The 115,343-nt window shown below is 36.7% G+C and carries 102 protein-coding genes, 1 tRNA gene and 1 pseudogene (2 of these 104 only partly in view); 63 read left to right on the top strand and 41 right to left on the bottom strand.

Translation table 11 applies throughout. The features are described from left to right. Positions 1 to 131 carry the 5' portion of a 50S ribosomal protein L34 gene (rpmH, locus tag IPM14_01330; protein ID MBK9096764.1) on the bottom strand. 13 nt of this gene lie to the left of the window's left edge, so the window shows 131 of its 144 coding nt (coding positions 1-131); the start codon lies at positions 129 to 131; its stop codon lies off the left edge, out of view. Between the two features lie 458 nt (positions 132 to 589). On the opposite strand from rpmH, the gene dnaA reads away from it, so the two are divergent. The 11 genes from dnaA to IPM14_01275 all read left to right on the top strand — a co-directional run bounded on the left by dnaA (position 590) and on the right by IPM14_01275 (position 12,460). Continuing rightward, complete coding sequence (dnaA, locus tag IPM14_01325; GenBank protein ID MBK9096763.1) at positions 590 to 1,960, top strand: chromosomal replication initiator protein DnaA; 1,371 nt, start codon at positions 590 to 592, stop codon at positions 1,958 to 1,960. Positions 1,961 to 2,294: 334 nt separating this feature from the next. Then, positions 2,295 to 2,705 (top strand): hypothetical protein, encoded by a 411-nt coding sequence (locus IPM14_01320; GenBank protein ID MBK9096762.1) that lies wholly within the window; start codon positions 2,295 to 2,297, stop codon positions 2,703 to 2,705. 132 nt (positions 2,706 to 2,837) lie between these two features. Beyond that, the gene (gene dnaN / locus IPM14_01315; protein MBK9096761.1) at positions 2,838 to 3,947 is read left to right on the top strand and encodes a DNA polymerase III subunit beta; all 1,110 of its coding nucleotides are present in this window, start codon (positions 2,838 to 2,840) and stop codon (positions 3,945 to 3,947) included. Position 3,948: 1 nt separating this feature from the next. Beyond that, the gene (locus IPM14_01310) at positions 3,949 to 5,061 is read left to right on the top strand and encodes a DNA replication/repair protein RecF (GenBank protein ID MBK9096760.1); all 1,113 of its coding nucleotides are present in this window, start codon (positions 3,949 to 3,951) and stop codon (positions 5,059 to 5,061) included. Then, complete coding sequence (locus IPM14_01305; protein ID MBK9096759.1) at positions 5,054 to 5,341, top strand: DUF721 domain-containing protein; 288 nt, start codon at positions 5,054 to 5,056, stop codon at positions 5,339 to 5,341. Before IPM14_01310 ends, IPM14_01305 begins: the two co-directional genes overlap by 8 nt. A 3-nt stretch (positions 5,342 to 5,344) precedes the next feature. Then, entirely contained in the window at positions 5,345 to 7,330 is a 1,986-nt protein-coding gene (gyrB, locus tag IPM14_01300) for a DNA topoisomerase (ATP-hydrolyzing) subunit B (GenBank protein ID MBK9096758.1), read from the top strand. Positions 7,331 to 7,332: 2 nt separating this feature from the next. Further along, positions 7,333 to 7,539 carry a hypothetical protein gene (locus IPM14_01295; protein MBK9096757.1) on the top strand — a complete coding sequence of 69 codons (207 nt, stop codon included), beginning with the start codon at positions 7,333 to 7,335 and terminating at the stop codon, positions 7,537 to 7,539. Then, positions 7,499 to 7,954, top strand: coding sequence for a nucleotidyltransferase (locus tag IPM14_01290; protein MBK9096756.1), 456 nt, complete (start codon positions 7,499 to 7,501; stop codon positions 7,952 to 7,954). Before IPM14_01295 ends, IPM14_01290 begins: the two co-directional genes overlap by 41 nt. A gap of 6 nt (positions 7,955 to 7,960) precedes the next feature. Then, positions 7,961 to 10,408 carry a DNA gyrase subunit A gene (gyrA, locus tag IPM14_01285; GenBank protein ID MBK9096755.1) on the top strand — a complete coding sequence of 816 codons (2,448 nt, stop codon included), beginning with the start codon at positions 7,961 to 7,963 and terminating at the stop codon, positions 10,406 to 10,408. 103 nt (positions 10,409 to 10,511) lie between these two features. Further along, on the top strand, positions 10,512 to 11,984 hold the full coding sequence (locus IPM14_01280) for a M20/M25/M40 family metallo-hydrolase (GenBank protein MBK9096754.1): 1,473 nt from the start codon (positions 10,512 to 10,514) through the stop codon (positions 11,982 to 11,984). 11 nt (positions 11,985 to 11,995) lie between these two features. Continuing rightward, a complete protein-coding gene (locus IPM14_01275; GenBank protein ID MBK9096753.1) occupies positions 11,996 to 12,460 on the top strand; it encodes a DinB family protein in 465 nt (154 codons plus the stop codon). Positions 12,461 to 12,591: 131 nt separating this feature from the next. On the opposite strand, the gene IPM14_01270 is transcribed toward IPM14_01275, so the two are convergent. From IPM14_01270 to IPM14_01245, 6 genes are all read right to left on the bottom strand, one after another. Next, on the bottom strand, positions 12,592 to 13,470 hold the full coding sequence (locus IPM14_01270; GenBank protein MBK9096752.1) for a hypothetical protein: 879 nt from the start codon (positions 13,468 to 13,470) through the stop codon (positions 12,592 to 12,594). Positions 13,471 to 13,533: 63 nt separating this feature from the next. Beyond that, positions 13,534 to 14,826 (bottom strand): glutamate-1-semialdehyde 2,1-aminomutase, encoded by a 1,293-nt coding sequence (hemL, locus tag IPM14_01265; GenBank protein ID MBK9096751.1) that lies wholly within the window; start codon positions 14,824 to 14,826, stop codon positions 13,534 to 13,536. Positions 14,827 to 14,837: 11 nt separating this feature from the next. Further along, the gene (locus IPM14_01260) at positions 14,838 to 16,661 is read right to left on the bottom strand and encodes a bifunctional metallophosphatase/5'-nucleotidase (protein MBK9096750.1); all 1,824 of its coding nucleotides are present in this window, start codon (positions 16,659 to 16,661) and stop codon (positions 14,838 to 14,840) included. Between the two features lie 88 nt (positions 16,662 to 16,749). After that, positions 16,750 to 18,051, bottom strand: coding sequence for an aminotransferase class I/II-fold pyridoxal phosphate-dependent enzyme (locus IPM14_01255; GenBank protein MBK9096749.1), 1,302 nt, complete (start codon positions 18,049 to 18,051; stop codon positions 16,750 to 16,752). A gap of 4 nt (positions 18,052 to 18,055) precedes the next feature. Continuing rightward, the gene (locus IPM14_01250; GenBank protein ID MBK9096748.1) at positions 18,056 to 19,384 is read right to left on the bottom strand and encodes a lysine 2,3-aminomutase; all 1,329 of its coding nucleotides are present in this window, start codon (positions 19,382 to 19,384) and stop codon (positions 18,056 to 18,058) included. Between the two features lie 185 nt (positions 19,385 to 19,569). Continuing rightward, the gene (locus IPM14_01245; protein ID MBK9096747.1) at positions 19,570 to 20,382 is read right to left on the bottom strand and encodes a hypothetical protein; all 813 of its coding nucleotides are present in this window, start codon (positions 20,380 to 20,382) and stop codon (positions 19,570 to 19,572) included. 161 nt (positions 20,383 to 20,543) lie between these two features. On the opposite strand from IPM14_01245, the gene hemH reads away from it, so the two are divergent. From hemH to IPM14_01185, 12 genes are all read left to right on the top strand, one after another. Further along, positions 20,544 to 21,581, top strand: a complete 1,038-nt coding sequence (hemH, locus tag IPM14_01240) for a ferrochelatase (protein MBK9096746.1) — start codon at positions 20,544 to 20,546, stop codon at positions 21,579 to 21,581. Further along, positions 21,578 to 22,888, top strand: coding sequence for a 4Fe-4S dicluster domain-containing protein (locus tag IPM14_01235; GenBank protein MBK9096745.1), 1,311 nt, complete (start codon positions 21,578 to 21,580; stop codon positions 22,886 to 22,888). The genes hemH and IPM14_01235 overlap by 4 nt, the downstream gene beginning before the upstream one ends. A gap of 10 nt (positions 22,889 to 22,898) precedes the next feature. Next, positions 22,899 to 23,453 (top strand): BMC domain-containing protein, encoded by a 555-nt coding sequence (locus IPM14_01230; GenBank protein MBK9096744.1) that lies wholly within the window; start codon positions 22,899 to 22,901, stop codon positions 23,451 to 23,453. Positions 23,454 to 23,656: 203 nt separating this feature from the next. Beyond that, positions 23,657 to 23,845 carry a hypothetical protein gene (locus IPM14_01225; GenBank protein MBK9096743.1) on the top strand — a complete coding sequence of 63 codons (189 nt, stop codon included), beginning with the start codon at positions 23,657 to 23,659 and terminating at the stop codon, positions 23,843 to 23,845. A gap of 35 nt (positions 23,846 to 23,880) precedes the next feature. Next, positions 23,881 to 24,231: a hypothetical protein gene (locus IPM14_01220; protein ID MBK9096742.1), complete on the top strand. Its 351-nt coding sequence runs from the start codon at positions 23,881 to 23,883 to the stop codon at positions 24,229 to 24,231. 169 nt (positions 24,232 to 24,400) lie between these two features. After that, complete coding sequence (locus IPM14_01215) at positions 24,401 to 24,898, top strand: cytidine/deoxycytidylate deaminase family protein (GenBank protein MBK9096741.1); 498 nt, start codon at positions 24,401 to 24,403, stop codon at positions 24,896 to 24,898. Positions 24,899 to 24,904: 6 nt separating this feature from the next. Then, positions 24,905 to 25,780, top strand: a complete 876-nt coding sequence (locus IPM14_01210) for a DMT family transporter (GenBank protein MBK9096740.1) — start codon at positions 24,905 to 24,907, stop codon at positions 25,778 to 25,780. A gap of 81 nt (positions 25,781 to 25,861) precedes the next feature. Then, the gene (locus tag IPM14_01205) at positions 25,862 to 26,116 is read left to right on the top strand and encodes a DUF493 domain-containing protein (protein ID MBK9096739.1); all 255 of its coding nucleotides are present in this window, start codon (positions 25,862 to 25,864) and stop codon (positions 26,114 to 26,116) included. Between the two features lie 20 nt (positions 26,117 to 26,136). Next, a complete protein-coding gene (locus IPM14_01200) occupies positions 26,137 to 26,712 on the top strand; it encodes a hypothetical protein (protein MBK9096738.1) in 576 nt (191 codons plus the stop codon). Between the two features lie 270 nt (positions 26,713 to 26,982). Continuing rightward, on the top strand, positions 26,983 to 28,401 hold the full coding sequence (locus IPM14_01195; protein ID MBK9096737.1) for a TolC family protein: 1,419 nt from the start codon (positions 26,983 to 26,985) through the stop codon (positions 28,399 to 28,401). 31 nt (positions 28,402 to 28,432) lie between these two features. Continuing rightward, positions 28,433 to 29,476 (top strand): efflux RND transporter periplasmic adaptor subunit, encoded by a 1,044-nt coding sequence (locus tag IPM14_01190; GenBank protein MBK9096736.1) that lies wholly within the window; start codon positions 28,433 to 28,435, stop codon positions 29,474 to 29,476. A gap of 10 nt (positions 29,477 to 29,486) precedes the next feature. Then, the gene (locus IPM14_01185) at positions 29,487 to 32,570 is read left to right on the top strand and encodes an efflux RND transporter permease subunit (protein MBK9096735.1); all 3,084 of its coding nucleotides are present in this window, start codon (positions 29,487 to 29,489) and stop codon (positions 32,568 to 32,570) included. A gap of 57 nt (positions 32,571 to 32,627) precedes the next feature. On the opposite strand, the gene trxA is transcribed toward IPM14_01185, so the two are convergent. The 6 genes from trxA to IPM14_01155 all read right to left on the bottom strand — a co-directional run bounded on the left by trxA (position 32,628) and on the right by IPM14_01155 (position 35,596). Next, the gene (gene trxA, locus IPM14_01180; GenBank protein MBK9096734.1) at positions 32,628 to 32,999 is read right to left on the bottom strand and encodes a thioredoxin; all 372 of its coding nucleotides are present in this window, start codon (positions 32,997 to 32,999) and stop codon (positions 32,628 to 32,630) included. A 23-nt stretch (positions 33,000 to 33,022) separates the two neighbouring features. Then, positions 33,023 to 33,406, bottom strand: coding sequence for a DUF302 domain-containing protein (locus IPM14_01175; GenBank protein MBK9096733.1), 384 nt, complete (start codon positions 33,404 to 33,406; stop codon positions 33,023 to 33,025). Between the two features lie 23 nt (positions 33,407 to 33,429). Beyond that, a complete protein-coding gene (locus IPM14_01170; GenBank protein MBK9096732.1) occupies positions 33,430 to 33,630 on the bottom strand; it encodes a DUF2892 domain-containing protein in 201 nt (66 codons plus the stop codon). A gap of 44 nt (positions 33,631 to 33,674) precedes the next feature. Then, the gene (locus IPM14_01165) at positions 33,675 to 33,878 is read right to left on the bottom strand and encodes a hypothetical protein (protein ID MBK9096731.1); all 204 of its coding nucleotides are present in this window, start codon (positions 33,876 to 33,878) and stop codon (positions 33,675 to 33,677) included. Continuing rightward, a complete protein-coding gene (locus IPM14_01160; GenBank protein ID MBK9096730.1) occupies positions 33,875 to 34,264 on the bottom strand; it encodes a rhodanese-like domain-containing protein in 390 nt (129 codons plus the stop codon). Before IPM14_01160 ends, IPM14_01165 begins: the two co-directional genes overlap by 4 nt. A gap of 120 nt (positions 34,265 to 34,384) precedes the next feature. After that, positions 34,385 to 35,596 carry an MFS transporter gene (locus tag IPM14_01155; protein ID MBK9096729.1) on the bottom strand — a complete coding sequence of 404 codons (1,212 nt, stop codon included), beginning with the start codon at positions 35,594 to 35,596 and terminating at the stop codon, positions 34,385 to 34,387. 336 nt (positions 35,597 to 35,932) lie between these two features. On the opposite strand from IPM14_01155, the gene rsxC reads away from it, so the two are divergent. The 10 genes from rsxC to IPM14_01105 all read left to right on the top strand — a co-directional run bounded on the left by rsxC (position 35,933) and on the right by IPM14_01105 (position 44,084). Next, entirely contained in the window at positions 35,933 to 37,270 is a 1,338-nt protein-coding gene (gene rsxC, locus IPM14_01150; protein ID MBK9096728.1) for an electron transport complex subunit RsxC, read from the top strand. A 75-nt stretch (positions 37,271 to 37,345) separates the two neighbouring features. Continuing rightward, positions 37,346 to 38,329, top strand: coding sequence for an RnfABCDGE type electron transport complex subunit D (locus IPM14_01145; protein ID MBK9096727.1), 984 nt, complete (start codon positions 37,346 to 37,348; stop codon positions 38,327 to 38,329). Then, complete coding sequence (locus IPM14_01140) at positions 38,329 to 38,895, top strand: FMN-binding protein (protein ID MBK9096726.1); 567 nt, start codon at positions 38,329 to 38,331, stop codon at positions 38,893 to 38,895. The genes IPM14_01145 and IPM14_01140 overlap by 1 nt, the downstream gene beginning before the upstream one ends. Then, positions 38,892 to 39,584, top strand: a complete 693-nt coding sequence (locus IPM14_01135) for an electron transport complex subunit E (protein ID MBK9096725.1) — start codon at positions 38,892 to 38,894, stop codon at positions 39,582 to 39,584. Before IPM14_01140 ends, IPM14_01135 begins: the two co-directional genes overlap by 4 nt. A gap of 2 nt (positions 39,585 to 39,586) precedes the next feature. Then, complete coding sequence (gene rsxA, locus IPM14_01130) at positions 39,587 to 40,159, top strand: electron transport complex subunit RsxA (GenBank protein ID MBK9096724.1); 573 nt, start codon at positions 39,587 to 39,589, stop codon at positions 40,157 to 40,159. 70 nt (positions 40,160 to 40,229) lie between these two features. Next, a complete protein-coding gene (locus IPM14_01125) occupies positions 40,230 to 40,958 on the top strand; it encodes a NusG domain II-containing protein (protein MBK9096723.1) in 729 nt (242 codons plus the stop codon). Beyond that, positions 40,958 to 41,971 carry an FAD:protein FMN transferase gene (locus IPM14_01120; GenBank protein ID MBK9096722.1) on the top strand — a complete coding sequence of 338 codons (1,014 nt, stop codon included), beginning with the start codon at positions 40,958 to 40,960 and terminating at the stop codon, positions 41,969 to 41,971. The genes IPM14_01125 and IPM14_01120 overlap by 1 nt, the downstream gene beginning before the upstream one ends. A 93-nt stretch (positions 41,972 to 42,064) precedes the next feature. Then, a complete protein-coding gene (locus IPM14_01115) occupies positions 42,065 to 42,919 on the top strand; it encodes an RnfABCDGE type electron transport complex subunit B (protein MBK9096721.1) in 855 nt (284 codons plus the stop codon). Between the two features lie 54 nt (positions 42,920 to 42,973). Further along, entirely contained in the window at positions 42,974 to 43,456 is a 483-nt protein-coding gene (locus IPM14_01110; protein ID MBK9096720.1) for a SoxR reducing system RseC family protein, read from the top strand. 103 nt (positions 43,457 to 43,559) lie between these two features. Further along, the gene (locus tag IPM14_01105) at positions 43,560 to 44,084 is read left to right on the top strand and encodes a DinB family protein (protein ID MBK9096719.1); all 525 of its coding nucleotides are present in this window, start codon (positions 43,560 to 43,562) and stop codon (positions 44,082 to 44,084) included. Positions 44,085 to 44,118: 34 nt separating this feature from the next. Here the strand turns inward: IPM14_01105 and IPM14_01100 are convergent, their stop codons facing one another. After that, positions 44,119 to 45,063 (bottom strand): DMT family transporter, encoded by a 945-nt coding sequence (locus IPM14_01100; protein MBK9096718.1) that lies wholly within the window; start codon positions 45,061 to 45,063, stop codon positions 44,119 to 44,121. Between the two features lie 126 nt (positions 45,064 to 45,189). On the opposite strand from IPM14_01100, the gene IPM14_01095 reads away from it, so the two are divergent. The 6 genes from IPM14_01095 (at position 45,190) to IPM14_01070 (ending at position 49,840) form a co-directional block, all read left to right on the top strand. Then, positions 45,190 to 45,630, top strand: a complete 441-nt coding sequence (locus IPM14_01095; protein MBK9096717.1) for a hypothetical protein — start codon at positions 45,190 to 45,192, stop codon at positions 45,628 to 45,630. A gap of 11 nt (positions 45,631 to 45,641) precedes the next feature. Beyond that, positions 45,642 to 45,968: a hypothetical protein gene (locus IPM14_01090; GenBank protein MBK9096716.1), complete on the top strand. Its 327-nt coding sequence runs from the start codon at positions 45,642 to 45,644 to the stop codon at positions 45,966 to 45,968. Positions 45,969 to 46,002: 34 nt separating this feature from the next. Beyond that, a complete protein-coding gene (locus tag IPM14_01085; protein MBK9096715.1) occupies positions 46,003 to 46,191 on the top strand; it encodes a hypothetical protein in 189 nt (62 codons plus the stop codon). A gap of 100 nt (positions 46,192 to 46,291) precedes the next feature. Beyond that, positions 46,292 to 46,364: transfer RNA gene (locus IPM14_01080), tRNA-Lys, on the top strand. Positions 46,365 to 46,596: 232 nt separating this feature from the next. Continuing rightward, complete coding sequence (locus IPM14_01075) at positions 46,597 to 47,175, top strand: recombinase family protein (GenBank protein MBK9096714.1); 579 nt, start codon at positions 46,597 to 46,599, stop codon at positions 47,173 to 47,175. A 256-nt stretch (positions 47,176 to 47,431) separates the two neighbouring features. Beyond that, the gene (locus IPM14_01070) at positions 47,432 to 49,840 is read left to right on the top strand and encodes an NACHT domain-containing protein (protein MBK9096713.1); all 2,409 of its coding nucleotides are present in this window, start codon (positions 47,432 to 47,434) and stop codon (positions 49,838 to 49,840) included. 26 nt (positions 49,841 to 49,866) lie between these two features. Here the strand turns inward: IPM14_01070 and IPM14_01065 are convergent, their stop codons facing one another. From IPM14_01065 to IPM14_01040, 6 genes are read right to left on the bottom strand one after another with little or no spacing between them, the layout of a single operon-like run. After that, positions 49,867 to 52,836, bottom strand: a complete 2,970-nt coding sequence (locus tag IPM14_01065; protein MBK9096712.1) for an HsdR family type I site-specific deoxyribonuclease — start codon at positions 52,834 to 52,836, stop codon at positions 49,867 to 49,869. A gap of 1 nt (position 52,837) precedes the next feature. After that, a complete protein-coding gene (locus IPM14_01060; GenBank protein MBK9096711.1) occupies positions 52,838 to 54,013 on the bottom strand; it encodes a restriction endonuclease subunit S in 1,176 nt (391 codons plus the stop codon). Positions 54,014 to 54,017: 4 nt separating this feature from the next. Next, complete coding sequence (locus IPM14_01055) at positions 54,018 to 55,484, bottom strand: SAM-dependent DNA methyltransferase (GenBank protein ID MBK9096710.1); 1,467 nt, start codon at positions 55,482 to 55,484, stop codon at positions 54,018 to 54,020. Then, complete coding sequence (locus IPM14_01050; GenBank protein MBK9096709.1) at positions 55,465 to 55,890, bottom strand: hypothetical protein; 426 nt, start codon at positions 55,888 to 55,890, stop codon at positions 55,465 to 55,467. Before IPM14_01050 ends, IPM14_01055 begins: the two co-directional genes overlap by 20 nt. 16 nt (positions 55,891 to 55,906) lie before the next feature. Continuing rightward, complete coding sequence (locus tag IPM14_01045) at positions 55,907 to 57,037, bottom strand: hypothetical protein (protein ID MBK9096708.1); 1,131 nt, start codon at positions 57,035 to 57,037, stop codon at positions 55,907 to 55,909. Then, positions 57,034 to 58,518: an SAM-dependent DNA methyltransferase gene (locus IPM14_01040; GenBank protein ID MBK9096707.1), complete on the bottom strand. Its 1,485-nt coding sequence runs from the start codon at positions 58,516 to 58,518 to the stop codon at positions 57,034 to 57,036. The genes IPM14_01045 and IPM14_01040 overlap by 4 nt, the downstream gene beginning before the upstream one ends. Before the next feature lie 231 nt (positions 58,519 to 58,749). On the opposite strand from IPM14_01040, the gene IPM14_01035 reads away from it, so the two are divergent. The 6 genes from IPM14_01035 to IPM14_01010 all read left to right on the top strand — a co-directional run bounded on the left by IPM14_01035 (position 58,750) and on the right by IPM14_01010 (position 62,239). Further along, positions 58,750 to 59,457 (top strand): hypothetical protein, encoded by a 708-nt coding sequence (locus tag IPM14_01035; GenBank protein ID MBK9096706.1) that lies wholly within the window; start codon positions 58,750 to 58,752, stop codon positions 59,455 to 59,457. Position 59,458: 1 nt separating this feature from the next. After that, positions 59,459 to 60,058, top strand: coding sequence for a hypothetical protein (locus tag IPM14_01030; GenBank protein ID MBK9096705.1), 600 nt, complete (start codon positions 59,459 to 59,461; stop codon positions 60,056 to 60,058). A 111-nt stretch (positions 60,059 to 60,169) separates the two neighbouring features. Continuing rightward, positions 60,170 to 60,994: a hypothetical protein gene (locus IPM14_01025; GenBank protein ID MBK9096704.1), complete on the top strand. Its 825-nt coding sequence runs from the start codon at positions 60,170 to 60,172 to the stop codon at positions 60,992 to 60,994. After that, positions 60,984 to 61,166 (top strand): hypothetical protein, encoded by a 183-nt coding sequence (locus IPM14_01020; GenBank protein MBK9096703.1) that lies wholly within the window; start codon positions 60,984 to 60,986, stop codon positions 61,164 to 61,166. The genes IPM14_01025 and IPM14_01020 overlap by 11 nt, the downstream gene beginning before the upstream one ends. Positions 61,167 to 61,281: 115 nt before the next feature. Further along, positions 61,282 to 61,806: a host-nuclease inhibitor Gam family protein gene (locus tag IPM14_01015; protein ID MBK9096702.1), complete on the top strand. Its 525-nt coding sequence runs from the start codon at positions 61,282 to 61,284 to the stop codon at positions 61,804 to 61,806. After that, entirely contained in the window at positions 61,775 to 62,239 is a 465-nt protein-coding gene (locus IPM14_01010; protein MBK9096701.1) for a hypothetical protein, read from the top strand. The genes IPM14_01015 and IPM14_01010 overlap by 32 nt, the downstream gene beginning before the upstream one ends. Positions 62,240 to 62,272: 33 nt before the next feature. Here the strand turns inward: IPM14_01010 and IPM14_01005 are convergent, their stop codons facing one another. From IPM14_01005 to IPM14_00995, 3 genes are all read right to left on the bottom strand, one after another. Continuing rightward, positions 62,273 to 62,509 carry a hypothetical protein gene (locus tag IPM14_01005; GenBank protein MBK9096700.1) on the bottom strand — a complete coding sequence of 79 codons (237 nt, stop codon included), beginning with the start codon at positions 62,507 to 62,509 and terminating at the stop codon, positions 62,273 to 62,275. A gap of 393 nt (positions 62,510 to 62,902) precedes the next feature. Beyond that, complete coding sequence (locus tag IPM14_01000) at positions 62,903 to 63,361, bottom strand: hypothetical protein (protein MBK9096699.1); 459 nt, start codon at positions 63,359 to 63,361, stop codon at positions 62,903 to 62,905. Between the two features lie 62 nt (positions 63,362 to 63,423). Then, on the bottom strand, positions 63,424 to 64,125 hold the full coding sequence (locus IPM14_00995) for a hypothetical protein (protein ID MBK9096698.1): 702 nt from the start codon (positions 64,123 to 64,125) through the stop codon (positions 63,424 to 63,426). A gap of 166 nt (positions 64,126 to 64,291) precedes the next feature. Here IPM14_00995 and IPM14_00990 point away from each other — a divergent pair, with 166 nt between their 5' ends. The 3 genes from IPM14_00990 (at position 64,292) to IPM14_00980 (ending at position 67,028) form a co-directional block, all read left to right on the top strand. Then, a complete protein-coding gene (locus IPM14_00990; protein ID MBK9096697.1) occupies positions 64,292 to 66,355 on the top strand; it encodes a sigma 54-interacting transcriptional regulator in 2,064 nt (687 codons plus the stop codon). Positions 66,356 to 66,544: 189 nt separating this feature from the next. Continuing rightward, entirely contained in the window at positions 66,545 to 66,742 is a 198-nt protein-coding gene (locus IPM14_00985) for a transposase (GenBank protein ID MBK9096696.1), read from the top strand. Then, a complete protein-coding gene (locus tag IPM14_00980) occupies positions 66,729 to 67,028 on the top strand; it encodes a hypothetical protein (GenBank protein MBK9096695.1) in 300 nt (99 codons plus the stop codon). The genes IPM14_00985 and IPM14_00980 overlap by 14 nt, the downstream gene beginning before the upstream one ends. A gap of 400 nt (positions 67,029 to 67,428) precedes the next feature. On the opposite strand, the gene IPM14_00975 is transcribed toward IPM14_00980, so the two are convergent. The 3 genes from IPM14_00975 to IPM14_00965 all read right to left on the bottom strand — a co-directional run bounded on the left by IPM14_00975 (position 67,429) and on the right by IPM14_00965 (position 70,889). Continuing rightward, positions 67,429 to 69,828: a hypothetical protein gene (locus tag IPM14_00975; protein ID MBK9096694.1), complete on the bottom strand. Its 2,400-nt coding sequence runs from the start codon at positions 69,826 to 69,828 to the stop codon at positions 67,429 to 67,431. A 257-nt stretch (positions 69,829 to 70,085) separates the two neighbouring features. Next, on the bottom strand, positions 70,086 to 70,364 hold the full coding sequence (locus IPM14_00970) for a hypothetical protein (protein MBK9096693.1): 279 nt from the start codon (positions 70,362 to 70,364) through the stop codon (positions 70,086 to 70,088). 93 nt (positions 70,365 to 70,457) lie between these two features. Next, positions 70,458 to 70,889: a helix-turn-helix transcriptional regulator gene (locus tag IPM14_00965; protein MBK9096692.1), complete on the bottom strand. Its 432-nt coding sequence runs from the start codon at positions 70,887 to 70,889 to the stop codon at positions 70,458 to 70,460. A 243-nt stretch (positions 70,890 to 71,132) separates the two neighbouring features. On the opposite strand from IPM14_00965, the gene IPM14_00960 reads away from it, so the two are divergent. From IPM14_00960 to IPM14_00890, 15 genes are all read left to right on the top strand, one after another. Next, positions 71,133 to 71,450, top strand: coding sequence for a helix-turn-helix domain-containing protein (locus tag IPM14_00960; GenBank protein ID MBK9096691.1), 318 nt, complete (start codon positions 71,133 to 71,135; stop codon positions 71,448 to 71,450). After that, positions 71,443 to 72,492, top strand: coding sequence for a site-specific integrase (locus IPM14_00955; protein ID MBK9096690.1), 1,050 nt, complete (start codon positions 71,443 to 71,445; stop codon positions 72,490 to 72,492). Before IPM14_00960 ends, IPM14_00955 begins: the two co-directional genes overlap by 8 nt. Positions 72,493 to 74,035: 1,543 nt before the next feature. Continuing rightward, positions 74,036 to 75,049 (top strand): T9SS type A sorting domain-containing protein, encoded by a 1,014-nt coding sequence (locus IPM14_00950; protein ID MBK9096689.1) that lies wholly within the window; start codon positions 74,036 to 74,038, stop codon positions 75,047 to 75,049. 20 nt (positions 75,050 to 75,069) lie between these two features. Then, positions 75,070 to 76,533 (top strand): hypothetical protein, encoded by a 1,464-nt coding sequence (locus IPM14_00945; protein ID MBK9096688.1) that lies wholly within the window; start codon positions 75,070 to 75,072, stop codon positions 76,531 to 76,533. A gap of 97 nt (positions 76,534 to 76,630) precedes the next feature. Beyond that, positions 76,631 to 77,212, top strand: a complete 582-nt coding sequence (locus IPM14_00940; GenBank protein MBK9096687.1) for a T9SS type A sorting domain-containing protein — start codon at positions 76,631 to 76,633, stop codon at positions 77,210 to 77,212. Between the two features lie 2,684 nt (positions 77,213 to 79,896). Beyond that, positions 79,897 to 80,256: a T9SS type A sorting domain-containing protein gene (locus IPM14_00935; GenBank protein ID MBK9096686.1), complete on the top strand. Its 360-nt coding sequence runs from the start codon at positions 79,897 to 79,899 to the stop codon at positions 80,254 to 80,256. Between the two features lie 718 nt (positions 80,257 to 80,974). Next, positions 80,975 to 81,853, top strand: coding sequence for a T9SS type A sorting domain-containing protein (locus IPM14_00930; GenBank protein ID MBK9096685.1), 879 nt, complete (start codon positions 80,975 to 80,977; stop codon positions 81,851 to 81,853). Between the two features lie 379 nt (positions 81,854 to 82,232). Further along, positions 82,233 to 83,723 carry a T9SS type A sorting domain-containing protein gene (locus tag IPM14_00925; GenBank protein MBK9096684.1) on the top strand — a complete coding sequence of 497 codons (1,491 nt, stop codon included), beginning with the start codon at positions 82,233 to 82,235 and terminating at the stop codon, positions 83,721 to 83,723. Between the two features lie 15 nt (positions 83,724 to 83,738). Next, complete coding sequence (locus tag IPM14_00920) at positions 83,739 to 84,506, top strand: hypothetical protein (protein ID MBK9096683.1); 768 nt, start codon at positions 83,739 to 83,741, stop codon at positions 84,504 to 84,506. A 512-nt stretch (positions 84,507 to 85,018) separates the two neighbouring features. Then, entirely contained in the window at positions 85,019 to 86,749 is a 1,731-nt protein-coding gene (locus tag IPM14_00915) for a T9SS type A sorting domain-containing protein (GenBank protein MBK9096682.1), read from the top strand. 32 nt (positions 86,750 to 86,781) lie between these two features. Continuing rightward, positions 86,782 to 87,303, top strand: a complete 522-nt coding sequence (locus IPM14_00910) for a hypothetical protein (protein MBK9096681.1) — start codon at positions 86,782 to 86,784, stop codon at positions 87,301 to 87,303. A gap of 14 nt (positions 87,304 to 87,317) precedes the next feature. Then, positions 87,318 to 88,313: a T9SS type A sorting domain-containing protein gene (locus tag IPM14_00905; protein ID MBK9096680.1), complete on the top strand. Its 996-nt coding sequence runs from the start codon at positions 87,318 to 87,320 to the stop codon at positions 88,311 to 88,313. Between the two features lie 32 nt (positions 88,314 to 88,345). After that, positions 88,346 to 90,751, top strand: coding sequence for a T9SS type A sorting domain-containing protein (locus IPM14_00900; GenBank protein ID MBK9096679.1), 2,406 nt, complete (start codon positions 88,346 to 88,348; stop codon positions 90,749 to 90,751). 33 nt (positions 90,752 to 90,784) lie between these two features. After that, on the top strand, positions 90,785 to 92,107 hold the full coding sequence (locus IPM14_00895; GenBank protein MBK9096678.1) for a T9SS type A sorting domain-containing protein: 1,323 nt from the start codon (positions 90,785 to 90,787) through the stop codon (positions 92,105 to 92,107). A gap of 172 nt (positions 92,108 to 92,279) precedes the next feature. Further along, entirely contained in the window at positions 92,280 to 94,655 is a 2,376-nt protein-coding gene (locus tag IPM14_00890) for a T9SS type A sorting domain-containing protein (protein MBK9096677.1), read from the top strand. A 431-nt stretch (positions 94,656 to 95,086) separates the two neighbouring features. Here IPM14_00890 and IPM14_00885 read toward each other — a convergent pair whose 3' ends face one another. The 15 genes and pseudogenes from IPM14_00885 to IPM14_00815 form a co-directional block, all read right to left on the bottom strand. After that, positions 95,087 to 95,830, bottom strand: coding sequence for a prolyl oligopeptidase family serine peptidase (locus tag IPM14_00885; protein ID MBK9096676.1), 744 nt, complete (start codon positions 95,828 to 95,830; stop codon positions 95,087 to 95,089). A 47-nt stretch (positions 95,831 to 95,877) separates the two neighbouring features. Further along, positions 95,878 to 96,971: pseudogene (gene ugpC / locus IPM14_00880) on the bottom strand (sn-glycerol-3-phosphate ABC transporter ATP-binding protein UgpC). Positions 96,972 to 96,985: 14 nt separating this feature from the next. Further along, positions 96,986 to 98,206: a peptidyl-prolyl cis-trans isomerase gene (locus tag IPM14_00875; protein ID MBK9096675.1), complete on the bottom strand. Its 1,221-nt coding sequence runs from the start codon at positions 98,204 to 98,206 to the stop codon at positions 96,986 to 96,988. 23 nt (positions 98,207 to 98,229) lie between these two features. Beyond that, positions 98,230 to 98,544, bottom strand: a complete 315-nt coding sequence (locus IPM14_00870) for a hypothetical protein (protein MBK9096674.1) — start codon at positions 98,542 to 98,544, stop codon at positions 98,230 to 98,232. A gap of 6 nt (positions 98,545 to 98,550) precedes the next feature. Further along, positions 98,551 to 99,360, bottom strand: a complete 810-nt coding sequence (locus IPM14_00865) for a carbohydrate ABC transporter permease (GenBank protein ID MBK9096673.1) — start codon at positions 99,358 to 99,360, stop codon at positions 98,551 to 98,553. Positions 99,361 to 99,364: 4 nt separating this feature from the next. Continuing rightward, positions 99,365 to 100,267 carry a sugar ABC transporter permease gene (locus tag IPM14_00860; GenBank protein ID MBK9096672.1) on the bottom strand — a complete coding sequence of 301 codons (903 nt, stop codon included), beginning with the start codon at positions 100,265 to 100,267 and terminating at the stop codon, positions 99,365 to 99,367. Between the two features lie 233 nt (positions 100,268 to 100,500). Beyond that, positions 100,501 to 101,685 (bottom strand): extracellular solute-binding protein, encoded by a 1,185-nt coding sequence (locus tag IPM14_00855; GenBank protein MBK9096671.1) that lies wholly within the window; start codon positions 101,683 to 101,685, stop codon positions 100,501 to 100,503. A gap of 8 nt (positions 101,686 to 101,693) precedes the next feature. Next, positions 101,694 to 103,601 (bottom strand): T9SS type A sorting domain-containing protein, encoded by a 1,908-nt coding sequence (locus tag IPM14_00850; protein ID MBK9096670.1) that lies wholly within the window; start codon positions 103,599 to 103,601, stop codon positions 101,694 to 101,696. A 12-nt stretch (positions 103,602 to 103,613) separates the two neighbouring features. Beyond that, positions 103,614 to 105,740: a beta-galactosidase gene (locus IPM14_00845; GenBank protein ID MBK9096669.1), complete on the bottom strand. Its 2,127-nt coding sequence runs from the start codon at positions 105,738 to 105,740 to the stop codon at positions 103,614 to 103,616. Positions 105,741 to 105,763: 23 nt separating this feature from the next. Then, on the bottom strand, positions 105,764 to 106,519 hold the full coding sequence (locus tag IPM14_00840; protein MBK9096668.1) for a hypothetical protein: 756 nt from the start codon (positions 106,517 to 106,519) through the stop codon (positions 105,764 to 105,766). Between the two features lie 8 nt (positions 106,520 to 106,527). Continuing rightward, positions 106,528 to 108,969, bottom strand: coding sequence for a discoidin domain-containing protein (locus IPM14_00835; GenBank protein MBK9096667.1), 2,442 nt, complete (start codon positions 108,967 to 108,969; stop codon positions 106,528 to 106,530). A gap of 21 nt (positions 108,970 to 108,990) precedes the next feature. Continuing rightward, a complete protein-coding gene (locus IPM14_00830) occupies positions 108,991 to 111,090 on the bottom strand; it encodes a glycoside hydrolase family 3 C-terminal domain-containing protein (GenBank protein MBK9096666.1) in 2,100 nt (699 codons plus the stop codon). 167 nt (positions 111,091 to 111,257) lie between these two features. Further along, positions 111,258 to 112,664: a Tat pathway signal protein gene (locus IPM14_00825; GenBank protein MBK9096665.1), complete on the bottom strand. Its 1,407-nt coding sequence runs from the start codon at positions 112,662 to 112,664 to the stop codon at positions 111,258 to 111,260. A gap of 14 nt (positions 112,665 to 112,678) precedes the next feature. Continuing rightward, positions 112,679 to 113,707, bottom strand: a complete 1,029-nt coding sequence (locus IPM14_00820; protein ID MBK9096664.1) for a PorV/PorQ family protein — start codon at positions 113,705 to 113,707, stop codon at positions 112,679 to 112,681. Positions 113,708 to 113,721: 14 nt separating this feature from the next. Continuing rightward, positions 113,722 to 115,343: the 3' end of a hypothetical protein gene (locus tag IPM14_00815; protein MBK9096663.1), read on the bottom strand. It continues 1,660 nt past the right edge of the window; 1,622 of the gene's 3,282 nt are visible here — the last part of the coding sequence; its start codon lies off the right edge, out of view; it ends in the stop codon at positions 113,722 to 113,724.

Here is a 115,343-nt window from a genome sequence, read left to right as displayed (position 1 = left end):
ACTGTCAGCTTTTTTCTTCCCTTTGATCTTCTTCGCGATAGAACTGTTCTTCCGTTTTTAGTTTTCATCCTCTCACGGAATCCATGCTTGTTCTTTCTTTTTCTATTGCTCGGCTGATATGTTCTTTTCATTTTTCTACTCCATTTTCATTAAAAAAGAGCACAAAAATAACCCGATGCTGCCTTATTATCAAGAAGTTTATTTTTCATCGTTGAGGGATACGATTATCTTCCAAAAGAAAGTAAAAATTAATTTGTTCTGAACACAATCAAGTATTATTTTTTGACCGAGCGGCTATCTTTTCAAAATGTTGATAACTTGTGAGTTTCTCTTTCTTGTGGAAACGTTTCACAAATTCAGCTATGCAAATTTCTTGTTTGATGGTGTCATCCATGTGTGATAGTTTTTTACAAAGCGCCGGAAGTTGTTTGTTTATTATGATTTACGCCGTATTATCTGATGTTCATAACTTGTGCTTAGCTAAACTTTAAGGTTGATCATTTTTTAATTTCGCCCTCATAATAGTGTCTATATTATAACCCAAACCTGTGGATAAGTAACATTGGAACAGCTTGATATTAAAGAAAATATGACTGTTAACGACCACCTTAGCGTGTGGAAATCCTGTCTTTTAAAGATCAAAGAAAACGTTTCTATGATGACCTACAACACGTGGTTTTTACCTATTAAGCCGATTGAATTAAATGAAAGCACTTTAAAAGTTCAAATTCCAAGTCAGTTTTTTTGGGAGTGGATAGATGAGCATTTTAATGGATTAATTTCTAGATCAATTACAGATGTTTTGGGCAATGATGCAAAGCTAACATATGTTATTTCAGAAGATATTCCGGTTGTCGAAACACAAAACAAAGGTAATGGAGATATTTCCAGCAACACTTTGGAAAAACCTAAAATTAAACACTCGTTTGAATCAAATCTTAATCCCAGATATACTTTCGATAATTTCATAAAGGGAGAAGGAAACCAGCTTGCACGAGCTGCTGCCGGTGCAATTAGTGATAACCCGGGAGGTACTTCCTTTAATCCTCTGTTTTTATATGGCGGGGTGGGGCTTGGGAAAACCCATCTGATTCAGGCAATTGGAAATCAGATTGTAAAAAATTTTCCCGAGAAAAAAGTTATTTACCTGTCATCTGATATTTTCACTGTTGAGTTTGTAGAATCTATTCAAACTAACAGAGTAAATGAGTTTTCAAATTTTTATAGAAGCATGGACGTTCTTATTATAGATGATATTCAGTTTTTAATAGGAAAAGAAAAAACACAAGATCTTTTTTTCCACATTTTCAATACCCTTCATCAATCAAGAAAACAAATTATCTTATCCAGCGATAAACCGCCAAAAGATCTGAAGGGTCTTGATGAACGATTAATTTCCAGGTTTCAATGGGGACTAACCGCCGATATTCAACCACCGGAACTTGAAACAAGAATAGCTATCCTCAAACGAAAAGCTGAGTCTTATGGAATGGTTGTTTCCAATGAAATCTTGGAGTACATCGCTTCAAACATTACCTCTAACATAAGAGAGCTTGAGGGTTGTCTTATTAAACTTTTAGCAAGTGTCTCGCTCAGCTCTAAAGAAATTACTTTCGATCTGGCTAAAAAGACTGTTAAAGAAATTGCTACCGACAGAAAAACGAGTACATTGACAATTGAAACCATCACAAAAGTTGTTTGTGAGCATCTTGGTGTTGCCGAAAACAAAATACGTGATAAAACCAGAAAAAAAGAAATTGTTCTTGCAAGACAAATAGCAATGTATCTTGCAAAAGAATTAACATTGTCCTCTTTAAAAACAATTGGACTTCATTTCGGTGGAAGAGACCACTCTACAGTAATTCATGCTTGTAACAGCATTGAGGATATGAAGATTAAGGATCCTAGCTTAAATAACGTAATAGATGAAATTAGAAATAAAGTTGAGCTTGCTTCGTAGTTGTTAGTAATTTGTTCTAATGTTGAGGTTACTTTGTTAATAAAATGAAGATATTAACAGTAATAATTGTAAGTCTCTCTTTTTAATAATTAATGAACATCAATACCTATTTTGATTCTCTTCTAAGTGTTTAGAAATACAGCAGTTATTGTATAATTAACATACTAACATGGTAATATTTACTATTATTAAGTAAAAATATAATCTCATATATATTAATTGTGTGTTCATATATAGTAAATTGGGGTGAATTATTTTGGTATTTTCGTATGCTTTTTGGTCTGTTTTTTGAGTCTAAAAGCCAATAAAACTAATAACAATCCATAGAAAAGTTATGAAACAAAAAGTTATTTATATTGCTTTGGTTATACTATCAATCAGCTTACTTAGCTGCTCAGATGGACCAATAAATAAAATTACCCTGCAGAACATAGCTGCGGGTGATGTATATTTAAACTTCCGCGGTACACAGGTTAATGTTCCGAGTGGTCAAACAGTTGAGCTACAAGACATTGATAAAGGAGAATATGAATATGAAACAGTGTATTCTATTCCTGCCGGGGCAACTAGTTTTAGCGCCGAAGGAGAAATGTCAGGCACATTAACTCTTGGATCCGGAACAAAAATACTTGTTATTTATTCCAGTGTCCTTAGTCAAGAAGGCGCCTATACAATATATGCAAGTGTTACCAGCTCAGATGATGTATCGGAAGAAGGAATACTTCCTGATCCGATTGGCCCATAGTCGAGAAAGAAAATAATTTAATCCCACGTTATAGTTTTTATACAGATTGCAAGCACACTATTGTGTGCTTGTAATCGTTGTTATTCCCTTCCAAATTTAGTATTTTTCTGTGCTTTAATAGGAGAGCAATTAATGGAATTCAAAGTAAACAGTAAAATACTAGAAAAGATACTTTCCAAGATTATACCTGCCGTTCCTGCCAGAACACCAATGCCAATTTTGGAGAACTTCTTATTCGAAATAAAGAGCGGACAACTTCTTATTTATGCAACAGATCTGGAAATCTCGCTCAAATCATCAATAAATGTAGCCGCTTCAGAGAACATAAGTATTGTCATTCCTGCCAGGCTTATGTATGATGTTGTAAGATCAATGGATGATGTTCAAATAAATTTTAGTACTGATGGTAACAGCAAGCTTAAACTGACTACCGATAATGGAGTATACAATATTGGTTATTCACCGTCAGAAGATTTTCCGGAAACTCCGGCAATATCAAAAAGCAAAGAGTTAATTTTAAACGGAAAAGATTTAAAGAAGGCAATAGATCAAACATCATTTGCTATGAGTAAGGAAGATATGCGGCCCGCGATGACAGGAACACTTTTCGAGTTTACTTCAGAGGGGCTCAAGTTTGTTACGACAGACGGGCATCGTCTGGTAAGATTAATCTACAAAAATATTAAATCAGGATCTGAAGAACAGTATATCGTTCCCGAAAGAGCAATATCCGTTCTGTCAAAACTTTTAGGCGAATCAGATGTTAAAATATATCCTGGTAAATCACACATCTCATTTATTATTGGGGATGTTGAATTCAGCTCAAGACTTATTGCTGAAAAATATCCGGCATATAGCAGTGTTATTCCGCTTGAAAACGAAAACACTCTAAAAATTAAAAGACATGAGTTACAATCTACTATAAAAAGAATGATGCTCTTTTCATCTTCAAATTCCAAGCAGGTGAAGTTTTCTATCGGCAAGAACAATATTGTTGTGTCTGCCGAAGATATAGATTTAGGCTCCAATGCGGTTGAGAAAATTCCTTGTGAATACAGTGGTGAACAAATGGACATAGGCTTCAACACACAGTATGTAAACGATATTTTATCTCATGTTGATGACGATGAGGTGATTTTTAAACTGCATTCACCAACTAAAGCATGTATTATTGAACCAGGGAAAAAACAGGAAAATGAAGATCTAATGTTGCTTTTGATGCCGGTTCGATTAAATACTTAAAATGCCTTTATCCTCTATTAGCCTGAGAAATATTAGAAAGCACACCGAAACCAAAATTGAATTTTCTGATAAACTTAACTACATAGTTGGTGGAAACGGTGTTGGTAAAACAACAATTCTGGAAGCAATTCATTATTTGTGTACGACGAAAAGCTGTGTTACATCATCTGACTCAGAATCCGTAAGATTAGGAGAGCCCGGATTTTTAATAGAGGGCCACTTTACCGGTATTACAGAAGATAAGACCAGAGTATCTTTTTCTATAGGCGAGAACAAAAAAAATTATATGTTGAACGAAAAGCAAATTAATAAATTTTCAGATGTCATTGGAAAATTTCCCGTGGTTTTGCTCTCTCCTGTAGATCATTTTATAACACAAGGATATTCTGCCGATAGAAGAAAGTTTGTTGACTCTGTTATTTCGCAATCAAGTCGAACGTATCTAAACCTGCTGATTGAGTATAATAGAACACTTAAACAACGCGCTTTTCTTTTAAATAGAATTAGAGAAGGAAGCAAGAATGATTTTGAGGAACTTAACGCCTGGAACGAAAACCTCATATCAACCGGTATTGAAATTATTAAGCACAGGGCAGAGTTTGTTAAAGATTTTGAATCGTACGTGAAATCATCATATAAGAAAATTCTTCCCGGAAAAGAAGAACCGGAAATTCAATATTTTTATCTTGATGGAAAATATACCGAGATAGAACAAAGATATTTTTCAGATTTGCTGGCACAAAGAAGAGATGAAGAATTACGCAGGGGCATGAACCTTGTTGGTCCGCACAAAGACGATTTCATTTTTACCATTAATGGAATCAGTCTCAGAAGCTATGGATCACAAGGCCAGCATAAAACATTTCAAACGATATTAAGATTTGCCGAATATTTTTACTTAAAAAAGAAAACAGGAAAATCCCCCCTGTTTCTCCTCGATGATGTTTTCGGAGAGTTAGATGCGGAACGGGCTGCAAAAATAAGTAGATATCTGGAAGATGTCGGGCAGGCGTTTATAACCTTAACAGACTTCGGAAATTTTTCTTTTTTGAAAATGGGAACGGGCAGCAAAATTATTAAACTGTCTGAAACTGGAAGCGTTTCTTATGCGTAGTGGATTCAGAAGTTTAAAAGATGTTTTTATGAAGGAAAGATCACTCGCAAATGTTCGGGAGATAGTTCATTCTTCAGATGTGATTGTACATTTCTTTGAAATTTTTCCAAATTTGGAAAAGATTGCCGTTCCATTATCTTGCGAAAAAAAAATCCTGAAATTAAAAATAGAAAATCCAGCATGGAGAAACGAGCTAAAGTTCAAGGAAAGCGAAATAGTAGAAAGCATTAATAAACATTTTAAAGAACAAAGAGTAATTCAAATAAGATTTATCGGATAATATATGACCAAAGCAAGCAAGCAAGTTGAATACAGCGCTAAAAACATAAATGTTCTCAAGGGTCTCGAAGCCGTTCGAAAAAGACCCGCAATGTATATCGGTGATGTCAGCAGCCGCGGACTTCATCATCTCGTGAACGAAGTTGTTGATAATAGTATTGATGAAGCATTGGCAGGATACTGTGATATGATCGAAGTTACAATAAATAAAGACGGATCAGCGTCTGTTACCGATAACGGAAGAGGAATTCCTGTTGATATGCACCCGGTTGAAAAACGGTCAGCACTGGAAGTTGTAATGACGGTTCTTCATGCCGGCGGCAAATTTGATAAAAGCTCATACAAAGTATCGGGAGGGTTACACGGCGTTGGCGTTTCGGTTGTTAACGCTTTATCAGAATGGCTGAAAGTTGAAGTTATGAGAGATGGCAAAACATATTTTCAGGAATACAAAAGAGGAATTCCGGTTAAACCCGTAAAGGAAATTGGAAAAACTAAACGCGGGGAACGAGGAACAAAAACAACTTTCTTCCCGGATCCCGAAATATTTAAGGTAACAGAGTTTCGTTTTGATATTCTTGCAGAAAGAATGCGAGAGCTTGCGTATCTGAACAAGAACATCAGTATAAAAATTAAAGATGAGAGAAACGGGGGCGAAGAAGAAACGTTTCACTTTAAAGGCGGGCTGATAGAATTCGTTAAGTATCTTGACTCATCAAGACAGGCGCTTCATAAAACAGTGTATATCGAGGGAGAAAAGGACAACACACCGGTCGAAATAGCTTTTCAATATACCGACGGATACTCGGAAAACATTTTCTCTTATGTCAACAATATCAACACCCACGAAGGCGGAACGCACCTGGTTGGTTTTAAAACCGCACTTACAAGAACACTCAATAATTATGCTTATAAAAACGGACTAATAAAAGAAGGGAAGATTTCTTTAACAGGCGATGATTTCAGAGAAGGATTAACAGGGGTCATTTCAGTTAAAGTTGCTGAGCCGCAGTTTGAGGGGCAAACAAAAACAAAACTAGGAAACAGCGAAACAAAATCTGCAGTCGAAACACTGGTCGGGGAAAAACTCGCCGAGTTTTTAGAAGAAAATCCTCCCGTCGGAAGAAAAATTATTGAAAAGTGTATGCGTGCCGCAGAAGCTCGTGAAGCAGCAAGAAAAGCACGCGACCTTGCCAGAAGAAAAAATGCACTCGACAATATGAATCTACCCGGAAAGCTTGCCGATTGCAGCATAACTGATCCAGAGCATTGTGAAATTTATATCGTAGAAGGTGATTCCGCCGGTGGCTCCGCAAAACAAGGAAGAGACAGGAAGTTTCAGGCAATTCTTCCTTTGAGAGGAAAAATACTGAATGTTGAAAAAGCAAAGCTGAACAAGATTCTCGAGAATAATGAAATTAGAGCGATCATCTCTGCGGTAGGTGCTGGACTTGGTGCAGAGTTCGATCATTCGCAATCAAGATATGGAAAAATAATTTTAATGACCGATGCCGACGTTGATGGAAGTCATATCAGAACGCTTCTTCTAACTTTCCTTTACAGACACATGAAAGAGCTTATAACGTCCGGAAAGGTATATATTGCTCAACCTCCGCTTTATAAAATTAAAAAAGGAAAAGAAGAATTTTATGCTTACGACGAGAAAGAAAGAGACCAAATTCTAAAAAGACTAAAAATAAACGGTAAAGAAAAAAAGGAAGTCGAGGAGAAAGAAGCGGAATCAGAAGAAACGACAGAGGAAAAAGAAATAAAAGGCGTTGTGATTTCACGTTATAAAGGTCTCGGAGAAATGAATCCGGAACAGCTATGGGAAACAACAATGAATCCGGAAACAAGAACAATTCTCCAGGTTACACTTGAAAGCGCCGCAAATGCAGATAAAATTTTTGAAACCCTTATGGGCGACGAGGTAGAACCAAGAAAAGAGTTCATTGAAAAGCACGCGAAGTATGCAAATCTTGATATTTAAAAATGAAACAGACAAAGAAGAAGAAAACACATATTCTGATTGTTGAAGATGATGATCCAGAGAAAGAACTTGAGTTTGAAATCGCTTTTCAGCTAAGTCTAACGGTTTCGCAGCGGTACAAAAGATTAATGGAACTGATCAAGCAAAATCAAAATCTCTTAAATTCAAATGAACGTAAAAAAGCTCCTTCAATTATTAGCAGAACATAAAGTAAAATTCATTGTAATTGGAGCTTGGGCATTCCCAGCATATGGATATACAAGAAACACCATTGACATCGATATTTTCTTTGAACCTACTAGAGCAAATGTAAGCCGCATAGTTAAGGCACTTGCTGAATTTGGATATGATGGCATTGAGGAGCTATCGAAGGTAGAGCTTTTAAATAAAAAAACACTCTTCAGACAATATATTATGGATACTGATATTCACCCGTTCGTTAAGGGGGTTTCATTTGAAGAACTATGGAAATCAAAAAAAAGGGTCGAGATAGAAAAAATAAAGGTTTATGTTCCTTCACTTGAACATTTAATAAAAATGAAAAAGGCTGCCGGACGAAAAAAAGACTTGGCGGATCTAGAATTCCTGAAAGAAATCAGAAAGCAAATAAAAAAGAAGAAATAAAATTTTATGGCAACAATTTTTGAAAAGATAGTACCAAGAACCCTAGAAGAGGAGATGAAATCCTCTTATATAGATTATGCAATGTCCGTAATTGTCGCACGAGCATTGCCGGACGTGAGAGATGGGTTGAAACCTGTTCACAGAAGAGTTCTTTATGGAATGCATGAGCTCGGAATGTTCCATAACAAACCATATAAAAAATCCGCAAGGATCGTCGGAGAAGTTCTTGGTAAATATCATCCTCATGGTGATACGGCGGTTTATGATACGATGGTGAGAATGGTTCAGGATTTTTCTTTGCGTTATCCTCTTGTAGATGGACAAGGAAATTTTGGCTCTGTCGATGGCGACTCACCCGCAGCAATGAGATACACCGAAGCTCGGCTTGCGAGAATTTCTGAAGAAATGTATCGGGATCTTGACAAAAACACTGTCGATTTCGTACCGAACTTTGATGATTCTCTGCAAGAACCAACAGTGCTGCCGTCATATCTACCAAACTTATTAATAAACGGATCAAGCGGAATAGCTGTTGGAATGGCCACAAACATTCCACCTCACAATCTTGGTGAAGTTGTTGAGGGCCTGATAAATCTAATAAAGAACCCAAACATAACCATAGAAAAGCTGATGAAGAACATCATCGCTCCCGATTTTCCAACGGGCGGGATTATATACGGTTATGCTGGAGTTAAAGAAGCTTTCATGACCGGAAGAGGACGACTGATTGTTCGCGCAAAAGCAAACATTGAAACTCAAAAGAACGGTCGTGAACATATTATAATTACAGAGCTTCCTTATCAGGTCAACAAAGCAAATCTGATTGAGAAGATGGCCGAGCTCGTTCGTGCCGGAAAACTTGATGACATAAGTAATATCCGTGATGAATCAGACAGAGATGGACTGCGTGTTGTAATCGAATTAAAGAAGGATGCTCAGCCGCCGATAGTTCTTAACCAGCTTTTTGTTCACACGCAAATGCAGACAACATTTGGTGTAATAATGCTGGCGCTTGTTAAAGGCGTTCCGAAAGTTCTTAATCTTAAAGAGATGCTTCAGCATTTTCTCGAACACAGAATGGATGTGCTGATCCGCAGAACAAAGTTTGAACTTGATGCCGCAGAAAAAAGAGCACACATACTAGAAGGATATATAATTGCTCTCGATAACATAGATGCGGTTATTCAAACGATTAAAAAATCAAAAGATGTTGAGACCGCAAAACAAAACCTGATGAAGAAGTTCAAGCTTAGCGAGATTCAGGCAAAAGCTATTCTTGACATGCGGTTACAACGTTTAACGGGTCTTGAAAGACAAAAGATAGAAGACGAATACAAAGAGACAATAAAGCTGATTGAAAAACTAAAAGGAATTCTAAAGAGCGAAGAACGTAGAAATATTATTATTACCGAAGAACTTCTCGAGTTGAAGAAAAAATATGCAGACGCAAGAAGAACAGAAATAGTATATGACTACGAAGACTTTTCGCTTGAAGATATAATTGCAGAGGAAGACGTAGTTGTTACAATTTCTCACAGCGGATTCATCAAGCGATTCCCTGTCAGCGGATACAGAAAACAAGGACGTGGTGGAAAGGGTGTTACAGGCGCAGGCACAAAAGAAGATGACTTCATTGAACACATGTTCATTGCGTCAACACATCAATATATTCTTTTCTTTACTGACCAAGGGCGTGTTTACTGGCTCAAGGTTCATGAAATTCCCGAAGGCGGCAGGGCTGCTCGAGGCAGATCTATTCTGAATATTCTTCAAAAAGAAAAAGAAGAAATGATAACAGCATTTGTTGCTGTTAAAGAATTCAACGATGATAAGTTTTTAATAATGGCAACGGAGCAAGGAACAGTAAAGAAAACAGTGCTCTCCGCATACGGAAATGTTCGCAAAGGCGGAATCAACGCAATCAACTTAAAGAAGAATGACAGACTTATCGAAGTCAAGATGACAGACGGAACAAACGACATAATGATAGGAACACGAAATGGATTTGCTGTTCGTTTCCACGAAAAAGATGCTCGTGATATGGGCAGAACAGCTACCGGCGTAAGAGGCGTTCGTTTAGGCAAGGGCGACAAAGCGGTTGGATTATTGGTAATCAAGCGTCAGGGAATGAGTGTTCTAGTTGTAACAGAAAAAGGATTCGGCAAACGATCTGACGTAAATGATTATAGATTGACACATCGCGGCGGGAAGGGAGTTATTACTGTTAAAACCAGCGATAAGATTGGAAAAATGATAGCGATGATGGAGGCCAATGATAATGATGAGCTTGTTATTATCTCTACAAAAGGAATGGTTATCAGACAAAGCATGAAAGACATTCGCATCATGGGAAGAGCAACCCAGGGCGTAAGAGTAATCAGGCTTAAAGATGGAGATTCGATAGCAGACATCGCTAAAGTTGTACCCGAGGAAAATGGAGAAGAAGAGGAATAAAAAAGTAAAATATTTATTTAAAAGGGACCTGACCAAGTCCCTTTTTTATTAAATTGAACAAGTGAAAAACCCGGGGCACTATCAAATACATCTTAGAAACACAATGAAAAAATTATCCGCCATATTTCTTTTAATAATATTTACTGTTAATATATTTCCGCAGACAGTGGATCCCGGATTGGAGAGCATTAATAGTGATGATCTTTTACAAACAGTTAAGATTCTTACCTCTTCAGAATTTGATGGTCGTCTTCCCGGAAGCGAAGGTTATGATAAAGCAGCTGCGTTTGTATCTGAAAAGTTTGAGCAGATCGGGCTCATACCCGCGGGTGATGAAAATTATTTCCAGTATTTAGATGTTGAATACAACAGGATAGACTCGCCAGCAGTATTTAATGTTATTCTGAAAGAAGAAAAGATAAGTTATGAACACGGAAAAGATTTTGTATTGAGAGGGTTTTCGGGTTCGGGTGATTTTGCTTTGCCGGTGGCGTTCTGCGGTTATGGAATATCAAGACCCGATATTGGATATGATGATTATGCAGGCATTGATGTTAAAGATAAAACCGTAATGGTCTTTAAACAGAATCCTTCATGGAAAATTGATGGCGATGTCTGGGGGCAGGAATATCCGAGAGAAAAATCGATAGTTGCAAAAAAGCACGGTGCCAGAGGAATCTTATTTGTCTCCCGCCCGAATGATGATAACCCACAACCTCTCATTGGAAGTGTTATGCATGGCGAAGGAGAGCAACCGAAAGATTTTCCGCAGCTACATATCTCCATCGAAGCATCGAATAAACTGCTAGAAGGCAGCCCATATTCTCTCTCCGATTGCCAAACCAAAATTGACAACAATAAATCACCAAATTCTTTTCTTACTAATAATAAAGCAGAAGTTCTGGTAAAAGCCAGCTATAATAAGTACGCACACACGATGAATATTGCTGGAATGATAGGAGGAAACGACCACGAGCTAAAAGACGAGTATCTCATAATAGGAGCGCACCTCGATCACGTGGGCTCGCAAGCCGGGCTGTTATTTCCCGGGGCAAATGATAATGCATCGGGCTCTGCTGCGGTTATTGAATTAGCAAAAGCTTTTCAGAAAAGCGAAACCAAACCAAGAAGAAGCATAATATTTGTTCTCTTTGCCAGTGAGGAGCAAGGACTTTTTGGTTCAAAACATTTTGCTGAAAATTTGAATATTGATTCTAATAAAATAGTAGCAATGATAAATCTTGACTGTGTCGGATATGGTGACAGTATACAGATAGGCAATGGGAAAAGCGCACCGGAATTATGGAGAATTGTAAACGAAATAGACGAATTTAATTCAAACTTAATGGTAAATGATACCCGGAAAGGCGGAGGTGCTGACTTAACAGCATTTCACGAAAAAGGAATCCCGGGGTTGTACTTCGTTTCAAAATACAGCTATGATCATCTGCATCTCCCAACAGACACACCGGAAACACTTAATCCCGTTTTGTTTGAAAGCATAGTTAAACTCGCCTACCTTTCTGCCAGAAACATTGTTGATGGAAATTATAAAAGAGAAAAAGTAATTAATTAAAGGGGTCGATAATGTTTAAAGACTATTTTATTCATCTGTTCAAATACAATGATTGGGCAACACAGCATTGTGCCGAATCAGTTATGAAACTAAAGAAAAAGAATATCCGGGCAGAGGAATTACTATCTCACATCATTTCAGCCCAAGAGGTCTGGCTAAGCAGAGTTCTGGGGAAAGATATAATTACCGATCCCTGGAAAAGACTGACCGAGACAGAATGGATTTCTAAATCGACACCGCTGACAGCGGAGTGGATAAATTTTCTTGAAGGATTACACGAAATTGATTTTGAAAAAAGAGCGGAGTACACGAACACAAAAGGAGAACAATTTTCTAATACGATAAAAGATATTTTAATCCACGTAATTAATCATTCAACTTACCACCGGGCGCAGATTGCAATGTTAGTCAGGCATGCAGGAGGAGAACCTGCCAAGACAGATTATATCTTTTACCAAAGGCTATTTCAGAAATAATCTCTAGCTCCTCGCCAACAGTTTACCGCTTGGCGCAGAGGGTGATTTTTAGCACCAAAGTTCAACAGAATGACAAGTGTTCAATTGCATCCGCCAGCCTTTTTGCAAATATCTTGTTAGCCACAGTTTGGTCAAAAGGAAAATTCCCCACTTTTTTTATTTATTTTCAATTGAATAGTACCAAAGTTGAAACTTTTTTTACCAGTATCTTCTGTTAAACTGAATGTTAGTTTTTCAACTTTAGATATGTTTAAATTATTGTTTACCACATAAGAAATTGTTGGCTCGCTACTCTTAGTGAACGCATTTTTCTTTTTCTGGTATCCTGCAAGCTGCAGAACAGGAATGAGATCCTGTAATTCTTTTTCCGTAATTGCCAGTTCGATTGAGATGATTCTTTCAAACAGTTTATTCTTATTTATAGAATCCTGCGACAAAAACTGCTCCATGCTAACTTCTACCGAATCACCAAAACCCCATTCCCGATAAGTCTCGACTGAGTATGAACTCAACATCGGTATAAGATTATTGGTCTGCTTTTTACTAAGACGGTCGTGATGATTATAGACAATTTCTGTTAATGTAAAACCTGGACCTTCAAAATCATAGCTAACAATCGAATCAGTCGCAACCTTTCGCCACTGTTCTTCTAATAGCTTTCCCTGCCCAGGTCGTCTTGTTTGAAAAATTAGATAAGCGGTACCTTGTTGGGTGGCAAAATAGCCTCTGTTGGGGTTGAAATGAATGAAGTTGCTTTGTCCATAAAGGTAATAACTAAGCACCAAAGGGGAAACCAGCATGGTGTCATAGACACAACTAGCAAGTTCACTTTGTATAAAGTCGTTTGCAGCCAATTTTTCAAATGATGCTGAATCAACGATTATTTCAATGTGGCTAAAGTCAGACTTTATACTTTGAGCCGAACTGAAAGAACTCGTCAACAAAAGAAGAGTAACAAGGATTGATTTTAGAAGTCTCCGCATCACTGTTGGTTTAATGTCTACTAACATAAGTCTTTATGCAATACTGTGTATAATCTTCGTTAAAAACTACTTTTACTTCGTAATAATTATTTAAAGTTTTCCTAAACTTTCTTTGTGCGCCGCAATAGTCTTATCTAAATCCTCTTTGCTATGTGCAGTCGAAACAAACAGAGCTTCAAATTGTGCGGGCGCAAGATAAATTCCCCGTTCCAGCATCTCGTGAAAATATTTTCCGTAAAGATTCGTATCAGAACTTACAGCAGATTTAAAATCATCAACTGGTTGTTCCGTGAAAAACATACACATCATCGAACCAACACGATTCATCGCATAATTCTTCCCAACAGAATTCAGGTTTTCTTTAAATCCATTTTCAAGATAAGAAGATTTTTCCTCAAGCTCTTTGTAAATGCCGGGATTTTCTTTGATATGTTTTAATGCAGCGTAACCGGCAGACATAGCAAGAGGGTTTCCACTTAATGTTCCCGCCTGGTAAACAGGACCACTTGGCGCAATCTTTTCCATTATTTCTCTTTTCCCACCGAAAGCCCCGACAGGCAGGCCTCCGCCAATAATTTTTCCAAATGTTGAAAGGTCTGGCTTTATACCAAGTACTTCTTGCGCCCCGCCGGAAGCGACGCGGAACCCGGTCATCACTTCATCAAAAATCAAAACTATTTTTTCTTCATCACAAATTGAACGAAGCTCTTTTAAAAAATCGTCTTTTCCTTTTACAACCCCCATATTCCCGGCAATTGGTTCAATAATTATTGCGGCAATTTCATTTTTGTTTGCTGAGACAAGTTTCTTAACTGAGTTGATATCATTGTAACCCGCAAGCAAAGTATCCGCAGCATTTCCTTTTGTAACTCCGGGAGAAGTGGGAATCCCGAGTGTCAGAGCTCCTGATCCGGCCTTAATTAAAAAGTAGTCTGCGTGTCCATGATAGCACCCTTCAAACTTTATGAATTTTTCTCTTCCGGTGTAACCACGCGCAGCACGAATAGCGCTCATTGTTGCTTCGGTTCCACTGTTCACCATTCGTACCATTTCAATTGAAGGAACTAAATCAGTTATTAGTTTAGCCATTTCTACTTCCATTGAAGTCGGCGCTCCGAAACCAGTTCCATCTTCAATTGCTGATTTCAAGGCATCAATAATGAAGGGTGGGTTGTGTCCAAACAGATGCGGTCCCCAGCTTCCGATGTAATCTATAAACTCGTTTCCATCGACGTCCCAAAATTTTGAACCGATCCCCTTTTTAATGAACAGCGGGTCTCCGCCGACTGATTTAAAAGCTCGCACCGGAGAATTAACTCCTCCGGGAATATATTTTTTAGCTTCTTCAAAAAGTTTTTTACTTATCTCGGTTTTCATAGTCATGCCAATTTATTTTATTGTGATTTATTTCCAATGCTTTTGATTTCTTGTAATGGGGCTGCCTCATCGAAGAGAAGCATGTAATCTTTATCTCTCCCCCTCCTCCACCAATCTTCCGGAACAGCTTTCCAGGTGCTGATTATTTCAGGAGTAATTACTTTTTTTTCTTCTATCCAGTTAATTATTGAGTGACGGAACTCTTTGTCGGTTGAAGAAACAATTCTTTCTTTTAAATCTTCCTGTGGAATGCCTGCGCCCCTTGTTAAATGTCCGCCGCCGCCACTGCCCCGGTAAGAATTTATTGCAACCAGATAAGAGGAATCAGAATAAAACAATCTCCCATCAGAGAATGAACTTATTATTATCCGTTCTCCAGCAGGTTTCGAAACATCCACAAAATAATTTATTCCTGCTGCGGAAGAGTAGTTGTAAAATCTTTCTTCGGTTTCCGGAGTTCCGTATCGCGAAGAATATTTGATGTTTCCGTCATTGTCTTTTTTAAATAGAAGAAGGTGGTTGTTCTCGTCTTTCATTTCGTTAAACCAGTTTCCGTAAGAGAACTCGAGATAGTTTTTAATTTCTTCGCCGGTTAGACTCATCGTGTAAAGATAATTTTCGTAGTGATATAGTTTGAAGATATCTTTCACATAAATCCAGCCGGAATCAATTTCGGCATTAAAAGACAAAGGAGACGTAAAAGAAATATCAGCATTCGTAATATCTAATTGAATGTTGTGAATTAAATCGACAAACGTTGACGGACCAAACAACGATTCTTTGGAAGAAATCTTACTCTTTAGTTGACCAATCGGTCTGTTCACATAATTTTTTACTACGTTCAGATCATACAGAAACATACTCATGAAATGATCATCAGGCTTGTAGTTTTTTGTTTCGACGATTTTGCCCGAGATACTCTTTTTATTCCATTTTGATAAAGAGCTATCGAATTCCAGCTGAATATTAGCAACAGCAATAGTTCTCGCTCTTGAAAGAGGCCCAAGAATCAGCACGCTGTCGCCATCTTCATTTACTATTTTGAAATTCCAGCCGGCGTGATCATGACCTACAAAAACAACGTCAAAGCCCGGGACCCTCTCGGCTACGAGCCGAGAAGCATTTTCATTTTTATAGGTATCTTCGTTTTCACCGCTATAAGTATAATCAACACCCGCATGAAATAATCCCACGAGAAGATCAGGATTTTCTTTCGCTTTTATTATTTCAACCCACTTCTCAGCAGACTCGATCATATCTTCGAACTCTATTCCTGACCAAAGTTTTTCAGGAAGCCAGCCTGTTACACCGGGCGTTGTAAGCCCGAGCACAGCGATGCGAATACCACTTCTCTCAATAATCGTATAAGGTTCAAAGTATGGCTCACCGCTATTAATATTAATTGCATTCGCCGCCAGCCACGGCAGTTTAATTTCGTATCTGAAATTGTCGTAGACATCGTGACCTGCTTCTATATCATGATTTCCAATTGTTGCCGCATCATAACCCATAAAGTTTAGCGCTTCGGCAAACGCATTACTTCCGGTTGTGTTTACAAAGTTGTAGTAATAAGAAAGAGGGTCTCCCTGTATTAAATCACCGTTATCAAGTAGAATCACTTCCTGGTTTTTTTTATTCCTTTGAGATACCACGTAAGTGTGAACCTGTGCAAGTGAGCTTGTGGTTGAGGTATCATAAATTAAATCAAAAGGAACCAAAGCACCATGCACATCGCTTGTTTCAATAATTTTAATGTTGACTTTTTGAGCCGATGCGTAGCCATGCAAAATTAAAGATGCTGATACGGTTAGAAGTAAATATAAACTTGGTTTTAATCTCATATGAAAAATTCAATTTAGAAAAAAATTTGCCGGGAAAGTTAATAATTTTTACTTTTTTGAGGAATGATATTTTGTGCAGGCAGAATCTTTAAAGAAATTTTACCCAATCAACGATTCTTTTAGCCCCTTCCAACATGTGAGAACAATATAAATTAATAAAGTCTTCGGGCAGCGGATCTTCGGGAGAAATAGTTTCTGCAGCAGCCAGCGCCCTTGAACCATCAAAATCTACATAAGCTAAACGGGCAGTAAATTCTTCTGCTGGTCTGCCAAAAACATTTCCGGGCAGAAGCGCGGCTCCGGTTTCCTCAAGCAGCTTTGTTGTCAGTTCCATGCTTGTTCGGATACTCTTTGCCCTGAGTTTGTCAGCGTAATTTTTGAAATTTGGGAAAAGGTAAAACGCACCTTCGGGAAGCGGACATTCAATCCCCGAATCTGATAACAAGCCGTGAATTTTAATGCCGAGCGCTTTTAAAATCTTTCTTGCATTCCACAGGTATCTTTCAATTTCCATTCCGCCCTTGAAAGCTTTTACCGCGGCGTATTGTATAGGTGCGCTTGTAGCAGTGAACGTTTCGCTTGCAACTGTTGCCATAGCATTTGATAAGGCAGAAAGTGATTTCGGGAAAGTAAATGTTCCCAGTCTCCAGCCACCGGCTCCGCACCACTTGCTTAATCCACCGGAAATTATAGTTCCTTCGGGATAAAATCTTGCGATGGAAGTGTGAGTTCCGTTAAAATTAAGTTCGCCGTAAATTTCGTCGGAGAGAATAATCACGCGGTATTTCTTTGCAACAGAAGCAATTTCTTCCAGCTCTTCCCAACTGTAAGTAACGCCGGTTGGGTTGGAGGGATAGTTCATTATTATCAAACGAGGTCTTGATGGATCTTCTTCACAAATCCTCTGAATGTCTTCCGGTCTCAACAGCCATCTGTACGATTCTTTTTTATCGACCCAAACAGTCTGACGTCCGATAATTTTTGCCTGCGGCGCATATGAAACCCAGCTTGGTGTGGGAATTAGTATTTCACCATAATAAACAAACTGTAAAATAAACATTAGCTCTTTGGAACCGGGACCTATTAAAACATCATCAGCACTGCAGTGCAGATCGTTCCTCCTCGAATGATAATCAGCGACTGCCTCTCTTAAAGGCAGTAATCCCTTAACCTGAAGATAGTCTTTCTGAAAAGCATTAACACGGAGCTCTTCGACGATAATTTTTGGAACCGGAAAAGGTGATTGTCCCAGCCCAAACTTGTAAACTTTTTTACCCTGCTGCTTAAGCTTGTTGGACAGTTCATTGATGTGAAGCGTTGCCGATAACGGCATACCTCGCACATTCAGGTTGAGGCTGAGATCAAAAGAAGAGTTATTGTTATTCTGCATAAAATTATTCGAAGTCTACCTCAACTTCATCAGGTTTCAGGATTTTGTCAAGCTCATCTGTAAAGAAAAATTTATCTTCTTCAAAAGCAGGTTTCAAATCGGTATACCATGTTGCTTTGTCATCAAATTTTGCAAAAAAAGATTTTGCAACCCAATCAGGACCCCTTCCCTGAATAAAGCGCAATGTAAAAACCTTTTCATCACCAATTTCATTTACTCCAAGAATCTGCATCTTGCCGGGCAAACATGACATACTTGGTCCGCGCACAGTTCTGCAAATTCCGCTCACTGATTGATAAGCTTCTCTGAACAATTTCCAGACGTCCACCAGCGGAAGTGAAAAATAATGATCAGCCCCGGTATTCCTGGCAACAAACATATAATAAGGAATGCATCCGAGCGCAACTTGCTTCTGCCACATTTCCGCCCAGACAGCGGGAGAATCATTAATATGTTTTAATACTGGAGACTGTGTTCTTATTACGGCTCCTGTTTCCAGAATTCGGTCAACTGCTTGTTTAACTGCCGGATGTTTCAGCTCAACAGGGTGATTGAAATGCGCCATAAATGCAAGATGCTTACCAGCCTTTTTCACATCGCTGAAAAGCCGTAATAAATCATCAGCATCATCGTCTGTAAGGAAACGGAAAGGCCAGTAAGCAAGTGCTTTTGTTCCTATTCGGATGTGGCGAAGATTTTCTACGTTACTTTCTAGTAGCGGGCGGATGTAAGTTTCAAGAATTTTGGTTTTCATGATTAGCGGATCGCCGCCGGTAAAAAGAACATCAGTTACATCCTCATTGTGAGAAATATATTCTGTGAGATGTTCCGCCTGCTTTGAGGCAAATTTTAATTCGTCCATCCCAACAAACTGAGGCCATCTGAAACAAAACGTACAGTAAGCATGACATGTTTGCCCCTGTCCGGGAAAAAACAGAACAGTTTCTCTGTACTTATGCTGCATCCCAAATATTTTCTCTCCATTAATTTGCGGTACGTTATGATCCAGCTGTCCTGCAGGATGCGGATTGAGCTCGAGCCTGATTTGGTTAGCCGCTTCCTTTATCTCGCTTTTTGATGCGCCATTCGATACAACGCTCTTTATTTTATTGTAATGATGCTCGCGAAGCATGTTTTTACGCGGGAATGTCAATGTATAAATCGGATCCTCCGGAACATTATTCCAATCAATAAGATTTTCAACGACATAATTGTTGGTTTTGAATGGCAGGACCGACCCGACAACGTCTATTGCCTCTATTAAATCTTCGGGAAGATTTGCAACCTGCGGAATAGTTTTATAATTGTGCAGCATATAAGATTTGTAAGTCATGTTCACCTCGGTTTTTTATTAATTCTTGTGGTAACTACAGTCGCTTCAGAAAATCACAGATGACAAAACCAATTTAAAATAATCTGGCTTTTTTTCAAGGCAATAGACAAATAAAAATCATTTTTCTGCGTTTTTAGCTTCCCAGGAGATATTTTATTGGGGCGAAGAATCTTCGGAGAAAAGGGTTATCTGGTAGCTATACTGCTGTAAGCAGATTTGAAAAAATTGTAAAGCAAATCGTCTCCGTTGCTAGATTTACTCACTTCTGAATAAGGTAGAATCAATTTTGAATTACACTTGACAACAAAATCGGAGGGTTCGTGAGCAAGAACATTTTTCAGCTCTCGTTTATCGGGGAAAGATTGAATAAAAAAATGCGCTTCCGGAAAAAGTCCATCGCCGGTTGAAAACCCAAAATCGATTTCCTCGATTGTACTGCTCTGAAAGAAATCTTTACAATACCATGTTAAAGAAACCACCAATGTATCAACGTGAAGTTGAATAGGACTCGAATCCCCGGGAAGCTGCGATTTGATTTGTTTGAAAATTCTATTTGTTGATTTCAAAGCTCGCCAGTATGCTTTAACATGATCTTTGTCGAACTTGCCCCGCGTTCCTTCAAGAAAACTTGGCCTATCAAGCGGAGGTTTAATTCCAATATCAGTCAACAAGCTGCAGGTTTCATCGCAAAGGGCGTTTAATGATTGACCGGTCAATGCGATATGCAGGGGTTCGCGGTAGTTAGATTCTATGCATAACCTGGTGCGGTTCATCTCTATAATCACTTCAAAAGTTTGTCCTGCGGATCTTTCGCCTCGTGGAAGAGCTGATGTTGTTATTCCTTTTCTACAAAGAAGTAAATTTGTGTGAAGAGCGTTTGACAATGGCTCGGATAAAACCTCCCGGATTGCACCAACCAAACGGCAATATTTATGAATGCGGTCACGTGTTTCTTCCCATGAACTCAAAATTAATGGCGGAAATTTTATTGGTTCCATATTTGGGATAATAATTATTACAGACTGATATATTCTCGCAGAAACTTAAGCGTAAATAACCCAAGAGTCAAACTTAGCATAGTCCAAAAAACATTTATTAATAACTTAAAGACTTATTAAATTTCAGATTGAAACTTATACTTATGATCCACAATTAACTTATGAAATTAAAAACAGCGGTTCTACTTATAAACTTGGGCACGCCCGATAGTCCTTCTGTGAGCGATGTAAGAAAATATCTTTTTGAATTTTTAAATGATCCGCGCGTGATTGATATTCCAGCACTTGCAAGATTTCTGCTTGTAAATTTGATTATCGTTCCGTTCCGTGCACCGAAATCTGCAAAAGTTTATCATGAACTTTGGACACACATTGGATTGCCAAATGGAATTAAGGGCTCACCGATTCTTTATTACGGCAAGTCAGTTCAGGAAAAATTGCAGAAGGCACTTGAGAACGAATTTGATGTTCATCTTGCAATGAGATACAAAAACCCATCTATTGATGATGTCCTTGCGGAGATATATAGAAAAAATTATGAGAAGATGGTCGTCATTCCCCTCTTTCCGCAATACGCATCCGCAACAACAGGTTCTGTGATTGATAAAGTAATGAAGATTATTAGCAAGTGGTGGGTAATTCCCGAAGTGAGTTTCATCAGCCAGTTTTATGATAATGAAGGGTACATCAATACGGTTGTTGAGCAATCGAAAAAATATAATCTTGTTGAATATGATCACGTTCTTTTCAGTTATCACGGATTGCCGGTCAGACAGGTTGATAAAGTTTACAAGGATGGAACTCTCTGCGAAGAGCATAGTTGTGAAACGGAAATTAATGAAACAAATAAGTTTTGCTACAAAGCTACCTGTTATGCAACAACAAGACTCATTGCACAAAAGCTGAATCTTCCAAAAGAAAAGTATACTGTTTGTTTTCAGTCGCGGCTGGATAAAAAATGGCTTGAACCATTCGCTGATAAAACAATAATTGAACAGGCCAAGAAAGGCGCAAAGAAATTGTTAGTTTTCAGCCCGGCATTTGTTGCAGATTGTCTTGAAACATTAATCGAGATAGGTGTTGAGTATCAGAAATTATTCGAAGAGCATGGCGGCAAAAAAGTTCAGCTTGTTGAAAGTCTGAACGATCACCCAATGTGGATTGAAACTTTAAAGGAAATGGTTCTTAACAACGAATGACATTCACGGAAAAAATATTTAACGCAGGAGTTGTTGGTGCTGGCGGTGCGGGATTTCCATCTCACGTTAAAACAAAATCAAAAATTGAATTTGTGCTTGCAAATGGAGCCGAGTGCGAACCTCTCATTCACAAAGATTATGAGTTGATGCTTCATTTTCCGAAAGAAATTTCCCGCGGACTGGAACTGCTTATTGAAACCACCTCGGCAAAAAAAGGATACTTCGGGATCAAAGAAAAAAATACAAAAGCAATTTCAGCAATTAACAAATATCTCAATGGAAAAACGGAATTAACAAAGCTAGGTGATTTTTATCCTTCCGGAGACGAATTTGAGTTGGTGTATGCTGCAACAGGCAGACTAATTCCGCCGGCAGGCATTCCATTGGATATTGGCTGCGTTGTCAACAATGTCGAAACACTTTACAACATATCTCTTGCCGAAAAAGATATTCCCGTTACAAAGAAATTTATTTGTGTTGCTGGTGCCGTAAGAAAACCATCTTCCTTTTTTGTTCCGGTGGGAACGAGCTTTAAAGATGTAATTGAGTTTGTTGAAGGAGCAAAGGTAAAAGAGTTTGGAGTTTTTGTTGGCGGTGTGATGATGGGACATCTTACTTTCGATTTAAACGAAGTCATCACAAAAACAACAGCCGGAATTATTGTTCTTCCAACCGATCATTATTTAATAAAAAGAAAAAACCAACCCGAACAAAACTGGCACCGCATTGGAAAATCAGCTTGTGACCAATGTAGCTACTGTACAGAATTTTGTCCAAGATATTTACTCGGCTACCAGGTTGAGCCGCATAAAGTTATGCGTTCACTCGGATTCACAAAAACCGGCTCATCAGTTTGGAATCAAATGGCTGAGCTTTGCTGTTCCTGCGGATTGTGTACGCTGTATGCCTGTCCCGAAGATCTTTATCCGAAAGAAGCCTGCGATAAAGCTAAAGTTGAAATGAGAGCAGAAGGAATAACATTCGTTCAGCAGAAACCGGTTAAAGTTCATCCGATTAAAGATGGAAGAAGAGTTCCGCTTTCACAATTAATTATGAAACTTAAATTACATGATTATGATGTTGAAGCGCCGTTCAATCCGAACGAGATAAAAGTAAATAGTGTTAGAATTCCTCTCCAGCAGCATATTGGCAAACCAGCACAAGCTGTCGTGAAAAAAGGAGAATTGGTAAAAACCGGACAATTGATCGGTAAAGTACCCGAAGGTGAATTGGGAGCTAATATTCACTCATCAATAACCGGAAAAGTTAAAGAAGTGACCCCAACAAGTATTTCTATTGAGTCATAAAGGAGTTTAAATGATCACAAAAAATTCAATCGGATTAATTGAAATGGGAAGTATTGCTTCCGGAATTCAGGCTGCTGATATAATGCTTAAAACTTCCGAAGTAGAATTAATGATCTCAAGAACAATTTGCTCGGGAAAATATATGACACTCATTGCAGGAGATGTAGCTGCCGTTACTTCTGCTGTTGATAATGCAGTTAACACGATTGGATTTGGAGTGATTGATCAATTTGTAATTCCAAATGTTCATCCGACAATTTTCCCTGCGATAGTTGGTCACAACAACGTTCAGATGCTCGAATCACTCGGAATAGTTGAATCTTATTCGGTTGCCTCGCTTATTGAGGCTGCAGACGCAGCAGTGAAGGCCGCAAAAGTTCAACTCGTTGAACTGCGGCTTGCAATGGCTCTTGGCGGGAAAGCCTTTTTCAGTGTCACCGGAGATGTTGCAGCCGTTACGAGTGCTGTTGATGCCGGGGCAAGAGTTGTTTCAGAAAAAGGGTTGCTTGTGAACAAAGTGATCATTGCCAATCCTCGGCAAGAGCTTCTTTCAGAAATGATCTGAATAATTTCTTTCAGGCAAAAATTTTTATTGGTTAATTTTTCATAATATTTCCACGCTCATCACAATTGCTATTGACAATTAATTTTAAAATGCTATTTTATAAGTGAGAATATTTTAATAACTGATATTTCCCGAAACCCCTTCTGAATCTTACTGTCTGTTCTTTTAATTAACGATGCTATTGATTAGTTACGGAGGTTTGCATGATAAAAAACAGAAAATACCAATGCGAAGAATGCGGATACTATTGGGAGAATAATTCTGTCGGTCAGTTTCCCCAAAACTGTCCTGTTTGTTCCAGCAGCAGGATACACAGATCAACCAGACACAAACGGTTTGCAAAAAAATCTCGCGTTAATGTGAGAAGAGCCTATATTACTCGTATGGGCTGATGTAAATATTTGAAAACCAAATTAAGGAGGGAATAATGAAAATAGCAATAGAATCGAATGATGGTCAGACCATCAAATCGCCGTTCATTCCAACAAGAGGTTATGTTGTATATGATGTGAAAGATTCAGGTATTGTTGGAACCGAATACAGAGAGAGCAATTCAAAGGAGATAAAATCCTTCGGTCAGAAAGCCAGCGCTCCAACCTATATTAGTTCCCTGCTGAACGATTGCTCAACAATAATTTCCAGAGGAATGGACAGAGGAAGCCTTGATGTTCTAAAGCAGGGAGGAAAAGATGTATTTATTACATTTAAGACTTCCGCAAAGGATGCAGTAAGATTATATATGAGAGAACAATTTATCAATAATAAGTTTGCTCATTAACTCAGCCAAGATCAAGTTGCCCAACACCTAAGCTTATTTAAGAAAATTTTGTTCGAGGGGAATTAATGTACCCTAACGAATTTTCCAACCGCTTGAAAAGCGCCTAAAATACTTTAACTTTCGACACAACAATTTACTTATCTAATAACTTTCAAAGAGATATGTTATAATGAGCTCAAATGGACGGCCAGCCTGGGATGAATATTTCCTAAAACTTGCAATGCTTGCTTCTGAAAGAGCAACTTGCCCGAGAATGCACTGTGGATGTGTTCTTGTAAAGGATAGATTTGTGCTTGCAACCGGGTACAACGGTTCGCTTCCGGGTCAGCCGCACTGTGATGATGTTGGATGTCTCGTCGTTGAAAACCATTGTGTGCGGACCAACCATGCAGAGATAAACGCACTTGTACAGGCAACAACTCATGGTATAAATATAAAAGGAGCCACAGCATATATAACCAACATGTCCTGCACTACCTGTGCAAAAGCTCTTATAGCAGCAGGCATTAAACGAGTCGTGGTCTTTTCAGATTATCACGATACTCTTGCCACAAAATTCTTTAATGATGCAGGAGTAGAAATAGCAAAGGTTGCAATGCCCGATAAGCTTATCAAGTACGATCTAGAAAATTATTCTTCTGCAAAGAAAACCGAAAAATCTAAATAGAAAAGCTTGAAAAGCACAAGAGCATTCCGCTATCTCCAGCTTCTACTCGCTATAATTTTTTGGGGAACCTCGTTTGTAGCCACAAAAGTATTGCTTGAAGAAATTAAGCCGGTCACCATAATCATCCTTCGGCTGATATTGGCGAGTATACTTCTAACAGCAATCGCCGTTTATTCAAGAAGATCATTTTCAATTAATCTTAAAAGTCACGGCTGGATTTTTATTCTTGCACTGGTTGCAGTCTTTCATCTATGGATTCAAGTTACCGGGCTTCAATTCACAACAGCATCGAACACCGGATGGATAATAGGCACAGCACCAATTTTTATGGCTGTTTTAGGATTTATGTTTTATCGGGAAAGAATTACCGTTCTTCAAATATCAGGAATCATTATTGCTCTTGCAGGTTTGTTGTTGCTGATCGGGAAGGGCGACATCACCAACATCAGCTTAATTCAAAATAAAGGTGACTTGCTTGTTCTTGGAAGTGCTTTTACATGGGGCGTTTATTCTATGGTCAATAAAAAAATTTCACTGACGTACTCGCCGCTCATGACAATTCTTTACTTGTTTTTGATGATGGCGATTATAATCATTCCATTTAATATGAATTCGGCAGTCATAAATTCGGTGATCAGTCTTTCTTTAACAGGCTGGGTATCAGTTTTATTCCTTGGTATTTTTTGTTCCGGAGTAGCGTATGTGATCTGGGCACAAGCTTTACGCGACATGGAGTCAGCAAAGGTTGGCGCTTTTCTTTATTTCGAACCGCTTGTTACAGTAATAGCAGCTTGGTTTTTACTTCATGAAGAAATTACATTATTAATGATATTCAGCGGATTACTAATTACTGCTGGCGTGTTCATAGTTAACAAAGAATAGTTGCCGATTAAGCGATTGATTTCTTTTAAGTTAAAAGATTTATAACTTGATATTATTATAAATATGTGACAGCAAAATCAAATGATCTTCAACGAAGAAAATAAAAAGCCACAAATAGAATACCCTTACAATTGGCCATACAAAATTATTGGGGAAAATATCGAACAGATGATAACCGCCGTTGAAGAAGTTGTTATTGATCTTGAGTACGAACTTACTCCTTCTAATATCAGTCGCAAAGGAAAAATATTTCAGCCTCAACGTAATTGTCACGGTCCCGTCAGAAATCGTGCGCGATTTGATTTTCCAAAAGTTATCCGGACATCCTTCAATTAAATTTGTTATGTGACCTTGTCGTGGAAGCTAACTGCCACACTCCCCCGCCAATAATTTTTAATTGCTGGAAACACCATGCGGGATTTATTGCCGAACAGATTAATTCTGTGAGACGGTTTGGCGATATCGAGAAGCTCAAAGGGTATTTGCTCAGAATAGGTGAATCACAGATGGATTTATATCTGGGAAAACACACCGTTGAAGAGATAGCCCAACAACTTCTGGAACAGCTTCATCAAAAAAGTATTAATTCATTGAAAGAATATAAAAACTGGCTTGGTAAAGGAAACAAAGATTATCAATTGATTAAGTTAAGAGACAATTCAATCTGGACTCTCCGTTTAAGCGAGTCCAGCAATAATTATGTTCACATTCACCCGGGAAGGTATTCTCCGCACACAGTACGAGTAAAAGCCGCAACACTGAAAACAGTAATTATGGTCATAGCTCTTCACAAACTAAATGCTGTTTCTACCATTGATACCGAATCCGTGAATGATGTAAGAAAAAAGTATTTGAACGAACCGCCGATTAAATCAATTTCAAAAGCATCAGGACTTGTAAGACTGCTCGCCCTTTTACAAAAAATTTTATAAGTAAAATTTCGCATTATGCAATTGTTGCCGATGCCGAAGCTTTCAAATCTTTGTTATTGGTATGTGATACTTATCAAGCTGAAATATTTGACAGCCTGCTAATATTGTCAAGGCATTATAAATATTTTTGAAATTATGCCGGCGTTTTGCACTCCTTTTATGGGAGTATTGATTAGTTTTACAGCTAACATTTTTCTTGATTAAAAACCATGAACCAAGTTATCATTTCATTCTATCTGTCCAATAAATTAAACCAATTATGAGCTGCCGATGAAAAAGGTTTTTTTATTAATCTCTATACTAATTCCGATATTTTTTAATACGACGAATGCTCAAACACGTGTTCTGACACTTGAAGAAGCTATCCAGATGGCGCTTGAAAACAATACGGAGATTAAAGTTTCCAGAATGAACTCTGATAAATCACGTGCCGCTGTTAGAGAAGCATTTGGCTATGCTCTGCCAAGCCTTGATGCATCAGCAAGTTTCTCACGGTTTCTGAAAAAACCCAAAATGCCATTTCCGGATTTCGAGGCGCTTCTTACAAACGCTACTTACAGTATTCTTTTTGATGAAAATGTGATACCCAGGGACAATAACAAATACGTTCCAGTCGAAACCAAATTGCAATCATTTGTTCAAACGAATAATTATGAAGCTTCTCTCACACTAACTCAGATTCTCTTTAACTCAGCAGTGTTCAGAGGGATAGGTGCGTCCCAGGTTTATTATGATTTATCGCTTTCTGAACTTCGTAATACGATCAGCAAAACAAAACTGAATGTTGAAAGAGCATTTTATGGCTCGCTGGTTACAAAAGAACTCTTGGAAATTACCCGTGCCAGTTATGAAAATGCACAGGAAAATCTTCGGAACGTGAATGCACTGCACAAGCAGGGATTTGTATCTGATTTTGATAAGATGCAGGCAGAAGTACGAACAGAAAACATTCGCCCGGTATTAATGCAGATGGAAAATATGTTGAAGACAACGCTAAATGATTTGAAGTTGGTTATCGGAGTTGATCAGTCGATGGATATCGATGTCAGCGGCAAGATTATTTATAATCCCGAAGATCTTCCAGCGGAAGAAGACATAATTGATTTTGCAATCGCTAATAATTATGGTTTGCAGACAATGAAATTAAAAATGGATCTGGACGAAGCGTTTATTGATTTGGACCTTTCTGAATACTGGCCTTCTCTTGCTGCTTTTGGAAATTTCTCTTATGCTGGTTCGTCGGACAATTGGAACTTCCAGAACTATAATGCTACGACAGTTGGGCTGAGTTTTTCTATGAACCTTTGGCGTGGGAATCAAACAAAAAACAGAGTTGAGCAGTCAACGATTACCTATAAACAAACCGCCGAACAATATGAATTAATGAAAGAGTACGTAATAAACCAGGTTAAAGCAAAATATCTGGAACTCAAGCGAGTTCAAAGTCTTGTCGAAGCGCAGGAACGGAACGTTACTCTTGCCGAGAAAGCATATGATTTGTCATCGGTAAGATATCAGGAAGGAACAGGCAGCCAGCTGGAAGTGCAGAATGCCGACGTTGAGCTAAGACAAGCCCGCATAAACAGGCTTCAGTCAGTGCAAAGTTATATAATAACCAAATTTGAACTTGAACAACTTATGGGCAAGCTGAACGAAGAATATATAGAACCATATATGCCAGAAGATTAAAAACAATTGACCTTATCAGGAGAATTAAAAAATGAACTTTAAACTAAAATTAAAATTTTCACTCGCAATCTCAGTAATGCTTTCAATCCTGATGATTAATGGATGCGGAGGCGATGAAGACTCAGCAAAGAGTATGGATCAGATTCAAAAAGAGGATGGCGTTCCTATTCAGGTAGAAACTGTGGAATACAAACCATTTGAAAAATATATGAATTACTTTGCAAAGCTTGCCGGCTGGGAGGAAGCCACCAAAGGCGCTGCCATCGGCGGCAAAATAGAAAAAATTAATTTCAACGTTGGAGATTATGTTGAAGAAGGCCAGATCATTGTTGAATTCCCTTCTGATGAACCCGGATCGGTTTATGAAACAGCAAGAGCCACATTTGAAAATTCCAAAAGAACTTATGAACGAACCAAAGTGCTTCTTGAATCCGGCGAAACATCACAGGCAAACTTTGATGCTGTGGAAGCACAATATTTGGTTCATAAAAGAAACTACGAAGTTGCACGAAAATTAATTTTTATAGAAGCCCCGTTCAGCGGAACACTCGTTGATGTTAAGGTTAAAGTCGGTGATAATGTGAAGAGCGAAGCTCAACTGTTTACGATTGCAAAGCTTCACAAAATGAGAGCAAAAATATGGATCACAGAAAAAGAAATAGGCGACATAAAAAAAGGCATGGAAGCTGAAATGGAGCTTGGCGGAAAAATTTATAAGGGAAGAATAGTTGAGATCTCTATGGCAGTCGATCCGACAAGACAGGCATTCTTCGCAGATGTTGAGTTTGATAATTCCCGCAAAGAATTAAAAAGCGGCGTTACAGTCGAAATAAAAGTTCTCGTTTATAAAAATACAAAGGCGCTGATAATTCCACGTAATCTTGTTATGAATGATGATGGTGGTCCGTATGTTTTTGTAGAGAAAGATGGTAAAGCGGAGAAGAGATATATATCAAACGGACAAGACAGCGGAATATACTACGAGGTTTCCGGCGGTTTGCAGGTTGGCGATAAGCTGGTAACTCATGGCGGTTTACAGTTAACCGACGGCGCCAAAGTAAAAGTGATTCAATAAGGAAAGAAATATGTTTCTCGCAAAAGTTTCTATTAATCGCCCCGTTCTTACAACAGTTGGAATTGTAATTTTCCTGATTTTCGGATTGATTGCATATTTCGGACTTAACCTTAACCTCCAGCCGGATGTTGAAATTCCCTTTGTAACAGTTCAAACAATCTATCCCGGCGCAGGACCAAAGGAAATCGAAACGTTGATCACAAAAAGGATTGAGGACGCCGTTTCAACAATAAGTCAGATAGAAAGAATAGAGTCTTATTCTCTCGATGGTGTGTCAATTATTATCATCGAGTTTCAGCTTGGCAAAAACGTAAACGTTGCTAACCAGGAAACAAAAGACAAAGTTGACGAAATCATTAACGATCTTCCGACCGATGCAAAAAAACCAGTCGTGCAAAAAGTTGATATAAGACTATTCCCTGTCGTAGATGTTGTGTTGAGCGGAAATCTTAGTCCTCGACAGCTTTATGAAGTCGCAGACAAAACCCTGAAGGATAGGTTCTCACAAATTGATGGCGTTGCTAAAGTTAATATTACCGGAGGACAGGAAAGAGAAATCCGCGTTGTGCTGGATAACAGAGTTGTATATGAAAATAATATTTCTCTTCCTCAATTAACGCAGATTCTTCAGGCAGCGAATATGGATATTCCGGGAGGATATTTTCAGATCGGAAGTCAGGAATATACTGTCAGACTTGTGGGCCAATTTCAAAATCCAGATGCAATAAGTGAGCTTGAAATCCCAACTGCTTACGGTCCGAAAAAGATAAGACAGATCGCGGATGTTTATGATTCCGGAAAAGATATAAGACAGCGGGCAACATTTTTTAATGTGAAGGAAAATTTCAGAAACGAGAACGTTATCCGTCTCGGCATTATTAAAAGTAGCGAAGGAAATGTTGTTAAAGTTGCAGAAGCAGTGCGTAATCAGCTTCCGGAGATTCAAAGCATACTTCCCGAAGGATCAAAGCTCGAAGTAGTAAACGACGCTTCAGAATTTGTGCAGAGCAGCTTTGATGACACAATGAGCAACATTTATCTCGGCGTGATATTTACGGCGATAGTTCTGTTTTTATTTTTGCACGATTGGCGATCTACACTCGTAGTCGCAATGTCAATGCCCACATCAATTATTTCAACATTCCTTTTGCTGCAGGCGTTTGGTCTCTCACTTAATATGATGACATTGATGGGGCTTTCGGTTTCGGTTGGTGTATTGGTTGCAAACTCTGTGGTTGTGCTTGAAAATATCTTCCGTTATAAAAAAATGGGAGAGACAATCAGACAGGCAGCTTTCAAAGGAACATCAGAAGTTGGAGTTGCTGTTCTTGCATCAACATTAACAAACATCGTTGTGTTTCTGCCAATTGCCAATATGTCGTCGATGGTTGGTATGTGGCTGAGAGAGCTCGCGCTCGCTGCGGTTTTTGCAACGATATTTTCGCTAATAATGTCATTTACTTTAACACCGCTTCTTTCATCAATTATTCTTTCGAAGGAACATGCAACCGGAAAGCTTGCTTCCTGGTTCAATCGTTTTGAAGTAAAGCAAACAGAACTTTATAAAAAGCTGCTAGCTATAGTTCTTCGTAATAAATTAAGTAGTGCACTAACATTTGCCGGCTCAATTGTAATATTCATTCTGGTTATGATGATATTCGGACCAAAGCTTGGCTTCGAGTTTATCCCCCAGACAGACGACGGTAAAATTAATATTACAGTGGAGCTTCCTTCCGGGTATAATCTTGACGAAACCGCAAGAACAGTTCGGCAGGTTGAGGAAAGAGTAAAAAGTCATAATGAAGTTAAACACATACTTACAAACCTTGGCAAGATCAGCGATCTAGATGTCGGTACAAATATGGCAAGCATTGACGTTCAGCTTGTTGACGTAAAAGAGCGAGACGCAAAACTGCTTGATATGATTTCTTTATTAACTTCTGATTTAGCGGATATACCAAATGCAAAAATAAAAGTTGATGTTGGCTCACGAATGGGCGGCGAGGAAGCACCAATTCAATTCTTTTTACTTGGACAGGATCTTGATGAACTTGAGAGATTAAAAGACGAAGCAATTAATAAATTTAAGGATGTTCCCGGGTTGATAAACTTCGATAACAGCTCACGTGCGGGGAAACCCGAAATCACAGTTTACCCGAAAAGAGAAAAACTTACAGAAGCAGGACTCACAATTACAGATCTTGCTTTCACTCTTCGTGCAGGAATAGAAGGAATTCAATCTGCAAAATATCGTGAAGTGGGAAATGAATATGATATAACAGTTACATTGGATGATGAGTCAGTTAACTCTCCTGAAAAAGCAGGCAACATTACTGTTGCATCACCGCGGGGTTCTTTCCGTCTTGCTCAACTTGCGGATGTCAGGTTTACAACCGGCTTCACAAAGATTTTACACCGGGATAAGTTTACTTCCATAATGTTCACTGGAGCGGCTGCACCGGGAGTTCCGCTCGGTAACGTAACTGGTGAGCTCGAGAAAAGATTCAACACAATTGAACTTCCCCCGGGTTACTATTTCCGTTGGGGTGGAAATGTCAAGATGATGAACGATATGATCCAGGATATGATATTCGCATTTTTCCTTGCAGTATTGTTAACCTACATGCTGCTGTCAGCGATACTTGAAAGTTTCTGGCAGCCGATTATTATTATGATCACTGTCGTTCTTGGCTTGCTTGGAGTTATTCTTGCTCTATTTATTACGAACACAGCTTTCAGCATTACATCGCTTATGTCGATAATTATGTTGATAGGAATTGTGGTTAATAATGCAATACTTATTCTCGATTATACAAACCAGTTAAGAAGAGAACAGGGCTATCTGCCGAAAGATGCTTTGATGGAAGCATGCCCAACAAAATTAAAACCACAATTAATGGCATCGATAGCGATTGTGCTTGGCATGCTTCCTCTTGCACTTGGCATTGGTGATGCAGGAAAAGAAATCAGGATGCCGCTCGGTATTGTTGCTATTGGCGGATTGATTGCCGCAACTGTGCTAACACTATTTGTGATACCAGCAATTTATTATCTGACTTCAAAAGCAAAATCGGTAGTAAGAGAAAAGATTTAACAGAAGAGATTTAAGAAATGTAGAACAGATAATTAATCTGTTCTACATATTTAAGTACTAATTTTGACTTGGTTCGGTTGTGAGGAGTTCTTTTTCTATTGCAGATTTAAATGACTCCTTCGGAAGCGCGCCAACGGCAAGTTTCGGCTGTCCGTCCTTTGGAATGAATAATAAAGAAGGTATGCTTCGTATTCCAAAGACAGCACCGAGTTCCTGCTCTTCATCTGTATTAACTTTATAAAAATTTACTTTTCCTTTGTACTCGGTGGAGAGTTCGTCAATTATCGGACCTACCATTCTGCACGGACCGCACCATGGCGCCCAGAAATCTACCACCGCAGGAATGTCTCCTTCAAACTTCCAATCCTGATTCTTTTCATAGTTAAAAACTTTTTCTAAAAAAGTTTGTTTCGTTAAATGTTCAGCCATTGTTTTTCTCTTTTTTGAATTATTTATATTGCTTTTAAAACTCTTTGAAGTCTTTCCTGAACTTCTGTTGCTATTGGTTTCATCTGGTCGTTTTCCAAAATCCAGGTCATCACCATCGGATCGAAAATTGAAACCTGGGTCTTCCCTTCTTTTTCATAAACAATAACGTTGCATGGAAGAAGCAAGCCAAGCTCTTCTTCTGTCTGTAAAGCCTTGTGCGCTATCGGAGGATTGCAGGCGCCGAGTATCGCATACTTTTTAAAATCCACATTAATTTTCTGTTTCAGCGTTTCTTTTACATCAATCGAAGTTAATACTCCAAAGCCCTCTTTCTTCAATTCGGCAGTTACCTTTTCAATTGCCTGTTCGTAAGACATATCAACCGTTTTAGAAAATCCATATTGCATTTTATTCTTTCCTTTCGCTTAAATTATTTTTTCTCTTCTTTCTTAAGAGTAGAAAGTTTCAATGGTGCATAAAGTGGACAAAAGCCAACGAGGCTTGTCAACAGAAATACAATTGCAAAGATTCCCAAAACAATAGCTGCAACTCCGGTTATCTGGTTTGTGAAATAGAGAATTGCAATCAGCACCGCGAGAAGTATTCTTATTCCTTTATCCATTGAGCCCATATTCTTTTTTCCCGCAAAACGGGATTTCTCTTCGTTCAACATTTTTAGTTCTCCCTTTTAATAAATAATAATTTAACTTTTTTCCAATCTGTTAGGATTAAGCCCATCAAAGATCCGTAAAGAGTGCTGTTGAGCGGACTGCTTGTAATTGCACAGCTTCCGTTACATCCGATAAAATTGTAGTAGAGAAATCCACCCAATGCACCGAGAATCACAGGCAGAAATAATTTCACTTTTTTCCAGATCATTTTAAACCTGCCGAGTTCCATCGTAAAATTCCGCCACGAAGATTCGCAGCATTAAATCCAAGCTTTTTAAGTTTTGCTGCTGCGTTCAGACTTCTGTTCCCCGTTCTGCAGTAGCAAATAATTTCCGCATCTTTGAACTTCTTTAGCTCATTCTCGCTAGTTGCTATTGATGTTATTGGAATGTGATAAGATCCCCTTATCGAACCCTGTTTTCTTTCCGTATCGGTTCTTACATCAAGCAGAACAACGTTTCGTTCCTTTTTTATTTTCTGTGATGCTTCCTGTGCAGAATAGTGTTTTATTGATTTTATCATCAGAATTTTTCTGATTATATAAATCGCAATCAAAGCAATTAGTGCGTATAGAAATATTTGTTCGGTTGTCATAATATAAATTTATTGTTTACGGAAGGTTTGATAAATCAAATCAGAAAAGGATTCAAGGCAAACCAATCAAGAATGATTAAGAAGCCAGGAATCCCATTTAAAGATGAAATAGTGGAGACGTTACTTTACCCTCTTCATATAGGCATTGTAAAGAAACATCATTATTGCTGCGGCTACACCAACCAAACCAATTATAAGAAATACAATTTCTGGCTGACCAACTTCCTTCCTTCCAAAGCTGTGGTAAATCCAGCCGCCGAAGGTTCCGCCGAGTGTCCACGCAATTGCAATCGGCAGAAATGCAAATCCCTGAAAGAGAGCTGCTTGTCCTTTTGGTGCAAGGTCAGCAAGATATTCGTAAAATCTTGGAGCCTGTGTCTGCTCGCCAACTGAGAAGATGAAAATTGTAGCAATGATTAATCCAAGACCAACTGTTATTCCTGCAGCAGCAGAGAAGTAAAGCAGGAACCAGCTCAGCGCTGCAAAAACAAAACCAATCATTATTGCAGTTGGAGTTGGAATATTTTTAGTCAGTCTGTTGATAGGAATCTGCAGCAGAATAATTGTCCATGCACCAACAGAAAGAATTAATTCAATCGGTGCTTCGGGACTTATATAATCAGAAATGTAAAAAGGAATAACAATGAAGAATTCCCAGAACACGATCCAGTATAAAGCAAATATCATAAGGAAAATCATGAACTTTATATTCTTTACAACAGTCCAGAGATTTTTAATTACCTGGATAAGACTGTCACGCTGTTCATCAAGCTTGGCTTGCGGCTCTTTAAAGAAAAACAGTGTTACTAAGAACATCAATGCGCAGCTGATTGCAGAAACAAGATATACAAACTGAATTCCGAAAGAGTCTCTTACAAGGTATGCAAGAAAAGGTCCAATCGCTGCACCCATATTTACAAGCCAGTAATAAATTGCATAACCGAGTGATTTGGTTTCTTTTGTGGTTGTTAATGCAACTGTTCCAAGAACACTTGGCTTTATGAACGAACCGCCGATTGCAGTAAAGATCAAAATAAAACTTAGAATAACGAAGAGATTTGTTTCCGAATAATATTTCTCAAACCCTGAAATACCTGTCGATCCGATAAGAAAATATCCAATTGCAAGAATAAAGAAGGCAAATGAGAATGCTTTTTTAAAACCAAATTTATCTGCTAATGCGCCGGCAAAAATCGGTAGGAAGTAAATCAGCCCACCGAAGATCGAAGAAAGTTGTCCGGCTTCAACTTCATCAAACCGGAGATGATCTCTGAGAAAAACACTTAGAATGGTTGCTTGTCCGTAATAAGCGAGCCGTTCAAAAAGTTCCATTCCGTTTGCAACCCAGAAGGAAGGCTGAAAGCCGGTTTTAAACTGAGCAAACAAACTAGTTTTTTCCACAGAGTATCCTTTCAAAATTTTGAAGCGAAATTTAGGCAAGCAGTAAAAGAGTAACAAAATTTTTTTGCTATTAGTGCTTAACCTCAAATGATTGATAATAAACAAGCTCTTTTCAAATCTGAAAATGGATTTTTCGCTTTCCTGTTTTTGAAAAAAACATAGTCGAAAACACAGGTAATTATGTGTTTAATTAGTGAATTCAAACCCCCCCGATGGCATATTTTCTGTCTGTATCACAGCAATTTTAACTTAAAAATAAGAGATAAAGTGAGTATAGGAACTTTTCGCGGAGGTGTTCATCCGCCGGAATTTAAAGAGCTGACAGAAAATTGTGCGTTTGAAACAATACCAAACCCCGAAGAAATTATTCTTCCCGTTTCTCAGCATCTGGGAAAAGACGCTACGCCTCAAGTTAAAAAAGGTGATGACGTAATTACAGGACAGCTGGTCGCAAAAGCAGAAGGATTTATTTCTGCCCCGGTTCACACTTCGGTTGCAGGAAAAGTTTTAAGCCTTGGTAAAGAAATAACTCCAACCGGATTTCCGAAAGACGCGATTGTTATTAAAACTAACGGAACATTAGAAGGCGAAAGATTCCGTCTTTCTCCGCTTGATCCGGAAACAATCACTCCAGATGAAATCCGAGCAAGAGTTGCTGAAGCCGGAATAGTTGGTCAAGGCGGCGCAGCATTTCCAACTTACGTTAAGCTTTCTCCACCAAAGGATAAAATAATAGAGGTTGTAATCCTGAATGGATGTGAATGTGAGCCATATCTTACCCGTGATTACAGGTTTATGATTGAACGACCAGATGATTTGATTTCAGGATTAAAATTAATAATGAAAGCGCTCGGTGTTAAACGTGGAGTAATCGGAATCGAAGACAACAAGCCCGAAGCGATCAAATTGCTTTCAGATAAAATTCTTGGTGAAACAGGACTTGAAGTTGTTGCGTTAAAAACGAAATATCCTCAGGGTGCCGAGAAGATGCTTATAAAAGCAGTCACGGGAAAAGAAGTTCCTCCCGGCAAATTACCAATGGATGTTGGAGCAGTTATACAGAATATTGGAACCGCAGTTGCAATTCACGATGCAGTAGTTAAAGGCGAAGTTCTTACTATTGCCGCGTTGACTGTTTCCGGGAAAGGAATTAAGGTTCCCAAAAATCTTTTAGTCCCCGTCGGAACACCAATTCAGAACGTAATTGATTTTTGTGGTGGAGTAACTGAAGACGCAGTAAAAATTGTTGTCGGCGGACCAATGATGGGTGTCTCACAATTTGATCTCCACGCCCCCGTTATGAAAGCAACTTCAGGAATACTTGTTTTAACAAAAGAAGAAATAACAGAAAATCCGGAGACACCTTGTTTGAGATGCGGACAATGTGTTGGGGCCTGCCCATTGAATCTGATGCCAACAAAACTTTCGCGCTATTCCCAGCTTCAAAGATATGAAGATGCCGAAGGTGCGGACATAACAGTTTGTATGGAATGTGGAACTTGTGCATACACCTGTCCGGCGAACATTCCTTTAGTTCAATGGATTAGGTTAGGCAAGCAGAAAGTTTTAGAAATGCAGAAAGAAAGAGCTGCGGTTACTCAGTGAAACTAAGTGTTCTTAGTATCTAAGTGGTAAAATTCTTTTCACCACTAAGACAAGGAAAGCACTAAGAAAGAAATTATGGAAACAACGACGACAACAGAAACAAAACAAAAAGTTTATTTTGATTTAACGACTTCACCGCACCTTCACTCTAAATGGTCAACAAAAAAAGTGATGTGGTTTGTCAATCTTGCACTTGCACCCACAATTGCAGCAGCACTTGCTTTCTTCGGGATTTACCAGGCGTTGATAATGTTAACTGCAATTGCATTTGCAGTTGGAACAGAGGCGGCGATTCAATCAATAAGAAAAAAGCAGGTAACCTGGTTCGATGGAAGCGCCGCACTTACAGGATTACTTCTCGCATTAACTCTTCCCCCTAACTTTTCATTGTCAGCAACCGCAATCGGTTCTGTTGTTGCAATCGGATTAGGGAAACAAATTTTCGGAGGACTCGGTTACAATATTTTCAATCCGGCGTTAGTTGGAAGAGCATTTCTTCAGGCCGCATTTCCGGTTCAGATTACAACCTGGATGAAACCAAACTTTGCGGTTGATGGAATAACAAGCGCCACTCCTCTTGCAGCTTTAAAATTCGACAAAGTGTTCACGGAAACAACGCCAATGATTCTTGGAAATATCGGCGGTTCTCTAGGCGAAACTTCAGCGATTGCCGTTTTACTCGGCGGAATTTTTCTCATTGCCGTTGGAATTGTGAACTGGCGAATTCCACTTTCAATGATTTTGGGAATGATAATCTTCGGTGGAATTTTCTGGCTTATAAATCCTCAATATCCAACTCCAATCTTTCACATCTTAGCCGGAAGCTTTTTATTCGGCGCGATGTTTATGGCAACAGATTGGGTGACATCACCCATAACCAATAAAGGAATGTGGGTGTTTGGACTTGGAATTTCTCTCGTGCTTGTCATTATAAGAATATATGGCGGTTTGCCGGAAGGAGTTATGTATTCAATTTTATTTATGAATGGATTTGTTCCTCTGATTAATAAATACACTGTTCCGAGAACCTTTGGTGCTGTGAAGGAGAATAAGAAATAATGAAACAAATTGTTCACATAATAGCAACACTTACTATTATTGGAATTATCGCCGGAGGTTCACTCTCTCTTGTAAATAACTGGGCCGCTCCAAAAATTGCAATTAATCAAAAAGCGGAAACGGAGAGAGCAATTTTTCTTGTTCATCTCGATGGGAAAAGATATGAAGCAATTAAAAACGCAGGCTTCGAAGCTTATAAAGTGTTTGATGAATCTGACAGTTCGCTTGGATACTCTCTGGTTTATTCGGGGAATGGTTTTCAGGGAAAAATTAAATTGATGATCGGGCTTTCCGTAGATATTAGCAAGATCACATCGATTGAAATTCTTGAACAATCAGAAACTCCCGGACTTGGCACTAAAATTCTTGAAGCTCCGTATAAAGATCAGTTTAATGAATTAATCCCGGGCGGCGCTATTAAACTTGTAAAAGGTATCGAACCATCAAACCCGAATGAAGTGCAGTCAATCACAGGCGCCACGATATCATCAAGAGCGGTAGTAACAATTGTTAATGAGGGAGTTTCCAAACTTAGAACGTTGGAAAACAAAGGAGCGGCACAATGAAAAAGCAAGTATCCTATCTTAAAGAATTCACAAAAGGTCTGTGGGAGATCAATCCCATCTTCAAGCAAATTCTTGGCACCTGCCCAACACTTGCCGTCACAGTTTCAATAGTAAATGGAATTGCAATGGCTCTTGCAACCACATTCGTTCTGGTTTTTTCAAGCTTGCTTATTTCGTTGATACGAAAGCTAATTCCAGGTCAGGTGAGAATAGCAACTTACATCGTGGTTATAGCAAGCTTTGTTACTATTGTTGATCTTGTTATGAAAGCACAATTTCCGGATCTAAGTAAAGCCCTGGGACCATTCATTCCTCTGATTGTAGTAAATTGTATAATACTTGGAAGAGCAGAAGCATTTGCATCAAAGAACAATCCATTGAGATCTGTGCTTGACGCACTTGGCAATGGTGCCGGATTTTTTATCGCGTTGGTAGTGATGAGTGGAATCAGAGAAATTCTCGGGAGCAGAACATTTTTTGGATATCAGGTATTGCCAACGACTTTCGAACCTTGGCTTATCATGATTTTACCCGCAGGCGCATTCATCGTATTTGGTTTGTTGATGGGTTTCTCAAATCTATATGTTGAAAAAAAGAAGAACCTCGAGAGAGAAGCACTGATTTCTCAATATAGAAGAGTTGGAAGAGAAGAAATCACAGAAGAAGTGCTCAAAGAGGCAGGAGTTTAAGTATGGAATTGTTTGTAATATTTATTTCTGCGGCACTGGTAAACAACTTTGTGCTTTCTTACTTTCTCGGTATATGTCCTTTCATTGGCGTTTCGAACAAATCGTCTTCCGCAATTTCAATGGGAATGGCGACGACATTTGTGATGGTGTTAACAGCCATTGTCAGCTGGCTTTTGTTCAATCTGGTTCTTGTTCCATACAAGCTGGAATTTTTGCAAATACCATCGTTCATACTTGTTATAGCATCACTCGTTCAGTTTGTGGAAATGGTAATTAAAAAAGTTAGCCGACCTCTATATCGTGCTCTTGGAATCTTTCTTCCTCTGATTACAACCAACTGTGCGATTCTTGGTTTAGCTCTTCTTGCTGCAATGAGAGAATATAGTTTTCTTGAAAGCGTAATTTTTGGAGTTGGTGCCGGGGCTGGCTTTACATTAGCGTTAATAATAATGGCCGGAATAAGAGAAGAACTTGACTTAGCTGACGTTCCAAAACCATTCCGCGGTGCTCCGATAACATTAATTGTTGCGGGGATTTTAGCGCTTGCTTTTATGGGTTTTGCAGGCATGATCTAAATGAGAATCAGTGTTTAGTTAAAAACTATTTTGACTTTTGATTTTTGAAATTTGAATTTAGGAGAATAAAATGATATCACGAAGAATTTTTTTGAAAATAGCCGGGCTATCAACGGTTGCAGTTGGTGTCGGATTTACGACTGGAAGATTGACTTCGAATAAAAAATCTGTTCACTTTGCCGTGCACGGATTTATTCCGAATGACGAGCAGGTAATTAGTCAACTTGTTGCGGCTTTTAAAAATAAAGTTTGCAGCAGCTCCGACCCGGTTGTATTATCAGATTCCAAAATGGGCGAAGTGATAAATAGACTTGATAGAAATCTGAGGAACGAAAGTTTTTCAAATAATGGAATCATTTTATATCAACTTAAGAAAATCTCAAAAGATGTTCACTCGGATATAATTATAAGTGATGACAACAATCCCGTTTACTCTTTAAATGATATGACCACCGGTTTTTCTACTATCCGGACAAACATCAAAAACAGAAAGGCTGAGTTTTTCTTTACAGCCGAGTACAAAGAGCAGGATTTTCTATCATCATTGTTTAATTCTGACAAAAACGAAGTTGTGATTGAAAATCATAGTGGAATTGTTGAAAGAATTCCAATTCAGAAGGAATACAAAAACATTGTTGTTGATGGGTTATATGGGAAAACCGGACTGCAAATTGAAAATGGAATTGCACAAGTTCACACATCAAGTTGCAGAAACGGAATTTGCAGACACACGATCGCAAGTAGTGTCGGCAGCATCATTGCTTGTGCACCGAATAAAGTTCTTATAAAAATTGTTTGATGGTCAAAAGATTTTTTAAAAAACCCCCTCCCCTTTGGGGATGGGCCGCTGGTTTCATTGTTCTTTTTCTTATTGGAGTTTTTCTTGGCAGAAGCTGTGCAGACAAAACAAAAAATTATCGTCAGACTCAAATACTTCTTGGGACCGTAGTCGATATCCAGGTTCGCAATACAGACGAAAAGCTTGCTGAAGAAGGTATCGAAAAAGCTTTTGCAGAAATTAAAAGGATTGACAACCTGTTTACAACCTATAATGAAGAAAGCCCCGTTTGGAAACTTAATAACGCAACAGATTCAATAATTTCAGTTGACGAGGAAATTTACAGTCTGCTTGTTCTTTGTGATTCAATCACAAAATTATCAGTGGGCAGTTTCGATGTGAGCCTTGACAATCTTACCCAAGCGTGGGGATTTTATTCAAACAATCCTCAGCTTCCGGTAAGCGAGGCGATTGATTCGGCTTTGTTTTTGAGTGGTTGGCAGAATATTAAATTACTTGATGATAATCAGATCGTAAAGCAGAAGAAAGTCGGACTAAATTTCGGTGCCATTGCAAAAGGTTATGCAGTAGATAAAGCAATCTATGTTTTAAAAGATGCAGGGATTAATGAAGCCCTTGTCAATGCTGGCGGTGAAATAAAAGCCATCGGAAATGAGTGGGTTGTTGGAGTTCAGCATCCAAGAGAAAAAAACTCGATTATAAATAAAATAATGCTAAATGGAACGTCGGTGGCAACCAGTGGTGATTATGAAAATTATTTTGAAGAAAATGGAGTTCGTTATCACCACATACTTGATCCGATGACCGGATATCCGACAAGAGGAATTCAAAGCGTGACGGTGCTGAATGCAGATAACGCATTTGCTGATGGACTTGCAACAGCAGTTTTTGTAATGGGGATAGAAAAAGGATTGGAATTAATTGAAAAACTACGTGATACAGAAGTAATGATTATCGATGAACAGGGAAAGATTTATTATTCGTCTAGATTTGAAAAGTTCTTAATTAATTGAGAATGTAGTCATCCCGAACTAGGTTCGGGATCTCCAAAATAATCTTAATATGCTGAAAAAAGTTCAGTATTAATTATAGACAAGGAATACATTATGGACACAACATTAATAATCGCAATTGCCACAATGGGCGGCCTGGGATTTATCTTCGCAGGCGCACTTGCTTTTGCTGATAAAAAATTACGAGTAGAAGAAAATCCTAAAATCGGCGAAGTCAACGAAATCCTTCCTAATGCTAATTGCGGTGCTTGTGGACTTGCAGGCTGCTACGACTTTGCAACGAATGTAGTTGATGGCAAAGTGAAAGTTAACGGCTGTCCTGTCGGCGGACAGGATGTTGCGGATGAAATAGCAAGAATTTTAGGGATGGAAAGTGCTCAGAGTATAAAGCTTGTTGCCAGGATTCTTTGCAACGGCGGAAATATCGAAGCAGTTAAAAAAGAAAACATCGAATATTTTGGTCCGCAAAGCTGTTCAGTAAAATCTATTGTTGCAGGCGGAGATAAGATGTGTTTGTACGGCTGTCTTGGTGGCGGTGATTGTGTTGATGCATGTCAGTTCGGCGCAATATTTATGAATAAAAATGGTTTGCCGGTTGTCGTTGAAGAACTTTGCACAGGCTGTGGCCAGTGTGTTGAGGTTTGTCCGCGTGGTGTTATAGAAATTCATCCTGAAGATAGAGAACTTTTTGTCTTTTGTAAAAACCATGATGATCCGAAGCGTTCAAAAGAAGTTTGCACAGTAGCCTGTTTTGGTTGCGGCATATGCGCAAGAAAATCGGACGGGTCGATAGAGATGAGAGATTATCTGCCGGTAATTAATTATGAAAATCTTGATATTAGTAAAATACCCATTGACAAGTGTAAGACAGGGGCAATAAGGTTAGTTCATCCTGATAAAGCTGCAGAGCTGCTGAAACAAGAAAATATAAATGTAATTGTAAATTGAAACCCAACTGTCATTCCCTCGAACCTGCCTGCGGTAGGCAGGGGCGGGAATCTATTGAAACAATCTAGATTCCTGCTCGGGGCAGGAATGACACAAGACAAAACAATGTATAAAGAAGAACTTTACGAAGAAGGAATAGTTAAAGAAGCCAAAGATGGTTTTGCCGAGATAGTAATTTCAGATTCTGAACATTGTCAGGAATGTTCCGCGAAAATTTACTGTAAGCCGGGCAGTTCAAACCAAAGGTGTCTTACAGTTAAAGATCCTTTTGGTGCACATCCCGGCGATAAAGTTCGTGTTGTCATTAAAGGTAGCAAAATACTTTTAGCCAGCTTTTACATCTATGGTGTCCCCTTAATTCTTTTGCTCCTCGGAATTCTCATCGGAATGGATCTATTCAAAACAAACAAAGAACTGTTCTCTTCGTTAGTTGGAGTAGGATTAGTTTCTGTTTATGCAATATTAATGTCAATCTTTTCCAGGAAGTCAAAAGCAAAGTCATACCCCAAGATTATCTTTTTAAGCAGTGCCCGATAATTTAATTTTATTATCACTTGCCGTTTGGCAACCAAATTGAATATATTCCTTCCGAACAATTAATATCTTTATATAAATATTTAATTACCACCAAGGAGGTAAAATGTCAAAAGCAAAAAATGTAATTATTATTTTGTCAGTTCTGTTTTTCACAACTGTAAATTTCGCTGAACAACCGGTATTTGTGAAAGAATTTTTAGGACAGGTTGATTTTGTTAAGAGCAGACTGATGAAGCTTGCCGAAGCTATGCCCGAAGACAAGTATAATTGGACTCCCGGAGAAGGAGTTAGATCTGTCGGTGAAGTTTATGTTCATGCTGCCGAGGCCAATTATTATATGCTCAGTCTTATTAAAGGTGAAAAGTTTAATATGAGTTCTTCAGAGAGCAAGGCTGATAAAAAAACTGCATTAACACTAATGGAAAAATCTTTTAGCGATCTTAAAGAATCCACCGCGCAATTCAGAGAAGAAGATCTTAATAAAGAAATAGAAGCTTTCGGGATGAAATTTTCAGTGAGAAATTTTATGGTTACAGTGATTGCACATTTGCATGAGCATCTCGGCCAGTCAATCGCATATGCAAGGATGAACGGTGTAACTCCGCCATGGAGTATGCAAGAAGAATAGTTATTTTAGTTAGAGCACTCTTTTGGGTGCTCTTCTATTTTGAATTTAATGCTGTTGGAATGTTGATTCTGCTAACCTTTAAAATACTTATCAATAAAACCGCAGCTCCTATCCATTGAACAACATCTAAAATATTACCACGGATAAGATATTCCAGAATAATTGCCGTTAGCGGGAATGCAAGTTCACAGATGGTTGCAACCGAAGCGCTGATTCTTTTTAATCCATAATAATAAAGAAAGATTGCCGCCCCGCCTGTTGTTAGTGCGATAACAAGAAAAATTATTACCTGATTTTCTGAAATGTCAGAAATTTTATTTATGTCTCCGATAGAAAAAACAATTAGCAGCATGATAAAAGCTGAAAAAAGGAATCGCAAATATGTGCCCATTTCAAATGAAACATTTCGTAAGGCACGTTTGCTTAAAACGGTTGATGCGCCAAATGATAAAGCTGCAAGAAGAGAAAAAACAGCAGCAATTGTGGTTTTGTCACCAGTTGAAAGGTTTGGAAGTTTTGTTCCGAACGTCATAAAGTATGCACCGACCAAAGCCAATCCTGCCCAAAGAAAAAAATGGATGGTGAATTTTTCCTTAAGAAATATAGCCGCAAGAATAATTGCAAAAACAGGCTGTAATTTTTGAAGAAGAATGACAACAGAGAGATTAACAAAATTGACATAGAACAAAGCTTTGGTAATAGCCATCGTACCTATTGCACCTCCAAGCAGCGCTACAAGAAAGAATGCGAGCCAATCTTTGAAATGCAGCTGTTTAAACGACATGAATCGCTTTGCAAAATAAGGTGACAGCAAGAGCGCAACGATTGAACTTTCAACAAAAACAACAAGCGGAACAGGAAGGCTGAAAAGAGTAGGACGAAGAACAATTCCATCAACGCCCCATAAGCTTGCAGCGACGATCACGAATAGAGGCGCGATCCTCTCCAGCGGCAAAGAAAATTTCTTAAAAGGACTCATTCAGAAAAGCAAAATTTATTTTAAGTTTGGGTGTAAATTTATCTGTTCTTAACTTCATACTGAATTCTTAAACATTGTTAAAAATTGATTTAATATATTTATCCAAAGACCAACAGGAATCTGATTATGATCAGTAAAACAAAGTTACGCAGACAGTTATTAGTACTAACTATTATTTTTTCAATATGGTCCTGCTCAACAATTTCCGTATTCAGCCCTGAAGCCTACAAGCAGGCCGTAGATTTAAAAGTTGAATCTCTAAATCTTATGTCATTTGCAACATCGCCTTTTGAAGATTACCAGGATGATGTAGCAACGCTGCGGACAGAACTTACAAAAGCGTATGAATTTGCTTTAGGAAGACCGGATAATGAGTTGTCAGCCGAGCAGTGGGAAATATTAATAAGCGAAGACGGAAATCTTCTTGGTGGTTTTTTAAGACGCTGGGAAACCGAGGGTGTACTTGGAGAAATGTTTGTAAACGAAATGCAGTCACTGGTAAGTGATGCCTTCGATACAATCATCGGACTTGAAAGCGGGAAAATCGATCCATCAGAAATAAAGTAAAGGAATTACATATGCCAACATTTAACGATTTTATTTCGACATTTAAAAATGACTTACTTTCTTTTGCTAAAGAAAACTTTGACGAATACAAAGACGAGCTGCTTAAAGACGGAAACTCATTTCTTGAAAAATCAAAATCGGATATTCAACGATGGACGGAAGGACTTGCATCGGGTGCATTAAGTCCTGCAGATTTTGAATTTCTTTTACAAGGGAAAAAAGATCTTGCCCAAATGGAAGCGCTAAAGCAAATTGGTTTGTCTAAAATAAGAATCAGTAAAATCACAAACGGCATAATTGATGTCGTTGTTGGAAGCGCAGTAAAAACATTTTTATAATAGTTTTATAAATCAAAACACATAGAGGTAAATAATGGATCAATCAAAAGAACAAGCTGCGGCCATCCTGACCCAGACGCTATTCTCAAAACTCGCACACAGATTTTTTGACAAGTACACGGATTATGAAATGCAGTCCGATTTTCTGAAGACGGAAATAATGAGAGTCTATGGTGAATTTCTTAATAGGCTGAAGGACAATCCAGAGAATAAAAACAAATAAATAAAATTTAACCCAAAATCATTTCGGAATATTTGCGGGGAAGTAATTATCCCCGCAGAACCAACTTTCACACCTTATAAAATTTCAGTAATTTTGCCCCGCATCCTTAGCTCAGCTGGTAGAGCATCTGACTCTTAATCAGCAGGTCGCGGGTTCGAGTCCCGCAGGATGCACAAAAAGCCCCGAAAACAAAACATTTTGGGGCTTTGCTTTTTTAAAGTTGTATGCATTAGTATACAAAACAACAAAAAATAGACTTAAAACGTACAGGAACTACTTCAAAAACTACTTCAGTTTCTACTTCAGTAAATCGTAAAAGAAATTAATTTTTTTCATATCAAAATGACTTGTAGAGCACTCCCATTTTTCCTGGTACAAGTAATATATAAACAGGAAAGGTGTATTATGAAAAGAGTAATAATTTATGCTAGGGTATCTACTAGAGAACAGAACGTTGATATGCAGATTACGGATCTGCATCAGTATGCAGAAGCAAGAAAATTAAAAGTTGTTCAAGAGTATGTTGACTATGCTTCGGGTGCAAAGACAGACCGGACTAATTACAGGAAACTTTTTGATGACGTTCAAAAAAGAAATACCGACATTGTCCTAGTTTGGAAGTTTGATCGATTCGCCAGAAGCACGAGAGAACTGATTAATGCATTGGAAGAATTTAATAATATTGGAGTTGACTTTATCAGTTACAAAGAGAATATAGACACATCTACACCAGCTGGGAAAATACTTTTTACCATGATATCAGCTTTTGCAGAATTCGAGAGAGCTATTATTCGCGAAAGAGTTATTGCAGGTATGGAAAAAGCAAAATCCAAAGGAACCAGAATTGGAAGGCCAAAGATTCCGCCATTTACAATAGAGAAAGTGTTGGAGATGATAAAGCAGGGAAAGAACTATAAAGAGATCATAAAGAAACTTAAGATATCAAAATCTGCTTACTATAAAATCCTACAGGCCGTCAAGTGACGGCTTTGTGGCTAAGATGAACAACAAAAAAATTTTCATTAATTTGAATCGACAAATTTTTTACTTAAAGACACAATGTGAGAATCTTGTTTAAAAGGATAGCAACGTCAAAAAATTACCTACCGCAAGTGGCTAGGTAGGTTGAACCACTTAAAAATCTTTCCTAATTTTATAACAGTTAATAAAATCCAATTTGTCTGATAAATGTTAAGCTAAAATTAATTATAACTTGTTACTAATCATATTTTAGAATTTTATGCAAAAATTTTTTAACCCCTCTAGTATATCTCGAATAAATAAAGAAGAATTTTTACTTGGATATTCAGAAGATGATTTTAGAGATTTAATTATCAGACCACTTTTTCTTGAAAAAGGCTTTAGAGATGGCCGCGAATTGTGTGGACCGCTGGAGGAGGGTAAAGATACTTTATTTACCGAGACAGATAAACTTGGTCAAAACCTATTTTATGCTGTTCAGACAAAGAAGGGCCACCTAAACATGGCAGCGAAAGCCTCAAATAATGTAAATAATGCAATAGCACAATTAAGAACGGCACTAGAAGTCAAAATTCCCTTAATATCCTCAAAAAAAAATATATATCCGGATCAGGTAATGTTGTGTGCAAGTGGTAAAATTAATACAACCGCAAGAAAACACATAGTTGATGAAATAAAAGACCCTCGCATAAGATTCATGGATTGCGATGATTTAATCCCGATGCTTGATGATGTTATGCCGGAATTATGGTTTGGTGTCAACTTAGAAAAATTTCCATATTTAAGTAATTTACATTCTTCGCTTACTTCTCCAACATCTGAATTAAAATCTGGGTTTAGTGAAAACGAAGATCCATTTTATTGTCCTGTTACTAATGACAATTTTGTCAACATAAAATTTAATCGACTTCGTATAAAAAGTAGTGGTAATTCAGATATAAAAGATATAGAACCGGATTTTGAGGAATTGAGTGTTAAACAATTAATAGATTCAGATCATAAAAAAATATTAATAACTGGTGAGGCTGGTTCTGGCAAATCAACAGCAATTAGAAGGATGTTGTGTATTTGTGCTGAAATTGGTATGAAAACTACAGACGAAATAGTTGTTCCTGTGTTTATAAGGGCAAAAGAACTTCTAGGAATCAAAACTAGCTTAGAGATTGTGCTTGCAAATAAAACTTCAGAAATGACAAAGAATAAAGTAGTGGCATTTAGTAAAGAGGATTTGGAAAAAGGAAATGTGCAAATTTTTATTGATGGATTAGACGAAGTTGCCAATCAAGATGAACGGATACAGGTAGTAAAATTATTGAATGGATTTCAACAAAAGTATAAAAGTTGTAAATTTTATTTATCATCTCGTAACTACAAATGGCTCGAATCTATTCCAGATATAGCACAATGGATTCGCTATCGAATTAGTCCTATAGATTGGAAACAGACTACTCAAATTGTTAAACGACTCAAAAAAAGTAAATCGCTTTCTGAAGATCAAATCCAAGATATATTACGCAGATTGCAAGATGTGCATGGATTACAGTTAAATCCTTTATTGATTTCTGTCTTTGTTTCTTCTGCGGATTATAGTAGAAAAGATATACCTGCAAATATTACTGAAATTATGAAAAAGTACACGGAAATGATGCTGGGAAGATGGGACACTTCAAAAGGATTTGCGCAACAACATGAAGCACCATTGAAAGATTTTTTAATTCAAGCACTTGCTTATCAACTTCATTTGAACCGAAGTACAAGTGTAAGCTTAGACGGGTTTACTAATTATTTGGAAGAAGAGCTTAAAAAACGCGGTAAAACTGCTGACATAAAAACGTTAACAGAAGAAATCGTTTATCGGTCTGGATTATTTAGAATAGTTGGGGAAGAAATTGAATTTGCACATTTAATGGTTCAAGAATTTTTTGCGGGAAGATTTTTAGACGACGAAGACGTACTTAGCTTAGTAACTGATGACTGGTGGCAACGGGCTATTGTTTTTCATGCAGGAAGCAACCCGAATAATATTTCGCTTTTGAGGAACCTCTCAGAACACTTATCCGCATTATCTTCGGAAGACCGAAACAACGCATTGTTGACATTAGGTCTTTCATTACAAGCAAATTATTTAGTTGAGGTGGAACAAAAAGTTGGTATTCATTGTACAATATTACAATTGTTAGCTCATGATACAACGAATCTGTTTAGTAAACATGAAAAAGAAAAGGAAAAAAAATTATTTCCATTTATTCGCTTTTATCTTCTGTATAGAGATGCTGTTTCGTGTGATATACAAACGCTTGAGGAGAAAAAAATAAAATCTATCGTCAGTAAAACAATTGATGTTGCAGATATAGACGCATTAGAGTTTTGGCAAATAGTTGGATTAATGGAGACAGGGGCTTTTGATCAGGTCCTACAAAGATTAAAAAATTATAGTCCGTCTGACACAAGATTTTTCTTGGGTGCTCACCTTGGTGCATTTTTCTTTCAAATTATGCGTACTTCAAATAAAGCAGAGCGTAGAAAAATTAATAAAATTTTAACTTATCTTGCCCCAAAAATACACACACTTAGACTTCAGCTAAAACAAGAGTATGCCTCAGAATTACTCGAATTAAGAAAGGGTAAAATTGTATCGATTAATGAGTCTACAGAATTATTAGAATAAATTTCTGATAATACTTATAAGAATTCTCAATAATACGCCTTTATATAAGCATACGCTCTTTCAAACAGAGCCTGGTCTTTGTGTAGTTTAAATTTTAACAATGCTTTGCGAAGCGATTTCTGGACTTCCCTTTCGCCAGATGTTGTAGTTTGCCAACCAGGGAAACGAACAACTTTAACTATGGCATCAATATCGTTTACAATTCTTTCAACCACGGCAGGAGTCTGATCGGTTTTTAGTTCGAGGAAAAGTTCTGTTAAAGCTGTCTTGGCAGATTTTTGTTCTAACTCAGTCAGAATTTCTTTTTCAGCTTGAACAGTTTCTTTAGCAATCTTACAGAGTTCTTTTACAAATTCAATACTTGTTATCAATCCTCTTTCAGCTTTGTCTCGTAACTCTTGTAATCTTTCACTTAATGCTTTGAAACTTGGATTATGAGGATACTTTTTGAACCTTCTGAATAATTCCTCTTCTAAGTTTTTAACTTTTTTAGGATTGGGGTTATTGAATATATCATCTATTACTTCAGCATCCAGAACAAACTCCTCCATATCATCTACAATACCTTCAACGTGAATATTTTCGTGAATGAGTTTAGTTGTCTGCGCTCCTAATGAATGCCAGAGTAATTTTCCAATATTATCAATAGCCGGTTGAACTGACTGATATACCTGAGTTAACCATCTGTAATCTTTTTCATATTGATTTAATACCGGATCAGGAGAGACTGATTCCCACAGCTTAGTCAAGTATGAATAATCAGCAGCAAATGCATCCCGCTTTTCATCTGTGTTAATGCAGTTCTGTGCAGCTTCCAATCCCTCAAAACCTTCAATTGATCTATCGACTCCTTCAAAATGTTTTAGACATTTAGCAATGACTTCAGGAAGTTTATCTTTTAATACCTGAAGGTTTGTTATAACTTTCTTTACACTCTCATCATCAAACTGAAGTGCTTGTGCTGCATCATCAAATATTCCAAAATAATCAACTACTCTTCCAAATGATTTGTTTGGATAGAGACGATTTGTTCTACAGATTGCTTGTAAAAGTGTGTGATCTTTTAATGACTTATCAAGATATATTGTCTGTAGAATTGGAGAATCAAATCCTGTTAGCAATTTTGCTGTTACAATTAAAAACTTTAAATGAGAATCTTTATCGTTAAACTCTTCAATTACTTTATCCTGTTGATCCTTATCCATTCCCCATTTCTGTTTGAACTCAAATTCATCATTAGCACTTGTCGATATAACTACGATGCTACTTTCCGGATTTAATAATTTATCAAGCTCTTCTTTATACTGAACACAGGCAAACCGATCCGGTGTTACTATCATTGCTTTGAATTCGTGCGGATTGACTTTTTCACGAAAGTGAGTAACGATATCATTTACAATTTTACTTACTCTTTCTGGTGCTTTAAGAAATGTAGCCATCTTCGCAGCTTTTCTGCTAAGTGCATCAGCTTCTTCATCAGAAAGAGTTGCTTCTTCTTTTAATTCCATAAACAGTTTATCAATGGTTTCTTTGTCAACGTGTATATCCACCAGGCGCGGTTCAAAATGAAGCGGTAAGGTTGCTTTATCTCTTATTGATTCCTGGAAAGTATATCTTGATAAGTAACCTTCTTCATCTTCCTCTGCACCAAAAGCCCAGAAAGTATTTTTATCAGCTTTGTTTACTGGTGTTCCTGTTAATCCAAATAGAAATGCATTTGGCAATGCAGCTCGCATCTTTCTTCCTAAATCCCCTTCCTGAGTTCGATGAGCTTCGTCCACCATTAGTATAATATTGTCACGTGTATTCATATCGGGATATGCATCACGGAATTTATGAATCATTGTAATTATAATTTTGCGAGTATCTTTTTCTAGTAGGTCGTGTAAGTCTTTTATGCTATCTGTTGTAACGACGTTTGAAACTTCAGAAGCATTGAATGTGCCTGTTATTTGTGTATCAAGGTCCGTCCTATCAACAAGAATTATCACCGTAGGACTTTTTAATTCAGAAGTTCTTCTTAGTTTCTGTGCGGCAAAAACCATCAGCAAAGATTTTCCTGAACCTTGAAAATGCCAGATCAGTCCTTTCTTAATTCTACCTTCTTTAACACGTGCAACCATTTTATTTGCACCTTCATACTGCTGATAGCGGCAAAGTATTTTTATTCTTCTTTTCTTTTTATCAGATGCAAAGATGGAGAAGTACTGAAGAATATCTAACAAACGTGATGGCTTTAATAAATCTGATAATTCTTTTCCTACCTCACCAAGTCCAAGTTTCTTTATAATCGAATCATCATCTGAATCCAATCTCCAGGGTGACCAATACTCCAATGCGCAGCGTACCGAACCATAGAATAATTCTTTTCCTTCAGTTGCAAATGAAAGTATGTTTGGTACAAATAGCTGTGGTACAGAATTTTCATAAACGTTATGAATTTCGTGAGCACCATCCAACCAACTTATTGATGGGCGTATTGGTGTTTTAGCCTCACCAATTACAACAGGAATACCATTTATTAAAAGTGCAATATCTGGAATCTTTGTTTCTCTTGCGTGTACACGAAATTGATTTGTAGCAATGAAAGAATTATTACTTAGAGTTTCAAAGTCTATAAGTTTTACAGGTACGTGTCTGTTGTTTTCTCCGAATGGCATTGTCTTCTCACCAGTTAGCCATTTAGAAAATTCTTCATTCGCTCTTACCAGTCCTGTCTGATTAACAGATATTAGAATTGCCCTTAGCTTATAAATAACTTCATCAGCTCTTTCTGGTTTTTCTTTTATCTCAGGGTTAATGCGAATAAGTGCATCTCTTAATTCACTTTCAATCAGAACTTCATTAACGCCGCGTTCTAATTCTTCTGGTGATTTATAAATCCAATTGCCGGTATAAATTTCTTTTTTATCGGCTATACGTGGAGCATTGAGATTAATACCAGTTAGCTGGTGGATGATATAATTCTCAACACTATTTAATTCGTTAAATGCCATACTAATTAAATATTTTATTGATTATCGAACTAAAAAGTAATTTGAAATTATGTTCTTCAGTCAAAGTTGTTTCTAGTGACTCATTGATCAGTTCCAGTTCTTTGACAATATTGTTTTGAATTTCAAGTTTAGGTAAGGGAACTAAAATCTTCTCAAGATTTTTCTTTGAAATTCTAGTCCTTGTAGTTCCTGATGCTAGTGAAAGTACTCTTGAAAGCATTTCTTTTGTATTCAACAAATAAAGAATATAATTTGGATTGAAGCCAGAAATATCAACCCTTATAATGCAACAATCTACTGCAGTTATCATTTTCTGCCCAATATTTGGTATAATACAAGCTCTACCTAATGGTTCGGGCATTCTTGCAACTAAAATATCACCTGGTAATACTTCAAAGCATCTGAGTCTTTTGAAAGTGTCTTCGCTTATATAGCGATCAGACTTATTGAGAAATTTTCTAACACCAATATCAGCTAACTGAATCAATCTGATTCCCTTCTCAGATTGGTCTTTAGATTCTATCCAATCACCGTCAATAAACTGTTCAAGGGTTCTATCAGCACAGTTTAAGAGTGGACTTAATTCTAAATTTTTAGGCCATATTAAATTGCTTGAAGAGATTTCCAAAAACTGTTTTAGTTTGTTTGATAAACTAATAAAGGATTCAAGCTTTTCATCCGCAGCCCAAAGCATTTCAGCAATTTTAGCTTGTTGGTTTTTTGGTGGAAGGAGGAATTCATAGCTACTCAAATCGTTGAATTTTGCCCTTGGAGATAGAGAACCAGCAGAATTTTTTATAGCATAATCAAAAAACTTTTCATTCTGAACAATGAAAGGTAAAAGTTCTGGTAATAATCCATCTCTAGCCTCCATTACTGTAATATCACCAGAGCATATACCATTAAAATCAGCGACCACAGCCTTCTTCAAATAGGCTCTTCTCCTACCAAATAGAACTTGTCCTTTTACGAATTTGCGATTAAAAGTAGTTCCGTCTTTAATCATCCCCCAATTTTTGATATGCAAGTTCTCTGGTTCAATATGTTCTAAACCAACTAATCGATCCAACCCTTCTGAAATTGGATCTTTAGAAGTTGTTCTTACTTCACGGACAACTTTACCGAAACTCACTTTAGTCCAATTGGCTTTGTCGATATTTAATTCTGAATAATTCATCTAATTATTTCTTGACAACCATTAGATCGAATAACTCTGCCATACTATTTTTAAGTTGATCAGAACTGTCCTTCCACTTTGTAAAAATTTCACCAAAATTATTTTGATGATCCCCATTTGATTGTCGCACATAAAGGTTAAGTGCTAATTTATAATTGTTCAATTTTATGTCCTCAATTGAAGCCAACATAGATAGATCTTCAACATCAACGAATGATTTATAAGCACCGTATATTCTTTGAATATGATTTTCTTCTAAGTATGCTAAACTTTTTTCTTGTCTAACTTCATTCACGGCATTTATAAAGAGAATTTTTCCTCTTCTATCTTTTTTCTTATTAGTATTCGTAATAAGTAAACACGCTTCCATAGGTGAGTTATAAAAAAGATTTGGCCCCAAGCCAATAACACACTCAACAACATCGCTCTCGATCATATTTTTTCTGATTTCTGCTTCAGCATCTCTAAATAATATTCCGTGAGGCCAAAGTGTAATGGATCGACCATTTCTTTCATCTAAACTTTTCATTATATGCTGTTGGAAAGCATAGTCAGCAGTTCCCTGGGGCGGTGTTCCCCATATATTTCTTCCATAAGGATCATTCTCAAAAGATTTCCTATCCCAGCTTTTAATTGAGTAAGGGGGATTTGCAAGAATAATATTAAACTTTTGTAGTTCATCATTTTGTAAAAATGCAGGATTACTTAAAGTGTTACCCCTTACAATTTGAAACTCTTCAATACCGTGCAGAAACATATTCATCCTTGCAATAGCAGAAGTAATAAGATTTATTTCCTGCCCGAATAATTTTAACGTTCTGTATTCTCTGCCTGCATCTTTCAATTGCAAAGCACAGTTAAGCAGCAAACCCCCGGAGCCACAAGTTGGATCATAAACACTTTCTCCAGGTTGCGGATCCATAATTAAGGTCATCAATCTTACAACTGTTCTATTTGTATAAAACTCTGCTGCCGTATGTCCGCTGTCATCAGCAAATTGCTTTATTAAATATTCATAAGCATTACCAAGCTGGTCATCGGGAACTGTAGCAATATCTAATTTATGCTGTGAGAAATGTTCAATAAGATTAACAAGTGTTTCATCAGGTAGGCGATCTTTATTTGTCCAGCTTGCATCACCAAATATTCCGTAAAGAGTATCAGGATTTGCTTTCTCTATTGCTCGTAGTGCTTTCTGGATTGCCATCCCGACATTAACAGTCTGCTCACGTACTTTTTTCCAATGCGCATTCTTCGGAACCTGGAATCGATGGTTTTCTTCGAAAGCAGCAAAATCTAAATCACCATTACTCTCAGTTAATGCAACTTCAAATTCTTCATCATACACATCGCATATGCGCTTAAAAAATAAAAGCGGAAAGATGTACTGCTTATAATCACCGGCATCAATATGCCCACGTAAATAAGTAGCAGCACCCCATAAATATTTTTCAAGTTGTTGTTGGGTCATTCTTCAATTCGGAGTATTTCGTTAAAATATTATTTGTATGACTCTGAACACCTGTCGCCCAATTAAACGAATAATATCTGCACCTATCTGGAAACAATTCTTCTAATTTTTGTCCAACATAACGACAAAGTTTTAATCTATTAGGGGAAACTTTCTTTTTACTCTCCATAAATATTTGAATTAGAAAAATTTTTAATTGTGAATGTTCCTCCAAGAAAGGCCAGATTTTAAGCACATTAGTATTCGGATGTCGCTGTTCTCTTTCAACTTCTAAAAAAATTAGGATATCATCTATTTCACAATAAAAATCAACTCTTCCCCATCCGCTAAGCGATAACTCTTTGTTCTTGAAATCAAATGGTAATTGCTCTGCAATTGGAATATTTTCTCCAGTTGATTTTTTCATAATGTTTTTTTGGACATTAGCTGGAAAAATTTATTTGTGGTAGATGATCATTTACAAATTTCCTGACACCAGTATAATTAAATCTTATTTTTCTCCTTCCAAAAAAGTTAATATATCTCTCTTCTACTGGTGATAAAGATTGACCGCCGGAGGTATGAAACAAATCTGGTTGTTTTAGCACACAGTGTATTTCACAATTGTCTGGGACTTTTCTGGAAAGTAACTGTCTTATCTCGTAATCTGCTTGTTGAAAAGAATATCCAATAAATATTATTCTTGTTGCCTCCGTAAGTTCGGTTGCAACCGCTTCCCATATTTGATTGAAATGAATGTTTGAAAAATCTTTCAAAAACGTTGGATAAATAATTTGCGGTTCCAAATCCAATCCATAATCATTTGTTTCTAATCTATATACTTTCGCACAAAATCTGCATTTCAAATTCAAATCGTACTCTGGTATACCTACTTTGCTTTCAGGGTTAACAAATAATCTGTTACAACTTGGACATTTTAACCAATTGAGTGAACCATGTATTTTCAGGAGTTTGATTGTAAACATTCCCCTAGTTAAAGCAACGAGCGGAGGAATCAAACCTTCCTTAAGTCCAACTACAAAGGTTCCATAATCAAGCGCCCCCTTATGTCCTGGTTCCTTCAATACTAAAAAGAATCTTCTATCTAATAAGATATCCCAGTTAGTTGTTATAATAGAAACATGATCAGTGGAGGGTTTTTCTTTTTTATGATCGAGGATAGTTGTGACAAATTTATCTAAATAGGTTTTGTTTTCTTGCGAATTTGATAATTCTGATTCGATAACAATTGCTATCAATGTTGATAAGATATTTCTTATCTTTTTTGTGTGCTCTACTGAATAACCCCGGAATGATAAATTTTGCGCAATACATTTATCAACTGGAGTATAAAAATCTTCAAGATTAAAATTCTTCATCTTGGCTTCATCCAAGCTGAAAGCATCTCTTAAATATTTTTTTAACTTAGTTTTATATTCTTGTATTGGATTCCCATAATCATTTCCTGAATAATTCAATACTTTGCCAAGAAGTTCTTTTTGACTTGGTGCACCAGCAGCACAGGAAAATCCTGCACCTAAAAAGAAAACGGTTTTTATTGCATCAGTGTTCATTTGACAAATTCTTTCAATTCTTCGAGAAAATATTCTTCAGCTTTTAGACAATCTTCCCAAGCAATTTTCAAGTCTTTAAGTGCTTCCTCAACCGTTGGACGATTGTCTTCAATTATTTTTTCAACATATAGAGGAATGTTAAGATTAAATTCATTCTCTTCGATCCGATCAAATGAAACAACCTTTACATAATTCTCAACATCCTTAAACTCAGAAAACCATTTATAAATTTTATTCACGTGTTCTGGTTCAAGAAAGTTCTGAGCTCGACCGATTCTTATCTGATCAGCAGCATCAATGAACAAAACTTTATTTTGCTTATCACTGCTTTTCTTTTTGCTAAAAGTTAATATGCAAGGCGCTAATGGAGTCCCGTAAAAAATATTAGGACCCAAACCAATAACTGATTCAAGTAAATCCATCTCAATTAAAGTCTTTCGAATCTTTCCTTCTGCACCTTTCCTAAATAAAGCTCCATGCGGTAAAACAACTGTCATTCTTCCTGATGTGGGCTTCATCGATTTGATCATGTGCTGAACCCACGCCAAGTCACCATTACCTTTTGGAGGAACACCAGCAATGTTTCGACCATATGGATCATTAGTCCATTGTTCAGCACCCCAGGCTTTTAATGAGAATGGTGGATTAGCTACAACGCAGTCAAAAGTCTTAAGATTATCACCTTCAAAGAAAGCGGGGTTTCTTAAAGTATCGCCACGGACAATTTGAAAATCTTCTATTCCGTGAAGAAACATATTCATCTTTGCTATCGAAGCAGATGTAAGATTTTTTTCCTGCCCAAATAATCTAAGTGTCCTATAATCTTTTTTATTTTCTTTTAAATGGTTAATTGATTCAAGCAGCATTCCACCTGTTCCACAAGCAGGATCATATACAGTTTCACCTTCTTTAACATCAGTTATGAGTCCCATTAAATGCACAACAGATCTTGGTGTATAGAATTCACCAGCCTTTTTGTTTGTCAAATCAGCAAAATGTTTTATGAGGTATTCATATGCTTGTCCTAATAAGTCGGGATCCACATTAGAGTTAGACAAATTATATTGTGAGAAGTGTTCAATTAAATCTATAAGTAATCTATCGGTGAGTTTGTTTTTATTACTCCATTGAGCATCTCCGAATATACCATAAAGATGTTCAAGGTTTGCTTGTTCAATTCCGCGAAATGCTTTTTCCAATGCTAGACCGACATTTACCGTAACTTCTCTAACATCATCCCAATGACATTTTTTAGGAATTACAAAACGATGAAATTCCGGAAGTGCAGCATACTCTTTATCACCCTTAGATTCTTCCAACGCTTGCTTGTATTCCTCATCATAAACATCAGAGATTCTTTTGAAGAATAACAATGGGAAGATGTATACTTTGAAATCGGACGCGTCCACTGGTCCTTTAAGAATCCAGGCTGCCTTGGAAAGGTATTGCTCTAATTGTGAGAGTGTGATTTTATTGTTCATTAAACGCTACTATATCTTAAAGAATCTATTTCGCGTTAGCCACCAACTCGGAACTTAGGAAGATCCCCAATCAAATTGTAATGCTGTGTGTCTGTAATTTTATCTGTAAAAATAAAGAATCCTCTTGTTTAAGTAAAAGATTTTTATGTAGGATTGACATTTGCACTCTTCCCATTTTCAGGTATAAGCAAAGAGTAGATATCTATTCTTTTACTAAAAAAGGAGTTTACTATGTCTTTCACCATCGGCTGCGATCCAGAGCTGATCTGTCATCGCAACGGACAATTTGTTCCTGCTCATAACTATTTCAAATCACAATCTTCATTTGGTCTTGATGGATGCGAGTCAACGGCGGAATTACGCCCGGGTTTTTCGGTATCACCTGTTGATCTCACTTCAAAGATCTATAAGATATTAGATTACGGGCACAGTAAAGCACCAGATTTAGAATTTTATGCTGGACATTTTGTAGACAGTTATGCCATTGGAGGTCATACTCATTTTTCAGTCGAATCAACAACAGAAATTATCGAAGCACTCGATGTTGTTCTCGGTAGTTTTTCAAATTGCATCGATGATAAATTGCAAAGACAGAAAAGAGAAAGGTCTGGTTATGGCAAGCGTGGAGCGTATCGTAAAAAACATTATGGTTTTGAATACAGAACACCAGGAAGTTTTCTTCTCTCCCCTTCTGTTACACTTGTTCATTTAACTTTAGCAAAACTTGCAGTAATCGGAGTGCTCGAAGATAAAATAAATTTCTCTGAACTAAAGAACGGACATCACAGCTGCACATTTCTAAAACAATTAAAGCACAATCTTCATACAATCCCACCAGATTGTGAAGAAGGACTTAAAGAACTTGACACTCTGTTAAGCAAAAAACTAAACTGGAATCAGGATATACTTCCGAACTGGTCCTTGAGGAGGGTAGCTTGATATGCACTGCACAAATTGTGACGAACCCATTAACGATAATGAAGTAAGATGGGCTAACGAAGAACCATTTTGCGAAGAATGTTTCGATGAGTTATATAATTACTGTTCAAGATGTGATGGTGTTATTAGAAGAGAATCAACCATGTATGATTCTTCCGGAGATCCACTATGTTCAGAATGTTTCGAGGACAATATTGATGAGGATTCTCCAGATAATCCACCAGTATCAGAATCAGATCGGGAATTAGTAATTAGATTATCTCGATCTTGGCTGCAAGGAAAATTAGAAACAAGGCGACCAATCTTCATAAACGACAAGGATCTGCTTCTAAAAACAATTAAGGATAAAGTCGGTTTGGTAGATACTCCTATTTACCTCTTTGGTCTTGTAGATAGAGATGAATATCAGATATCAGCAAGTTCTGATTTATTTGAGCCTGTTCAGCAATATGTTCTGATTCACAACATACAAGTAACTGTTGTATCAACACCAGGATGTAATCGTCTTGGATTAAGTCTTTCACTTCGTAAGTATAATCAACAACAAATTGTTGAACTGATCAAATCAATTACAACTGTTAAAGAAACAGTTCCAGTTTAGCTACTCACCACTAATTAAAAAATTAAATGAAGGAGAAAATTACCAATGTGTGGTATTATGGGATTTTACTGTTTTAGTAATAAGGCCCCGGATAAAGAAAAAATAACAACTATGTTTAGTCTTTTAGAATCTCGAGGTCGTGATGCATTGGGATATGCGTTTATAGATGGTGATGAGCTTGTGGTTCATAAAGCACCAATCAAATCATCCGATATGATAAAGACAGATGAATGGAAGAAGCTTGCTATTCCAAAGGTTATGATACTTCACTGCAGAATGAAAACTCAGGGAGATGAGAAGAATAATGCTAACAATCATCCCTTATTCAGTAAAAATGGAATTGCACTCGTCCACAATGGAATCATTCATAACGATAAGGAAATATTTGGCAAAAAGAATAGGGATGGAGAAGTAGATTCAGAGAGTTTACTTCATCTTCTGTCAATGCGATTACGTGGAGATAAAATCAAAAGGCTCTTCGACAGAATAGATGGATCATTTGCAGTTGCTGTAATTGATAAAAACGACCCCGAGAAACTGATTCTCATCAAGAAGGACAATCCGATCGATCTTTACTATGACAGCCGTGATGACATTCTATACTTCTGTTCTGAACGAGACATAATGAAACAAGCTCTAAGAATTGAAAGCGTTTCATCCAGAGGATTTAATCTTGGTGAAGGCAGTTATCACAGCTATGAGATGCAGAACAATCATTGCCTGACCATCAATGCAGATGGAGTTGAAAACTATCAAAAATATTATTCAAGAGATCGATGGTTTGAGAGGAAGTTCCATTACCCTGATTATGATGATGAAATAATGATCGAATGTCCCTGGTGCTACTGCAAGACAAGCTACCGTGAAGGAAAGCTCTTTAATAAATGTGAAGTGTGCGGAATGAAAATAAATGAGGAGGATTTGTATGTCATATAGCCCGAAGATAAAAAAAGAACTGGTAAGGAAGCTCTACCTCCTAAAGCATTCACTGCCAAAAAAGAAACCGATGACAATAATAGTTAATGAAGCAATCGAAGAATATTTAGAAAGGAAAAGAAACGATGAAAAAGGAGAAAGACTTATTTCAATTGATAGCAGAGTTGGTTGAAAAGCTGTTGAAAGAAATATTCGGCGGGAAAGGAGATAAGAAATGATCGATGTGTTAACAATTTTGTTAATTGTAGCAGAAGCGGTTGTTAAAATCATAATTGTGGGGAATAAAAATGGAAAGTGATTTTATTGATGAGCTTCTGAAAGAGGCAGAAGAGAAAGAACAAAAGCTATCGAGGGAATTTGCTGACCTGATGCTGATTGAAATTTCGCAGTTGGAAAAACAAATACAAATCAACTTTGAGCAAGCTGCAAGAGAAAGAGAAATAATTAAGAACTGGGCACTTTCGAGAAACAGTTCACTTGCCTCGAGGATAGAGTTCTTATCAAAGAAGCTTGAGTTATTCATAAAAGAAACCGGTGAGAAGACAGTAAATCTTCCTAATGGTATTCTGAAGATGCACAAAAAACCAGATCGGATTGAAGTTGAGGACCTCGAATTGTTTCTGAAGAATGCTCGTCCTGAATGGTTAACTGTCATACCAGAGCAAGCTAAACCAAATCTTGTTGCGATAAAAAATCACGTTAAGACTAGACCAACACCGAAAGGAGTGAAAGTTATTGAAGGTGAAATTGAATTTTCATATAAACTAAACGGAGAAGAAAATGCCAGAGAAGAAACCGAAACTGGAACTTGAGCTAAATCGATCAGTTAGAATTGAGCTTCTTCAGGATCAGCCTCTTATAGGAACATCACGCTATGGAGAATATTACCTTTACTCAGTTCGTAATGGAAACGGAGAAGAATACAGCTTCTTTCCTGATAAGGAAGTCCACGAGAAACTGAAAGATCTGAAGCGCGGTGATAAAGTTGAAATCTGTAAACGAGCCGAGCAGAAAGGAAGCAAAATTGTAACCTCATTTGATGTCAAGGTTTTGCAAAACAATGCTGATAGTCCAGTGACACAAAACAACAAAATCCCTGATGATAATTATTATGAACTAATGCTGAGTTCTTGCAGAGATGCAGTGAGAATACAAAATGAACTCGGCGGACTTATGGACGCCAAATCGCTTGCTGTAACACTATTCATTGCGAGAAGTAAGATCAATGGTAATAGTCTCCAATGATCAAAAAGAAGGGGGGTAGCTGCTCTCCTTTTTTTACTTCCCATAAAAATCCGTGATATCAAACCAGAATTCTTCAATCTTTCCATCAGGAAATTTGATTCTTAAAATATCGTATTGTTTATCCCCATCATCAACCAGCTCCTGATCAATCAGCTCCCAGTTAATATTTTGTTTGCCAAATCTTTTTTCAATCCAGATGTATTCTGCATCAACACCTTCCGTTTCATCTTTGGCTCCAAGAATTATTATGGCTTCTTCTTTTGTAATCATTTTTCAATTCTCCTTTATAAAGGATAAAAACTAATAAGATTAAAAACAATAAACTCTGAAAAATTAGGACTAAAAAAATTTTTATTAGAGACTGTATTTTGTTTTGGGAATTTGTGTTGGGGGTTCTGTAAAAATGAAGTTTAATTTATGATCGCCAGTGTCCCCAGTGCATATTTTTAAATGGGATCCAACTGAAAGTTGCTTTTCCTAATAGAAATATTTAAAGTTATTTTTTTCACTTCTTCTTCTTCGAACATGGGTAAACATTTCACAAATTGCAGTAATAAAACCATGAATGATTAAGGAAATTAATCAGAGTAGAATCAAAAGCTCACACAAGCTAAAATATGTGCTTGAAGATAAATTTATTTCTGAATTGAGCTGAGCAGTAAATTAATTCAGTGATTGATATCCTTCGCGAAAATCTGTAATCTGTTTTTTTATTTTTTTGATCAAGGCAAGTATATCTGCAAACCTACCCTTTCCGGCAAACACATAAAACTGAATTAGCATAAATTCATCTGAAATAATTTCGGAGGTGACAATGATATTTTTTTTCTTTGAATTCAGTTGTTCTATCCGATTGTTAAAGTAAGTTGACATGTCGCCCGGGTCATTCCAGCGTGCTGGCTCGGAGCTTTCATCTACAATAAGGAAATAATCTCCCGAAGCATCCATAAAAAGATTTAATTTTAAATTAATTAATTGAGTCGATTGCCGCGTTGTTTCATCAAGTATGATATAGTAGCAGTCGGGAACCACCATACCTTGCGTTTTAAGGTCTGAAAAAGAAAGGTTAATTGTATTTTCAATTTTAATTGATGGAAGTAAAAATTCTTTTAATGTTTTCATGTCAGTAGGGATTTTTTGGTGAAAAAAAAGGCCACACATATTGCGTGGCCTGTGAATGACTATTACTGGGAGATTTCTTTGACATATTTCAGGGTGTCAACAAAAATTTCCTGCTTTAGTTTTGAATCGGTCCTGAACTTGTTAAACTCCGCGGTTAGATTTGCAGAGAAGAACCTTTCAAGTTCCGTCAGAGCCTGAGGCGCATTTTCATCACCGGTAATGATTGCGCTGAGTTGCGGATAGGTTGAGATGTTCTCCTCATTGAGCACCTTCTCAACTTTCTCCATTATCTTCATGCTTTCTCTCTTTATCCGTTCCTTTTCATTTACTTTTACAAGATCTCTCCTGTAGGCTTGTTTTGCCCTTTTGGAACGTGACTTGAAGGAATGAGTGTAATCCTTAATCTCCCGGTTCACTTTTTTAATTTGGAGATTTAAGTCTGCAATCTTTGCAAGAAGATATTCCCTGTCCGCCGCATCAAGAGGGAGGTGCTTTACTTCACCATTGATTTTTTGTATGTAGTACCCTCTATTAAGAATAGCTCTCTTATCTTTACGTTCTGTCAGGATCGACTCTCTTTTCCTCATCTTTTGCCTGCGAACGTTCATTGAAGAAGCTATTTTCCGGTTCTGCGGACGCCTAACCGATATTTCTTCAACACTTTCTGCAACTCCTTCTACCGGTGATGGAGCGACAGCTGTGTTGACCACCGGGCCCACGTTTTCTTGTACCAGCCCAATGGATTTATTTGTTTTTTTTGCCATAGATTTTACTTTCTTTTTAGTGGCGAGTAAGAAGAATCATCAATCATTCCACAGTGAAAACCCCCTTTTTGACCTATTATATGACCACCACAAAATATTAAACCAATCTATTTTGATTAATTCAATTTATTTTGATTTATTTTTGCAAACACAAAAGGAGATCAATATGAATTATTTTCAACTATTATCATCCTGGATCTCAAGACCAATTGATGAATCCGGGTTCGATATCGCAACGCTTTATATAGATCAGTTGCTGGATCTACACGAAGATGATAATGAGGCGTCGAAAGACTTTATGTACGCATTCATTAAGCAATGGCTCGGGGATATATTCTTCATGATTAATGAACAAAGATCTGTAAAGGGTCAGATTGAAAACGAAACGAAGGGAATCAATCAGGCAGAAATACTATGGCGATTCAGGCAGAAATTAATAATAAACGAACGGTCAATTGATACCGCTCTTGTTTTTTCAAGAGAAACTGATCAGAATGATTTCCGTAACTCCGTAAAAAAATTCTGCCTTGACGACAAAGAATTATTTATTCCCGTTTTCAAGCCACTTTATCAAATGGCAAGGGGTGCTTATGAAATGTATGAAGGCAGCCCGTACACTATATTTTTCCCGATTCCTTATAAAGGGAAATATAATTATGATCCGCCCTCAATTGAATATCTAACAAACCTTGCGGCTTTTATTGTTAGTAGCAGTCATAAAAAAGACAGTAAAAAATTTCTAATAGCATTTGAGTTCATCCAGGATTTTAATGAATCAGACAAGAGAAGATTTTTCCGTGCGATAATCAGAAGTTTTATCGGAGAATATTTTCAAAGCTACAATCTTGATTTTCAGAACATCTCTATACTGCTCCAGTCTGATTCTGAAGTAAAAACTTTCAATTCTGTTTTAGGTGAAATTATTCAACTGCTTGAGTATCATTCAGTTGAAAACAAGTTTGATACCATTGAAAAGTTTTTCAATTATCATCCGTATTATAAAAATAAAAGACTGACAACGGCGGATTTAACCGAACTAGATAAAAAAGCAGCTGAGTATAAAACAAAAGATATATCGGCTACTCAAGACACAACAGAACTATCTGATAAGATACAAGGCGAGGTGATTACATCCCATTTAAAATACCGACGGGAACTGCTTAAAATTCAGAATGTACTTAATAAAGAGCATAGTGTTCTACTGCTTGGAGAAACAGGTACCGGCAAAGGATACCTTGCAAAGACAATTCACAAACTATCCAGAGGGAAGGGCAAAGACGCCGGATTTGTTGAAGTCAACTGTGCTGCCATACCGAGTGAACTTATAGAGGCCGAACTTTTCGGAAGTGAAAAAGGTGCATACACATCTTCATCCGGCAAAATTATCGGGAAGATCGAACTTGCAGATAAGGGCACCTTGTTTCTGGACGAGATTGGGAAAGCTCCACTAAACGTACAGCAGAAATTATTTAAAGTGTTGGACGATAAAACTTTTTACTCGGTCGGAGGAAAAAAGAAGAAAGTAGATGTGAGATTTATATTTGCTCTTAACGAAGACCCTTTAATGCTGGTTGCAAAAAAAGAGTTACTTGAGGATTTCTATTTCAGGATTTCCGGACTAAAATTTACTATTCCTCCTCTGCGTGAACGTAAGGAGGATCTTAAAAGATTCATCTTATTCATAAAAAATAAAAATGAGAAAGAATTTGAATGGCCAGCTGAATTACCGGAGGCCACGATGGACTTTTTGTTAAATCTATCATGGCCTGGAAATATCCGCCAGATCCAGAATACTTTTTCGCAGCTATACTTACATTGTAAATCATTCAGAGTAAGCAAAATTACCATTGACCTTATTAAAGAATTCATAGAATATATACCGGATCAGAAATCAAAATCTTCGTTCAAAGAATTTGATAGTTCGTTGGAGCATCTATTTCTTGATTGGTATTATAAAAGGGATTTATTTCCGAAAGTACAAACTGTGTCTACAAGCAAGATTAAGAAAAAGAATAAATCGCATAACCGTAACAGCTTTTTAAAGTCTGTGGTTGAGCCCACAGCCGCAGATATTTATATAAGGAATTTCGAATCTTTAGGATTAATTCAGGATGATGCTACTGAAATCATTGGTCTTGCCTGGTCAAGTGGTAAAAATAAATCGATACTCAGACAAAGAGCAAAACTATATGAAAATATCAAGGAGATATTCAAAGAAAATCAAAAATAAAATTTTAAGTAATTATTTTTCCTCGACTTAAGTGTCTGCTGATTTGTCTGCAATAACCCAGCTCTTGTCAGGCCAGGGTACATCTTTTTCTAGAATTTGTACAGCTTTATAATAGAGCTTGACTGGCTTTGTTTAACACTACATTAGCTTTTCTATTGCATTTCAACACCTCTACACTTACTCTTACCTATGAAAACAATCATAAAATACACTGACGATTTTAAGAACAAGGTTCTTGACGAAATGGAATCAGGTAAATTAAAAAGCATCACGGATGCAAAGCACACCTATGGAATATTCGGATCTGCAACCATTCCGAATTGGATAAAAAAATACCGCAGAGAAAAACTTTACACAAAGGTGGTGGTTAGAGATGCTTCCTGGTGATAAACATGATTGGTCCCAAACTGATCATCCTACACCTAAAACAGAGCAAGGTTTTCAAGCTCTGTATGAGAACGTAAGAAAGGAAGTAATAGATAGGGCCATAAAAAGATATTTTGATGGGGCAAAAACTGCAAAGAGTAGAAGGTATTTCTGGAATGACGGGAAGCAATTAATTTCAGAAAAAGCATATCGTAACAGTCTTGCATTACAAAAATCGGAACTGGAAAGAACGCTTTCGGGTTTATTGAGGAAGGGCGACAAAATTGTTGTGCCACCAAGGATTTAATCTATGAATCCTTAGCTTCGGCATAATTAACCACGGGTGAACTGATGCTCGGATGCCTTGCTTAGTAAGAATGTTAACCTGGGTTTTCAAACAGAATTGCTCCCCGTCCTCCGCATTAAACCCCACTCCCGCCAAGTCATCATTGCTGAGGCCGTAGTCGGCTGGAAGGTGGGGGAACGAATCTGATTCCACCCTAGGAATTTCTTTGATTATTAATTAAAATCAGTAAAAGGTGGTGGAAGGACGAAAAAACATGAAAAACTATTTCTATTTATCCTAACAATTTTTTTCGGAAAACTTTTTAGGATTTTTTCACATTCCACCTCAACTCATTTGAATATAGCTAAATTTAAAAGAAAATACGGTGGTGGAACGGATTTTATTCCACCACCATACCGTACTAAAATGGAAGATCTACTTTAACAACTTTAATCCTTTCATCTTTTTCATTTTTCTCAATTGTTTTAAGTTTAATTCCGACCACGTAGTAACCATCATTTTCTTTTTTCAAACTGATTCCATAAGCTGATTCAATTGCTTTCATAAAATTTCTGTAGCCGAGTGACTTGTATCCCCGGCTGACACAAAAACCGTAATAAGCATTGTGCAGGTCGAGCAATTTAATTTTAGCTTTTAATTTAATTTCACACATTTCATCTATGAATTCAGCCGCACTTGATATTTCACTCAACAAAATGATCCTATCTTTCTGAATGCTGTCAGGAATAGAAAAATACGCTCCCCCTTCTCCACCGATCACCCGATCAATGTGTGATATTACCAGGTTGAATATACCGGGTAATTCATGGAGAAGTTCCGATAGTAAATTTGTATTAACCTGCTGATCTCTGAATGTTATCGGGAACCTTATCAGAACAAATCTTTCCAGGATTGCATCATTTAATTCTGAAAATCTCGGCAACTCATTAGCGCTTATTAACAATCTTGCTGTATTAACAAAAGATATAGGCTCCTTGTATTTTCTGTCCGCAGTAATTACATCACCACCAGATAACTTTTTGATCATTTCAGTTTCCAGGTCTTTACTTCCAACCTCGGAACTGATATTAATAAGCTTATCTTTTAGATTATTTACCGCAAATCGGTTATTTGCCAGATCGTGGATTGAAACAGCGGAAACATTCTCAATACCAAGTAAATTTTTTATAACAGACGTCAACACACCTTTACCATTCCTACCACTGCCGAAGAATATAAACACTTTCTGGTATGAGTAATCCGGAAACAACAGGTAGCACATTGTGTTAAGTACATAGTCTATCTTATCCTGATCACCGTCAAATATTTCATTCAAAAATTGTTCGAACCTCGGAGCTTTTGCACCCTGCTCGTATGCAAAATCCAACTGTATGCTGGTAAACGTTGCGGGTGAGTGTGGAATTAATTCCATTTTACTTATATCAAAAAGACCGTTCTTCAGGTTAATATAACTCTCTTTATTCATCTTACCTTTAAACTGGATTTTTACTTCCATCTTCAACCGGTCGATCAAACTTCTAATCCGGTTTGCTGTTACAACCTCTTTTTTATTAAACACTAAAGCAAAGGAGTTTAATAATGACGCCAACTCTGTTTCAGATATCTGATGATATACCCCGTCCCCATATTGATAGAAATTATCTTCATCCACCGCATAGACTATATCGGTTCGGTACTTAATGAATTTTTCAGCGGCGTATGTTTGTATGAAATCTTTTGCTTCACTTACATAAGCAAGCGATAGACAGTTTGTGCGATTAAGAAGTTTTACTGTTTTGCAAGTGTTGCCGCATATCATCTCACAGGATACAGGGTGATATTCGTGTTTAATTATTAAGTCTAGGTGATAATCAGTCTTTTCCCTGGAGTAATGTGGAGTCTTGCCAAGGATCTCGTGGAGCTTGCTTCTGCCTTCTTCGCCAAATCTGGAAAGCAAGTTAGCAAGAACGACTCTTTCCTGATTATTTAAATTTTCTCCCTTGTTTGATTTTTCAACCAGTGATTTTATGTGGCTGCAGCCACTAACAATTTTATCAAATCGACTGATCTCAATTTTTTCAGAACTGGTTTTGTTTGCTTTTATTATCTGTTCGGTTGAATAATCCGGATGCGTTGCCAGATACTTTGAGAAGAGTCTGACTAATTTTTCATTTTTTACTTTCTCATATTCTAATATCGCAGCTGAATTAAATCTATACTTCCCAGCTAACTCCTTAATTTCCTCAACTGGTAGGGATTTTATTTCATCAAGACTTAACTCGATTTTATAGAGTCCTGTCTTGGAATTAATAGTATTGTTTAATCTGTAAAGCCTTATCGTTTGATACAGACTTAAGTCTGCGTGTTCAGTCAACTCCTGAACCATAGCCTTAAATATGTACGGGTATTGTGAGGAGGGTTGATGCTCAACATCTATCATCCAGGAGGGAATTTCAATGTGGAATCCTTTACTGCCAGAGAAGTAATACCGAAGTTTGTTTGTATTTACTTCATATTCTTCCTCTAGTTTTTTAATCAGATCCCGGGTCCAGTTTAAGGACTCATTCAAATCATCTGAATCTATATCGAAAGCAAGAAAGCTGAAACGAACTTTTCCTTTATATCCAGCTGTTGAATTCCCATTAGCTTCATAGTAACGAAGAAAATTAACTGAGTGGTCAAAAGCAGACGTGTAACAATCTTTTTTTCCGATCAGTCTTTCTGCATCTTGTTTCGTTCCGAAGATTCCCCGGTTAGAGGTAGATCCTTTTGCATACTCTTTATGTGAGTAAGTCCGATCTAATTCTGTATTATTTACCAATTTTTTATTCCATAGTTTTATATAATCCTCTGTTGTGAAAAAATATTTTAATAAAAGGACTTGCAGTAACGTACTGCAAGCCTTTGAACAACAGGTATTGTTTCTGCTCATATAGACAGAAGTTTCAATTTTTGTTTTCGTAAGCTGATCAGCTTAAAATCCTTAAATTATTTTTACTTTGCCGACTGCCATAAAGCAGTCTTACCGGAAGTACTGCCACATAGTTTATTCTCAGATTAAGTTTTATGTAATAAATTTTAATCAATGTCATCAGGTATACTATCCAACAGATAGCATAACTCGTCAGGATCAGATACCCTCGAATTATTCACGACCTGATAAACAATGTGTCTGTGAAAGAGGAATTTTCTAATTTCACTCGGGACGCAGAAATAGATGTATGCGGCCATTGCTCTTACGAACGTTGCTTTTTCCTCTAAAGTTTCGGATTCATAGATCTTATTCCACAGATAATCGAAATATCCAACGTTTACCCGCGGATCATTTTCTAGTATTTTGCTAGCAAAATCTTTCATTTAAGTCTTTCTAACTTTTAAAAACCAAAAACCGCAACTAACTTTGATTTCACTGTTAGTGCGGTTTCGCTTTCTTTAAGAAAGAATATGATTCTATCTATTCAGTCTGGAGACCAGATAATCTATCATCTTTTTATCTTTCTTAAATTCATTTTCGATTGAAGATCCAATCGTAAACTGTATATACTTTACAAAGGCTTCAATAACTTCACTTTGTTCACGAGTATCTTTAATTCTTAAAAAACCTATGTCGTTGATAAAGGACTGAACAACTGGCTGATCGTTGATTTTAATTTTCCAAACCCAGTTATTTATAACACCAAGAAAAGGATTACTTACATAAAAATCATTCTCTAACTCTTCCCTGCTGATCCCAAACTTCGATTCAATTTTCTCTGCAATTGAACTTGTCAGTCTTCTTGATCCCTTCTCCAGGTGACAGTAATGGCCAGGAGTAATACCTAGTTCTCCCGCCATCTCCTTAATGTTTAATCCTTTATTATTTCTGATTTCTTCTAGTTTCATTATCTTATTTATTTCCTGTGTAAATATAGTACTTTTTTAATAAATTGTCAAGACTATTATTTCATTATATGGCTAATAACGATGATATAAGTATATATATTTATATTGTCTTGACAATTAAATAATTATTTATTATATTTGAACATCGAATTCTACTCCTTCCGAAGAGCCATCAGGCCCTCCGAAACGATCCACCCGGATCCGTAAAAAAGGTATAAGCCCATATAGACTTCCTTATAAATCATGGAAGTAAAGAACAACAACCTCCATTTGTATTCACTTGTCCAAGCTGCCAAGTTACTTGGTATTGGGCGGGATACACTTCTGAAATTAATTGCGCAAGGTAAGATTGGCGTAATTAAAATTTCGAAGCAAAAGAAAATTTCTCACTCAGAGCTTGAACGTTATATCGCGGAGAACTCTGTTAGGGAAATTACATATTCCGAAATAAGCATAACGGATAAAAATGTTCAGCAATTTATAAATAATACTAAACCAACACGGAAGCCGAATAATGATTTGATTTTTAATTCGCTGATAAAGGAGATTAATAATGGCTAGTGTATATGATAAGGATGGAACGCTGTATGTGTCCTGGTGGGACTGGAATGAAAATAAAACTAAAAATCGTTCCTTGAGAATGAGTGCTACGGTTACCAACAGAAGAACTGCAAATGCATTCGCAAAAAAACTTCAGAAAGAGTTGGACAAGCAGAAAGAAGTAAACGATACTTCGGCACTAACAAGAGGCTCGACAATAAGAGAAGCATTTGATCATTTTAAAAGAAACAATGCTTCAAAACATCATAAAACAATAAAGGATTATGATCGCTTCTTTAATAAGTTCACCGAAACTTTTGCAGAAACATCTTCTTGTTCAGTAATAAATAAAATTTCTGCCGAAGAATGGATAAATAGTTTAAAGTTGTTGCCCCATAGTATTAATACAATTCACGGTTACTTTAAACAATTTAATCACTTTCTGAATTTTCTCTTTGAGTACGGGTATGTCCCAATGTTTAAAATCAATCGTGATGTAAAGACAAAACCCGAAGTAAAAGAAAAAATTGTTTTTCGTGATGAGGATATACAGACTATCTTCGGAGATCTCAGCACAAAGAATGATAATTTCAAGCTAACTGTATCCATGCTTTTTTATACAGGCTTACGATCGTCTGACATACTAAATATCAACAGAGAACAGATTGATTTAAAAAACCAATCATTCAGTTATTACTCGCCTAAGAGAAAGAAATTTCGTGAAGTGGCGTTCCACGCAGATCTTCTACCAATACTGACTGAAACCCTCAAGACAAAAGCAACGGGAAAATTAATTGATTACAAGTGTGTTGAATATGTAAATAGAGCATTTACAAGATATTTGGACGACATAAAACTTGCAGGCAGAGATTATACTGCAAGAACATTCAGGAAAACTTTTATTACACTTTGCAGATCAAGGTATAATATGGATGCTACTGTGGTAAGAGAGCTTGTAGGCCACGAGCATAATAATACGACGGACCGTTATTACAACCATGTTAGCTTAGAAAGAATGAAAACTGAGCTGACAAAATTCATCCGCCCAACTGTTGAACTCTAAGACATACATATAAGCTCCTGCCAACATATCGTTGGCGGGAGTTCCATAAAACACTAGGTTTATGGAAAGAGAATTATGTTGGGTGATCGTTTTGCAAACAACAACTTAACATCATATTTCTTGAACACCTTTTATGGAACGAGAATTAAAATGAAAAGATATTGATTAGTGTGTTAAAATAGAGCGGCACTTGGTTCATCTTGGTTTAAATATTTTTACTAAAATTTTTAGAATCTCGTTTTGCTATAAGAAATCAGCGAAACCCTTCCTGAATGATCGGGAGATCTGAGAATTCGGAGGAGGTGCGGATCCATAGGCAAAACCTTAAGAAGTGATATTAAATTAAAACTTGCCTGCTAAAAAAGCTCTTATTTCTCTTAACATTCTCATTTTAATTTCTTAAGTTTCAATTAATCTAATTTTAATGGAGCGTAAAATGCGAACCCTTAAAATATCTCTCCTGGTTTTTATTCTTACAATTACTATATCCTCACAAAATTTCTGGGAACAAACTAATGGGCCATACGGGGGAATTGCCTACTCTTCTGCAATCAATTCATCTGGACATATTTTCGTGGGCACTATTTATGGAGGAGTATTCGTCTCCACCAACGATGGTCAGGATTGGACAAAAAAAAGTAGTGGACTAACGGATCTACGTATCTACTCACTAGCGGTTGATTCAAGTGATTGGATCTTTGCAGGTAGTAATGAACAAGGGATATTTCGATCCACAGATAACGGAGAAAATTGGTTACCTATAAATAATGGATTCATATTAAATCAAACTGTAAAAACTATTGTAGTAGATACGAACAATGTCATTTTTGCAGGCACATACGGTGGAGGAATATTTCGTTCAACCAACGGTGGAGATATATGGACACAGACAAATAGTGGATTATCAAATACTAATGTAAATGCTTTGGCGATTAATTCTGATAATTACTTGTTTGCAGCAACCTATGGTGGAGGTGTATTTAGATCCACTGATAATGGCACTAGTTGGACTCCAATAAACAGTGGATTGACAGCACTTTATACTTATGCAATTTCAATTAATACCAATAACTATGTTTTTGTAGGAACTCCTAATGGAGTTTATAGATCAACTAATAACGGTTCCAACTGGGTACTACGAAATACAGGAATTGTGAATATTGGTATTCGTTGTTTATCAATTAACTCTTCAAACGAAATTTTTGCGGGTTCATTATATGAGGGGATATTTAAATCTACGAATAATGGAGATAATTGGTTTGAATGTAATAGCGGAATCCCACCAAATTTAGACGTTGTTAGATTTTTCCTAATAAATTCTAATAATAAAATTTTTGCTGGAACTACACAGGGAATATTTATATCAACAGATAACGGAGTTAGTTGGTTTGAATCAAATAATGGATTGTTAGATACTTATATTCAAGTCTTAGACATTAACTCCAATGATGATATTTATGCTGCAACTTGGGGCAGTGGTATCTCTCGATCAACTAATAATGGAGAAAGCTGGACCACATCAAGCAACGGATTGACCGCATTTATGTTTTATTCTTTAGCAATCAATTCAAATAATCACATATTTGCAGGAACATATGAATATGTTTTCCGCTCAACAGACAACGGTGAAAATTGGGATGAACTAAGTAATGGATTAGGAAGTTGGGATATTCGATCTTTAGCAATAAACTCACTAGATTATATTTTTGCTGGTACCTGGACAAATACACAAGTTAATGGTGTTTTCAAATCTACAAATAATGGAGAAAACTGGGCACAAGTAGGATTATCAGAACACTTAGTGCTTGCACTTGCGATTAATTCTAATGACCACATATTCGCTGGAACGATTGGTGGAGTGTACCATTCAACGGATAATGGGATAACTTGGTCTGGTGCAGGCATTGGTGTAAATACAAGTGTAGTTTCCCTAGCAGTAAATTCTAGTAATCATATTTTTGCTGGAACTGACTACGGGTATGGAATATTTCGCTCAACTAACAATGGTCAATCATGGTCTCCTGTAAATAATGGACTATCAGGCGAAATAGTTACCTCTATCGCATTCAATTCTGATAATCATGTTGTTGCTGCAACAAGTAATAATGGAATTTTTATCTCAACGAATAATGGTGATAACTGGTCTCCATTAAATAGCGGATTACAAAATATTAAAGTATATTCATTGACAGTTAATTCAGTCGGACAAATATATGCAGGCACATTGGGAAGTGGTATTTATCGAAGCAAAGACTCAACAACAACTGACTTAGATAATATTAAGAAAAATAATTTCCAGTATTCTTTAAATCAAAACTATCCCAATCCATTTAATCCATCCACAACCGTTAAATATGAAATTCCAAATAGAAGTTTTGTTACAATAAAAGTTTACGATTTACTTGGAAGGGAAATGGCAACGTTAGTCAACGAAGAAAAACTTGCTGGAGAATATGAAGTCGAGTTCGATGCAAAAGATCTGACAAGCGGAATTTATTTTTATCAACTGAAAGCAGCACAATATTCAGAAACAAAGAAAATGATTTTACTAAAGTAAATTTTTATCGGGGAATTAAAATGAAAGAATATTTAAAATACATTCTACTCTCTGCCATAATAATTTATCATATTGGAGATTCACACTGCCAATCCCAGTTCCATAATCCTTTACCTGCTCCATATCAACTTCACGGTATTTTCTATGTTGACTCTCTTTATGGGTGGGCGGTTGGTGAGTTTGGGACAATAATTAAAACGATTGATGGAGGTGAGAGCTGGGAATTACAATCATCGCCAGTAAGATCAACTTTAAGAAAGATTTATTTTGCGGATAGAAACAGAGGAGTAATTGCCGGAGGTGATGTTGGAGGACCAGATTTTCCTGCTGTTCTATGTACTACAAATGGAGGTGAAACCTGGATAGATAATAATCCGAATACAACTACAAGCGAAGGGTTTAATGATCTACATTTTGTTTCAGAAAATCTGGGATATATTGTCGGATTCACAGGTGCATATAAGACAACCGATATGGGACAAAGCTGGGAATTTAAAGGAGGCCCTGGTTGGGCAACTACTGTATTTTTCATTGATGAACTGAATGGCTGGATAGGTACCCCTGTAGGATATATTTTCAAAACTTCTGATGGAGGAGAGAGTTGGGAACAGATATCAGATATTCACTGGACGTGGAATAAAGACATTAAGTTTTTCAATTCTCAAATAGGATGGGTTGTAGGTGAGGGACTATATTCTGATTATGCCTCAATACATAAAACCACAGATGGTGGATATACCTGGATTACTCAGGATAGTATTTGGAATCGTGGCTATAATGAGATAGAAATCTGGGATTCATTAAATGCTACAGTAGTTGGGAGACCAGGTGTAGTGCTTTTTACTGATGATGGCGGCAATACTTGGTACTCTGAAGGCACAAATGACTTAGGTGAATATTTTGATATTTCTCTGCAGGGTACACGCAAATGGATTGTTGGGGGATCAGAATATTTTTACCCCAGAATGTTTGCATCCAGAGAAACAGGTTTCCCCTGGGAGAAAAAATATTCAACAATAGTTGAAGGCACAATTAACCAATTAGATTTCTCTGACAGTTTAAATGGTTGGTGTGCAGGTGCTGAAGGAATACTTATACGAACCTCAGATGGAGGTAGTAGCTGGAATAACGATGAATTATTTGCAATAAACTTTACTTCAATCAGTGTTCCTACTTCTAATGATATTTTTATAGCTGGCGATAACGGTGAATTTGTTAAATCAACAAATGGAGGGCAATCGTGGCAGGTTCAACAAATTTTCCCAAATTTTAGCTCAATTAAAATAAAATTCTTTTCCAAATATTACGGTTACTCTATTGCACCATACGATGTTTGGTTTCGGAAAACTACTAATGGCGGGAATTCCTGGATCGATTTAACTTCAAATGGATATTTCACTGATTTCTGTTTCATTGATAGCCTTATTGGTTGGGCACTATCTGCTAATTCAATCGGAAATGGCCCATTGCTCAAAAACTACTAATGGTGGAGAGAGTTGGATTGACACAATCGAGATTGGAAATATAAATGCGTTTTACTTCCACGATGATAATAATGGGTGGATTGTTTCAAACTACTCAATGTATAAGACTACGGATGGTGGAAATAACTGGGAATTCTTATCAGATATTTTTGACTTAACAGTTCTGCAATTCGCTTTTGAAAGTAATTCGAAAGGCTACATGTTGGCTGTTGATTACAATTATCAAGATCTATATACAATTTATCAAACCCTTGATGGAGGATTGAATTGGGTGCCGCTGCGAAAATATACCTATTTAAAAAATATTTTTGTTTCAGAAACGGGAAAAATTTGGGGAGTTGGTGAGTATGCACAAATATTCAGTTCGGACGAAATAATCACATCAGTTGAAGAAGATCAAATTAAGGAAGAGATTAATACTTATCTACTCAGCCAGAATTTTCCCAATCCATTTAATCCGATTACAACTATTCGATATTCGATAGCAAATCATTCTAATGTAACAATAAAAGTTTACGACATCCTCGGAAGAGAAGTTGTAGCGTTGGTTAACGAAGAAAAACCTGTAGGAGAATATGAAGTTGAGTTCAACGCTGAAACTCTTCCAAGTGGAATTTATTTTTATCAGCTTAAGGCAGGACAATTTTCAGAAACAAAGAAAATGATTCTGCTTAAATAATATTTCTAATCCCTTACAAAAAAAGTGAGGTCGTTATGAAGAATATAATTTTAATCTGTATAATGCTGCTCTCAATTGAGTGCTTTTCTCAAATAAGTAACCCACTTCGCTTTGCCAGTCAGTATTGGTGGATCACAAATAAGCAATCATTCCTTTTAGGTCTGCCAAATAACGATCTGCTGATGTTATGGTATGAATCCGGAACTTATATGATCCATTCGTCTAAGAGTTATGACGGTGGCTTTTCCTGGAGTTTCGCACAGCAAATAGTTTCAACTTCCACGCAAGATCAAGTAGACATTAATGCAGTTGTTCTTAGTTCCGGAAGGATACTGGCAACATACAAAGATATTAGATACAAGATGATGTATTCTGATGATGATGGTGAAACATGGCAAGGATTCGAAATCATTCCTACATTTGGTTTACCAGCCGAGCAACTTCGGGTTGCATATACAAGCCTGGCAAAATTTTTTGATGGAACTGCCGCATTAATTTATAGCTACTTACCGAATAATCTACCTGATACAATACCACATAGAGGAATTTATAGCATTCGTACCTCAGATGGGTTTAACTGGTTCTCACGCGAAGTTATTGATTCATCTGGAAGAAATGGAAATTTTGTGAATGTAAATTCAAGTAAAGATATGATTGTTTATGAATCCACAGATACTCCATTTAGAGAAATAGTATATAGAACCAGTTCTAATAGTGGTTTAACATGGTCAGAAAAGCAAATACTTTTAAGCGACGGATATGATAATTTCAAACCAAGAATTATTAAAGATTACTCCGGCAAGCTTTGGTTACTTTATTATCGAAATGAACACACACCATTTCAAGGATATTCACAAAGTGAAATTTATTTTATTAGAAGCACTGATGAAGGACTAAATTGGATATCTCCGGAAAAGTTTTCTAATTATGCAGGTTATGATGAATTATCCAGTCTATCAGCCTGGAATGGTTTACCGATTGTTTCGTTTGGTTCAACTCGTGATGCGAATTATCAGGACGACTTTTATCAGATTTATTATGGCATACCTGGAGAAAGCATTGATTTTTCAACTCCTCCTTTCCTTTATGATTTTTTTATAATTCCTGAATTTCCTGAAGCAGGCGAACCGATTACACTTAGAGCTTTTGCGGACGATGAAGATGCATTGAGTAACGTAAAAGCAATTATTAATGTTGAGGGAAATATTGATACTCTCGACATGCGTGATGATGGTATGCATAATGATTCATTGCCGGGAGATAACATTTACGGAATAATATTAGAAGATGGTTTCCCAAACGGAACCATGCTGGTTTATGATTTTCTTCTTAGAGACGTAAACTATTACGAGGTTGGTTTTAATGGCAGCTATGTTGCTATTCCTAATTTCATCTATTATGATGATTATCATGTTGAAGTTAATAGACTTAAACTTCCTCTCAGAAATAACGGCATTCTTGCTGATGTAGAAGATAGTTTGAGCGGATTACATTTTGATGAATCTTTAGTTCTATTTTCTGGAGGATTTTTTCTCAGCGGTTATAATCAAAATCAAATGTGGACTAACGCTGTCGCTTCTGCATCGCTTGTAGAAGACTACCTTCCGGGTCCAGTTGGTTCAGATCCGAATGATTTCAGAAATTCTCTATATGTAATTAAATCAACTGATCCTCCATTTGGTCAATCGTGGATTGGATATCAGTATGCAGTTGGTTTAGGTGCGGATTTTTATGATGGAGATAATGATGGCATCTATAATCCTGTTGATATTAATGGAAACAATGTTTGGGATTCGAATGAAGACAGACCGGATTTTCTCGGTGACGAAACTGTCTGGTGTGTTTATAACGATAGCCGACCTGCTAATCAGCGCAGATTTAACCAGGTAAATCCAATGGGAATTGAAATTCATCAGACACTATTTGCCATCGGTAATGAAACAAATCCAATTGATAATATGATTTTTGTAAGATATAGAATCATTAATACAGGAAATGTTGCAGCACAGTTTGATTCCGTTTATTTCGGACTTTGGGACGATCCCGATATTGGCGGTCAACCTGGTTCAAGTGATGATCTTACAGGATGTGATACTCTATTAAATCTGGGCTTTAGTTACAACGCTGGTGCAGACCCATCGTATGGAGCAAACCCACCTTCGTTTGGCTCACGATTACTTGCAGGACCGGTTGTATATATTTCCGGAGAAACTTTTATTGATGTTAATGGTAATAATATTTATGATGAGGGAATTGATACGCCGATTGATACTGCAGTTGTAAATAAAGGAATAATTTTAGGTGCGGAATATTATCCGGGCGCAAAAAATCTTGAATCAACATCGTTTATACATTATATCAACGGCGACCCTACAATGAATGATCCAAATAACCATATTGAAGCAAGAAATTATCTTCTGGGAAGAAACCGGTTGGGACAGAGTATTAATCCATGTAATTGGCAGTATGGTTATGTTTATGGAATTCCTTGTAATCAGGTAAATCCTTTTTTTCTCTATTCCGGTGATCCTGTCTTGAATTATGGTTGGATAAATACTTATTACGCTGATCAGAGAATATTAACAAGTTTAGGACCATTCACTCTTAAGGAAAATGAAAATGTTGATATATGGAAGGCTTATATTGTCGGACGCGGCAGCAATGCTCTTGAGTCTGTTACAAAAATGAAATTGTATTCTTTGGGTGCACAAAGCTTTTATGAAAGTAATTTTACTGAACTTCCGTCAGATGTTGGAGAGGAAAAAGATATTGATTCTCCAAATAAGTACTTACTCTTACAGAACTATCCGAACCCGTTCAACCCACTCACTAATATCAAATTTCAAATTGCGGATTACGGATTGGTCACTTTGAAGGTATATGACATACTTGGCAGAGAGACATCAACACTCATGAATGAAGAGTTACCTGCCGGTAATTACCAAATAAATTTTAATGCTTCACATTTGGCAACGGGAGTGTATTTCTATCAATTGAGAGCAGGAAATTATACCGAAACAAAGAAAATGATTTTGATAAAATAAATGTTTATTGGGGAATAAAATGAAACGAATTTTATTTATAGTATTCTTACTTTTAACATTTCAGAATATCTATTCTCAATCCCAACCCGAATTAGATTGGTTCAGAATATACAATGGTCCTTTTAATTCTTACGATTTTTTACATAGTATGAAATTAGATAATTCGGGAATTTATCTCGCCGGCGGTAGTTTTATGCAAGATAGTACATCTGATGCAATTTTGATCAAGTACTCATTTGAAGGTGACTCGTTATTGTCAATTGTTTATTCACTCCAACCCAACGTTCGCGATGAATTTAATTCATTAACAATAAATAATAATTCTGATTTGTATCTGACTGGAGTTACGACCATTAACAATTTCAACAGAAAAATGATTCTTCAAAAATATTCTCCCTCCGGTCAGATAATCTGGTCAAAAGATTTTAATTTCAAAGCAAGAGGATTGTCATTAATTCTGGATACAGATGAACAGCCTATACTGGCTTATGATAATTGGGAGGGACCTCAATATGCTTATTTAGTTATTAATAGATTTAATTCCGCTGGCGATTCACTCTGGTCAGTTGTTTTCCGTGATGATACAAGTGCATACGGAATTGGAGATCTTATTAGAGATAGTGAAAACTTCATTTACGCGGGAATACTTCAGTTACAAATAATTAATGGCCAACACGTTTATCATTCCTACATCGCATCTATTAAGGATGGAATTTTAATGTGGTTCAAACCTCTTGAAGGTAGCAATATCAGAAAGATCATCTTGGATAGTGAAAATAACTTGGTTGCATTTACCCAGCGAGACTCAAGAATTTATAAAATTAATTCTGCAACAGGAGAGACAATTTGGGAACGAAATGTTGCTGATTCTGTCCAACATATTACTAATCTTTATGATTTGGGCGTAGATCAGTTGAATAATGTGATAGTAACAGGAAATAATTCTAATAACAATGCGAATATTCAGATAAAGAAACTTTCTTCGTCGGGTGAAGAATTATGGTTTACGGAATATAATAGCCAGGAAGACCTTAATGATCTTCCAACAGCTTTGGCTTTGGATTCTGAAAACAACATCTATATTACTGGAACAGCGGCGGATTCAATATCTAAAACTTATGTAATAAAATTATCAACAGAGGGAGATTTAATTTGGGAATATACATTGAGTGAAGTGTCTTACGAACAACAATATCTTTGGCCAATAATTGTAAGGGATAGCAGTCTATTTATAGGTGGCAGTTTGTACGATTACTTAACGAAGAGTAATATTTTCATTATGAAACTTGATCAGACAATAGGTACAGGAATTAATGAAAAATTCTTTAATCCATATTCTTATACATTAAGTCAAAATTATCCGAATCCTTTCAATCCAAGCACAGTAATCAGTTATCGGTTACCAGTAACCAGTAATGTAAGCTTAAAAGTTTATGATGTTTTAGGAAATGAAATCGCGACTTTAGTTAATGAAGAAAAACCTGCCGGAGAATATGAAGTTGAGTTCAATGCAGCAAAACTGCCAAGTGGGATTTATTTCTACAAGTTGGAAGCAGGTTCATTTAGTGAAACGAAGAAGATGATTTTGATGAAATGATTTTAAATTAATTCTTAAGTAAAGCCCGATCATCACATCGGGTTTTTTAATTACCACAGCGGTCACGGCCGAACAGTTACTGAAAGAAAAGAATAGTGTCTAACTTAATTTTTTTCAAATGCCGTTGTAATGATTAGTGAACTTTTCTTGTATGAAATATTATACAGAAATGAATTGTTAGCCAAGTTTTGAGAAGTTAATCAAAGTTTATTTGCGGTCTGATTAATGTAGTCATATGGAAACGAGTTGTTTTTATTAAAATAAAATTCATTGCCAGAAATTTAATTTTTATTAAAAAAATAGACAGATAATTGTGTTGGTTTTCAATCTTTACCAAGACATGTTTCATTAAACAATAAAAACTTTTTGGGGAAGCAATATGGATCGTTTAATTAAAATGATACTTGTTATTTTCATGTTGCTAATACAAGTCGTACCGGCTCAATGGCATAAACTTCTGAATTTCCCTTATAATCCACAACCTGAATATCTCATCTCCATTATAGAATATAAAAATAAAATTTTTGTTGGTGACCTCACACACGGAATTTTTTATTCCGACAACTATTGTGATAGCTTTAAAGAATTAAATTTAGGATTGGCAAAAAATTATACTACTTATTGGATTAACAATATATATTGTGATTCATCCGGGTTGTACGTAATGAATTTCAATGGGCTTTATAAATTGAACGAAGAATTAAATAAATGGCAAATCTTCGCAAACACAACTGGAATTTTAAGCTTAGCAAAAATTGGAGAAGTATATATAGGAGGTTTAAGTGGTAATGGAGTGTATATCTCAACTGACAATGGTATTTCCTGGAATTTAAATTATTTAACTGCCGGGATGATCTGGGATGCTAAAAGTATAGTAGTGTTAAATAATAAATTTTTTGTCTCAGGAACTAATGGTGTTTACTCTACTCTTGATAACGGAATAAATTGGCAGAATGTACTTAGCGTACACACATCCCAATTGTTGCTGAGTAATGATACTTTGTTTGCTGGCACTATAGAGGGTGTTAAGTTTACGGTTAATGAGGGAATGAGTTGGATTGACGTGGGACCAAATTGCCCGTATATAAAGTGTATCGAAAAATTTAACAATAAGTATTTTGCTGGTGGAGATCTTTCGATTAAATATTTTTCACCCGAATTAATGGATTGGATTCCGGCAACCAGAAATAGTCCTGATGGGTTTACTAATCAAGTTCAGTTTTTAAAAATTATTGATGATACTTTATATAGTTGTAATTATGGGGGATTATTCAGAAGGGCATTGAATGATTTCAATTATCCTGAATTGAGCTTACCAGATTCAGTAGCTGGTGAGTATTATAATGAACAAGTGGGTGAAATATCGTATGTTAGTTTTGCGATCGGAAATTTTGGTTTTGATACACTAAAAGTCTTTGATATACAAACAAGTAATCCTGATTTTGAAATATCGAGAAGACAGATGGATATACCCCCCGAATGGGGATATGGTGTTAATCTTACGTATAAAATCACCGATCCTGGTATTCACTCAGCGACAATAACAGTTATAACCAATGATACAATACCTAAAAATTCATTGATCGTTTTGATCAAAGGGTTGCCAATTGATTTCGAACTTAAGCAAAACTATCCAAACCCTTTCAATCCGGATACTAAGATAATCTATTCGCTACCATCTACTCAGCAAACTTCCTTAAAAGTCTACAATTCTATTGGAGAGCTAGTAGAAGTTTTGGTTGACGATATTCAAGGAGGAGGTAGGTATACAGTTGATCTCAATGCATTCAACCTTGCCGCAGGAGTTTATTTCTATCAATTGATATCGGGATCAAATGTTCAGACTAAAAAAATGATTTTATTAAAATAAAAAACGGGGTTATCAATGGACAAGATTTATTTAGTAGCAATTCTTTTGTTGTGTTTTTTTATTTCTTGCGAAGACGATGTAATCACTCCAACGGAAAAAATTTACGGAGTCCGGGGGAGTATTATTGATTCATCGGGGGAAAAGATAAATGGAGTTAATGTATACTGTTTATTCAACTATAGCTACATTCCTTCAGAACCGAATGTTAAATTATTACCCCTTGGCACTCAAGATAGCATATTTACAAATCAATTATATCAGAACTTTCCTAATCCGGTATTTCACGAAACATTCATTCGATTTTCGTTGGATGCAAAGAGTGTTATTTCTTTAGAATTAAATTCCATCAATGACAATAAAACCTATTATTCTTATAAAGACACATTGAACTATGGATTGTACCAACATTACTTAGGTAATTTAGATCAAGATCCACAACTGGAAAATGGGATCTACAGTTACAAATTAAAATCAAGCTCATTAGATGGAATCAAGTTCGAAGATAAAAAAGAATTGCTTTTAATTGGCACAGAGAATAAACCCAATTCAATATCGGATAAAAATGGAAATTATTTGTTTAACATAAATGAAGCGTTTGTAGGGGATACGATTATGGTGTGTAATTTTTCAGATCCGAACAACGTTTATGAAAAAGTTATTTATGATTATATTTTTCTTCTATTTAGAAAAGCGGGGTATCTGGATAGAATTGTTGGTTTTACTATGTATCCGGGCATTCTGTACACTCAAGACGTTATTTTATATCCGGAGGAAGATCAATGAAAAAGTTTATTATTATACTTTTCGTAAATCTCATCAGTTCTTCAACTTCAATTGCACAAAATAATTGGGAATGGATATCACCTTATCCACCTTACAAAATAGTTTATTCATCTGTACAAACTGAAAGTAAGATTTATTTTTGGTGCGAAGATAATACTGTAATAAAGTTAGACGTTCAGGATGAAAAGTTCGAAGTGTTTCCGACGTATGCCCCTCGTGAAAATGTTGCACTTGGTGACTTTACAGAGCAAGGTCTAGCTTTTGCTGACTCCTTAATTGGGTATGTAACTGACGTAGCCTACGGAGAATTTAGGACTACCAATGGAGGACAAAGTTGGATGAAAACTGCTAATCCGGGATCCAACATACACCTTGTTACATTTGGTTCTACAGTTAGAGGATGGAAGCTAGGATCAGGAGGTTTTTATGTGACGAATAACGCCGGTTTAACCTGGACATATCTTGGTGCACCCTTTTTCGGCGGCTATGGTTACTTTTCAAAATTATATGCAATGAATGAAAATCAGATATGGGTGTTAAAAAGTTTTCATTATAGTGCGTTTGAGGGTTCAATGTGGTATAGTTCTAATGGAGGAAATAATTGGAGCCAAATAAATACCGGCCTAATTTCGGATACATTAAATCAAGTCACTTATACAGATATTCGAATAAATTCTTCAGGTATAGGTATCGCAATTGGATACATTATACATCCAGACGACAATACTTTAGAGGGATTTATTCAAAGAACTACGGATACTGGTATGACTTGGTCTGTAAATAAAATTGCAGACGAGCGATTTAAAAATGTTCTATCAATTGATGATAATAACTGGGTAGTATTAGGAAATTTGGGATACTATAATGATAGCAGAGTTGTTCAAAGATTCTCATCTGATATGGGCATCTCCTGGTCTCAATCTTTCCCTTTGCAAAATCTATATGAGCATACAACTTTTTATAATGCAATATATAATCAGCAAAATGATGCAATTTATATGTTTGCAACATTTGGAGTCTATAAATCATCAGATAACGGTAATTCATATACGAAAATGAGTTCGGATTATGATTTGAGAATTAATGATATAGTGTTTGATTCTAAACCTGCTGATCCCAATAATCAAATAGGTATGGCTTGGCTTAAATGGAACATTAGCCCTTATTTAATTAGTTTCGATGGGGGTCACTCTTGGCAACAGAAATCACTTCCACAATCGATGGGATATATGTGGTTGGCAGGAATCGCTGAGGGAGTTATTTATATTATTACGGATCAAACTCGCTTGTTTAAATCTACTGATTACGGAGATAATTGGACACAATTAAACGTCCCTGTTTACAGCGGTTTACAAGCATTAAAGGTTTACAGTAAAGATATTTTTGTTCTTAATGCTTATAAAAATTTAGTCTCCTCCACCGATGGAGGAAATTCTTGGATAACAGGTCCAATCATTTATAACTTCGGACTTAGAGAAAGTGAAATAATAAGTCCTGGAAAAATTATAGGTGTTGGCCATTACTATGATTCGTTGGGAACAAGAGGATCATTTTTCAAAACGTCCGATTTTGGATTATCATGGCATATCACAGATACGGATGAAGAGCTTCATGAAGTTCAAATGACAAATGATAGAATAGGTTTCGCTCTTGGTGATAACAAAGTTTATAAAACTTCAAATATGGGTGAATCTTGGAACATCGAATTATCTCAAAGTGGTTATTACAGAGTATATTCCTCCTTAGCATTTACTGATTCGCTCAGTGGAGTAGTAATTGAACGATATAATTTTCGTAAAACTAACAATGGCGGAAATACTTGGACTACCGAACCCATGTGGGTTCCTCTTAGCGGAATAGACAAATTAGAGTATAATGCAAATGGAGATTTATTTGCAATCGGATATGGCATACTTCTAATATCGCCTTCACTCACAAGTCAGCAGCTAGTAGATAAAAATGAATTAAATGAATTAATAGATAATTACTTATTAGATCAAAACTATCCCAATCCTTTTAATCCTTCAACTAAGATAAAATATAAAATATCGGAGAGAAGATTTGTTACTATAAAAGTATACGATGTTTTAGGAGATGAAATAAAAACGCTGGTGAATGAAGAAAAACCAGCAGGAGTGTATGAAGTTGAATTCGTTGCTACCGGATTGCCAAGCGGAATTTATTTTTATCAGCTTAAGGCAGGACAATTTTTAGAAACAAAGAAAATGATTCTACTTAAGTAAAAATTTTAACTTTAATTTTAATGGAGCGTAAAATGCGGACCCTTAAAATATCTCTCCTGGTTTTTATTCTTTCAATTAGTGTATCCGCACAGTGGTATCAGCAAAACAGCGGAACGACAAACCCTCTTGTTCAAGTTCTGTTTGTAAACAATCAAGTTGGCTGGACAACTTATTTTCTAGATATTTATAAAACAACAGATGGTGGAGAGAATTGGCAATATCTATACTCACAAAATCCAATTTTTCAATTTTCATTTAGTAACGAACTAATTGGGTGGATGAGAACTTGGACAACTGGCTCAACCCTATTAAAAACCACTGATGGAGGAGAAAATTGGATTCCAGTGTATTCGTATTTGGGAGCGACTGATTACATCAATGATTTTGAGTTTATAAACCCAGATACAGGTTGGTTTGTTGGAGAACAAACAATCAGTTCTTATGAATATGGAATTACAGAATTTCCAATCATATTTAAAGAAACAACTGATGGAGGAGTCACATGGGTAAATAAAAATTTCCCGCCAACCTATAACTGGGGACTGAAAAAATAGATGCAATTGATTATATGAATCTAATTGTTACTGGGAACGATACACTTGTTAAAACAACAAATGGGGGAAATACCTGGCAAAAACTGGCATTGCCACCAATTTATGAACCGAGGGATTTACAATTTATTAACATTGATTTAGGATGGGTAACTGATTATAGTAATCCGTATACTCTATATAAAACAACAAATGGTGGTGTCAGCTGGTATCAACAAGCTCAGCCAGTATATAATTTCCAGTTCATCACAGCACAAATTGGATGGTATACATACGGTAATCAAATCTTTAATTCAACAAATGGTGGAAGCACTTGGACAATTCAGAATTCTAACACTAACAACACACTAAATGATATTTTCTTCATAGACACCAATAATGGTTGGGCAGTTGGTCAAAATGGAACGATTCTTTATACTCCAAATGGTGGCATTCCGGTAGAACTTATTTCATTTACTGCAACTGCCAACATTAATGAAGTAACTCTCAACTGGTCAACAGCAACTGAAACAAACAACTCTGGATTTGAGATTCTTCGCTTCGCTAAGAATGACAATGGTGAATGGAATAAAATAGGATTTGTTCCCGGGCACGGAACAACAACTGAAACACAGCATTACTCATTTACAGATAACGATATTAAGCCGGGCAAGTATCAATACAAACTAAAGCAAATGGATTTTGATGGCACGTTTGAGTATTCACAAATATTAGAAGTAGAAATTCCAATTGTTAATGAGTTTTCACTTTCACAAAACTATCCCAACCCGTTTAATCCGAGTACAAAAATAAAATACAGTATACCGCAAAACGTACGACAACTGACGGGAAACGTAAGCCTGAAAATTTATGATGTGCTTGGAAGAGAAATAGCAACACTCGTCAACGAAGAAAAACCTGCTGGCGAGTATGAAGTTGAGTTTGATGGAACAGCACTTCCAAGCGGAATTTATTTTTATCAGTTGAAAGCTGGAGTATATTCAGAGACAAAGAAGATGATTCTGCTTAAGTAAAAATTATAAGTTTAATTTTAATGGAGCGTAAAATGCATACCCTTAAAATATCTCTCCTGGTTTTTATTCTTTCGATTACTATATCTGCACAGTGGGAATGGCAGAATCCAGTACCTCCTGGAAATAGTTTGTTCTCTGTTGAAATTATAAATACGACAATTGGTTTCGCAGTTGGTGATGAATCAATGATTTTAAAGACGACGGATGGTGGGAATACATGGATAATGAAAGATGTGGGTCAGTATTCTTACTTAGTAGATGTTGAATTTATTAATGAAAACACTGGCTGGGTTTTGGATTTTTACTATGGAAACATTTTTAAAACAATTGATTCTGGTGAATCTTGGTCATTAGTCGCTGATTTGGAGGATTATACATATTGGGACATGTATTTCATCAATAACAGTGTCGGATGGCTTTCTGGTCAAGGATATATTTATAAAACCACTAACGGGGGAAGTAATTGGATATATCAGTTTTCGAATTCAGATTACAGTATAAGTTCATTGTTTTTCTTAAATGAACAATCAGGTTGGGCAATAGCTCATGACTTTAATACTTATTCAACTGTAGTTCTTGCAACAACAAATGGAGGAAATTATTGGGAGGTATTTCCTCAGTTAAATATACCTGATATACAATCAGCTTATTTCTTAGATAACGTAACAGGGTATGCAGTTGGTTCAAATGGTACGTTATCTGGAAACGGAGGTTACTTTTGGAAAACAACTGATGGTGGTGCAACCTGGGATACTCTCATGGTTGGTATCCGATGCAGTGATATCAAGTTCGCAAATACCTTAGTCGGTTATGCAGTGGGAGTTGAGGGGAAAATTTTCAAAACATCAAATGGTGGCGCAGGCTGGTCGAGTTTAGTATCTGGAATAGACGAAAATTTATATTCAATTTCTTTAATAGGACAAAATGATTGTTGGGTCGTCGGTTCTGGAGGTACCATAATAAAGACTACTAATGCAGGACAAGAGTGGATTACAATCTCTGGTGAAGAAAATAAGGACATGTATTCCATAGACTTTGCCGATCACAATAATGGAGTTGCTGTAGGCTTGGGAGGTAAAATATTTGTAACATCAAACGGTGGACAGAATTGGGAATCATACATAAATAGCTCTTCTTCATGGGCATTACTTTCCGTCTCGTTCTCCGATTCACAACATATTTGGGCTTCTGGTTATGATGGAGAAATAATACATTCATCCGATGGAGGAAATATATGGATACAACAGAATAGTGGAATATCAACACCGCTTCGATCGATTTACTTTATAAATAATGATACTGGCTGGACTGCTGGAAATCACGGGATTGTACTGAGGACCACAAATGGTGGTGATAATTGGTTTCAGTTAAATACTGGAACCACTCGTTGGTTATTTTCTATTTTCTTTTTGAATGGTAATTATGGATGGGCAGCAGGCTCTTATACTACTTTGATTAAAACGACAGATGGAGGATCATCTTGGCAGCCATTATCCATCCCTGGGAATCATAGTTTCACTTCAATATTCTTTTTAAATGAAAATTTAGGATGGCTTGTGGATGGAACAACGAATGGAACAGGAAGTATATTGAAAACAACGGATGGTGGTAGCACATGGGCTCTTCAACTTGATATTCCATTTTATGTTTTTAATGATGTTTATTTCAGAAATGAAAATGTCGGTTGGGTCGCTGGAAGATTTGGACAAATTTGGTATACAACGGATGGAGGAATTAGCTGGATATTACAGGAAGATGATATCTATAATGAATTACATTCAATTGCACATTGCGAGACGGATGAACTTTGGATAGCAGGTAGTTTTGAAATTATTCTTCATTCATACAATGGTGGTGTTCCGGTTGAACTTACTTCATTCATAGCAGAAGTGTATAAGGATAAAGTAGAACTTAACTGGTCAACCGTAACAGAAACAAACAACTCCGGGTTTGAGATTCTTCGCTCGGCTCCGAATAACAACAATGAATGGAATAAAATAGGATTTGTTCCCGGACACGGAACAACAACAGAAACTCAGCATTACGCATTTACAGATAACAATGTTAATCCGGGCAAGTATCAATATAAACTAAAACAAATTGACTACGACGGTACGTTTGAGTATTCACAAATAGTAGAAGTAGAAATACCATTTGCAAATGAGTTCTCACTTTCTCAAAACTACCCCAACCCATTTAACCCGGTTACAAAAATAAAATACAGCATACCGCAAAACGTAAGACGAGAGACGGGAAACGTAAGCCTGAAAATTTATGATGTGCTTGGAAGAGAAATTGTAACACTTGTTAATGAAGAGAAACAGCCCGGAGTTTATGAAGTTGAGTTTGACGGTACGAATCTTCCAAGTGGAATTTATTTTTATAGACTTCAAGCAGATAATTTTATCGAGACGAGGAAGATGATTTTGTTGAAATAAAAACTTCAAACTTAATTTTATTGGAGTAAAAAAATGCGAACCCTTAAAATATCTCTCCTGATTTTTAGTATGCTGGCTACTCTGTTTGCACAGCAGGATAATATTTTTCATTCTGAAAAGACACTATTAATTCCTTTTTTAACACAAATGAATGATGACCCTGCTCAAAAGTTAAGACAAGAGTTAAATATGATAATAAATGAATCAAGATTTAAACAATCAGTGAGAGAAAATTATCTGATAGATAGTCTGATATCCGAGTCTGTGACCGGTGCTAAAATTAAATTTTTCTTTGAATACAATATTGATGATAAAATAGTTGAAAGAACAGAATTCAATAATGATCTAAATGGTAATTGGCACTTAGTAGGGAAGGACGAATATTTCTATGATACAATTGGAAATTTGATAAGAGAAATTTACTTCGATTGGAATAATACGACTTGGGATAGTTCACTTCAAATCCTATCTGAGTATAATCAGGATAATAACCTGATTTCAACAACAATTCAAACTTACATTTTGAGTAATTGGGAAAATGAAGAAAGAATAACTTACACTTATGATCAGGCAGGCAGGCAAATAACTTCATTGATAGAATTATGGGAGAATAATCAATGGATTAATTCAGGTAGAGATTTTAGTTATTATTCTACTGAAAATAGACGAGACTCGTTACTATTTCAAATTTGGGAAGGCAATGATTGGCAGAATTACTGGAGAACTTCATTTTATTACGACTCTTTAACAACATTTCTTAATTATGCTATTGCACAACTTTGGACAGGAATTCAATTTGAGGATTATTTACTATTAAAGATAATGAATGATGAAATAGGCAACCAGATTCAACAATTAGAACAAATTTGGAATGGTAGTGTTTGGGTGAATGATGTTAAAAAAGATTATACATACATCTGGAATTATTTTGAAAGTTGTAATGCTGAATTATGGAACGGGTCAATTTGGGAACCAGGAGATACTCCAATAATCATAAACAATCCCGATGGATTTAAAATTGCAATAATCTGTCAAAGTATTCATATATACTATACAATTGTAAATGTAGAATCTACAAATTCAAATATTCCTAACGATTTTTCATTGTCTCAAAACTACCCCAACCCATTCAATCCGGTAACAAAAATAAAATATAATATTCCCAATCAAAGTTTTGTAATGATAAAAATCTATGATGTTCTAGGCAATGAAATCGAAACTCTAGTTAATGAAGAAAAACCTGCTGGTGAGTACGAAGTTGAGTTTGATGGAAGTTCACTTTCAAGCGGAATTTATTTCTATACTTTGAGAGTTTCAGATAAATTTCTTTCAGGTAAAATGATACTTCAAAAGTAATTTTATCAACCATTTAATCCATTAAATCTAAAAAAGCCTGATATTTTCAGGCTTTATTTTTGTTATCCATATAGTAATTATTTTTAATTGTTAGTTAGAAACTAATCATTGAATGAAAAAATTGATCTTACTAAAAAACTCTACACTTTTCAACTTTTTAAGGGGAATAAAAATGAAAAATGCTTTCGCCTTATTTTTTATGATGCTCATTCTAACCTCAAATTCATACGCACAATGGTTTTGGCAAAATCCTTCACCTCAAGCAAATACACTTACATCAATCTGTTTTACAGATGAAAATACCGGTTATGCTGTAGGATTTAAAGGAGCTATAATTAAAACGACAAATTGTGGTGATGATTGGGAAAATATAGATCTTTCGGATTATACTTTGCGCTCAGTATTTTTTTTAAATGACAATTTAGGGTATACGGTAGGCGCTTATGGCTCAATCTATAAAACAACAAATAGTGGTACAGACTGGATGAATATATCGATTTCCAGTAGTATCCATTTGGGGTCCGTGTTCTTTACTAATGAGAACACAGGATATGCAACAGCATTAAATGGTATAATTGTTAAAACAACGAATGGAGGGAATGATTGGTTCTCTCTAACCAGTGGTACGACTAACACTCTTCAAACCGTCTATTTTAAAAACGACAGTACCGGTATCATTGCTGGGTGGGGCGGAACAATTCTTAAAACTACTGATTATGGTTCAACGTGGATTTTATTGCCAAGTCCTATTAATGAAAAGTTATTGTCAATTTCTTTTGTCAATGATAGTATTGGATTCATATCCGGAGATTATGGCGGACTTCTAAAAACTACAGATGGGGGAAATAATTGGTACATTCAAAACAGTGATATAGGTATGAGTATTCCGAGGATTTTTTTTAGTAACGAATTTGATGGTCACGCAGTTGGAATGGACGGAATGTATGCCAGGACAACTGATGGGGGAAATAACTGGTTAATACAAAATTTGGGAACTTGGAATCAACTTATCTGCATAATATTTATCGATTCAACTACAGGATTTATAGTGGGTAAGTTTGGAACTATTCTTAAAACTACGAATGCTGGTGTAAACTGGACAAATAAAGTTACAGGGCCAATAGTGAATTTGTCATCCGTTTTTTTTGATTATGATGCTTTTACAGGTTATGTAGTAGGAGATAATGGAACAATTCTCAAAACGACAAATGGCGGTTCTAATTGGGATTTAAAAGTAAGTGGAACCTCAAGTTCTTTGCGCTCTGTTTGCTTTTTAAATGCGGATACAGGTTATGCAGTTGGGAACGATGGTAGAATTGTTCAAACATTAAACGGGGGCGAAGATTGGTTGGTAAAAACCAGCGGCACTTCTTACAGACTAAATTCTATTATCTTTCCAGATCAACACTTTGGTTTTATCGTCGGCGATACTGGAAAGATTTTGAAGTCAACAAACAATGGAGAAAACTGGGTTAGTAAAAATAGTGGGACAAGTGCAAATCTTTTAGGAGTTTATTTTTCAGATATCAATAATGGTTTGGCAGTTGGAGCTGGTGGCATAATTCTGAAAACTACGAACGGTGGAGAAAGCTGGATAAATCAGATCAGTGGAGTGTCTTTCGATTTAAATTCCATATACTTAACTAATTCTAATATCGGAATTGCAGTTGGTGATCATGGCACTATAGTTAAAACAACGAATGGAGGAAATAATTGGTCAGCTTTAACAAGTGGGACTAATATTCCGCTCTATTCAATTAATTTTATCCAGGCAGGCAATGGTAATATTGGCTATGCTGTTGGTGGACAAATGGCTGGTGGACTTGATGTTGAAGGAATATTATTAAAGACAACAGATTTCGGTGATTCGTGGATTTCTTATGACTGCGAAACAAGCAGGGTGCTGCATTCAGTTTATTTTCAAGATGAAAACATTGGATATACAGTTGGCGAAGGAGGAACGATACTCAAAACTATTAATGGCGGTGTTCCTGTAGAACTGACAGCATTTACTGCAACTATTAATGGAAATAAAGTGATCCTCAATTGGGCCACGGCTACAGAGACTAACAGCAAGGGATTTGAGATCGAGCGAAAATCATCTGATAACAATTTTGAATCAATTGGTTATGTCTCAGGATATGGAACTACAACTGAAGCAAAAAGTTATTCATTCACTGATGAAAATGTTAATCCTGGAAGTTTTAAGTATCGTTTGAAGCAAATTGATTTTGATGGTTCATTTAATTATTCTGATATTATTGAAGTTGAAGTATCAGGTCCAACTGAATTTACTTTGGATCAAAACTATCCCAACCCATTCAACCCATCAACAACTATTAGATATGAAATATCTGAGAGAGGTTTTGTAACAATAAAAGTTTACGATGTTTTGGGAAAAGAAGTAGGTACCTTAATTAATGAAGAAAAAACTGCAGGCAGCTATGAAGTTGAGTTTGATGGAAGTTCACTGACAAGCGGGATTTATTTATATCAACTGAAAGCCAGCCACTATGTTGAGACGAAGAAGATGATACTAATGAAGTAAAATAGAAAAAATATTTTCATTCAATCCCCCATCGATTAAAACTGGTATGGGTTTTTATGTTAATAATTTTCATTCACTACTTCAAAAACTACTTCAGTGATTTTTAAGTGCTTTAATTATAATATGTTACAGCGATGGGTAGATGCCTCTTAATCAGCAGGTCGCGGGTTCGAATCCCGCAGGATGCACGAAAGGTGCGGAATTGAAATATATTTCGCACTTTTAATTTTAAATGGTAACAATGATTCGGGAAATTTCGCCTAAATTGATCTAGTTTGACGCCAACTGCGCTCAACTTCGAATTCAAACACTACCTCAGTTATTATTAGCTTTTAAATGAAAAAAATTTAAGGTGACCGGATATGGATTTTTATCAAAGGATGATGTATACATTGATGGCAATTCTAGAGCAACTTCACCATAATTCTCCGCTAGTCTTTCTTCCTTTTCTCAAGTGAATGATTTAGCAACCAATCATAAATTTCAGGGTTGTTGTAAGTCTCTGTCCAGGCATCATGGTTAGCTTCAGGATAAATAGTAAACTTTACTCTTCCCCCGGCATTTTTTAATGCATCAACCATTTTTTGCCCATCAGTGATTGGAACAATATCATCCCTTTCACCATGAAAAGCCCAAACCGGCAGATCTTTTAAAACATAAACATCCTGAGAATATCCGCGGGCACAAACTGGAATTATTGCCGCAAACCTTCCGGGATTCTGAATTGCAAGCGACCAGGTTGCATGTCCTCCCATACTCAATCCGGTTAAATACTCTCTGTTCTTGTCAATATTATATTTTGCTTCTATTTCATCAAGAAAATGTATGAGCAATTTATTATCCCATGTAGTTCTTTCGGGGCATTGCGGTGAAACAAGAACGAAGGGGAATTCCCTGCCATCATCAACTAATTTTGGAGGACCATTTCTTTTTATTATTTCTAAATCAGATCCCCTTTCCCCAGCGCCGTGAAGAAATAAAACTAATGGCCATGGCTTTGAAGCATCATCATAACCATCTGGTAAATATAAAAGGTAATTTACTTCGTGTGTTTCTAAAACCTCTTTATGAAATTGCTGGGGAACATTTTTCCCGGTAATGTTTTGCGAGTGTATAGTATCTGTCAGAAAGTAGAAAGCTAAAACAAATATCAGAATTGTTAATAGAATTTTCATATCTTACCCGGAATGATTTTGAAATGTGCCAATGTTAATGTTATAAGTTAAATAGAAGCTTCGTTCTCTTTATTAAAAAAAAGAATTTTATTTCTATTAATAGCTAATAAATAAATTCTGCCAACCATAAAGTGCTGATTTGGATTTCCCCTTGCGATCATCTGGGTGTTCTGTAGTGTAAAATACAACAACGTTTCATTTCCCATCGGTTCTACGACCTCTAATCGTATCGGGATATTCTCCACGCCAGATTTTTCGCTAGTGATCATAATATCTTCCGGTCTTACTCCGAGGGTTACTTCTTTATCGGCATACTTCAGCAATCTATTTTTATATGAATCATCAAGCGATATTTTCATGTTGAGATTATCAACGAAAAAATACAGCTGGTCTTGTTGTAAAATCTTTCCATTCAGAAAATTCATGGCAGGACTGCCAATGAATCCCGCCACAAATTTGTTCGTCGGATTCCCATATAATTCCAGCGGGGCGCCTATTTGCTGGACCTCCCCATCCTTTAGTATCACAATTTTATCCCCCATTGTCATAGCTTCAGTTTGATCGTGAGTCACGTAAATCATCGTAGCACCAAGATTTTTATGCAGCTTAGAAATTTCTGTACGCATCTGCACTCGAAGTTTTGCATCTAGATTACTGAGTGGTTCATCAAATAGAAAGACTTTAGGTTTCCTCACAATAGCTCTTCCTACCGCCACCCTCTGCCTCTGTCCTCCGGATAGTTGTCTTGGTTTTCGCTGAAGGTAGTCCTGTAAATTTAAAATCTCAGCAGCTTCTTCGACACGTTTTTTTATTTCGTTGTTATCATACTTCCTTAGCTTTAATCCAAATGCAATATTTTCAAATACAGACATATGAGGATAAAGAGCATAGTTCTGAAATACCATTGCAATGTCGCGGTCTTTTGGCGGAACTTTATTTACAATCTTTCCATCAATAAAATTTCACCGGATGTTATTTCTTCTAAACCCGCAATCATCCTTAGTGCGGTTGATTTCCCGCAACCCGAAGGACCCACAAGCACAACAAATTCTTTATCATTTATTTCAACGTTTACATTTTTAACTGCGACGTTTCCGCCCTCATAAACTTTTGTTGTATTCTTGAGTAATACAGTAGCCATAATTATTTGCTCCTTTAGGGTAAAGAAGATTTTTCATTCTGCATTAAGTAATACCATTCATACATTGGAACAGTGATAGGAAATGCTGCTATCCTTCCGCCAAAACCAATTAACTTGTAAGTAAATGTGTTCAATTCAGATAATTCAAGATTATCAATTACCTGATCGTAAATCTGCAAAGAATATTTTTTAGCATACTCAATAGTCTTTTGAGTTAAAATATTCTGGAGTTTGTTTAATTCAAGCTGAGTTTGGAAAACACTTTTTTGTTCTGCTGAGATTGTATCGTTGTTATTCGAGTCTAAATAATTATTTATTTCATCATCAATTACCTTTGCAGAATCGTAAAACGATTCCATCATTAATTTTGACATATAATGATCTCTCCACATTGAAACTCCATTCGTTACATCCCGATTATCCGACAATCCTCTTTTAATTCCCTCCCTAACCAACATTTCATCTTCAATAAATTGCTTCACCGAAGCACTTAGGGTTTTCTTTAAATGTTCTGAAGAAAGATTGTCAAGTTCGATTTTTTGATAATACAAGTAGTAAAGAAAATCCTTTGAGGAAGCAGTTCCATCTTCAAATTTTATAAATGTGGAATTTATATCTGAAGGATTTATCAAATTGATTGTCTGAATAATATATTTTTCCGAAAGAACAACTTTGAATAAAGAATCACTAAGATTATGTGGATATTCTTTTTTAATAACAGAGTAAAGCGCGTTGAATATTTTCAAAAAAACTTTTCCTTCGGCCTCTATACTTTTTCCCCCGATTAAACTATCGAGATAAGCCCCGCCCACTTGCTTCATTTTTCTATCCCGCAGTGTTTTTGTTACAATATTTCTTCCATGCTCATTGGAAAGATTTATAGCAGGATTGTGATTCTGGCTGACAAGCTTAAAGATAAACCAGCCATCACCGGATTTAATTGGAAGAGAGATACTCCCCGGTTTCATTCCAAAGAGAAGGTCTTCTACAGCTTGATCGTCCAATGAGCCAAATACAATTCTCAACGGTGTTTGCTGCAGACTTTTCTCTCTTCTTGGGGAAAGAACAGAATCAAAATCAGCACCTTTAATTAATTGATCAGAAATATTGAATATTTCTGCCGAATCTTCTGTTGATATTATGTTCACAAATAGTTCAAGAGTAACTTGCTGCATGCCTATATTGAATTCTTTATCGCTTATTTTGATTTTTGGCTCGACTTCTGTTTTATACAATTCATCTTTGATTAATAATCTTCTCAGAGATTCAAGCGAAGATTTAACAGATTCGAGAGTATCAAATCTTTTTGCTCCCCCTCAAGCGACCAGAGTTTTTCAGCTATCAGTGAATATAGAAATTCCTTTTTAACGGTATCAATATTATCCGTTGAATAATTCAAATGAAGCATAAACTCATAACGATCTTTGAATTCCTCTACTGTTATTTTTATTGATCCAACTTCGGCAACAACAGCAGTTTCTTGCTGAGTATAGCTAATATCTGCTAAAACAATCAACGCTGTGAATAAAAAGGCGAATGCATTTGGATAAATTTTTAATTTATAATTTTTCATTTTGAGTTATTCCTTCACGCCTCCCATCATAATTCCTTTGATATAATATCTTTGAAGCGTTAGAAAAACAATTATCACAGGTATAATTGTAAGAACAGATCCAGCCATCATCAATTCAGGATCGCGTGTATGCTCAAGCATTAAATTGGAAAGAGCTACCGGTAGAGTGTACATTGATTCATCAGTAAGCGCGATTAATGGCCACAAGAAATCGTTCCATGTTCCGAGGAAGGTAAATAAACCAAGTGTTACTAATATTGGGACCGCAAGCGGTAAAATTATTTTTCTATAGATCTGGAAGTCAGTTGCGCCATCCATTCTTGCAGCTTCAATAAGACTATCGGGAATGGACAAGCAGTGTTGACGAATTAAAAATATTCCGAAGATGTTCGCGAGACCCGTTACTATTATTGCTAAGTAGGTATTAATCAAACCAACCGATTTTAACATAAGAAATAGTGGCAGCATGGTTATCTGGCTTGGAACAATCATATTAACTAAAAGAAGACCGAATAATTTATCTTTTCCTTTAAATCTGTACTTTGCAAATGCATAGCCAGCCATCGAATTAAAGAATAGAGATATTGTTGTAACCACAAGTGAAAGAAAAATACTGTTGAAGAAATTCTTAGCAATGTTTAATCTTGTAAAAAGTGTTTGATACTGATGAAGAACAACCTCGTCAGGAAAGAATTTTGGTGGAAAAACACTTGCAGCGCCATCAGTCATAAAAGAGGCACTTAGCATCCATACGAACGGAATTAATGTTGCTATCGATGTAATAGTGAGAAAAGCATATAAAAGTATTTTTTTCATAATGTTAATCAGAACTTTTTTGCACTTTAAATTGAATCAGAGTAACAATTAAAATTATAAAGAAAAGAACGAATGCGATGGAAGCTGAATAACCCATATTCCACCAACGGAATCCTTCTTGGTACATATACTGCACAATGCTTAAAGTTGAATTCAATGGTCCTCCCTGTGTCATTATATATGGTTCCGCAAAAAGCTGGAAGTATCCAACGATAGTAATTATACTTATAAACAAAGTAGTAGGGGCCAGCATAGGAAGCGTGATTGATTTAAATTTCTGCCACTCACTCGCACCTTCAATTGAAGCAGCCTCATAAAGATCTTCGGGGATATTCTGTAAGCCAGCAATGAAGATTATCATATTATATCCGAAACTTTTCCAGACAGACATTAGAACTATTGCAGGCATAGCCCAGTTTGGATCACCAAGCCAATCAATCGGATTTATTCCGACTAAACCAAGAAAGTAATTTAGTATTCCAAATTTTGGGTGATAAATGAATCGCCATACTATTGCAACCGCCACGAGAGTTGTAATGTAAGGAATAAAATAACTAAGCCTGAATATTCCTTTATACTTCAGCAGTTTTGAGCTTAATAACAAAGCCGCACCCAGAGACACAGCAATTGAAAGAGGAGTTGCCAGGAGAACATAATAGGATGTATTCTTCAATGATAACCAGAATAATGGATCTTCAAAGAGTCTTATATAATTTTTTAGACCCACAAACCTGACTGTATTTATATCTCCCAGCGCATAAATATCAAAATCAGTAAAGCTTATTATAAACGCTGCTATTACTGGGATGAAAAAGAAAATAAAAATTGCTATCAATGCGGGGGCAATAAAAAAGTAAGCCACAGTTGCACTAACATTGAATTGTTTCTGTTTTACTTTTTTAGACATTATCTGTTTTGTCTATTGTTAAATTGTTTTATTGCTTTGCTGTTTTTTGCGATTTGACCCGCTCTTGACGAGGTCTCGACTCTGTTGGATAATATGGCATATTAGCGATACAACAATTTATCATTTTGACGCTTGACCTTTGACTTTTCACTTTTGACTATCTATCAGCCATCTTCTTTTTTCAAGTATTTTATCCACATCTTTATCAAGATTTGCCAAAGCCTCGTCGACACTCATCGCACCACGAGCCGCAAGCTCAGCGTACTGCTGAACCTTTGAGAAAGCAATCTGTTCCCACTCCGGGACCTTCGAGTAGCAACAACATTATTAAACTGTTCATAAAAAGCTTTCATATAAATATTATTTGCAATTGAAGAATCTTCCCAGGCTTCTTTAACCGCTGGAAGATTGTAAAGTAGTTTATAAAACTCTATCTGTGTTTTTTTCTCAGAAAGATATTCAATGAATTTCCAGACTTCTGTCTTGTGCTTTGAATTTCTGAATATGACGAGACTTGAACCGCCTGCAACCGAAACGCCGGGATATTTATCTCCGGTTTTTGAAGGCAATGGAGCCGTTGACCATTTATCGGCAAGATCACCTGTCATCCACTTTTTATATTCATTTATATTCCACGGTCCGGATATGTAAATTGAGAAGTATTCATCCCTGAGTGCCTGATAAACATTTGTCACCTGAGATATTCCAATCGGGGCTAACCTCTCTTTATGAAAATTAATCAGGTAATTAAAAGCTTCTTTGTAATCTTTTGAGCTAAAGTTGCCCCTTGTGTTTCTATCTTTAAGAAGAGGAGAACCATTTTGCAAACCGAAAACAATGAACGGAACCCACTCATTTGTAGGAAGGTAAATAGCATACTTATCCTGTCCCGGGAACAGAGACTTAATTTTCTTGCATAGGTCGTACAACTCATCCCAGCTTTTTGGCGGCTGCTTATAACCAGCCCTTTCAAATATATCGGTTCGATAAAACATTAATCTTGTGTCAATATACCATGGGATTCCGTAAACAACAGAATCAAGAACGTTCGTATCCCAGATTCCGGAGAAATATTTATCTTTTTTTATGACTTCAGATTGATCAATAAAATCATCAAGGCTTATTATGGCATTGAGAGAAGAGAACTGCGGAATCCAGGTGTTGCCAAGCTGGCAGGCATCGGGCGTATTATCACTGGCAAAAGCAGTGATAAGTTTTTCCTGAGCTGCATTCCACGGAACTGCCTGCACCTTTACTTTTATGTCAGGATTTCTTCTTTCAAATTCGGGAACAAGTTTTGTAACGTATTCCGCCTCAGAGCCCATTGCCCAGAAAGTTATTAGTGTGCTTTTCTCAGTATTTTCTGAGCAGGAGGCAAATAGAAAAAGTATAAATATTAAAGGCTTATATGATTTCATTAAGGAAACTATTTCGTTAAAACCATTTTCCCTGTTTCAATTCGATCCTTGAAATTTATCGTATAAAAATAAATTCCTGAATCGGCAGCATTTCCATTCTGATCTAATCCATTCCAGGTTATTTCATTTTTTCCGGCAGCAAATTCTCTGTCTGCTAATTTTATTATTTCTTCACCAAGAACGTTATAAATATTAATCACAACCTTTTCTGTTTTAGGCAAAGCAAAGACAATTGTTGTGGAAGGATTGAATGGATTGGGGTAATTACCGAATATTAGAAAATCTTCAATAGGTTTTTCCTCATCGTTAATTCCTACGGTTGAATCAGGAACAAAACCAATCGAATCAAGCATTGCTGGAATTTCAGAGTTCGCCATAAATTTATTCCACAACAGATTACTTCTGTGATTTTCTATCATTACTATAATCGGACCCTGATCAATTGAGATATAACTGCTTGCAAACCAGTTTACGTCAAGATTAAATGCGTCTTTAAATCCATATTCACCCCAAAGATTTCCATAATATGTTCTGTAAAAATTCTTCAATGCAGAAATAGATTCTGTTGGTGTATATGGCATTGAAGATAAAGCGGCAGTCGGTGCGATAGTTCCATTATCATTTACATAAGGTTCGTGAGCAGAATACCCCGAGGGCTCGTCGGAAGCTGTTAAGCCCCACGTATCAGGTCCATATCCAGTATGACCGAGGGGATTAGCAATACAATAAGCTCTGTTAATTAATGTATGATGTCTGTTATTTAAAAAGTAATTACAATAATCATCTTTAATAAATCTTGAATCAAATCCAAGGAAAGAATAATGAGCGAAGAAAAGAGGTCCACCGTAAGGATCACCAACCCAGAGTTTATATGTATAATAAGTTTGATTGATAAAATAACTTGTTGAACTTGCCCATCCATCGTAATAGAGGCTTGCAGGTACACTATAAGTTGGCGAAGCAATCGCCAGCAGATAGGTTATCATAGTTTCATTATATCCAACAAGTTTAAAATTCATTTGCCAGCCGTAGTTGGGTGACCAGTGCCAGTAAAGATAATTACTAAATGATGATCGGCGGTACCAATCCCATTCAACTGTTTCCCAGATTTGAGTTATTAAATTTCTTATTTCTATTTCCTCAGAAGTTGACTGATCGAAATATTGTCTTGCAGCAAGAAGTCCTTGAATCATAAAGGATGTTTCAACAAGATCACCCCCATCATCATATTGACTGAAAGGAATAACAGCTCCGGTTGTCCCATTCATCCAGTGAGGAAAAGCGCCGTGGAATCTGTCAGCCTGAGTATTGAGAAAATTAAGTATAGTCAACATTCGCTGAACGCCTTGTTCCCTGCTTATGTAATTTCTTTCTATTCCAACAAGCAAAGCCATTACTCCAAATCCGGATCCACCAACAGTAACTATCTCTCCCGAACCCAATCTTTCTCTAATTAACCCCGATACAGGATGTGCATAATCCCAGAAATATCTGAATGTGGTTCGTTGAACCATATCCAGAAATTCCTCATCTGTCATATCGTGAGTTGTAACTTCAACACTGTCGCTTAACGGTGATTCATTACCCGAATCATCATAAGCACTTACTTTAAATGTGTTGGTAACGCCTGTTGTTCCGATATTCAGTGAAAGATATGTTTTCTCTTCCGGAACATTTGTATAAAACACAAATTGTCCGCCAACTTTCCTATAAACTTTATATCCTGCTAAATCTGATTCAAAGTTGTTAAACCAATCAATATCAATGTGCTTTTCGTAACCGCCTCCAACAATATTTTGCGGAGTAGCAGGTGGAATCGAATCAAGTACAACAGAAATTAACTCAGCTGCTTCAGCTGGAACACTGCCAACAAATAGAGTTATTAAAACTGCAAAAAATATTTTTTTCGTAACCATGGCCAGTTCTTTCTACAATTTTTTCTTAATAATCTTATAGGAAAACGGATTTAATGTATACTTTTTGTTATTTACAATAAATGTTTTTTTCTGGTTGTGAAAGTTCAATAAAAATAAATAGGAATACTTTTTACATTTGCGAATTACAAACTGTATATCCGGGTCAGAAACCTTCACTTGTCTTTTAATTCCACCCATCGAAACTAATTTTTCAATTAGTTGAAGATGTTCATCGGTTGTATATCCAAAGGTAAAACCAAAAATTGTTGCTTTCCCTTTGCTAATTTTTTTTCTGATTCCGCAAACCTCACCGCTCTTTGTCGCGGAAACGATTTCAGAGTTATTAACTCCAATAAAAATCTGTTTCTCCTGAAACACAGTATAAATATCTTCGATATCCAAAGCATTAACCTTATTAGGACAGGCGGATTTTTTAAAATCAATTCTAAGTTCTTCTTTTAAAACCTGACAGGTATTAAGATATAAATCAAGCACCGGAATTGCCGGATACAAAATCAGATGGCCGCCAGCTTTCACATAATCTGCAAGCAACAATTGAGTTTTGCCATCCATAAATTCCGTTGTGACAAGCCAGAGCTGTTTATACTTTAACAGATTTTCGACAGTTGTATTTTCTAAATCGTTGATATCATAATTAAAATTTAATGTCTGTAAAGCCCGAAGTAATCCATTAAAAAATATTTCTTCACGAACAAAGCGAGGATCAAGGGAAAGACCAAGCGTGCTAACATCAAGTCTTTTTTCTTTGAGAAGCTGCGAAGTGGTCAACTCTGTATAGAAATATGGTTTATATAATCCAACACAAATTTCAGATTTTGCCTTACTGATTAATAGCTCTACTTTTTCCCGAGTAATGAAATCATCAACTTTTTTTATTGAATCATATAACAGTGACTTTGTAGCTTTTGGATCAAGAGGTGTCTGATAATAAAAAGTTTTGCCATTAAAACCCTTTCCCTTGGGATTTATTCCTTGCGAGAACATGTAGTAGTTAAAACCTTTTAATCCGTGTGCAAGAGAGGCCAAATAGAATGTTTCCATATCATTTGAATCACATTTAACCTGATGTTCCCGTGTGCCAGCCTGAAACTCTGCTGCCCAGACAGGACCACAAGCTTGCATTGCTTCCAGAATTTTGTTGCAGGCAAGATCTGAGTGAGCATTGCGATATGAAACATATTCAGGAATATGGTCAAGTCCGAATACAACATCGGTTCGTGTTCTCATAATCTCTTCATAGGTGCTTATGAGCATTGGGAGTTCGGCAGCATTACCATAAATCCATCCGGGTATATTGTGGCTAAGCTGGATAGTAATATCATAACTTCTGATTTTTTTTATTAGCACATCCAGATACAAAGCAAAGTAGTGTCGGTAAAAAAGATGGAAATCATAATAAGCACAGTAATCCTGCTTGTTTTCAATTCTTCCAACAGGGGCAGCTATACTTTCAAATGAAGTATAATTTGTTCCGTAAACTGAATTTAAAGCTTCGATGGATTTATATTTTTCTTGTAGAAATTTTTTATAAAGTTTAATGACAACCGGATTGTAATCAATCTTTCCTGACAGCCACTGGAAAACTCCAATCTCATTGCAAACCTGCATCATTATAATCGGACCATTATTGGAAGCCTCGTAATCAGCTATTATCGGCATTACTTTATCATACCAGCGAAAAGTGTAATCAAGAAATTCATTCGTCATGTAAGAAACAAGATTCGGGGAGATTATTTCCCCAAATTCATCCAGCGCAAAAGTATTTTTGCTTATTCGTTTTAATAACCAGCCGGGCAATCCTTCATGTTCATATTCAGCAAGAATATATGGACCGGGCTTAACAATTAAATCTAATCCTACCTTAGTGCAAAGCCGAATATATTTTATTAGGTTTCGTGCCGGGTTAGTTTCACCTGTAAAATCAAATTTACCCTCTTCGTACTCATGCCAATCCCACGGAATATATGTCGATGTTGTATTTGCACCGGATTGTTTTAACAACCGCAAATGCTTCTCCCACAACCTCGGATCAAGTCGAAAGTAATGTATCTCACCGGATATTAAAAAATATGGTTTGCCATCTTTCTTAAAAAAATTCTTTGAAGCTGCGAAGCTCATTTAATTCTTATAAAGCCTTTCATCTATTTTGAATAGTAAATATATACGTCTGCAGGAAATTCATTTATGAGTATTTCTTTCTCAGAAAATTCTTTAATCTCTTTTCCATTAACAAGAACTTTTTCAGGAAGACTTGACCCATTGAAATTTTTAATTTTTATTCCACCAGCCGGAATATCAATATCGCCATAAATTGAAAATTGATACTGGTTTTCTTCCTTCTTTATTGAATAGGAAACTGCGCCATAATAGGTGGGAAGATTTTCAACGGACATTCCATTCGGCGAATCAATCCAATCCTGGTAAAGAGCGGCAGCAAGAACTAAAGAAGAATCATACTCTCCGCCTTCGGCGGATTCATAAACAAACATAGAGCGAACTGCATTTATAAAATCTGATCCGCACCAGGTATGCGGCATATCGCCGATAAATTTAGGGGCACGGTAATCTTTCCAAACAACTTCTGCCCAATGGTTCCATCCCTGTGGTCGTTGATCATTTAAGAAAAATTTTATCAGCTCGTGTGCTCGTTCCGGTTCATCCAGATATATAAAAGAACCAATTAAACGATTCTCATATGGGGTGTAGTTAATCCAGTTAATTTTTCCATCTCTTCTGTTCTTAAAGAACTCATAATATTTTTCGAAAGTATTAAACACTTGCGGTTTGGGCAGATTGCTCAATTCGTTGCAAGGAGTTAATGCAATTGTTGTTGAAGTTGCATCGAAATCACCAAGCTCTACACAACCGGGGATATAATCAATACCTCTAACTTTCATTGCAAGATTTAGTGAGTTGTATAAATTATCCCGAAAAGTATCCTGACTTTTTTTATTCTTTCATAGTATTCTTTCTCACCGAGGATCAATTGAATCTGTGCGGCGTCTTTCAAACCTTTCATAGTAAAGAAATTATCCCAGTATGAATGCATTGGTTTTGCTGAGTAACCTTCGTGACTTATCGATTCTGTGACCAATCCATAATACGCACGAACGCTGTCATTCCCGTTTTTAAAGTGATCGGTCGATCGTTCAGCGATTAGGGATTCGATATATTCAACAGCTTTCAAAACATTTTCATTTTTTGAACGAAGGAAAGTTGTGTCTTTAGTAAAGTTGAAATATTCTTTAATAAGATAAATCATCTGTCCGTGACTGTCGTGTTCAGGTACAGGATCGGGACCTCTGGAATCAACCACGCATGGGACCTTCCCGTTTTCGTACTGATGTGCTGCATACCAATCAATAAACTCTTTTACTTCTTCCACAATTCCTGATTTTAACAATGCAGATGAAGTTAATGAACCATCTCTTATCCAGCTTCTTTCATACGAACGTGAGCCAGGCTGAATCCCAGCCTTATCTCTATTAATTAATATATAGGCAATATTGGATTTCCAGGCATGAATTATTTTATCAGCAGATTCAGGGAGATTGAATTTGATGTGGTTTAATTTTTCTTCCCAAAAGTCTTTTGTCTCCACAAGATTTTGTTCAATGAGACTGCCGTTTAAATTTTGCGGAAGAGTTTCCTCCCCATAAAAAGGAACTGCCAGATAAACAACTTTTTCTTCTCCTGGCTCTAAATTGAAATCATATTTCAGAATACCGCTCGCAAGGCCGGTCTGACCAGTAGGCAGGTGTGTTGGATCGACAACAGATATGTTCGTAGGTATTTTCCCTTCCCACAGGGAAGATACTATATTATATTCATCAAATGCAGAAGCACCAAATGAATTGTATTTTGTGACAGGGAAAATTACTTTGTCATGATTAACATAAATTTTTCCATCCTGCTCTTTGATGGAATTTATTCTTCCAACTCCACCTTCAAGATTTAGAAACTGATAGTACGGATTAACCTGGAAAGGACGAACCAAAAGGTATAACTTATTAGATTTAATCTTTTTTTCGGACATATTATTTATAGAATATTTTAAGTAAAGAACTGAACCTTCATTAGCCTGACCGTTGGCAAAAGCTCTAACATCCAAACTAACATTACCAACTGACTCCCATTTTACATTTGGAATTGGCAAGTAATTATTCTCTAGAGATTGTGATTTTAAAGTATTGCTCCAGTTTAATAATTGAATACCATTGTAGAGCATTGGCTCTATGGAAAAACCACCCCTCTCAATCTCTACCATTCCATCTTCATTAATTAACGCTTCTTTGACATCGCTGTTTAGGCCAACTACAGTCCAATATGATGCTTGTTCAGAAAAATATCTAGGAAAGTCCCCAATCAATGAATTTTTTGACGCATAGACTATAAAATCGTTTAATGACTTTGTTTTATTGACACTTAATATTTTAATTTCATTAATACCATATTGAGCTTCATTTCGTTTTATCAAATTTATTTTAATATATCTGGTTTCTGAATCAGGAAGTCTTATAAAACTCTTCTCACTTTCATTATTTGATACTGAATATACTTTCTCCCAATCACTGTTATTTTCCGATATTAAAATTTCAAACGAAGTTGCCCATACTTTGTGGTGCCATTGAATATATAAGCCACCAAATTCTCTTACATTCTGAAAATCGATTTTCACATGTTGAACTTTCTCCGGTAAACTTTGCCAAAAAGTTTCAGGATTATTGTCGAAGCAATTAGATATTGGATTTTGAATTGTCGAAGAAGTGCTGAAGACTATTGGCTTTGGATATGATTCAGTTTCAAGAGGTCGTGGCTCAAACTTTAATTCATCAATCCAGATAGTTCCTTTTCCTCCAACAACTGAAGCGATTGTAAATTCAATTCTGTCAATTCTTTTTAATGATTGATCATTCGTTGGTCCCCACGCAAATTGAATATGTCTTTTCTTGATTTTTATTTTTTTCCAGTCTTTCGGGAAGTCGTAATTGCGGTTGTTTACCCACCAAACATTCTGACCGGTGCTGTCGAGAAATTTTATTTCAAAATTGTTTGACGGGGATTCCGCTTTCAGGTAAAAAGTAAATTCAAAATTATCAGGAAGATCAAGTGCAAACAGTTTCTGAATTCCACCATAACCCGTTCCCTTGGTAAAATCATAACTGAATCTAATACATTTGCCATACAAGCCATCATCTTGTGAAATATTAATATTAACTGCATCAGCTTTGAAATCATTCCAACCAACAACTGGTTCAAAATCGTCGAGTGTTGTTGATTGGGCACATAAGATTGCCAAGTAACACATTGCGAGCAACAATGATTTATAAAATATTTTTCTTTTCATATTTATATCCTAAATATCTTTTTACTCAACAACTTCAAAAGAAGTTGTAATTAAATCCACGGAGTTACCGCCTATCATAACATTAAATTTACCGGGCTCTATAACCTGCCGTAAATCTTTATTAAGAAATGATAGCATATCAGGAGAAATTGTAAAACTCATTTTTCTGGTTTCTCCAGGTTTTAAATTTATCTTTTGAAATCCTTTTAACTGTTTAACAGGTCTTGTAACACCTGCAACTTCATCCTGGATATAAAGCTGCGCAACTTCCTCACCCTCATATTTCCCTGTGTTCGATAATTCGACTGAAACAGTAAAAGAATCGGTTTTATTAATTTTTGTTTTATCGACACTAATGTTTTTGTAACTAAAGTCCGTATAACTCAAACCAAAACCGAAGGGATAAAGAGGAGTATTTGGTGAATCAATATACTTTGATGTAAACTTATCTTCCTCCTCAATTGGCCGCCCGGTAATTTTTTGATAATAATAGATAGGAATCTGTCCCACGCTTCTGGGGAAAGTTACAGGCAATTTACCGGATGGATTGTAATCCCCAAACAAAACTTCAGCAATTGCATTACCTGTCTGGTCACCCAAAAACCAGGCTTCAACAATTGCAGGAATATTTTCTGAAATCCAGTTGATTGTTAAAGGTCTTCCGTTCATTAAAACAATAACAATGGGTTTTCCGGTTGCATGAATTTTTTTAATTAATTCTTCCTGAACCCCCGGAAGATCAAGATTTGTTTTACTTGCAGCCTCACCGCTCATTTCACGATTTTCACCAACGACAATGATTACTGCATCGGAAACTTCAGCTATCTCAACGGCTTCTTCATATCCGGATGTATCATCATCGTTTATTTCACACCCTTCTGCAAAATTGATTTCCGTATCGTCACCCAAATAATTTTTTAATCCCTGAAGAACAGTAACTACATTGTCTTTCTCACCAAATGCTGCCCAACTGCCCAATAAATCTTCCTGGTTACTTGCGAGTGGTCCAATCAAAGCAATTGATTTAATATTTTTATTCAATGGAAGAATCTGATATTCATTCTTCAACAACACAATTGATTCTTTTGCAAGTTGAAGAGCAACGCTGTCCTTATAGCTTTTTCTCAAATCATTTTTCTCGAAGGAATCGATGTCGACATAAGGATTTTCAAACATCCCAAGTTTAAATTTCAATTGCAAAACATATCTAACCGCCTCATCAATTTTTTCGATTGGAATTCTTCCCCGTTCGACAAGATTTTTGAGATTTGGCGAATAAACATTTCCATCAATTGTATCTCCAACCATATCAATAGTTACTCCAGCATTAAATCCAAGAAATGCAGCATCTTCTTTATTCTTTGCAAAACCATGATAAACTAACTCACCAACAGAATTCCAATCGCTTACAACAACTCCTTCCCAGTTCCATTCATTACGCAGTATTTGAGTAAGCGTGAAATAATTTGCAGAAGCCGGCACCCCATTCAAATCATTGAAAGCACTCATAATAGAAGCAACGTTATTTTTGACCGCTGAATGAAATGGAGGCAGGTAAACTTCCCTCAAAGTTCTTTCTGAAATATCAACTGAATTATAATCTCTTCCTCCTTCTGCCCCGCCGTATGCGACATAATGTTTGGAAGTAGCAGCAATCTGAGTTTTATCAGGTTCATTCTCGCCCTGGAAACCTTTCACTTTTGCAGCTGCAAAAATGCCACCGAGATAAGGATCTTCACCAAATCCTTCCACTATTCTTCCCCATCTCGGGTCTCTTGCAATATCGACCATCGGGGCAAATGTCCAGCGAATTCCCATCGAAGCAGCTTCAAATGCTGCAATGTCTGATGCTGTTTTTACTAATTCGGGATTCCAACTGGAGGCTTCACCTAGAGGAACCGGGAATATTGTTTGACAGCCATGAATAATATCCGTTGCAAAAATCAGTGGAATTCCGAGTCGTGTTTCCTGTACCGCAATTCGTTGAATTCTGTTTACCTCTTCCGGACCATCATCGCCAAATAAAAGAGATCCAACTTTGCCCTGACGAATTAATTCTTCCCGATATTCATCAACACCAACAATTTGAACAAGCTGTCCGATTTTTTCATCAAGCGTCATTTTAGAAAGAACATCTTCAACCCGGGAATTAATTTTTTCCTGGGCCTTAATTAAAATGCTGTATTGAAGTATAAGCGGTAAGAAAATAGCCAGAGTAAGTTTGATATTCTTTAAAAGCACATCAGTATCTTAAGAATAATAAATTGTTATTTATTTCGGGAAAGAAGTCAATTTTTCCCTGCTATTGTAAATCCCAATCTCTCCAATCCTGTTAAAATAATTTGATCTTTCATTACATATTTCCAGATCAATCCCGACCTGAAATTCTCGATCATTAATAACAAGGGACCCTGATCAATTCCGATATACTCTTTATTAAACCAATTTAGTGTCGGATTGAAGGCATCGAGATAACCGTACGATCCCCACAAATTTTTTCCAAACTTTTCATTGAAAGACTTTATAGTCGGGATTACGATTTCTGGAGCAAAAAAGATGGATGATATAGCCGCATAAGGAGCGACTGTTCCGTCGTCGAAATAATTTAAATCAGGACCGCTTGTTCCTCTTCCGGCATATCCCAGAAATTCTTTGCTGTCAAAATTATATTTTTCAGTTGGACCATCTGAAGCCGAAATTCCCCAGCATAATGAATCGTATCCTGCCCAATCGTGTGGATTGTCAATTGCATACTGCCTTTGAACATAAGTAGCACGACGGGAGTTTTCGAAATAATCGATCCCATTTTCAATCATATATTTATCCTGCAATCCTTTGGGATCAACGAAACAAAAAGAAAATTGATGACCGAATAGAGGTGGAAATGCAGCGTGTGAAAGTCCCGGATAAGGAGTTCGCCAATCGTAATGCTTTAACCATTCTTCAAAAGCAGTTTCAGCATTAGTCATTCCGCTGCCAGCGGCAAGTATGTAAAGGAATAGAGCTTCGTTGTATCCAACCCATCCCATATGGTGCAAACCTTGTTCAGGAGTCCAGCCCATTGAAATGGAATTAGGATGATTTCCCGATACGGGCATTTGAAAGAAATCCCAGTTTAGCCTTCCAATAAGTTTAGAAGCTAATTCGCGAATTTCATTTTCAACATCATTATCTAAATTGAAATAGTTCCGGGAAAAAATTATCCCCATCATCAGAAGACCGGTATCAACAGTTGAAAGTTCGCAGTTCCATTCTCGAGTTCCGGAATTCATTCTAAGAAAATGATAGTAAAAGCCCTGATAACCCGTAACATTTGTATCGGAGCTTTGAACGGAATTCAAAAAGAATCTAAGGATTGTCAAAGTAACGTCAGCGGCTTCGTCTCTCGTCATCCAGCCCCTTTCTACACCAACTGCGTAAGAAGGCAGAGCAAAGCCAATTGAGGCGATGCTTGCCGGAGCCCAGCTTGCTGAACGGTCTTTTACCAATCCATTTTCAGGATTTCTTTCGTTCAAAAAGAATAGAAATGTTTTTTGCTGAATTGAATCCAGCATTATTTTCTCTTCAGTCGATAATTTATAAGCCTGATATGTTGGATATAAAACAATCTTATCGGCCGAATGACCACAACCTATCACAAGAAACAAAAGCAGAAAAAGAAAGATGTTGTATTTAGTTAAAAACAGTTTAATCATAGTTTTTCATATCATTAGTTGAAACCAATTCCAAGGGTTAGCCGATGTGTTTCTGCTAATCTTCCATAATCAGCGTAAGCATAATCAAAACGAATGTTATATGAATTAGCAATATCAACCTTGAATCCCGCGCCCAAAACTAAACCTCCTTCAAGATCACTTAAAAATAAATTCCTGTAACCACCTCTTAGAGAAACATATTTAAGCAAGTTCAATTCACCGCCGAGATTTACACTTTCAGAATTGTCGTTCGGATGCATTGCATCTGCCGCAACTAATAAATTATAATCGTCACTGAAAGTGAAAGTGTAGGAAATACCCGCTCGGAAGATTACCGGTAATCCAAAACTATTGGTTCTTAGCTCAGCAGGTAAGCGATCATTGTCACCGTACTTGTTAGGATCGAAATCATAATTCAGATAAAGATCCCGGCCATCGTAAGAAGCATCTGCGCCGAAGTTTGATAAGCTCGCACCAACAGTTAATCCTTCATCCAAGATCTGATACTGAACTCCAAGGTTCAATCCAAAAGTTGAGATACTGCTGTGCCAGATAGTTTCAGTAATATAGTTTACTTGTAAACCAATGCTGACTCTGTCAGTTACCATTAATCCGTACCCAAGACCGAAGGCAAGGTTCTTTACCGTAAATCTTTCTCCTGTTCCCAAAGGCTGCTCAACAGTTCTAACATCCATTTCACCAGAGTTTAGAATTGTAGCAACCAATGCAAAAGTTCCAATGCCTTCCAGATTAACTCCTGCAGCAGCATAGTTATAATTAATATCTGCAAGCCATTTATTAAATGTGAATTGAACATCAGTGCCCGAAATCCTTCCAAGGCTGGCAGGATTGTAAAACATCGAAGATATTTCACCCCCGAGTGAAGCTCCTGCATTTCCGATGGCCGCAATTCTGGCAGATGGCTCTATCTTAAGAAACTGACCGATAGTTGTACCGGTTTTACTTTGTGCAAGCAATGTGCTTGAAACTAAAATTACAAAACTGATAATTGAAGACAGACGGTAATATTTTATTGTTTTCATTTTGACCACCATCTTTATTTAATTACTGCAAATTTGCCTATGAACGTACCAACACTTCCACCATCAACATGGTAGATGTAAAGCCCCGGGGCTATATCAAGGTTATCTCTGTTTCTAAGATCCCACTCTACGATACCCTTGTTTATATTTCCATCGTGGGAAAGTGTCTGAACCAGTTCACCCGTGACTGTATATATTCTTATAATGCATCCAGCAGGAAGATTTCTGAATTCAATTTTACGTTCGCCTCTACCGGAAACAGCGTATCTCTGAGGTTCAAAACTAGCCGCACCCACATATGGATTCGGAACGACATATGGATCTTCATCGAATTGACTCTTTGCAAGATTTGGATCGACATATCCTGCTTTTGAAAGGAATGTAAACTTATCTGCGGAAGTAAAAGGAACAAAGAGTCTTAGTTCGTATTTATCACCAACTGTTGGCGGCGTAATTGAACCGGTTCCAAATCCGGTAGTATCGACCTCAAGTTTCCAGGTTGCTCTTCTGACTGTAGGATTATCTTTTGTCGCAGTGCGAATCTCAATATAATCCTGGTGAGAATCTATCGTGCCGCCACCACTAGCATTTTTATCGAAGAAGACAAATCTGAGTTTTATATCACCGGTATCTGTTAAGGCTCGCACCGTGAACTTTACAGGTCTCGCCGGGGCACCTATATCGGCAATTGATGTATCCAACACTACATCACTGAAAATGATATCTATATTTTCGGGATAGCCTACTCTTCTCAAATTAATCGGGAATGCAGTTGAATACCGAATCTTGACAGGAATATTTGTATTACTGTTTCTTATCATTTGTGTGTTCGGTGAATCAATCTCAACTGTTTTTAGTGTGCTGATTATTGGAAGAATACCGCTACCAGCCGGTCCAATTCCTTTACCTTCCAGATCATCTCCAAATAAAAACAATGTATCACCAACGGTTTCATTACGCATCATATAGTGTTCAGCTCTTATACTGTCTTTGTCGCTGGAGAAAGTTACGCCGAAGAGATTATTCTCCGGAACCATTTCTGTATTAACAACTCTGACATTAAAATCACCAATCCCCTCTCCCTCGGCTTGAACTACGTTCAGCACCTGAGCATCAGTATAACCTACTACCGGTGCATTAGGATAAACCTCGACGACATTTTTCGGAAGTATTGTTCCCCCTCTTAAAGTCTGACTGACAGTTATTGCATTTTCAGAAGGATAAATTTGAATTGAATCAACCCCTCTGTCATAAGAGCATACTGCATAAAAATATCGCTGTCCATTGTTCACATCGGTATCTCTGAAGGAGTGAGTTAATCCGGTTTCATCTCCAAGATAATAAGCGATACCATTTACTGTGGTTTGAGAATAACCATAAAATTCATTTACCAGATCAAACTGAGCGATAGGATATCCGTTAACAATTGACCATTCACCACTACCCGGAAAATTTTCTCTCGGATCCAAAAATGCAGGATCAGTGCTGCGATAAATTCTGTAGCCTTCAAAGTCATTATTGTTAGTTATAGGATCAAAGGCACGTTCTGCTGCATTATCCCAGTTGAGCTGGACAAAGCCATCTCCGGCATACGCATATAAAGTTGGTAATGGCGGTGGAACAGCAAACTGGTAAT

The sequence above is a fragment of the bacterium genome, assembly GCA_016716565.1.
Classification (GTDB): Bacteria; Bacteroidota; Ignavibacteria; order Ignavibacteriales; family Ignavibacteriaceae; genus IGN2.
This window is presented reverse-complemented; position numbering and strand designations above follow the sequence as displayed.

Excerpts from the sequence above, each read along its gene's own strand:
- IPM14_00855 (MBK9096671.1), bottom strand. The coding sequence starts at position 101,685 with ATGAAATCATATAAGCCTTTAATATTTATACTTTTTCTATTTGCCTCC.
- IPM14_00920 (MBK9096683.1), top strand. The coding sequence starts at position 83,739 with ATGGACAAGATTTATTTAGTAGCAATTCTTTTGTTGTGTTTTTTTATT.
- IPM14_00945 (MBK9096688.1), top strand. The coding sequence starts at position 75,070 with ATGAAAGAATATTTAAAATACATTCTACTCTCTGCCATAATAATTTAT.
- IPM14_00830 (MBK9096666.1), bottom strand. The coding sequence starts at position 111,090 with ATGACGCTTGATGAAAAAATCGGACAGCTTGTTCAAATTGTTGGTGTT.
- IPM14_01280 (MBK9096754.1), top strand. The coding sequence starts at position 10,512 with ATGAAAAAATTATCCGCCATATTTCTTTTAATAATATTTACTGTTAAT.
- IPM14_00820 (MBK9096664.1), bottom strand. The coding sequence starts at position 113,707 with ATGAAAACAATAAAATATTACCGTCTGTCTTCAATTATCAGTTTTGTA.
- IPM14_01235 (MBK9096745.1), top strand. The coding sequence starts at position 21,578 with ATGACATTCACGGAAAAAATATTTAACGCAGGAGTTGTTGGTGCTGGC.
- dnaN (MBK9096761.1), top strand. The coding sequence starts at position 2,838 with ATGGAATTCAAAGTAAACAGTAAAATACTAGAAAAGATACTTTCCAAG.
- IPM14_01195 (MBK9096737.1), top strand. The coding sequence starts at position 26,983 with ATGAAAAAGGTTTTTTTATTAATCTCTATACTAATTCCGATATTTTTT.
- IPM14_00835 (MBK9096667.1), bottom strand. The coding sequence starts at position 108,969 with ATGAAAAGAAAAATATTTTATAAATCATTGTTGCTCGCAATGTGTTAC.
- IPM14_01140 (MBK9096726.1), top strand. The coding sequence starts at position 38,329 with ATGAAACAAATTGTTCACATAATAGCAACACTTACTATTATTGGAATT.
- IPM14_01145 (MBK9096727.1), top strand. The coding sequence starts at position 37,346 with ATGGAAACAACGACGACAACAGAAACAAAACAAAAAGTTTATTTTGAT.
- IPM14_01295 (MBK9096757.1), top strand. The coding sequence starts at position 7,333 with ATGAAACAGACAAAGAAGAAGAAAACACATATTCTGATTGTTGAAGAT.
- IPM14_01025 (MBK9096704.1), top strand. The coding sequence starts at position 60,170 with ATGTTTAGTCTTTTAGAATCTCGAGGTCGTGATGCATTGGGATATGCG.
- IPM14_01215 (MBK9096741.1), top strand. The coding sequence starts at position 24,401 with ATGAGCTCAAATGGACGGCCAGCCTGGGATGAATATTTCCTAAAACTT.
- IPM14_01020 (MBK9096703.1), top strand. The coding sequence starts at position 60,984 with ATGTCATATAGCCCGAAGATAAAAAAAGAACTGGTAAGGAAGCTCTAC.
- IPM14_00915 (MBK9096682.1), top strand. The coding sequence starts at position 85,019 with ATGAATGAAAATCAGATATGGGTGTTAAAAAGTTTTCATTATAGTGCG.
- IPM14_01060 (MBK9096711.1), bottom strand. The coding sequence starts at position 54,013 with ATGAATTATTCAGAATTAAATATCGACAAAGCCAATTGGACTAAAGTG.
- hemL (MBK9096751.1), bottom strand. The coding sequence starts at position 14,826 with ATGACTATGAAAACCGAGATAAGTAAAAAACTTTTTGAAGAAGCTAAA.
- IPM14_01065 (MBK9096712.1), bottom strand. The coding sequence starts at position 52,836 with ATGGCATTTAACGAATTAAATAGTGTTGAGAATTATATCATCCACCAG.
- IPM14_01120 (MBK9096722.1), top strand. The coding sequence starts at position 40,958 with ATGGTCAAAAGATTTTTTAAAAAACCCCCTCCCCTTTGGGGATGGGCC.
- IPM14_00930 (MBK9096685.1), top strand. The coding sequence starts at position 80,975 with ATGTGGTTCAAACCTCTTGAAGGTAGCAATATCAGAAAGATCATCTTG.
- IPM14_01155 (MBK9096729.1), bottom strand. The coding sequence starts at position 35,596 with ATGGAACTTTTTGAACGGCTCGCTTATTACGGACAAGCAACCATTCTA.
- IPM14_01115 (MBK9096721.1), top strand. The coding sequence starts at position 42,065 with ATGGACACAACATTAATAATCGCAATTGCCACAATGGGCGGCCTGGGA.
- trxA (MBK9096734.1), bottom strand. The coding sequence starts at position 32,999 with ATGGCTGAACATTTAACGAAACAAACTTTTTTAGAAAAAGTTTTTAAC.
- gyrA (MBK9096755.1), top strand. The coding sequence starts at position 7,961 with ATGGCAACAATTTTTGAAAAGATAGTACCAAGAACCCTAGAAGAGGAG.
- IPM14_01270 (MBK9096752.1), bottom strand. The coding sequence starts at position 13,470 with ATGTTAGTAGACATTAAACCAACAGTGATGCGGAGACTTCTAAAATCA.
- IPM14_01185 (MBK9096735.1), top strand. The coding sequence starts at position 29,487 with ATGTTTCTCGCAAAAGTTTCTATTAATCGCCCCGTTCTTACAACAGTT.
- IPM14_01105 (MBK9096719.1), top strand. The coding sequence starts at position 43,560 with ATGTCAAAAGCAAAAAATGTAATTATTATTTTGTCAGTTCTGTTTTTC.
- IPM14_00845 (MBK9096669.1), bottom strand. The coding sequence starts at position 105,740 with ATGAGCTTCGCAGCTTCAAAGAATTTTTTTAAGAAAGATGGCAAACCA.
- IPM14_01225 (MBK9096743.1), top strand. The coding sequence starts at position 23,657 with ATGATAAAAAACAGAAAATACCAATGCGAAGAATGCGGATACTATTGG.
- IPM14_01005 (MBK9096700.1), bottom strand. The coding sequence starts at position 62,509 with ATGATTACAAAAGAAGAAGCCATAATAATTCTTGGAGCCAAAGATGAA.
- IPM14_00895 (MBK9096678.1), top strand. The coding sequence starts at position 90,785 with ATGCGAACCCTTAAAATATCTCTCCTGATTTTTAGTATGCTGGCTACT.
- IPM14_01015 (MBK9096702.1), top strand. The coding sequence starts at position 61,282 with ATGGAAAGTGATTTTATTGATGAGCTTCTGAAAGAGGCAGAAGAGAAA.
- IPM14_01170 (MBK9096732.1), bottom strand. The coding sequence starts at position 33,630 with ATGGGCTCAATGGATAAAGGAATAAGAATACTTCTCGCGGTGCTGATT.
- IPM14_00925 (MBK9096684.1), top strand. The coding sequence starts at position 82,233 with ATGGATCGTTTAATTAAAATGATACTTGTTATTTTCATGTTGCTAATA.
- IPM14_01135 (MBK9096725.1), top strand. The coding sequence starts at position 38,892 with ATGAAAAAGCAAGTATCCTATCTTAAAGAATTCACAAAAGGTCTGTGG.
- IPM14_01255 (MBK9096749.1), bottom strand. The coding sequence starts at position 18,051 with ATGCAGAATAACAATAACTCTTCTTTTGATCTCAGCCTCAACCTGAAT.
- dnaA (MBK9096763.1), top strand. The coding sequence starts at position 590 with ATGACTGTTAACGACCACCTTAGCGTGTGGAAATCCTGTCTTTTAAAG.
- IPM14_01175 (MBK9096733.1), bottom strand. The coding sequence starts at position 33,406 with ATGCAATATGGATTTTCTAAAACGGTTGATATGTCTTACGAACAGGCA.
- IPM14_01000 (MBK9096699.1), bottom strand. The coding sequence starts at position 63,361 with ATGAAAACATTAAAAGAATTTTTACTTCCATCAATTAAAATTGAAAAT.
- IPM14_01085 (MBK9096715.1), top strand. The coding sequence starts at position 46,003 with ATGGATCAATCAAAAGAACAAGCTGCGGCCATCCTGACCCAGACGCTA.
- IPM14_00970 (MBK9096693.1), bottom strand. The coding sequence starts at position 70,364 with ATGAAAGATTTTGCTAGCAAAATACTAGAAAATGATCCGCGGGTAAAC.
- IPM14_01125 (MBK9096723.1), top strand. The coding sequence starts at position 40,230 with ATGATATCACGAAGAATTTTTTTGAAAATAGCCGGGCTATCAACGGTT.
- IPM14_01245 (MBK9096747.1), bottom strand. The coding sequence starts at position 20,382 with ATGGAACCAATAAAATTTCCGCCATTAATTTTGAGTTCATGGGAAGAA.
- IPM14_00825 (MBK9096665.1), bottom strand. The coding sequence starts at position 112,664 with ATGATTAAACTGTTTTTAACTAAATACAACATCTTTCTTTTTCTGCTT.
- IPM14_01045 (MBK9096708.1), bottom strand. The coding sequence starts at position 57,037 with ATGAACACTGATGCAATAAAAACCGTTTTCTTTTTAGGTGCAGGATTT.
- IPM14_00950 (MBK9096689.1), top strand. The coding sequence starts at position 74,036 with ATGTTTTATTCTTTAGCAATCAATTCAAATAATCACATATTTGCAGGA.
- IPM14_01305 (MBK9096759.1), top strand. The coding sequence starts at position 5,054 with ATGCGTAGTGGATTCAGAAGTTTAAAAGATGTTTTTATGAAGGAAAGA.
- IPM14_01260 (MBK9096750.1), bottom strand. The coding sequence starts at position 16,661 with ATGAGATTAAAACCAAGTTTATATTTACTTCTAACCGTATCAGCATCT.
- IPM14_01035 (MBK9096706.1), top strand. The coding sequence starts at position 58,750 with ATGTCTTTCACCATCGGCTGCGATCCAGAGCTGATCTGTCATCGCAAC.
- IPM14_00840 (MBK9096668.1), bottom strand. The coding sequence starts at position 106,519 with ATGAAAGTTAGAGGTATTGATTATATCCCCGGTTGTGTAGAGCTTGGT.
- IPM14_00935 (MBK9096686.1), top strand. The coding sequence starts at position 79,897 with ATGAAATTGTATTCTTTGGGTGCACAAAGCTTTTATGAAAGTAATTTT.
- IPM14_00940 (MBK9096687.1), top strand. The coding sequence starts at position 76,631 with ATGTATAAGACTACGGATGGTGGAAATAACTGGGAATTCTTATCAGAT.
- IPM14_01230 (MBK9096744.1), top strand. The coding sequence starts at position 22,899 with ATGATCACAAAAAATTCAATCGGATTAATTGAAATGGGAAGTATTGCT.
- IPM14_00965 (MBK9096692.1), bottom strand. The coding sequence starts at position 70,889 with ATGAAACTAGAAGAAATCAGAAATAATAAAGGATTAAACATTAAGGAG.
- IPM14_01070 (MBK9096713.1), top strand. The coding sequence starts at position 47,432 with ATGCAAAAATTTTTTAACCCCTCTAGTATATCTCGAATAAATAAAGAA.
- IPM14_00990 (MBK9096697.1), top strand. The coding sequence starts at position 64,292 with ATGAATTATTTTCAACTATTATCATCCTGGATCTCAAGACCAATTGAT.
- IPM14_00870 (MBK9096674.1), bottom strand. The coding sequence starts at position 98,544 with ATGAAAAATTATAAATTAAAAATTTATCCAAATGCATTCGCCTTTTTA.
- IPM14_00995 (MBK9096698.1), bottom strand. The coding sequence starts at position 64,125 with ATGGCAAAAAAAACAAATAAATCCATTGGGCTGGTACAAGAAAACGTG.
- IPM14_01010 (MBK9096701.1), top strand. The coding sequence starts at position 61,775 with ATGCCAGAGAAGAAACCGAAACTGGAACTTGAGCTAAATCGATCAGTT.
- IPM14_00885 (MBK9096676.1), bottom strand. The coding sequence starts at position 95,830 with ATGAAAATTCTATTAACAATTCTGATATTTGTTTTAGCTTTCTACTTT.
- IPM14_01040 (MBK9096707.1), bottom strand. The coding sequence starts at position 58,518 with ATGAACAATAAAATCACACTCTCACAATTAGAGCAATACCTTTCCAAG.
- IPM14_01055 (MBK9096710.1), bottom strand. The coding sequence starts at position 55,484 with ATGACCCAACAACAACTTGAAAAATATTTATGGGGTGCTGCTACTTAT.
- IPM14_01275 (MBK9096753.1), top strand. The coding sequence starts at position 11,996 with ATGTTTAAAGACTATTTTATTCATCTGTTCAAATACAATGATTGGGCA.
- IPM14_01095 (MBK9096717.1), top strand. The coding sequence starts at position 45,190 with ATGATCAGTAAAACAAAGTTACGCAGACAGTTATTAGTACTAACTATT.
- IPM14_01320 (MBK9096762.1), top strand. The coding sequence starts at position 2,295 with ATGAAACAAAAAGTTATTTATATTGCTTTGGTTATACTATCAATCAGC.
- IPM14_00910 (MBK9096681.1), top strand. The coding sequence starts at position 86,782 with ATGCGGACCCTTAAAATATCTCTCCTGGTTTTTATTCTTTCAATTAGT.
- IPM14_00890 (MBK9096677.1), top strand. The coding sequence starts at position 92,280 with ATGAAAAATGCTTTCGCCTTATTTTTTATGATGCTCATTCTAACCTCA.
- gyrB (MBK9096758.1), top strand. The coding sequence starts at position 5,345 with ATGACCAAAGCAAGCAAGCAAGTTGAATACAGCGCTAAAAACATAAAT.
- IPM14_01290 (MBK9096756.1), top strand. The coding sequence starts at position 7,499 with ATGAACGTAAAAAAGCTCCTTCAATTATTAGCAGAACATAAAGTAAAA.
- hemH (MBK9096746.1), top strand. The coding sequence starts at position 20,544 with ATGAAATTAAAAACAGCGGTTCTACTTATAAACTTGGGCACGCCCGAT.
- IPM14_01050 (MBK9096709.1), bottom strand. The coding sequence starts at position 55,890 with ATGAAAAAATCAACTGGAGAAAATATTCCAATTGCAGAGCAATTACCA.
- IPM14_00900 (MBK9096679.1), top strand. The coding sequence starts at position 88,346 with ATGCATACCCTTAAAATATCTCTCCTGGTTTTTATTCTTTCGATTACT.
- IPM14_00955 (MBK9096690.1), top strand. The coding sequence starts at position 71,443 with ATGGCTAGTGTATATGATAAGGATGGAACGCTGTATGTGTCCTGGTGG.
- IPM14_01075 (MBK9096714.1), top strand. The coding sequence starts at position 46,597 with ATGAAAAGAGTAATAATTTATGCTAGGGTATCTACTAGAGAACAGAAC.
- IPM14_00865 (MBK9096673.1), bottom strand. The coding sequence starts at position 99,360 with ATGAAAAAAATACTTTTATATGCTTTTCTCACTATTACATCGATAGCA.
- IPM14_00960 (MBK9096691.1), top strand. The coding sequence starts at position 71,133 with ATGGAAGTAAAGAACAACAACCTCCATTTGTATTCACTTGTCCAAGCT.
- IPM14_00850 (MBK9096670.1), bottom strand. The coding sequence starts at position 103,601 with ATGGTTACGAAAAAAATATTTTTTGCAGTTTTAATAACTCTATTTGTT.
- IPM14_01165 (MBK9096731.1), bottom strand. The coding sequence starts at position 33,878 with ATGATCTGGAAAAAAGTGAAATTATTTCTGCCTGTGATTCTCGGTGCA.
- IPM14_00860 (MBK9096672.1), bottom strand. The coding sequence starts at position 100,267 with ATGTCTAAAAAAGTAAAACAGAAACAATTCAATGTTAGTGCAACTGTG.
- IPM14_00905 (MBK9096680.1), top strand. The coding sequence starts at position 87,318 with ATGAATCTAATTGTTACTGGGAACGATACACTTGTTAAAACAACAAAT.
- IPM14_01090 (MBK9096716.1), top strand. The coding sequence starts at position 45,642 with ATGCCAACATTTAACGATTTTATTTCGACATTTAAAAATGACTTACTT.
- rsxA (MBK9096724.1), top strand. The coding sequence starts at position 39,587 with ATGGAATTGTTTGTAATATTTATTTCTGCGGCACTGGTAAACAACTTT.
- IPM14_01205 (MBK9096739.1), top strand. The coding sequence starts at position 25,862 with ATGATCTTCAACGAAGAAAATAAAAAGCCACAAATAGAATACCCTTAC.
- IPM14_01030 (MBK9096705.1), top strand. The coding sequence starts at position 59,459 with ATGCACTGCACAAATTGTGACGAACCCATTAACGATAATGAAGTAAGA.
- IPM14_01220 (MBK9096742.1), top strand. The coding sequence starts at position 23,881 with ATGAAAATAGCAATAGAATCGAATGATGGTCAGACCATCAAATCGCCG.
- IPM14_01190 (MBK9096736.1), top strand. The coding sequence starts at position 28,433 with ATGAACTTTAAACTAAAATTAAAATTTTCACTCGCAATCTCAGTAATG.
- IPM14_00980 (MBK9096695.1), top strand. The coding sequence starts at position 66,729 with ATGCTTCCTGGTGATAAACATGATTGGTCCCAAACTGATCATCCTACA.
- IPM14_01160 (MBK9096730.1), bottom strand. The coding sequence starts at position 34,264 with ATGACAACCGAACAAATATTTCTATACGCACTAATTGCTTTGATTGCG.
- IPM14_00985 (MBK9096696.1), top strand. The coding sequence starts at position 66,545 with ATGAAAACAATCATAAAATACACTGACGATTTTAAGAACAAGGTTCTT.
- IPM14_01250 (MBK9096748.1), bottom strand. The coding sequence starts at position 19,384 with ATGACTTACAAATCTTATATGCTGCACAATTATAAAACTATTCCGCAG.
- IPM14_01310 (MBK9096760.1), top strand. The coding sequence starts at position 3,949 with ATGCCTTTATCCTCTATTAGCCTGAGAAATATTAGAAAGCACACCGAA.
- IPM14_01100 (MBK9096718.1), bottom strand. The coding sequence starts at position 45,063 with ATGAGTCCTTTTAAGAAATTTTCTTTGCCGCTGGAGAGGATCGCGCCT.